Here is a 115,343-nt window from a genome sequence, read left to right on the forward strand (position 1 = left end):
TCGTAGGCGTCCACCGGCAGCGGCCCCTGCCCTTGCACGGCGGCCTGCCACTGGCGATAGAACTGGGTCCAGCAGCCTTTTTCCGACGGCACACGCTCGCGCTCGGGGCCTTGCTCGAACCAGCCCCAGCGGCGGTGCTCCTCGGCCCCCCAGTGCTCGCCCTCGGTTTTGGGCGACTTGCCGGCCATCAGTGCGTCTTCCTGGCCGTCCAACCCGTCGACGGTGTAGCAACCCAGGGTGCCGCTGACCCGCAAGCGCGGTGCCGGGCTGTTCTGCAAGGCGTTGCCCCACAGGTGGGAAATCACCCCGTTGGCGTGGGTCAGGGAGACAAAGAAGCCGTGGTCGATGCTGGGGTGTTCGGCGCTGTAGTGCAGTTGCGCGAAAACCCGATCCACCGGGCCGAACAGTTGCAGCGCCTGATCCACCAGATGGCTGCCCAGGTCGCGCAGCCAGCCGCCGCCGCTGGCATTGCCCACCGATTGCGGGCTGAAACGCTCGACGCGGGATTCAAACCGGGTGACAGCGCCGAGGGCGCCGGCGTCGATCAGTTTGCGCAAGGTCAGGAAATCCGAATCCCAGCGCCGGTTCTGGTAGACGCTGAGCAACACGCCCTGGCGTTCAGCCGCGGTGATCAGCACCCGGGCCTGCTCGGCGTTGGCGGCGAAAGGTTTATCGCTGACCACGGCGACGCCGTGCTCGATGGCCTCCAGCACCAGCGCCGGGCGACCTTTAAGCGTGGTGGAAATCACCAGGGCGTCAACGCCGGCCTCGACGATCTGGCCGATGCTGTCAAAGGCTTTAACCCCTGGAAGATCAGTGCTCAATTGCTGACGGCGCTCGGGTGAACGAGTCACCACACCAACAAAAGTAGCGCCGGGCAGGGTTGCAATCAGTGGCGCATGAAAGAAGCGCCCTCCGTGGCCATAGCCGACCAGTCCAATTCGCATACATTCACTCCTTCATTGAAGTGCACACCCAATCCAACTGTGGGAGGGGGCTTGCCCCCGATGGCGGTGGATCAGATCCAGATTCATTAGCTGACCCACTGCTATCGGGGGCAAGCCCCCTCCCACATTGACCGCGTGTTAGCCGCAGAAGGCAGGGTTGCAGTCAGTGGCGCATGAAAGAAGCGCCCTCCATGGCCATAGCCGACCAGTCCAATTCGCATACATTCACTCCTTTATTGAAGTGCACACCCAATCCAACTGTGGGAGGGGGCTTGCCCCCGATGGCGGTGGATCAGATCCAGATTCATTAGCTGACCCACTGCTATCGGGGGCAAGCCCCCTCCCACATTGACCGCGTGTTAGCCGTAGAAGGCAGGGTTGCAATCAGTGGCGCATGAAAGAAGCGCCCTCCGTGGCCATAGCCGACCAGTCCAATTCGCATACATTCACTCCTTTATTGAAGTGCACACCCAATCCAACTGTGGGAGGGGGCTTGCCCCCGATGGCGGTGGATCAGATCCAGATTCATTAGCTGACCCACTGCTATCGGGGGCAAGCCCCCTCCCACATTGACCGAGTGTTAGCCGCAAAAGGCAGGGTTGCAGTCAGTGGCGCATGAAATAAGCGCCCTCCGTGGCCATAGCCGACTAGTCCGATTCGCATACATTCACTCCTTCATTGAAGTGCACACCCAATCCAACTGTGGGGGGGGCAAGCCCTCTCCCACATTGACCGAGTGTTAGCCGCAGAAGGCAGGGTTGCAGTCAGTGGCGCATGAAAGAAGCGCCCTCCGTGGCCATAGCCGACTAGTCCGATTCGCATACATTCACTCCTTCATTGAAGTGCACACCCAATCCAACTGTGGGAGGGGGCTTGCCCCCGATGGCGGTGGATCAGATCCAGATTCATTAGCTGACCCACTGCTATCGGGGGCAAGCCCCCTCCCACATTGACCGCGTGTCAGCCGTAGAAGCGCGGACGCTCAGGCAGGCTGACCTGGACAATTTGCCCACTGCCTTGGGCCTCGATACATGCATCCGCCGCGACTGCCGCCGCAAACCCATCCCACGCCGACGGCCCGCCCACTTGCCCGGCGCGCACGCTGTCGATGAACGCCTGCAACTCGACGTCATAGGCGCCGATAAAGCGGTCTTTCCAGTCCATCAGAATCGCATTGGACAGCTTGGCTTCGCTGCGCAATTGCACCTGCGACGGTTCCGGCAGCTTGGCGATACCGGTCTCCCCCACCACTTCGCACTGAATGTCGTAGCCGTACTGGCAGTTCACAAACACTTCCACATCGATGCGCGTGCCCTTGGCGGTTTCCAGCAGCACGATCTGCGGATCGCGCAGATGGGCCAGGGCCTTGCTGGTCTTGCGCGGGAACACCACTTGCACCGACACATAGTCGTCGTCGAGCAGCCAACGCAACACATCCAGCTCGTGAATCAGGGTGTCGGTGATCGCCATGTCGGTCTTGTAGTTCTCGCCCACCCGCGGGTTGCGGTGCGCGCAGTGCAGCATCAGCGGCTCGCCGATCCGGCCGCTGTCGATCACCGCTTTGAGGGCGCGATAACCTTCGTCATAGGGGCGCATGAAGCCCACTTGCACCAGGCGCTTGCCGTGCGCCACTTCAGCCTCGACGATCCTGCGACAGCCTTCGGCGGTGACCGCCAGGGGTTTTTCGCAGAACACCGGTTTGCCCGCCTCGATGGCGGCGAGCACGAATGCCTCATGGCTCGGGCCCCAGGAAGTGACGAGAATGGCTTCGACCTGAGGCGAACGGATCAGCGCATGGCTGTCCGGATACACCTCGGCGTCCAGTTTCAGATCCGCCACCACCTTGGCGGCCTGCTCCAGGTCGATGTCGGTCACCGCCACCACCTGGCTGTTGAGCAAGGTCTGGCTGCAACGACGAATATGGTCCCGGCCGATAGCGCCCGTACCGATAACACCCAGCTTCAACGACATACATTCACTCCTCTTGTTATTAGTACTGCCGGGCCTTGGCCAGCTGTTCATTGAGTTTTTTCGCCGCCGCGTTGGTGCGTTCGCTGGTGGAGACCTGCGCCACACCCACCCGCCACCACGACAGGTAGCCGTGGATCATGGTCTTGGGCAGCACCTTGATATCGATCAGCGTCGACACCGTTTGCGTGCGCGCATCGGCCAGCGCCGCTTCGAGCTGTTCGACGCTACTGACCTTGTAAGTCTTGCAACCGTAGGCCGCCGCACTCATGGCGAAATCCACCGGCACCAGGCCGCCGTCGAGCTTGCCGCTCTCGGGGTTGCGGTAGCGGAACTCGGTGCCGAAGCTGTCCATGCCGTTGCCGATCTGCAGGTTGTTGATGCAACCGAAAGCCATGTTGTCCAGCAGCACCACGTTGATCTTGCGGCGTTCCTGGATCGAGGTGGCCAGCTCCGAGTGCAGCATCATGTAGGAGCCATCACCGACCAGCGCATAGACCTCGCGCGTCGGCTCGGCGAGTTTCACGCCGAGGGCGGCGTTGATCTCGTAGCCCATGCACGAATAACCGTACTCGACGTGGTAAGTGTTGACGCCCTTGCTGCGCCAGCTGCGCTGCAGGTCGCCGGGCAGGCTGCCGGCGGCGGCGACGATGATCGCGTCGTCGGCCAGCGCCTGGTTGAGCACGCCGAGGACCCGGCTTTGGGTCAGGCACGAACCGGTCAGCTCGATAAATTCGCGCAGCACGCCGCGGTCGAGGTGGTCGTCGACCTCGGGGACGAAGTCGTCACTGGCGTATTCCAACTGATGCACCCGGTCGACTTCAGCATCCAGTTGCGCCCTGGCATCGCGCACCTGCTCGCCCCAACCGGCGCGATAATCGCCCAGCGCTGCGGCCAATGCCTCAAGGGCGACTCGTGCATCCGCCAGCACTTGCACGCCATCGAGTTTCAACGCATCGCCGGGGCTGATGTTGAGGTTGAGGAACCGCACCTCGGCGTGCTTGAACAACGACTTCGACGACGTGGTGAAATCGGTGTAGCGCGTGCCGATCCCGATGATCAGGTCGGCCTCGGCGGCCAACAGGTTCGCGGCCAGGCAGCCGGTTTCGCCGATCCCGCCGACGTTCAGCGGATGGCTGGACAGCACCGCACTCTTGCCCGCCTGGGTTTCGGCGAAGGGCATCTCGAAGCGTTCGGCAAATGCCTGCAGGGCCGCATTCGCCCCGGAGTACTTGACCCCGCCGCCGCAGATGATCAACGGCTTGCGCTTGCCCTCGAAGGCCGCCACGGCATCGCCGATCATCGCCTCAGTGGGCGGGCGCCGGTCGAGGCGATGGACACGTTTTTGCAGGAAGTAATCCGGGTAATCCCAGGCCTCGGCTTGCACGTCCTGCGGCAGCGCCAGGGTGACGGCACCGGTTTCGGCCGGGTCGGTGAGCACGCGCATGGCGTGGATCGCCGCGCTCATCAATTGCTCGGGGCGGTTGATGCGGTCCCAGTATTTGCTCACCGAACGGAAGGCGTCGTTGGTGCTGATGCTCAGGTCATGGAACTGCTCGATCTGTTGCAGCACCGGGTCGGGCTGGCGGCTGGCGTAGACATCGCCAGGCAATAGCAGCAACGGAATGCGGTTGGCCGTGGCGGTCGCGGCAGCGGTCAGCATATTCGCCGCCCCCGGGCCGACCGACGCGGTACACGCGTAGATCTTGCGGCGCAGGTGCTGTTTGGCAAACCCGATGGCGGCGTGGGCCATGCCTTGCTCGTTGCGGCCCTGATGCACCACCAGGTCGCCGCTGTCCTGCTCCAGCGCCTGGCCCAGGCCGAGCACGTTGCCGTGGCCGAAAATGGTGAACACCCCGGCCACGAACTTGCTCTGCACACCATCGACTTCGATGTATTGGTTATCCAGAAATTTCACCAGGGCCTGGGCCATGGTCAAACGAGTGGTGGTCATGTCGCGCCCCTTAAAGGTCCAGCAGCCAGCTGTGCTGCGGGTCGTTATGAAAATGCCAGGCGCGCTTGGGGCCGGCCATTACGTTGAGGTAGTAGGACTCGTAGCCATACGGCACGCTCACCGGGTGGTACCCCTTGGGCACCACCACCAGGTCGCTGTTTTCCACGGCCATGGCCTCATCGATGCTGCGGTCGTCGGTGTACACCCGCTGGAACACGAAGCCCTGGGGCGGGTTGACCTGGTGGTAATAGGTTTCTTCGAGAAAGCTCTGGTGCGGCAGGTCGTCGGTGTCGTGCTTGTGCGGCGGGTAGCTCGACGAATGCCCGGACGGCGTGCGGACTTCCACCACCAGCAGGGAGTGGGCGGGCTCGCTGTCGGGCAGGATGTCGCACACGTAACGGGTGTTGGCGCCTTTGCCGCGCACGCTGCGCTTGCACTGTTCGGGGCGGATCAAGCGCGGCGCGAAACCCGTCGCGCCAGGCGCGGCGCAGACCGCGAGCTGCACGTCGCTCAATGCCGTCACCTGGGCGTCGGTGCCCGGCGGCAGGTAAGCGGCAAAGGGCGATTTGTCTTCAAACACCGACTGACGATCGCCGAGGTTCTGCCAGTTGAACCCCTCGCCTTCGATCGTCACCCGGCCGCTGAGCAGCACCAGGCACAGCTCCTGGTCGCCGGCCGTGACTGGCAGGGTTTCGCCCAGGCTCAGGCGGTAGGCGGCAAAGCCGACGTAGGCCAGGCGGCCCGCTTCGAGGGCGACCATGGTTTGCCCGCGCTTATTGCTCTTGACCAGCAAGCTCATTGCCCCGTCCTCTCGTTCAGCAGCGCACGCAAGGTGTCATAACCTTTTTTCGCATAGATATAGCTCGGCGCGACAGCCGGGTCCTGCTCGGCTTCGACCACCAGCCAGCCTCGGTAATGCGCGGCCAGCAGCACGTCGAGCAACGCGGCAAAGTCGATATCGCCGTCACCCGGCACGGTGAAGGTGCCGTTGACGATGCAGTCGGGGAAGCTCCACATCTGGTTGCGCGCCAGTTGCACCACTGCTTTGCGCACGTCCTTGAAATGCACATGGCACACGCGGTCGATGTGCTTGCGCAGTACGTCGAGGGGTTCGCCGCCACCCATGTAGCAATGGCCCGAATCGAACAGCAGGCCGACTTCGGGGCCGGTGCGGCGCATCAGTTGATCGATGTCCTCCGGCGATTCGACATAGGCGCCCATATGGTGGTGGTAGGCCAGGCGCACGCCCTGGGACAGGGTAAAGCGCGCCAGTTCGGTGAGCTTGTCGGCGTAGTCCTGCCAGGCCTGCTCACTGTGGAAACGCGGGCGTTCGATCAGGCGGATGCGGGAGCCCTGGATCGAATCGGCCACTTCGCCGTAGACCAACACCGTGGCGCCATTGTGTTTGAGCAACTCGACGTGAGCGGCGATGGCTTCGATTTCCTCCGCCACCGACCGCTGGGCCAGACGGCTGGAGTACCAACCGGAGACCAGCGCCAGGTCGTAGGGGCGCAACACATCGGCGACGCCCTTGGCGTCCTTGGGGAATTTGCCGTTGAGTTCAAAACCCTCGTAGCCGATCTGCTTGCCTTCGCTCAACGCCGTGCTCAGGGGCGTTTCGCCGCCCAGGGCCGGCAGGTCGTCGTTGCTCCAGGAGATCGGGTTGATGCCAATTCGGATTGCGGGCATGGCTGCACCTTTATTATTTTCAGGTATCACTGAGATCTGCATTATGTGGGAGGGAGCTTGCTCCCGATGGCAGTGTGTCAGGCAACACTTCTGTAACTGCACCACCGCCATCGGGAGCAAGCTCCCTCCCACATTGGATTACATTTCAAATTAAGAACTGCGTTCAGCCTCTGGCACTGCACCAGGCGCTGATCAATTGCTCGAAAGTGGCCCGGACTTGGCGGATCAGGGTCTCGTCATCAATCTCCCCCGCCATCCACGCGCGACTCGGCTCCTGGAAAATCGTGCGTCCCACGGCAAAACCACGGCAGGTGCGACTCTGGCTGGCTTGGCGGAAGCCCTCGGCCAGGCACTCGGCCGAGGCATTCAGGCCCAGCAGCACCACGCCGCGGCAGTACGGGTCGCGTTCCTCGATCAGTTCGTCGAGTTTTGTCCAGTCCTCGGCCGACTGTGCCTCGATTTTCCACCACGCCGGGTAGATCCCCAGGTTGTACAGGCGCTTGAGGCTGCGGTAGAGCACATCGGGGTAGGTCGAGGGGTGATCCTTGGGCGGGATGACTTCCAGCAACAGTTCATGCCCGCTGACCAGCGAAGCCTCGTACACCGCCTTGAGTTGCGCTTCCTGTTCCAGACGCAGCAGCGGTTCGTCATCGGGGTGGTATTGCACCAGGCATTTGATGATTTGCTCCTGGGGCCAGGCGATCAGGTTGCTGCCGATCGAGCGGCCGTGTTCGAACGCCAGGGGCCGCGAGTTCTGCACCTCCACCGGGCGTGCGATCCACCAGCCGCGACCGCTGGCGGCGTTGAGCGCGTCCTGGCCGAAGCGCTGGTCGGCGAGCAAACCGACATCGGCCTCGATGCCCTGCCCGCGCAGCGTCTTCTCCACGCGTTCGACGGCCTGGATAAACAGCTGCTTGATCGTACTGATGCGGCTCGGGTCCTGGCCGCCGCGTTGCGCCAGGTCGACCAATTGCCAGCGGTGGTCGAAGGCGAACACGAACAGTTGCTTCCAGGCCTTGCGTGGCACCGTGACCCGATGCAGGCGCTGCAGGGTCACGTCTTGATCGGGACGGGTGATCGGCACCGGGCTGTTGAACAGGTAATCCAGTTCGGCCGGCGTCGGCATGGCCGGTGCGCAGGCGTGGCGCGACACCACCAGGCCGCCGCAGGCATTGGCCAACTGGCTGCATCGCGCGTCGCTGGCATCGTTCAGCCAGCCGCTGAGAAAGCCGGCCATGAACGCATCGCCGGCGCCCAGCACGTTAAGCACTTCAACGCGCACGCCGGGGTAGATCGCACCCTCTTCCAAACGGGCCGGGATCGCGCCGTGGATCACCGTGCAGCCCTGCGGGCCGAGCTTGACCACCAGGGTCGCCGGGGTCAGTTCACGGACGGTGCGCAGGGCGCCGAGCAAATCTTCACTGCCGCCGGCGATCAGGAATTCTTCTTCAGTACCGACGATCAGGTCGAAGCGCGGCAGGATGCTCTGCACGTGCTGGCTGACGCTCTGGTCGGCGACAAACCGGGTTTCGCCATCGGCCTTGCCCGCCAGGCCCCACAGCACCGGGCGGTAGTCGATGTCGAGCACGCGCTGGACGTTGTGTCTGGCCGCGTAATCCAGGGCCTGGACGCTGGCCTTGTACACAGCGTCGGTGGAGAAATGCGTGCCGGTGATCAACAGGGCCTTGCTCGAGGCGATAAAGGCTTCGCTGATGTCTTCGGCGCGCAGGGCCATGTCGGCGCAGTTTTCGCGGTAGAACACCAGGGGGAAGGTTTCGCGGTCCTTGAGGCCCAGCAGCACCAGCGCGGTAAGGCGTTGCGGGTCGACCTTGATGCCGCTGACATCGCAGCCTTCACGGGCCAGGGATTCCGTCAGGAACCGGCCCATATGGTCGTCCCCTACCCGGCTCAACATCGCCGACTTGAGGCCCAGGCGCGCGGTGCCGAAGGCAATGTTGGCGGAAGAACCGCCGAGGTACTTGGCAAAGCTGGACACATCCTCAAGCCGCGCACCGACTTGCTGCGCATAGAGGTCGACGCCCAGGCGCCCGAGGCAAATCAGATCCAATTGACGCCCACTGGCAAAACGAGTCTGGCCCATGCTGGCTCCTGTTATTTTTATCAGCCTGCGTTGTGCCGCCGTGGCGACGGCACACGCTCTTGGTGGGAGCAGACTAGAACGTTCAGCGAGCCCAATCAATATTTATTCCATAATTATTTTTGGTAGAATATTTTTTCCAATACGTCAGCATAGGGGCACGCCAGCGACAGTGCATCGTTTCAGCCGCCCACTCGCTGGCGCATGCCGGGGTATTTTTTTGCGCCTACCCTGTAGACTTGCGCCCACTATCAGCGCACCAGATGAACCCGCCAGAAGGATTGCCCATGTCCCGCACCGATCAGCCGGCCACGCCCGAGACCGCTTCCCAAGACACTCTCGCCAGCCCTGCGATCAATGCCGAACGCCTGTTGCAGCTGATCACCGACGAATACGAAAGCCTGCCACGCCAGCTCAAGCGCATCGCCAGCTACATGAGCCAGCAGAGCGACCGGATCATGGTCGACCGCATCAGCGACATCGCCCGCGAATGCGAAGTGCATCCGTCGGCCATCGTGCGGTTCTCCCAGCGTTTCGGCTTCAGCGGGTTCAGTGAGATGCAGGCGCTGTTTCGCGAGGCGTACACCCACAAGACCACGCCGGTGCAGAACTATCAGCAGCGCATCCGCAGCATGATCGCCAACAAGTCGCAGAAGGCCAGCGGCGGCGACCTGGCGCGCGAGTGTGTCAATGCCACGCTTTCGGGCATCGAGCGCCTGGGCCTGGAACTGGATGACGCGGCGTTCGAAAAAGCCGTCGACCTGGTGGTCAACGCCGACAACATCTACGTGGTTGGCGTGCGCCGTTCGTTTGCGGTGGCTGATTATCTGGTCTACAACCTGCAGCACACCAACAAGCGCATCCACCTGATCTCAGGCCTGGGCGGCAGCTACCGCGAGCAGATGCGCAGCGTGCGCGCCAATGACCTGGTGATCGCCATCAGCTTCACGCCCTACGGCAAAGAAACCCAGCACTGCCTGCGTATCGCCCAGCACCACCAGGCCAAGACCCTGATCATTACCGACAGCAACCTGTCGCCCCTGGCCAAGCGCGCGAACGCAGTGCTGTTGGTCAATGAAGGCTCGTCGTTTGCCTTCCGTTCGTTGAGCGCCACGTTGTGCCTGTGCCAGGCGCTGTTCATTGCGGTGGCGTATCGCCTGGAGTTGAAGGTGGATGAGATTCATGAGCAGGTGGGCTTCGACGACTGACGGAGGATCCGTCACCGGAGCCGCCGATTGACACGCCTTCATCGCAGGCAAACCCGCACATCGGAGTAGGCGGGGTTTATGAAAACTGTGTCAGTTTTGCCAACATGAAGTTTTATTTAGGAAGCGTTCAGCCATTTCTTGGCAAAATGCCCACACTTCTAGTGTGAATCGCTCACCAGGTAATCCTATGACCCGCATTTTGACCATTGAGGATGACGCCGTAACGGCCCGCGAGATCGTCGCCGAGCTGAGTAGCCATGGACTGGATGTTGATTGGGTGGACAACGGCCGCGAAGGCCTGGTCCGCGCCGTGAGTGGTGATTACGATCTGATCACCCTCGACCGTATGTTGCCGGAACTCGATGGCCTGGCCATCGTCACCACCCTGCGCACCATCGGCGTGTCGACGCCGATCCTGATGATCAGCGCACTCTCCGATGTCGACGAGCGGGTGCGCGGCCTGCGCGCCGGTGGGGATGACTACCTGACCAAGCCGTTCGCCTCCGATGAAATGGCCGCCCGCGTCGAAGTGCTGCTGCGGCGCAAAAGCACTGTCAAGGAATTCGAAACCGCGCTGCGCGTGGCCGACCTCGAGCTGAACCTGATCAGCCGTGAAGCCAGCCGCGCCGAGCAGCCGCTGAGCCTGCTGCCCACCGAATACAAACTGCTGGAATTCCTGATGCGCAACACCGGGCAGATCCTGTCGCGGATGATGATCTTCGAGGAAGTCTGGGGTTATCACTTCGACCCCGGGACCAACCTGATCGATGTCCACATCGGTCGCCTGCGCAAGAAGATCGATCCACCGGGCCTCACGCCGCTGATCCGCACGGTACGAGGTTCCGGGTATGTCATTGCTGAACCCCTCTAAGGGCTGGCGTTCCTCCAGCAGCCGCTTGCTGGCGCTGTACAGTTCGCTGTTCGTGGCTTGGAGCTGCATCCTCATGGGGGTGCTGTATTACGAGGTGTCCGGTTACCTCAGCGACCTCTCGCGCCATTCGCTGATGCAGCGCCAGCACCTGTTCCAGCGGTTCGACGGCGAAGAACTGTTGGAAGCCCTGACCACCAGCATGACCTTCGACATGAAGGGCGTGGACGCCTATGGTCTGTTCGATGAGCAATTTCGCCCATTGAACGGACCGATCCAGGCGATACCGCCCGACTTGCCCCTGGACGGCAAGATCCACGCCCTGGCCAATTGCGTCGACTCCGACGACCCGAAACTGCCCAAAGACAGCTGCGACGCCGTGGTCACCCACACCGCCGATGGCCGCTGGCTGGTGCTGGTGCGCGCCAACGGTTCGCTGTTCGGCGTAACCCGGATCATCTGGCACGCGCTGCTGTGGGCGGTGTCGCTGACCATCATCCCCGGCGCCGCCGGCTGGCATTTGCTGCGCCGCCGCCCATTGCGACGGATTCGCGGGATCCAGGCCAGCGCCGAGGCCATCGTCGCCGGCGACCTCACCCATCGCCTGCCGCTGTCGAACCGGCGTGACGAACTGGACATGCTCGCCGCCATCGTCAACGCCATGCTCGACCGCATCGAGAAGCTGATGAACGAGGTCAAAGGCGTGTGCGACAACATCGCCCACGACCTGCGCACCCCGCTCACCCGCTTGCGCGCGCAGCTCTATCGCATCAAGCAACAAGCCGAACACGACTCGGCCCACGCGGTGCAACTGGACGACGCCATCGCGGAAACCGACACGCTGATGGCGCGCTTTCGCGGGTTGTTGCGGATCTCGGAGCTGGAAGACCACCAACGCCGCTCGGGCTTCTTGGTGATGGACCCACTGCCGCTGCTGCGCGAACTGCACGACTTCTACCTGCCCCTGGCCGAGGAAGGCGAACTGCAACTGGTGCTCGACACCCCGCCATCCCTGCCCTGGATCACTGGCGACCGGGCCTTGCTGTTCGAGGCCCTGGCCAACCTGCTGAGCAACTCGATCAAGTTCACCCCCGCGGGCGGCGAAGTGATTTTGCGCGCGGTCAACGATGCGGGCAGCACGCGTATCGAAGTCCACGACTCCGGCCCCGGCATCCCAACAGCGGAACGCAAGGCAGTGTTCCAGCGGTTCTATCGCGTGGATGAAAGCGACCAGCAAGGTGGGTTTGGGCTGGGCTTGTCGATTGTCGCGGCGATCATCAACCTGCACGGTTTCAAGCTGGACGTCGGCACCAGCCAACGCGGCGGTGCGCGGTTGGTGCTGGAGTGTCGCCAGCAACTGATGCCCAAATAAACCAGACACGACACCGATCGAAACGGTGGGAGGGGGCTTGCTCCCTCCCACATTGGGTGTCGCTTGCCCGATCGATCAGGTCAAGCCGGGAAGTTGGCGCGCAGCGCCTCAAGCCCACCGCGGTACACGCCGGCAAACAAAGCCTCCACCGCCTCGTCGGTGGTGCCCGGCGCCGGGGTGAACACGCCCGACCACGTCACCTTCGCCGACGACTCCGTCAGGGCTTCGACCCGCAACGTCGCCAGGTAGGCACTCACCGGAAACGGCGACTCCTCGATACTGTAGCTGTAAGTGCGGGCCACGTTATCAAAGGTCTGCAAGCGCTCCACCACCACGCCGCCATCGGCGGTCTTCAGGTGACGCACGCGCCCGCCGTCGCCCGGCTTGCTCTCGACGATCAATGGCAGCCAGTCCGGCAGCGCGTCAAAACCGCCGACCAATTGCCACACCTGATCGGCCGAAACCGGAACTTCAATGACAGAAGAAGCTGTAGGCACAATCAATACTCCAGACAATAGAAATTCAGATCGCCAGATCCATCGCACCGACAGTCGCTGGCGATCGGGGTTAAACACTGTACGCCAGCCGATTCGTCACTTCACCCAGATTCGTGGTGCGACGGAGGCTCGATAAGCCCCTGCGCTCCTGACCATTCGTCGCCTTGTTTTCAGGCCCGGCGCAGACACTCTGCGTAGCCTCGTTCTGAAACCCGCACGCCAGAGCCGCCAAACAGCCCAAACAGCTGCCCATGTGCGGTGCAGCAACTCGTTCTGTACCTGTTAAAAATGACAGTTGTAGGCCTGCTGACGGCGGCCTTCACTGTTACGCAAGGCCTGCGGGGCGTCCTTGTCCCCCGCAGATGGTTTCACCCACCAGGGAAGGACAGCCCATGCAGCGCACATTCAAGAAGCTAATGGTTCCAGTGCTGTTAAGTGTTGGCGTATCGTTTTGCGGACATAGCGCAAGCGCCAACGCAGCCACATTCGTCAGTTCAGGTCACGCGGCCGGACCGCAATGCGCGACCTCCGGGATCAACGACAATGGTCAGGCGGTCGGTAACTGCAACTCGGCGACGCCGAGTACCAACCCCAACCCGTGGTTCTCATCGACACTGGCAGGTCCCCAACAAGTGCTGTTGCCATTGGTCACGGGACAACCGTGCAGCGTCAGCGCAATTGCCAACAATGGCTGGATGGTGGGGCTGTGCGCCAATGTCGGCAATGTCGCTTTGGGCGTGTATTGGAACGCGGCGACGCCCGGCAACCCGCCGACCGCCATGGCTCCGCTGCCTTTTTCATTGCTGTTGCCGCCGCTACGCCCCGCCGACAAGCAGACAGTCCCTACTGCGCAAAATCAGAACGGTATGGTGCTCGCACAGAGCCTGAGTGCAAACGAACAGGCAACGGTGGTGGTCTATGCTGCGGGTAGCGCGACGCCACAGCGTGTATCGGGCTGGGGTAACAACTGCTCCGGTGTCGACCTGACTGAAACCTTGACGAATGGCTGGCCACGCATCCTCATGAATTGCCCAGGAGCGAACGGTACGCCTGAGATCACCTCGGCCAGTTGGAGCGGGAGTGGATTTTCCCTCGTGACGCCGCCGCTTCCGGCAGGCGCCAGCTACTGTGAGGCCGTGGACATGAACGATGCAGGTCAGTTCGTCGGCACCTGCACGTTCCCCGGTTCGTCCCCCGATACGCTCCAGACCGCCTATTGGGCCTCTGCAACTAGCACACCGTTGCTGCTGACAATGCCGTTGAATGCACAGAACGTGGCAATGGCAATCAATGCCCGTGGGCATGTGGTGGCCTATGGCAGGAACCCATTGGGCCTCCTGACACTTCTCTTCTGGCCAGACCCCACCAACTCTTTCACCGTAGCGCCCATCCAGCCATTGCCGGGCAGTAATCAGACCAACTTTGCAGGTTTTGGGGATAACGACAGCGTCGCCATGACTTGCCTGAACAGTAACCAATACCCCACTGCCTGCAGTTGGACGCCCTCGGGAGGCACCGTATCCGTGGTGGGTCTTGGCGGAACGTCCAGCGAGTCGAGCGGCATTTCGCCTAGCGGCGTATTTATTTTTGGTACGGCGACGGATACCTCCAACGATTTCAATGCGGTGGGAGCTACGTTGCCCTGAACAAGGAGCCCGTTTTGCGGCGTGGCCTGGCACAGACTGTTAAGTTGGAGGTGCGTGATGTCTCACAGACTACCGGCAAAATTCCCGGTCGCAATGTTATTTGCAATAGCTAGCACGTTGGCTGCGGATGCGATGGCCATTCCGTTAGCCGATGGAAAAAAACAGGCGTACCTGAGCTGCATAGCGAAACACGCCGCCCCGGACCTATTGCGGAAAGGGGCTAGCCTCAAGCAGTACGAAAAGGAGCAATTGCGCTCTTCCGTTTTGCCCTGCCTGTCAACGATTCGATAAAAGCTGGCAAGGCCCTTTCACAACGCGCCCCCAGCTACCAGGCAAGTTGCTCGCGCAACTTGAACCACAGCATCCCCAACGCCAACAACGGCGAGCGCAACAGTTTGCCGCCCGGAAAGGTCATGTGCGGGACCTGGCTGAACACCTCCAAGCCCTGACTGTGCCCGGCATGAATGGCTTCAGCCAGCAGCCGCGCGCACCAATGGGTCACATTCAGCCCATGCCCGGAATAACCCTGGGCGTAGAACACATTCGGGTACTGCTTCAACCGCCCGACCTGGGGGAAGCGATTGGCGGTGATGCCGATCTTGCCGCCCCACTGGAACTCGATCGCGGTATTGGCCAGTTGCGGGAATACCTGGAGCATCTTCGGTCGCATATACGCGGCGATGTCCTGCGGATCACGCCCCGAATAATGGCAGGCGCCGCCGAACAACAGGCGTCGGTCGGCGGTCAGTCGGTAGTAGTCCAAGCCGACTTTCTGGTCGCACAGCGCCAGGTTCTGCGGGATCAATTGCTCGGCCAGCCCTTCCGTTAACGGTTCGGTGGCGATGATGTAGCTGCCGGCAGGCAGTACCTTGCCGCTCAAGCGCGGCTCCAACGCCTCCAAGTGTGCATTGCAGGCCAGCACCAGGTTGCTGGCACGCACCGTGCCGCCGGCGCAGCGTACCTGCACGGTGTCGCCGTGGAGCAGTTCCAACGCTGGGGTGTGCTCGAAAATCCGCACCCCCAGGGACTCGGCGACCCGCGCCTCGCCCAACACCAGATTCAATGGGTGCAGGTGCCCGGACCCCATGTCCACCAGGCCGCCGGCATAGACCTGCGAGCCGACGACCTGGTGCATATCCTGCGGACCTACCACACGGACCTCATGGTTGTAGCCCTGCGCCAACAGGCGCTCCTGCTCGCCCTTGAACGCGGCGAACTGCGCCGCGGTATTGGCCAGTTCGCAAAAGCCCCAGCGCAGGTCGCAGTCGATACCCTGCGTGCGAACGCGTTCCCCCACCAACGTGACCGAATCAATCCCGGCCCGCTCCAGATAACGCACGCCCTCCTCGCCCACATACTTGGCAAAGCCCGACACGTCGTGGCCGATGCCGCGAATCAATTGCCCGCCGTTGCGCCCGCTGGCGCCCCAACCGATGCGCCGCGCCTCCAGCAGGATCACCGACAGCCCGCGCTGGGCCAGTTCGATGGCGGTATTGACCCCGGTGAACCCACCGCCGATCACACACACATCCGCGCTCAAGTCGGCGGCCAAGGCCGGACGCTCGGGCATGGCATTGGCCGAGGCCCGGTAATAGGACCGGGCGTGGTCGTTCGATTGGATCATTTGTCGGTCTTCACTTTGCTCCAGGCGCGGGTCATCAGGCGCATGGTCGCCGGGGTCGGCGTGGTGGAAATATAGAGTTTGTCGAGCACGGCCTGGGACGGGTACACCTCAGGGTTGTTCACCAATTCCGGGTCCATGAAGGCATTGGCTGCCGGGTTGGCGTTGGCATAGCCGACCGAGGCGCTGACTTTGGCGATGACTTCAGGGTCGAGCAGGTAGTTGATAAACGCATGGGCTGCTTTCGGGTTGCTCGCATCGGCGGGGATCGCCAGCAGGTCGAACCACAGGTTGGAGCCTTCCTTGGGAATCGAATAGGCAATGTTCACCCCGTTCTTGGCTTCCTTGGCGCGGTTGGCGGCCTGGAACACGTCGCCGGAATAACCGAACGCCACGCAGATATCGCCGTTGGCCAAATCCGAGATGTACTTGGAGGAATGGAAGTAGGTGATGTAAGGCCGCAGCGTCAACAGCTTGGCTTGCGCCTGTTTGTAGTCTTCAGGGTTCTCGCTGCGCGGGTCCTTGCCCATGTAGTTGAGGATCGCCGGGAACAACTCATCCGCCGAGTCGAGGAAGGCCACGCCGCACTGGTTGAGCTTCTTGAGGTTCTCCGGCTCGAACAGCACCGCCCACGAATCGATATGGTCGATGCCGAGCACCTGCTTGACCTTGTCGACGTTGTAGCCGATGCCGTTGGTGCCCCACAGGTACGGCACCGAGTGCGCGTTGCCCGGGTCGTTTTTCTCCAGCAGCTTGAGCAGCTTGGGGTCGAGGTTCTTGAAATTGGGCAACTGCGCGCGGTCGAGCTTGAGGAACGCGCCGGCCTTGACCTGGCGCGCCAGGAAGTGGTTGGACGGCACCACCACGTCATACCCGGTGCGCCCCGCCAGCAGCTTGCCCTCCAGGGTTTCGTTGGAGTCGAATACGTCGTAGATCACCTTGATCCCCGTCTTGGCCTGGAAGTCGGCCAAGGTGGTTTCACCGATGTAGTCGGTCCAGTTGTAGACACTGACCGTCGGCTCCGCCTGCGCGGCGCTGCTGAATGCCGCCACCAGGGCCAGCGGGAGAAGTTTTTTCATCAGACGCATATCGACACCCCTTTATGATTGTTTAGACGCTCAACAGCAGGAACTCACGCTCCCAGGAACTGATCACCCGCTTGAAATTCTCATGCTCGGCGCGTTTGACCGCGACGTAGCCGCGCACGAACTTGTCGCCCAGGTATTGCTTGACCGTCGCGCACTCCTCCATACGCACCAGCGCATCCTCGAGCGTGATCGGCAGGCGCAGGTTGCGCCGCTCATAGGCGCGGCCTTCCACCGGCGCGCTCGGCTCGATCTTTTCGATCATGCCCAGGTAGCCACACAACAGGCTGGCGGCGATCGCCAGGTACGGGTTGGCATCCGCGCCGGGCAGGCGGTTTTCCACGCGCATGGCGTCGGGGTTCGATGTCGGCACGCGCAGGCCGACAGTGCGGTTTTCTTCGCCCCATTCCACGTTGACCGGCGCCGAGGTGTCCGGCAGGAAGCGGCGGAACGAATTCACGTTGGGCGCAAACATCGGCAGCAGCTTGGGGATGTACTTCTGCAGGCCGCCGATGTGGTGCAGGAACAGCGTGCTCATCCGACCGTCGGCGTCGACGAACACCGGCTTGCCCGTGGCGATGTCGACCACGCTCTGGTGCAGGTGCATGGCGCTGCCCGGCTCGTCGGCCACCGGCTTGGCCATGAAGGTCGCGGCGACGTTGTGCTTGAGCGCGGCTTCGCGCAGGGTGCGTTTGAACACGGTGATCTGGTCGGCAAGATCCAGGGCGTCACCGTGGCGGAAGTTGATTTCCATCTGCGCCGGGCCGTCTTCGTGGATCAGTGTGTCGAGGTCCAGGCCCTGGGCTTCGCACCAGTCGTAGACGTCTTCGAACAGCGGGTCGAACTCGTTGGCGGCGTCGATGGAGAACGACTGGCGACCGGTTTCGGCCCGCCCGGAGCGGCCGACCGGGGTTTTCAGCGGCAGGTCCGGGTCATCGCAGCGCTGGGTCAGGTAGAACTCCATTTCCGGCGCGACAATCGGCTGCCAGCCCTGCTCGGCGTAGAGCTGCAGCACCTTTTTCAGCACGTTGCGCGGCGACAGCTCGATGGGGTTACCCTGCTTGTCGAAGGTGTCGTGGATCACGATGGCGGTCGGTTCAATCGCCCATGGCACCACGTAGGTGGCGTGGGCCACCGGGCGGCAGACCATGTCGATGTCGGCCGGGTCGAGCAGGTCGTAGTAGACATCGTCGTCGACAAAGTCCCCGGTTACCGTTTGCAGCAACACACTTTCCGGCAGGCGCATGCCTCGCTCATGCAGGAACTTGTTGGTGGGCGCAATCTTGCCGCGTGCGATGCCAGTCAAATCACTGATCACGCATTCGACCTCGGTAATCTTGTGTTCTTTCAGCCAGGCGGACAGCTGATCGAAGGGGGCGTTCATAAGGACCTCGTCATGGGTGGGAGACTGCACCGGCTTGTACTCCCGGCGCATTGAGGTCTATCTTGGGCTCGCCGCGCCACGGCATCTATCCACTTTGCTCCGAACACAACGCACCAATAGAGTGCGAGCAGGTTCCCCCTATGACACAGGCAACCGCTTTGCGCGTACAGGCCTTCACCACCGGTGATGTGGCCGCTCAATGCCGTGCGACACCCGGCTGGGTGCAGCACTACCAGCAGATGTCCCCCGGGCATTTTGCCGGGCAGATCCGCTACCTCGACCTGCACGGCGTGGAGGTCTACGAAGAGAGCATGAACACCCGGGTGGAGCAGCATTTCAACGCGCCGCCGGGGGCCCTGGCGTTCTGTTTCGACGGCAGCGACAACACGCTGTACCTGCTCAATGGCGAGAGCCGCAACACCTGGATCACCCCGGAGAACTACCGTGAAGTGGCGGTGGTATTCGGGCCGCAGTTCGTGCAGCGCCATCGCTTGGATGTGGCGAAACTCGAAGGGTTGTTCATGGCGCCGCTGACCTGCCAGCAGAATGCGTTGTTCAGCCGCTGGCTCAGTGGCACGCTCACACGGTTGTCCGGCACCACCGACCCGATCAGCCGCGATGCCCTCACCCAGCAGTTGCTCGACGATTGCCTGTTCATTCTCGACAACGCCTGCGTATGCCTGGACCGCCAGTCATTGCAGCGCCGCAGCGAAGAGCGCCGGCTGATGACGCGCATCGGCGAATGGGCGGTCGATGCACCGGATGACACCGTCAACCTGCTGGAGCTGGCGCAGATCGCCGGCGTGCCGTTGCGCCAGTTGCAACAAGGCTTCAAGACCTACACCGGAATGAGCCCGGCGCAGTGGTTGCGTTTGCGCCGCTTGAACGGGGCGCGGCGGGAGTTGTTGAGTTCAGCCGCGGCCACAGTGGCGCAAGTGGCGATGAACTGGTCGTTCTGGCATTTGGGGCGGTTTTCCAATAGCTACCGGGCGTTGTTCAAGGAGCTGCCGAGCGAAACCCTCAAGCGCGCCGTTTGAAACGCACTCTAAATGGTGGGAGGGGGCTTGCCCCCGATGGCAATGGGTCAGTCACCAGGAATATTGACTGAGACACCGCTATCGGGGGCAAGTCGAATCGTCGCACCGCCCCTCCCACATTGGACTGCATCAAGGCTGGACGTTGAGGAAGGTTGCCATCAACGGGTTGACCCGCTCCGCCGCCTCCAACTTTTGAAATACACTCTAAATGGTGGGAGGGGGCTTGCCCCCGATGGCAATGGGTCAGTCACCAGGAATATTGACTGAGACACCGCTATCGGGGGCAAGCCCCCTCCCACATTGAGATATTCGTCGGCCTGAGATCAGTGGTAAGCGGTCGCAATCCGTTCGCGTTTGGTGGCATTGAAAACTACTCGTTACCCTCCCACATTGGACTGCATCAAGGCTGGGAGTTGAGGAAGGTTGCCATCAACTGGTTGACCCGCTCCGCCGCCTCCAACTGCACCATATGCCCCTGCCCCGGCAGGATTTCCACCTGGGCCTCGAGCCCCTCAGCATGTCTGGCCGGGATGATTGCGTCGTCGCTGCCCCAGATCACCAGGCTTGGCTGCTGCCCGACAATATTGCGCAGATCCAGGCGCTGCCGCCCGCCCTCGAACAGCTGGGCATTGAGCTGGCGCAACGCTTGATCCACGCCTTCGAGGCGCTTGAACTTGAGCATGTCCTCCAGCATCTGCCGCGTGACCAGCGCCGGGTCGCTGAACAGTTGAATCAAGTGCGGCTTGAGCGCGTTGCGGTTAGTCGCGTCGGTGAAGCCGTGCAAGTAGTCCGCGTTGATCTCTTCGCCGAGCCCGGCGCTGGCGATCAGGGTCAGCGAGGCGACCCGCGCGGGGGCCTGGCGCGCCACGGTCAGGCTGACCAGGCCACCCATTGAGTGGCCGGCCAGGTGGACGCGGTCGAGCGCGAGATGATCGAGCAACGCTAGCAGCGCCTGGCTCAACTCGTCGGCATCGCCGCTGCGCAGCTGCTTGCCCGACTCGCCATGGCCCGGCAGGTCCAGGGCGATCACCCGGCGCTGCGCCGCCAACCCCGGGTGGTTGAACAGCCAGTTGTTCAAGTCGCCGCCAAACCCGTGAACCAACACCAACGGCGTGCCGCCCTCACCGAGATCGAGATAACGCAACAGCCGCCCGCCCACCTCGACTTTCTGCGCGCTGGGCCCGGATGCTTGCGCCTCGGCCGCACTCGACACGAAGCTGGCCTGGAAACCTTCGATTACCGCATCAATCTCGGCTTCCGTGGCCTCGCCCTCCACCACGATCCCGAGCAGCCCGCCCACCGGCAAGGTCTCGTCGCTCAGCGCCAGCACGCGGCGCAGCACGCCACTGAACGGCGCCTCGACGCTGCTGGAGATCTTGTCGGTCTCCACGTCGAGCACTTCCTCGCCCTTCTCCACCCGGTCGCCCGGCTGTTTGAGCCAGACATCCACGCGGCCTTCGGTCATCGACAAGCCCCACTTGGGCATGGTCAAGATATGGATCATGCGGCAGTCCTCTTATCGGCGATCTTCAACACCGCGGCTTCGATCTTCGCTGCGTTGGGGATGTACAGATCCTCCAGCGCATCGGAGAACGGCACCGGCGTGTGCGGCGCGGTGACCATTTCGATCGGCGCGCGCAAGAACGAAAACCCGCGCTGCGCGACCAGCGCGCTGATATCGGTGGCGATCGAGCAGCGCGGGTTGGACTCGTCGATCACCACCAGGCGGCCGGTCTTCTCCACGCTTTCCAGGATGCTGTCTTCGTCCAGCGGGCTGGTGGTGCGCAGGTCGAGCACTTCGCAGTCGATGCCTTGGCGCGCCAGGTTGGCAGCGGCTTCCAGGGCGATATGCACCATGCGCCCGTAGGTGACCAGGGTCACGTCATTGCCTTCGCGCACGTAATTGGCTTCGCCGAAAGGCACGGTGTACAGCTCTTCCGGCACTTCGCCCTGCAGGCTGTAGAGCATCTTGTGTTCGAGGAAGATCACCGGGTCGTTGTCGCGGATCGCCTGGATCAGCATGCCCTTGGCGTCATAGGGCGTGGCCGGGCACACCACTTTGAGGCCGGGGATGTGCGTCCACATCGAGGTGAGCATCTGCGAATGCTGCGCGGCGGCGCGCAGGCCGGCGCCGTACATGGCGCGCACCACCAGCGGCGTGGCGGTCTTGCCACCGAACATGTAGCGGAACTTGGCGGCCTGGTTGAGCAACTGGTCGAGGCAGCAGCCGAGAAAGTCGACGAACATCAACTCGCACACCGGGCGCATGCCGCGGGTGGCCGCGCCGACCGCCATGCCGACGTAACCGATTTCGGACAACGGCGCATCCAAGACGCGGTCGGGAAACTCCGGGTACAGGCCCTTGGTCACGCCGAGCACGCCGCCCCAGGCATCCTGCTCGCCGGGGGAGCCGGTGCCGCCGGACACGTCCTGGCCGATGATGAACACACTCTGGTCGCGACGCATTTCCTGGGCCAGGGCTTCGTTGATTGCCTGCTGATAACTGATTTTGCGAGCCATGATCAATTCTCCACGGATTATTTTTGTAGTGGGTGGCGATTAGCGGTAAGCGACGTAGACATCACTGAGCAGGTCTGCGGCCTGGGGCTTGGGATCGGACTTGGCCAGGCGCACGGCGTCTTCGATCAGTTGCGCGACCTCCGCGTCGATGCGCTCGAACTGCGCCGCATCGAGCCAGCCTTCGGCGCTGCAGCGTTGGCGAAACAGCACCAGGCAATCGTGGGATTCACGCAGGCTCTTCACTTCGTCGGGGCCGCGATAAGTTTGCGCGTCGCCTTCGAAGTGGCCGTAGAAACGGCTCAACTTGACCTCCACCAGCGTCGGCCCCTGGCCGCTGCGCGCACGTTCCACGGCTACCCCCAGGGCCGCGTGGACGGCGAAGAAATCATTGCCGTCGACGATCACCCCCGGCATGCCGAAGCCCACGGCGCGCTCGGCGATGTCTTTGCACGCTACCGACCAGCCCGAGCCGGTGGCTTCGGCGTAGCCGTTGTTTTCAGCCACGAACAGACACGGCAGTTTCATGATTGCGGCCAGGTTCATGGCCTCGAACACCGCACCCTCGTTGGAGCCGCCGTCGCCGAAAAACGCCACGGCCACGCCCTGGCTGCCCTTGAGCTTGGAGGCCAGCGCCGCCCCGGCCGCCAAGGGCGCGCCGGCACCGACGATGCCGTTGGCGCCGAGCATGCCTTTCTCTTGGTCGGCAATGTGCATGGAACCGCCCTTGCCGCCGCACACCCCGGTTTTCTTGCCGTAGATCTCGGCCATCATGCCGAACACGTCCACGCCCTTGGCGATGCAGTGGCCGTGGCCACGGTGGTTGGAGGCGATGCAATCTTCATCGTTGAGGTGGGCCATGACCCCGGCGGCGCTGGCTTCCTGGCCGGCATACAGGTGGACGAAACCAGGGATCTCGCCAGTGGCGAATTCCACGTGCAGGCGTTCCTCGAAATCGCGGATGGTACGCATCACGGTGTAGGCATGGAGCAGTTGATCAGTAGACAGGTGAGTGGACATCTTGTTGTTCTCCAGGTTGTCTCGACACACAAAAGGCTGGCTGCAGCCAGTTGCAAGACCTTCAGCACAGCCTGTGCCAACGCCTCGAAAAACCTCGCACAGGCTTGATTCAGAGCAGTGCCACGCGGTTGTGCGGCGGCGACCGCCAACCACAGAATGAGACGCGCCATTGCAACCTGCCCGTGGCGTGCGCGGCCGGATGAGACGCTGCGTCTCACACCGGGCAGTTGGTCAGACCGCCCTTGTCCCCCTGCGCGCATGCGCGCTTAATGGCGGGCATAACAACAAAAGATCGAGAACCGGAGGCCTTATGCTCGCCGCGAACTCCAAAGACCATGTCGACTGCGTCAGTCGCGTGGTCCGCAATGCCGATCGCCTGCCCCAGGCTCCGGTGCCGTCGCTGATTTTCGATTCATGGCGCCGTTCCATGGAGCAACACCACCTCGACCCTGGCTCGCTGCAAGGGCCACGCATTCTCAGTGAACCGCTGCTCAAGGAATGCCGTGAGCGCGCCGAACTGTTCATGCACATCGCCAGCGAAGAAGTCGGCCAACTCCACCACCGCGTGCGCCATGCCGACTACTGCGTGATGCTTACCGACGCCCAGGGCCAGACCATCGACCACCGCGTGGACACGGCGATTCGCACCGATTGCCGCAAGGCCGGCCTGTACCTGGGCACCTGCTGGTCGGAAGCCGAAGAAGGCACCTGCGGCGTGGCCACGGTGCTGACCAGCAAGGCTGCCGTGACGGTGCATAAGCGCGATCACTTTCGCGCAGCGTTTATCGGGCTGACCTGCTCCGCCGCGCCGATCTTCGACCCCCAGGGCAACCTGCTGGGGGTGATGGACGCCTCGGCGCTCAAATCCCCGGATGACCGGCGCAGCCAGCATCTGGTAAGACAGATGGTGGCGCAGAGCGCACAAGCCATCGAAAATGCCTTCTTCATGCACAGCGCGCGTCAGCACTGGGTGCTCCAGGCCCACAGTACGCCCGGCTATGTCGACAGCCAGCCCGACCTGCTGCTGGCCTGGGACCAGGATGGGCGCCTGCATGCGTTGAACAGCAAGGCGCGCCAGGCCCTGCGTCGGCGCTTTGGCCAGGTGCCGGCGCATATCGGCGAGGTCTTCGACCTGGATGCGTTGCGCGCGGTCACCGATCAATCGGCGCAACAGCTGCACTGGCTGGGCGAGCCCGGCGCATTGCATGTGCGGGTCAGCGCGCCGCGGCGTAAGCCGGCGCGTCCAGCGAAGGCCGTAAACAATCAGGTCGACCCCCGGGTGGAAGAACACCTGCGCCTGGCCTTGCGGGTCAAGGACCGCAACCTGCCGGTGCTGGTGCAGGGTGAAACCGGCGCCGGCAAGGAAGTCTTCGCGCACCAACTGCATGAGCGCAGCGCTCGTCGCGACGGGCCCTTCGTGGCGGTGAACTGCGCGGCGATCCCGGAAAACCTCATCGAAAGCGAGCTGTTTGGCTATGTCGCCGGGGCCTTTACCGGCGCGTCGAACAAGGGCATGCCCGGGCTGTTGTTGCAGGCCGATGGCGGAACGCTGTTCCTCGATGAAATCGGCGATATGCCGCTGGCCCTGCAGACGCGCTTGCTGCGGGTATTGGCCGAAGGTGAAGTGGCACCGCTGGGTGCGGCAAAAACCCGTGCGGTGGATATCCAGGTGATCTGCGCCAGCCACCGCGACCTGGCGGTGCTGGTCAGCGAGGGGCGCTTTCGCGAAGACCTGTACTTTCGCCTGGGCTGCGCACGGTTCTGCCTGCCGCCCTTACGCGAGCGCAGCGACAAGCTGGCCTTGATCAATCGGCTGCTGGAACAGGAGGCGCACAGCGGCGCAATCTCCGTGGGCATCGGCCCCGCCGCGCTGGAGGTACTGCTCGGCTATGCCTGGCCGGGCAATGTGCGGCAACTGCGCCATGTGCTGGCGTATGCCTGTGCGGTGTGCGACGGCGGCACCATCCAGTTGGCTAACCTGCCCGTGGAGGTGCGCGGCGAGCAGATCGAGGCCGACGTGGAAGAACGTGTCAGCCCGGAACGCCAGGTGGTGCTGGATGCACTGATCCGGCATCGCTGGAAGCCGTCGCCGACGGCCCAGGCGCTGGGGATTTCGCGGGCGACCCTGTATCGCCGGGTCAACCAACTGGGCATCGACATGCCGGGCAAACATATCTGACCCAGCACCGTCAAACATGTGGGAGCGGGCTTGCCCGCGATGGCGGTGTATCAGCCACCGATGCCGTGACTGAACCGCCGCCATCGCGGGCAAGCCCACTCCCACCTTTGAACCGCGTTATCGGTACACAATCCCACCATCGATCAACGGCGACTGGCCGGTCATGTAGTCCGCATCCGGCCCCGCCAGGTAAGACACCAGCCCGGCCACATCCTCAGGCGTTTCCGCACGGCCCAGGGCAATCCCGTCCACATACTTCTTATAGGTCGCACCGACTTCGGCGCCGGTAATCTCGGCCATGCGCTTGTCGATCTCGACCCACATATCGGTGCCGACCACGCCCGGGCAATAAGCATTGACCGTAATCCCGGCGCTGGCCAGTTCCTTGGCCGCCGCCTGGGTCAGGGCGCGCACGGCGAACTTGGTCGCCGAGTACACGCCCAGCAGCGCAAAACCTTCATGCCCGGCGATCGAGCAGGCGTTGATGATCTTGCCCTTCTGCTTGAGCGCCTTGAACTTCTTGCCGGCGGCCTGGATGCCCCACAACACACCCTGCACATTGATGCCCAGGGTGCGCTCGACCTGCTCGGGGCTGACGTCCAGCAGTGAATCGATCTGTGCCACCCCGGCGTTGTTGACGATGATGTCGAAACCACCGAGGGTCTGGTATGCGTGTTCGACGGCGGCCACCACTTGTTCGCGCTTGGACACGTCGGCGATAAATACCGAGGCCTTGCGCCCTGCCGCGACGATTTCAGCAGCCACGGCTTCGAGCTTGGCGCCATTGATGTCCACCAGCGCGATATCGGCACCGTCCCGTGCCAGGCGCAGGGCGATGGCGCGGCCGATGCCCTGCCCGGCGCCAGTCACCAGCGCAACTTTTCCAGCGATGAGGTTTCCAGCGGTACTCATGACGACCTCCTGCAACGATGAGAGAAGCCTCGTCTATCGCAGATGCACGCCAGGGCTGTCGAGGCGCACATGAATCGGCGTGCGCGCTGAGACCGGATGTCTCAATGCGCGAATCCTTGTAAATGCGCGCACTTATGCCTAGCTTATGCGCCCCCCGTCCTGCGCTTTAAGGCCTTGCCCCATGGTTCTGCGTTTTCGCCCCGTCGTCACGTCACGTTTCGCCCTCGGCCTGCTGCTCAGCGGTGGCATCGGCAGCAGCCTGGCTGCGGAAATTGAACTGCCGGCGGTACAGGTCCAGGGCCAGGATGAGTCCGGTTATCGCAGTGAAACCGCCTCGGTCGGCGGTTTCAATGAAGCGCCGCTGCTGGACACTCCCGCCTCGATCAGCGTGATCAACGCCGCCCTGATCAAGGACCAGCAAGCCCGCCTGCTCAGCGAAGTGCTGCGCAACGACGCCTCGGTGGGCGACAGCTACGCACCGATCGGCTACTACGAAAACTTCGTGGTGCGCGGCTTCTCGCTGAACGCGGCGAGCAGCTACAAGATCAACGGGCGCACCATCACCGGCGAGCAGAACGTCGCCCTGGAAAACAAACAGCAGGTGGAAGTACTCAAGGGCCTGGCCGGCCTGCAAAGCGGGATCTCCGAGCCCAGCGGCGTGATCAACTACGTGACCAAGCGCCCGCAAGACGTGCGTTCGGTGACGGTGTCCACCGACGACCGCGGCAGCGGTTATATCGCCACCGACGTCGGCGGCTGGTTCGGCAGCGAGCGGCAGTTCGGCCTGCGCGCCAACGTGGCCCATGAAGACCTCAATTCCTACGTGGAACACGCCAACGGCCAGCGCGACTTCCTGTCCCTGGCGTTCGACTGGAACATCAGCCCCGACGCGGTGCTGCAACTGGATGCCGAATACCAGAACAAACAACAGCGCTCGGTGCCGGGCTACCAACTGCTGGGCGGCAGTGAAGTGCCCCACGATGCATCGCCGAAACAGCTGCTGGGCCATCAAAGCGGTTCCAAGCAGGTCGGTATTGATTCGCTGAACCTCAACGGCAAGTTCGAATACCGCTTCAGCGACCAGTGGAAAGGCAGTGTCAGCGCGGCGCGCAGCAAGGTGGTGATCGATGACTACAGTTCGTTCGCCTGGGGCTGTTTCTACGTGAACACGTGCAACGCCAACACGTTCAGCCCCGAGGGTGACTACGACATCTACGACTACCGCAGCCCCGACGACACCCGCCGCGACGATGAAGTGCAGGCGGCCATGACCGGGCTGTTCGACACCGCCGGCCTGGGCCATGAATTGACCTTCGGCACCAGCGCGTTTCGCCGGGTGATCGACAAGCGCGAGGCGGTCAACGAGTACATCGGCAGCGGCAATATCAATCAGGACGCGCCGACGTTTGCGCCGACCAACGTGCCGCTGAACGACAGCCATCGCACCCTCGACAGCCGCCAGTACGGCGTGTTCGTCACCGACCGCATCCGCTTCAACGAGCAGTGGCAAACCCTCCTCGGCGGTCGCGAAGTGCGCCTCGATGAACAAGCCTTTGACAGCAATGGCGACCAGGCGCGCCATACCCAGCAGTACGTGTTCCTGCCCCAGGCCTCGCTGATCTATAAGCCGATTGAAAACATCTCGCTGTACACCAGCTACAGCAAGAGCCTGTCCCTGGGCGGCACGGCGCCGTGGTTCGCGAACAACCCGGACGAGACCCTGGCCCCGACCGTGTCGCGACAAATAGAAGCCGGCGTGAAATACGACTGGCGCCGCATCAGCTTCGCCGCGGCCGTGTTCCAGACGCGCCAGGCCTACCAGTACGCCAAGCCGGATGGCGCCGGGAGTTTCACCTACGTGCAACAAGGCGAGCAGAAGAACACTGGGCTGGAACTGTCGGCGAATGGTTGGGCCACCGACCGCCTGCAGATCGCCACCAGCGTCGCGGCGATTCGGGCGCGGGTCAGCGGCAGCGGCACGCCGGACTACGAAGGCCACCAGGCGATCAACGTGCCCAAGCTGCGCGCCAGTGTCTACGCCGACTATGCGCTGCCGTGGGTCAACGGCCTGGCGGTCCTGGGCGGCGTGCAATACAGCGCCAAGAAGTACGCCAACCGCAGTGGCAATGTCGAGGTCGGGGACTATGCGGTGGTCAACGTCGGCAGCCGTTACACCACCAAAGTCGATGGCTATGAAACGGTGTTTCGCCTGAGTGTCGACAACCTGTTCGACAAACGCTACTGGCGCGACGCGGGCGAGTACATGGGCGATGACTACCTGTTCCAGGGCGCGCCGCTGACAGCGCGCCTGAGTGCCTCGGTCAACTTCTGACCGCGCACGGCCCCGGGCTTACTTGGGCATCTTGCGAAAGCCCACCGCCAGGCGGTTCCAGCTGTTGATGGTGGCGATGGCGACGCTCAGATCGACCTGTTCCTGGGGGCTGAACTCGGCGGCGAGTGCGTTGTAGTCTTCGTCTGCGGCGCGGGTCTGGCTGACCAGGGTCAGGCTTTCGGCCCAGGCCAGGGCGGCGCGTTCACGCGGGGTGAAGAACGGCGTTTCGCGCCAGGCCGACAATGTGTACAGGCGGCGCTCGGTCTCACCGCCCTTGCGCGCATCGGCGGTGTGCATATCGAGGCAGAAGGCGCAGCCATTGATCTGCGACACGCGCAGGCGCACCAGTTCCAGCAGGGGCAGTTCGATGGACAGTTTGCCCACTGCGGTTTCCAGGGCGAGCATGGCTTTCATGGCGTCTGGGGAAGCGGTGTAGAAATCGGTACGGGGTTGCATGGTAGAGCTCCTGAACACTGGAAATTGGTGGCCAGATTAGTCAGCGCAGCACTCAGGAGAAATAGCCAATTCCGGCAAAGATCAGGTAGCCAATGTGCCCACGGGCTCAGCCCCTCAGCGCGGCAGCGGAATCACGCGCAAAGGCCGCACCGATTTGTAGGAAAAGCTCGAGTAGATCTCTTTGACGCACGGCAATGTCTGCAACACCTCCCGCGCGAATTCGCCAAACGACTCCAGGTCCTTGGCCACCACTTCTAGCAGGAAGTCATAGCGCCCCGAGACGTTATGGCAGGCGACGATTTCCGGAATGTCGAGCAAGCGCTGCTCGAACGCCCGCGCAATTTCCTGGGTATGGCTCTCCATCATGATGCTGACAAACGCCGTCACCCCATAGCCCAACGCCTTGGGCGACAGGATCGCCTGATAACCGCTGATCACCCCGCTCTCTTCCAGGTTCCTGACCCGCCGCCAACACGGGGAGGTGGTCAGGGACACGCGCTCGGCGAGCTCGGCCACGGTCAAGCGGGCGTTGCCTTGCAGTGCGTTTAAAAGCGCCTTGTCGGTGCGATCCAGACTGAGGGGCATAACGTGCCTCTAATCATTATTTTTAGAAAGGTTTCATCCCATTGCGCGGGATTTGTCAGCAAATATTGCAAAGTTCAGCTGTGGTTATGAGCATAGCATTGTAGGAAATAAGGAGTGTCCGACATGAACAATAAACACAATGCATTCGGCTTTTCCACCCGTGCCATCCACCACGGTTACGACCCCAAGGACCACCACGGCGCCCTCGTACCGCCGATCTATCTCAGCGCCACGTTCGCCTTCCCCACCGCAGAATACGGCGCCGCGTGTTTTGCCGGTGAAGAAAGCGGGCACTTCTACACACGCATTTCCAACCCGACCCTGGCCCTGCTGGAAGCGCGCATGGCGACCCTGGAAAACGGCGAGGCCGCCGTCGCCTTCAGTTCCGGTATGGGCGCGATTGCCGCCACCTTCTGGACCCTGCTGCGCCCCGGCGATGAGGTGATCGTCAGCCAGACACTCTACGGCTGCACTTTCGCCCTACTGCACCATGGCATCGCGGAGTTCGGCATCAAGGTGCGCCATGTCGACCTCACCGACCTGGATGCACTGCACGCCGCGCTGTCCCCGGCCACGCGCATGATCTACTGCGAAACTCCGGCCAACCCCAACCTGCAACTGGTCGATATTGCCGCCGTCGCCACGCTGGCGCACCAGCAGCCCAACGTCATCGTGGTGGTCGATAACACTTACTGCACGCCGTACCTGCAACGGCCCCTGGAGTTGGGCGCCGATGTGGTCGTGCATTCGGCCACCAAGTACCTCAGCGGACATGGCGACATCACCGCCGGCATTGCGGTGAGCAACCACGCACTGGCGCAGCGCATTCGTCTGCAAGGGCTCAAAGACCTGACCGGTGCGGTCATGTCCCCGCAGGACGCATCGCTGCTGATGCGCGGCCTCAAGACCCTGGCCCTGCGCATGGACCGCCATTGCAGCAACGCCCAGGCAGTGGCCGAAGCCTTGCAGGCCCACCCGGCCGTCGAGCGCGTGACGTACCCGGGGTTGCGCTCATTTCCCCAGTACGAACTGGCGGCGCGGCAGATGCGGATGCCCGGCGGGATGATTGCCTTCGAGCTCAAAGGCGGGATCGCGACCGGCCGGCGCTTCATGAACGCACTCAAGCTGTTCAGCCGCGCGGTCAGCCTGGGCGATGCGGAGTCCCTGGCCCAACACCCGGCGAGCATGACCCACTCCACCTACACCCCAGAGGAGCGGGCAGCCCACGGGATCAGCGAGGGGTTGGTGCGTCTGTCGGTCGGGCTGGAGGACATCGCCGACCTGCTGGCGGATGTGCAGCAGGCTTTGACCAAGTGTCTGCGGGCTGCGCCGCGTGCGACACAGGTGGTCGAGCATGCGATGAAATAGCGCTCAGTCCACGGCCACCGTGGCCTCGCCGCAGGCCCCTGTCTGCGGCACCAGGTGAATATCCACGCGACGGTTCGCGGCGCGCCCGACGTCGGTTTCATTGCTGGCAATCGGCTGACTGGCCGCGAAGCCCTGGACGGCAAAGCAACTGTCGGCGATGTCGCCCATGCGCTGCATCCAGTCGCGCACGGCAGAGGCGCGGGCATGGGACAGCGCCAGGTTCTGTTCGACGGAACCGGTCGCGTCCGTATGCCCGGCGACCACGATCAGCCAGCCGGGTTGGGCTTTGATGTCGACCAGGGCATTGATCAGCACCTTGGCCGAGCCTGGCTTGAGCGTGGCACTGCCGGCATCGAACAGCGACAGGCTATCCAGTCGAACGGGGTCGGGCATAAGGGGTTCAGTGCCTGGACCGGCCAACCACATGCGCCAACCGATCCCTGCGAGCAAGGCAACGATCAGCGCCCCGACCAGCCCCCACAGCGCGATGCGTGGCCGGCGCGCCACCACTGCGGGTGGCGGCAGGATCACCACGGGGCTCACCAGCGCCGGCGCCGGCAACCTGAGCGGCGCGAGCATCGTGCCGTCCGGCGCGGGGCTTTGCTCCAGGCGCTGGATCAAGCCGCCGACCTGATAGCGCAGGGCGTGCAGCGGTTGTAGAGGGTGGTCTAGATGAGCCCGCAAACGCACCTGCAAACGGGCCAACTCAAGGTCCAATTGAACCAGCGCGGGCACGCCGTGGGCGGTCATCGCCCGGCTGCGCAGCAACAGTTGCAGTTGCTCGAACAACCATCCCAGCAAGTCCACGCGCGCCGACGCCATCGGCGGCCACAGGCGCACCCACTCACCGCCCAGCGCCTCGATCAACGCCACACCTTGGGTGATGCCCTCGACCCCATGACGCTGGCCGCGAGCCAAGGTGTAAAAGCACGCGCTGTGCAACTCCGCGCCGTTTTGCTGGAACAGCGCAAGGCAGCCTTGCTCGACCTTGGCCCAGTCCACATCCGGGCAGGCGGGATGGCTGAGCTTGGCCAATTCCTCGCGCAAAGCGATGAACTCACTGAAGCCGCGCGGATCACCGCCGACTTGAATACGCATCTCAAACAACGCCGTCATCGGGTTTCCCTTGCGTTATCGGTTCAAGGCTTCGACAGGTAATGCTGTCGCTTCAAGTGACGCACCAGCACCCGGCCTTCGGGTGTCAAGCGGGTGCCGAAGGTCACGTGCTGCCCATCCTTCAATTGCATGTCCAGGGCGTACTCCAGATGCCCCGGCAGCACCTGGGGCAGCAGCTCGATGGTGATCGCCGCCAGACGCGGTTCGTACTTGAGCAACGTGTCGGTCATGACGCCGATCAGGCCTTGGGCCGTGGCGGGCAACCCTTGCAGGATCAGGCCCATGTCCGGCAGCCCGTAATCCGGCAGATGGCTGAGCGCGCCCGCTCGACTGTTGAGGATGCGCTGCAGGTTGTCCAGCACGGAGAGGGCGTGCTGGTCCGCCTCGCAGACCCGCTGCAGGTCCAGTTCACCGGCGAAATTCTGCAACAGGCGTTCGTAGAGCGAAGGGGCGTACTCGGTCATGGCTCAATCCTTCGTCAATGGGCGCAGGATCAAGCGGTTATCGCCCAGTTCGATCACCCGTGCGCGATCCGGGTCGAGATCGTCACGCGTCAATGTCAGGCGCCAGCTGTTCTGCCGGGTATCGGGGTCGCGAAACAACGCCACCAACGTGACAAACTGCGCATCCTTGTCCATCGGCACGTTCAACTGAGCGCCTTCTTCGGGCTTTACCACCACCGAGTGTTTGTCCAATAACGCACGCGCGAGCAAGCGCTCGTCGTCGCCCAGCAGGCCTTCGTAGGTCGCCAGCTCCACCGCCTTGCTGTCGCGCAATTGGTAAACCCGCACCAGGGTCGGCACCGACAACGCACGCATGTCCGTGGCATCGGTGTTCAGCGCCGTGCGCGCGCTGAAATCCAGATGCAGGGTGTTGACCTGCTTGTAGAAGATCGCCTTGGCGGTGGATGCCGTGCCATCCGCCACGGTCTGGGCCAACCCACAACCGCCGAGCGGTAGCGTGAAAGCCGCCAGCAGCACAAGATTAAAAACGGTACGCGACATGCTGTGTCTCCCTGTTGCGCGGGTTAATCGAAAGGCCTTGGTAGCGCCCCAGGTTGATCGTGAGGGTCTCGTGTTCCGTCGTGCGCCAGGCGCTGTCTCCCAAGCCCAGTACACCGGTCATGCCGAGCCGGAGGGTGGCCAGCCCCAACACCGGCGCAGGCAGGCTGTGCAACGGCAGCGACAAGCGCAGTTTCGCCGTGCAACGCCACCCCAGGTAAACGCGCAACAGCACCCGCAGGTCGCGGTGTAGCTGGCCGTCGGGGAGCCAGCCACGGGCTTCCTGCGCGTGCTCGGTATAGAGCGTCAGACCGAACTGGCTGTTGGCGTCGCGGCCGATACGCCCCAGCGGCGTGCCCTGGGCCAGGCTCACCGGACGTTGCCGGGACAGGCTGGCCGGCGCCGCCAACGTAATGTTCTGCGGCCAATGCGGAGTCACCTGCACCTGGGTGTCGGGGGCGAGCAATTTGACCAGTGCGACGATGCCTTGTGCATTCCGCGTGGGCAGGCGCATCACGCTGAGCAAGGCCAGAAAGCGCGAGACCGGCGTGGCGACCTGTTGCGCGGTGCCGGGAATGCCCAGGCCGATCAGGCCCAGCAGGCATTGCGAGGTGGCATCGGTGCCGCCCGCTTCGAACGTCGCCGGGTAGGAGTACTTGCGCCAGATCCGGTAGAACTGGGTGAAGATCCGGTGATTGAACATATCCAGGAAGGCTTCCAGCGCTTCATGCCCCTCCCGACGCTGCGCGATGTCATCCAGGTACACGGTCGGCATCGGCGAATCGACCCCGTACAACCCAAGCAAGCGCGTGCGTACCGTCGCCGCTCGCTCCGGGTGCGCTTCATCGATTTCAATCGACTTCAACTCGCCGGCCGGAAAGCCCATGCCCGGATCGGGCCGAAAGCGCACGGCGTCATCCGCCGGGTGCGCGGTGCTGCCCAGCGGCGGATGGCCGGGCAAGGCCTGTTCCAGCAACTGGCAAAAACGCTGCAGATTGGCCTCGGCCACCTGGCCCTGTAAGGCATCCAGCAAACCGCTGGCTTTCAGCCGGGAATACGCTGACTGTGATTCTCGTTCCATCGCAGGCACTTTCCAGTAGGTTGCAGGATCAGCGTGAGCTGGGTGTACACATGAATGTCGGCATACAAGGCGAAGAAGCGATTGAGCATCTCGCCGAACAGGCTGATGTCGCCCTCCCCTGAAAAGCCGTTGGCATCGAGGGTGATCTCGATATCCACGCCGCGTAGCAAAAAGCCTTTCTCGAAACGTTGGACCAAGTGATGACGGACCTCGACGATCGCCGCCAGACGACGACGGTTGAGTTCGCTGCCCGTCCAGTCGTACAAGGCCAATGTGCCGCGCAACACCTCGGCGTTGTCGAGCATCGGCAGGAAGTTCGAGCCCAGGTGGCTCAGCACCCGCCAGTGAAAGCGGTCGCGGTTCGGCGGGTAGCAGGGCAAGCTCGGCGCACACAGGTTGCGCACCCGCAAACCGGCCTGGGGGCTTTGCACCAGCGTGTCGAGCACGGTGCTTTGCAGCGCCTTGCGCGGCAATTGGCCGTGGGTGCCGGTCAGTCGCAACGACAGGCTTTCACGCGTGCGCAGGCGGTCGCTGTCGAAGCCCTCGCCGCCGAGGATCAGCCAGGTGTCATGCAAGCCATTGGCGGCGCGCTTGAGGCGCGTATGGAAGTAGCGTTCGGGAGCCTCGTCACGCAACATGCCGCCCTTGTGGCGAAAGCTGCTGAACGGCACATAGTCCTGGCGCTCGGCGTTTCGCGAGGCGGTCACGCGGTCCACCGAATAGATCTCGGTATGGCCGTCCTGCAAACGCATGGGGCGCAGCAGGTAGTCGCTTTGCAACGGTGCCAGGGTCAGCGGGTCGGCCTCCAGCGCGAACAGGTTGATCACCGGCACCGCATGCAGGCGGATATGCTCGCGGCTCAGGTCGAAATCGGCCGGCCAGGGTTCACGTAACACCACTTCAAGCTCGAACCAGGCGGCGTCGGGAGCAATCTGCAGATGCTCCAGGCCACACAGGGTCACGAACATGAATTTTTCGCGGAAACTGAAATACTCCAGCAATAACTGATAACCGCTGAACGCACTGTCGCCCTTGGGCCACAGCCGGTCTTCATCGGCAAACCCCCTGGGTGCAAAATGCCCGGCCACCGGCTGGCGTTCGGTCTGGCCGGGCCAATGCACGAACATCGCCTGCACATTCAGGGTCAGCGCCTGATGCAAAGCACTGGCCAAAGGGGCTTCGGCATTCAGGTACAGCGGCACGCGACTCAGGTCGATCTGGCTCCAGTCAGTCAACGCGCCGCAGGCAAAACGCAGGCGCAACACGGAGCGACCATCCGGGGCGAAGCTGCGCCCGACCGAGGCCAGGGCCAACGGGCGCAGGGCCAGGTCCTGGGTGGTGGTGTAGCGGCAACGGGTACTTTGGGGCCCGATGGGTTGCGACAGCACTTCAAAGCCCTGCGCGATCAACTCGCTGTGCTTCATCTGCGCCAGTTCCGGCACCAGTTCGACGATCGACAGCGACGGGATGGTGCGCAGGTAGTGTGGCCAGAGCAGGCTGACCAGGCCTTCGGTCAATTCCGGCAGGTCATCGTCGAGTTTTTCCCGCAGGCGGCCCATCAGGAACGCGAAGCCCTCGAACAGGCGCTCCACATAGGGGTCTTGCGCCCCCGGTTTGTCCAGGTTGAGCTGTGCCGCCCGATCCGGGAAGGCCTCCGCGAATTCCTTGCCCGCCTCGCGCAGGTAGCGCATTTCGGCATCGAAATAGCGCAGTGTGAGATTGTCCATGTTCACAGAACGACTCCTGATAGATAAGGGTTAGCCGCACAGCACGGCGGCGCGTACCGGGTCGATGGCGACCAGCGCCGCCAGCAGGGTTTCCATGCGCCGCGCTAGGCTGGGTTTGTCGGCGTCGTTGCGTTGGGCTTTCACGCGCAGCAGCTTGAGCAGGCGCGCCTTGACCTCGAAATACAGCGCCGGCTCCCAGTCGGCCAGGGCCTGGCGTTGCGCGGTGGCGTCCAGTTCCCCCAGCAGGTGAATGGCCAGGTCGCTCTTGCCATGCTGTTCGGCCACCCGCGCCATCAGCAGGCGCAGCAGCCAGCGCTGGCGCCCGCTGTCGATACCGGGCCGCGCAGCCAGCCACGCCAGCGCGTGATCCACGCCGTCGCTGTCGGCCTGGGCCACGGCCTCACCTTCCAGGGACAAGATGTCCGCATCACTGCTGGCCACGGCCGCCGAGGGTACGGGCAGCCATTGCTGGGGTTGGTTGCCGCTGACGTGCTGGGCAATCCACTCGCGGGTGGTTTCGTCGGCGAACGGGGTGCCGTCACTCCAGCACAGCACCTCCAGACCCGGCAGGCGCTCGAGGAACATGCCCAGGTCACGTTTGGTGATAGCGGCCCAGCGGTCCTGCGGTGCGGGTTGTTTGCTCAAGGCCTGATACAGGTACCATTGCAGGTCGAGCCAGAAATGGTTCACGCCTTCGGCATACATCCGCTCGACCTGTTCGATCAACTCCGCCCAGTTCTGTTGCAGGTACAAACGCTTGAGCTGTGCCCGATAGTCTGCACGCGGCGGCGCCAGGCGCGTGTTGCCGTTGGCCTCCTGAGGCGGCGTCTGATGCACGGTGTCCCAGCGCAAGCTCTTCATCAGTCGGTGAGCGGCCAGCCAGCCCAAGGGTTGCTCGCGCAGGTAGCTCGCCAGGGCCCGGCCGCTGTCCAACAGGTCCCGCCCGGATTTGATCATCGTCGGCGGCGACGCGTTGGCATGCACAGTCGACTCAAGGCTGGCGGTGTGTTGCGGGACCAATGCGTCCATCCCGCCGGACTGCGCCAGTCGCGCCGACAATGCCGCGTACAGCGGCTGCAGATCCGGACGCTGCTCCGGCGCCCACCCACTCAAGCCGCGCTCCAGCCAGGCGAGCGCGGCGGCGGTGCGCTCGGCTTCGGCCTTGACCACTTCCGGGTACAGCGACAGCGTGTCCAACACCTTGCCACTGGCCAACCATTCCAGGGCCATCTTGCGGCTGTTCGGACGGCTGGGCAGCACCGCGTCGGCAAAGCGCTCCACCAGCGCGGCCAACAGGCTCAAGCCATCCGCCAAACCGAGTTCGCCGTCCTTGTGCAAGCGCGCCCACAGGTAGTACGTGGCGACGCGCAGGTCCTTGCAGCGCTGGGTCAGCAGCTTCTGCGCCAGCTGGGCAACCTGCTCGGCATCGGCACCCGACAGTTTGTTGACTTCTTCGCGCATGCGTTGGAAGTCATCGTCGTAGCCGGGGTCGTCGCCGACAGGGGATTCGGTGCTGATGGGGTGTAGCCAGGGTTGCCAGTGGGCGGCGTGTTCGTGTGCGACAGACAGTGCGTCACGCTCTCCAAGGCAGCGGGCGATCAAGGCGCGCAGGCTCATTCGGCCCCCTCACTCATGCCAGCGGGCTGTGTTACACCCTCATGCTTGCCGCGCGTCTGCACACGCTTTTGGAATGGATATAGATGCTGACGCAGAATGCCGTCCGGCAACGGTTCGCCAAACACTCCGTAGCGCGTTGGCCAGTCCTTTGCGGGCAATTTGAATGTTCCAAATACCCTATCGATCAGCGGCAGGTGAATCGCATAGTTTTTGTAGCGGTAGTCTGGATGACGGGCATGGTGCCAATGGTGGTAGCGTGGAAGTACCAATACGTATTCCAGCCAACCACCTTTGATGCACACATTGGCATGAGCCAGCACCGCCTGGACGCCGACCAGCACCACATAGGCATTCAATGCCTGCGCAGAAAAGCCCAGCAACATCAGCGGCATCAGTACGGCGGTGCACGTCAATAGCACTTCGACAAAGTGGACACGCGAGCCGGTCAGCCAATCCATCGCCGTACTCGAATGGTGCACCGCATGGAAACGCCATAACCACGGCACCGCATTCTTGGCATACAGCTTTTCCAGCGGAATAAAGACCGCCGCGGAGATGAGGAGCGCCAATCCGAGCAGTAGCAGGCTACGCGCCAATTGTTCGTTGTAAACCTTGCGCAGTTCGGTCGTGGTCAGCCACTCGGGAAGCAAAAAACACAACACGGCCAGCAGACTCAACAGCCCGAGCGCAGCGCAGATATAACCGCTGATACGCCCCTCGCCGAATTTGAATGGAGCGTGGCCATGGTCTCGAAGATACGTTTTAATTTTTTGCATTACACATCCTTTGTATCCAATACCTGTTAAGGGTGTTCCTTGGTTACGTCAGCGCGCCGATGGAACAGTGATTCACCGGAGTTCGAAACTCCCGTTCTGCGCATAGGGTTCTTCTGCGGCGCCCTCATTGAGAAATATCTGTTGCGGCAACCTGAAGTCACGCAGCTTGAGCAACGCCAGCGGCCCCGCATCCAATTCAGTGCGCAGGTGCCACGTCAGGTTCAGGCCGTCGGGCGCCTTGAGGGCCAGGCGGTAGCGGCTGTTGCCGTCGTCCAGTGGCGTGACCTGGGCGTTTTCCAGCAGGCGGATCAGGCCCCAGGTGCCGGGGTAGTCGCCAAACAGCCGCTCGCCGGCATGCACGCTGGTCCAGCTGAGGCTCACGCCGGGATAGTCGCTGCGCCCCGGCCAGTTGAAACGCTGCCAGCTTTCTTTCTGGTTGAAGTACTGGTGCCGGTCGCCGTTGAGGATGAAGGTGGTTTGCACCACGTCGCGCACGGGTTTGCCTTGCAGTTCAAAGCTCAGCCCCATGCCGCCGTCGGTGTAGAGCACATCGGCCAGTTCGCTCAGTTGATTGATCGCGCTAAGAAACTGCGGGTTGAAACGCAGGCCCTGGCTGTGGCGCGGATCGGCTACCCAACGGCTACCTTCCTTGCGCAGCACGCCGCTCAATTGCTGCTGTAAAAACTGTGCGATGCGCCCGGAGTCCGCGCGGATCATCTGCCCCAACATCGGCAACGACGCATCGCTGGTGGTGGCGGCAAACGGGTAACGGCTGGCGAAGGCGGCGTTCCAATGGCTGACGATCGAGCGCTGCCAGTGGCTGTTGAGGCCGGCGGCGGAGGGTTGCAACACGCGTTGCCAGGCCTGTTCCAGCGGCTGCACGAACAGCGTCTGCGCCGCCCCGCCCCACTCCGCGCCCAGGCTGGCGGCCAGCAGGGCACCGTAGGATTGGGTGTCGGTGAGGTCGATGCTGCGGCCTTGAAACACGCTTTGTGCCAGGGCCTGGGTCATTTCCAGCGGGTCGGGCGCGGTGCTGATCTGCTGCAGTTTCAAACGCACCCGTGTCACGCGGGTGAGGAAGGCCGGGAGACTGAGGCCGTCTGTGTTGGACTTGTCCAGCAGCGCCAATAACGGGCCGAAGGTCGCCGCCAGCGGCCCCGTGGCGGCCTGGGCCAACGGCTCGATCGCGGCGGCCTTGTCCGGCCCGATCAGCTTTTGCGCAGACTGCACCAGCGAGTCGGCCAGGGCCTGGGGGCGGCTGCCCGCCTGCGCCTGGTAGGCCACGCTGTTCAGCAGCGCGATCAAGGGCGATTGGCGCACGTCGCTCATCAGCGTCAATTGGTCGATTGACTCATCGAGACTCGCGGCCTGCTGCCAGCGCAGGCTGTTGAGCAGATCCTGCCAGGCGCTGGCGTAGTCCTGGAAGTAGCGTTCGGTGAGGCGGGCGCGCAGTTGCTCAGGACTCAGGCGGGTGTCGACGTCGGCGGGTTGGTCGCTGAGCACCCAATCGATTTCCTCGCGGCGCGCCTCGGCGATCGCATCGATGGCGTGGCGCACCGAGCCTTCCCAGGCCTGGCGGGTGAACACGCCGGGCACGCTGGCCTCGGTGGTGAACAGGGCCTGGGCGTCGGTGTCGCCGACCAGTTGCGGCAGGCCCAGGGCCGGGTAGTGATGGGCGGCGTCATCGAGCAGTTGTTGGTACAGATTGGCTTCGGCATTGCGCTGACCCAGTTGGCCGAGCAGGACCTGCCGGACTTGCGCGACCAGCCGCGCGTCGGTGTCGATGCGCCAAGTTGGATTGGCGGCCAGGTGTTCAGCGTAAAACTGCCACAGAGTGGGGCCCAGGGCTTGCCAGAGGCCCGCGCGTGAAGGCTCGACTTCGCCGAGGGTTTTCACCAGCAGACTGGCGTCGGCTTTTGCCGGACGCGCCATCATCAGGTAGGCCTTGAGCTGGTCGTAGGCAGCACGGGCGCGTTCGGCGCGCTCGGGATTGTCCGGGGCCAGCTTGACCAGGGCCGTGAGCTGTTGGCGTAAAGCGGCGACGGCCGGGTCGCGGATCAGGCGGTTGTTGGCTTCGACGTAGCGCGGCCACACGGTTTCAAGCAGCGCTGGGTTTTGATTCAGGCCGAAGCGCTGATACCACGGAGCGCCGCCTTGAACGCGATCATCCAGGCGCGCCAATTCGCGGACCAGTTCATGGAGGGCCAGGAGCTGTTCGTCGCCTTGTGATGCGCGTTGCAAGGTCGACAACGAGCTGTGTAACTGGGCGATCTGCGTGCGGTTGCTGATGAATGACAGCAGCAGTCCTGCGCTCCACAGCATGGCTAGGCCGAAAGCCAACGCGTAGCCAACTCGCGGCACGCTCCAGCCCAGCCGGCGGCCACGGGCGTTATCGCCGAGTACACCGTGCCACACCGGGGCCACCGACCACGCCTGTTGTTGATCATGCGGCGAGCGCTGTACCGGCAGGCTGAACCACACCCCCCGCAACGGCACGCCACGGGCAAATTCGCCGGCCAGGTGCGCCAAGGTGTGACGCCAACGATCAATGCCCTCGCCCTTTAAATCTCGCGACAAACGCAGCAGAAAATCATCCTTCATCACCGCGTTCATCTGCGCCAAACCCGCGCGACGCAAAGGCTCCAGCAAACGATTCAGCGCGGCGTCCAATGCCGCCGCCGAGAAGCGTGCGGGCAACTGACAGCCCACCGGCTGCGCTTTGCGCGTGTCCTGCGCCCATGCACTGCCGCAGACCTGCCAGAGGGATAACGGCAACTGCCAGCGCAAGTCACGGGCAAGGCGCTGCACCTGGCGTACACCTTTGCCCATCGCGACATCGTCGGCGGCCTGGGTTTCGTTCAGCGCCCAGACGACTCCGTCCAGCGCACGCCAGCGGCTGAGGCCGCTCCATTGCTTGAGGAAAGACTGATCCAGCGCGGCCTGCGCACTACCGCCCCACAGCAGGACGGTGCCTTGGCCTTCGAGCCATTGGTGAGCGGCCAGGGTGGGGGCGATGGCTTCGATTTCGGCGGGTTCGCCGATGATGAGCAGCAGGCGGGTTTTGTGGCGCCAGAAGAGGCCGTAGTGCTCGCGTAGGTGCTCGCGCACTTTTACCGCATCTGGCGATGCGGGTTCCCGGTTCAATCGCGAGTTCGGCGTTTCGGTGACCGCCCTCACGACCTGCTGTGCCTGGCGAAGCGCCAGACGATCCCAGGCCAGCAAAATGACCGGGCAGAACCAGCAGAGCGCGAACCACACCCCCAGCCCCCACAGCAGCAATTGCTTGAGCGGCATTTTCGGCCAGCCCAGATAGCCGCTGCACAAGCCATACAACAGACCACCGAGCAGTACCAGCAGCGTCATGATCAGCAGATAGCCCAACCCCACACGAACCAACGAGCCCTTACCCACGTCCTTAACTGTTGCCATAAGGCACCGCCACTCCAATCGCCAATCGTTGGTTTCCATCCTGGCTCAGCCAACCACAGGGCTGACCCGCCGCCCCCGCTTGCAGCAATGCCAGGGACATCCCGATAAACGGCGCCAGGTGCGCCAGCACGCCCCATTGCCCGGCCAGTTGATGTTCGACCGCCGACCAGCCGCCCTCTACAAACGCAGCCTGGCTGGCTCGATCCAGTGCCAGGCAGGTGGTCGGCGCAGATTGCAGTCCGGCGTAACGCTGCATCTGTGCACACAGCTCGACGGGCGACTGGCTTGCAAGGTATTCACCGCGATGCACCAACTGCCGCCCCTGCCAGCTCACTCGCCAGAAGAAACCCGCTTCACCCCCCAGCTCGCCCTCTTCGGCACTTGCCACCGACGCTACGCCGGCGCACAACAACCAGTCGTCCTCGCCACGGCAATCGCGATGGAAGGTATCGATCAGGTCATCCAAATCAGTCAGGTTCTGTAGCAGCAAACGGGCCTCGGGCAACACCACTCCCGCCCGGACCAACGCCTCAACGAAAGCAGCCTGGCCGCTCTCATCCCCCACCCAGGCAATTGCCCGCAGCTGTGGCCAGCACTCGGACAACCCCGGGAGGGCCAAGGTTAAACGGGTGAGATGCCGTGCCAGTGCAGGTTCACGCTCGCTGATCAAGCTCAGCGACAGTGGGCAACGCAACATGGGCTGTGTAGCGCCGGGTATCGCCAAGGGTGGCGAGACGCTTGTCATCAAGTTCAGGTAGTCTTCTTGCATGTCACCCGCCGGGCCGAGCAACAACACATCCTGCACCGGTAAACCCAGCGAGCGCCGTTGCCACCAAGCCTGTATGGCGGCCTCCAGCGCGCGCAGATACACCTTGCGGTTGAACAGCTCGATCTGCCACACCAACACACGCACCGCCAAAATCAGCGCCCAGCACAGCGGCAGCACCGCGCTCCACAGCCACCATTCCAGGCGCGGTTGCTCCTGGGGCCACAGCATCAGCAAAACGGCCGACTGCACTCCCCACGGCAGTGCCAACCCCAACCACCAACTGCGCCAACGCGGCTCGCCCGGTTCGATAACGTCGGGGTACTCAGGCGGACGGTTCATGGCACAACCACCATTGAAGTGGCCGGCAGGCTGCTAACCAACTGGCAACCACACGCGCAACGATGGCCGTGCAGCGCCACAGGTTTGCCGTCCATGGTTGAACCCGAAGCGCCTTCGATAATGTGCGTAATGCCATGCAGGTTGCAGCGAACTTGATCATCCACGCAGGCCACTGGTTTGCCGAAGGCTTCGTAGTGCCCCGACAAAACCTCACCGCCAAACGGGTGCAGTGGGTCGCCCATGCGTACCAGGGGCATCATGACACCAGCTCCTTAACCTGTTCGACCAACCCGCCAGTGCGTTTCAGATAGTCCAACATGTTCTGCCTGCGCAGGGCCTCTTCACCCTCGATAATGGCTTGCGTTTGCTGCGCCACCACCTCACCGATCGCAAAGGTCGGTTGCAGGATTTTCTCCGCCCCGGGCAGGAAAGGCTCCACTTTGCCACTGACGACATCGATCACCTGGTAGCCCACTGATGCACCAGCCAGCGTGCCTGCCAGACCTTTCCAGCCATGACGACGGATGCTGTACACCCCGCCCAGTACCAATGCGATGCCCACCACACGCCCGGCCACCACCACCGGGGTCATACGCTTGTTGGTCTCGTCGCCGAAATACACCATGCGGTAACGAAAATAATCCCCCCACAACTCCCGTGAACTCGTAGCGTCGTGCATAAACCAGGCACGCGAGTCATGCATCTGGTCGTCAAATAGCGCGACCAGCGCAGCTTTCTGCGGCGAATCGCTGACGCGAAACTTATTGCTGTTGTTCCCGAGCTCAACAAACAGCTCCTTGGCGCGCATTTCACCCTCGGCCTTGATCCGCTCATACTCCTGCTGCTCGTCGTCGTCATTGAGCAGGTACACCGTGTCCCTAAGCGCCACATCGACGACCCAGCCTGCCACGCTGGTCTGATCGCGCCGCCAACCTTGGTAGTCGTGTTCGAACTCCACAGCGGCCTCGCGGATCTGCTGCTGATCCCTTACCGGTTCGTAAGCCGGCGGGCTGGCCGTTCCCAACAGAAGCTGTGCTTCGTTCTCCTGACCCCGGGCCGCCTTGCGCTTTTCTTTGGCGATGGCTATCTCAGCCTCACGTTTGGCTTTTTGCGCCGCTTCCAGCGATGCATTGGTCTGTGTGGCTTGGCCGTAAAAAGGTTGATTGACGTAACTGCCACGGCCCAGACGCTCGATGCGCCAGCCAGTGAGCCAGGCCAATTGCGCGGCCATGGCGTCTTCGAGGGAGTGGCCCAGGCGTAGGGATGGGCCGTTAGACGGGGTTGGTGGGGTGGTTTCTTCGGTTAGGCCCAGGGTGTTGCGCCAGGCGTTGAAGCGGTCGATGAGCTGATCATCTAACGCAAACTCTTTTAAGTTGTCTGTCGACATGGTGCGCGCCCGCTGAATCTGACGCAGTTTATCCGGCAGCACCGCCTCAGGTACCGTCAACGGCGCACCGGCCGCAAAGGCCTCCGCATACAGGTCATGCAGCACAATCTGCGATAGCAACTCGCCCGAACCGCCTCGGGCCTTGCCCTGATCCCCAGGTGGGTAACCGCCGCCCACATCCGAATGCACACCGGGGTAGACCACCTCCCGGGCATAAGGGGGATAAAGGCCATCTGCATAACGGATCGAGTCCAACGGGAAGCACAAGCGCTGCTCATGGGCCGCGACAAAATGCCGGCAGACCTTGATCCACTCGGGGAATGCCTTGACATCGGGTAACTTCTGAGTGCCATCGGCCCAGTCCATATGCCCGTCGGCAAAGGGCGCGGCATGGGCGCTGCCCACCGAAGCCACGGTGTCGAGCAAGCCAAGAAACTCGATGGTCAACGGCAGTCCCAATAATGCCTGCTCTGGGTGTTCGGCCCCTTGCGGGGTATCGAACAGCTCACTCAACCAGGTAACGAAGGTCCGAGCCTCGGCCGCCCCACGGGAAAAACCATAGACGAACAGCTTGATCGCCAGCACCTTGGGCTGCACGGTCGCGACCCTGGTCCGCAAGGGCTCCAGCAGCGAGGCCATGACCTGGCGCCGGCTGCTTTTACCCTGCGCAGTCAGCGGCCAGGTGGTGGCCATGGCTTTGAGCTTGGCCTGGACGACTGGCAGATCCAACCCCTGCTTGTTGTTCAGGGCGAAGGACAGCGCATCGGCAATTTGCAATAGCCCCCAATTAACCCGGTCCTCCCCTCGATTGGCGAAGGCCAACCCGCGCATGCTGAAGTCCAGCTCGCCAATTTCAGGAAAGGGGGTGCCCACACCGGGGATGTAATAACGAAAATAGCCACTTTCCGGCTGCTCCAGAGTGGCGTGGTAGAGCCGAGCGATATTGGTCGGATGGGGCGGCGTGGCCTTATGGGTGTCGTAGGGTTCGTTGTTGTTAGTACCGTCAAAGAACAAGCTGATATGCAAGCTATGTGCGCAGGTAGAAGCACCACGTAAACCACGCAGGGCATTCAATTCTTGGCGGTACTGTTCCACCTCGATCATTTGTAGATCGTAGTTGGCACTTACGCTCTGCAAATCGCTGGGCAAGCGCCTTTTCTTGGGAAATATGGCCGGCACATAAACCGACTCAGCGTTCTTCACTTCGGACATACGACTGGCTCCTTCATTTCCAATGGTTCCTTGATGGGGCTATTGGGTGATGGATAGCGCCAACAAGACGTGGAGACCTTGACTTGATTGCAGGGTAAAAAATGCACTTCCAACGCACACAACCTGCCCTCATAAGGAGGGAGCTCTACTATGGTGCTATATCTCCCATAGTTTGCCTCATGCCTAGCCAACGCAACCTCATCAAAATTAAATCCATCAGGTTTACGCTTAATTTTTTCGTAAGGGCTCGGATCAGTTTCCCACTCCACTTCAAGTTTCAAGCCTGGCCGCCATTGCCTTGGCAACATCGCACAGCACATCCCACCACCATAACCATGCGGAGATATATTGGCGCCACCATAGCCATTCACCGAAAAGTAATTAATGGCCGCTGACGTGTGGTTCACTCCATTCAAATTACCCGCTAAAAACTTGGAGTCCCCCACCGAGCACCCAGCCAGTAACAAAAGTAAACAACCGCCCAACCATCGGCACATAGCACTGCCTTCTAAATAGTTCATCCCATGTTCCTTATTCACACTTAAGCTCTGCAAGAAAAATACCTGCGCCAAACCTCTTTCATTCAGAACCTCCTGCGACTCACTGGATAAACATCCTTTCTTGGAAAAAGTCAGACACATAAACCGATTCGGCGCCCTTCACTTCGGACATACGGCTGGCTCCTTCATTTCCAATGGTTCTTTAATCGGATATCCAGGTTGGCCATAAGCCATACAGGCAGCTGTGACTTTGATCTGATTGCACGGCAAGAAATGAACTTTTAATGAACACAGCTTTTCTATCTCATAAGCAGGGAGATCTACTATGGCACTGTGTTGTTGGTAGTTCGCTTTATGCTTGGCATAAGCTTCTTCATCAGGACCGTACCCGGATGTTTTTCGCTTAAGCCTCGCATAAGGATTAGGATCAGTTTCCCACTCCACTTCAAGCTTCAAGCCTGGCTGCCATTGCCTTGGCAACATCGCACAGCACATCCCACCACCATAACCATGCGGAGATATATTGGCGCCACCATAGCCATTCACCGAAAAGTAATTAATGGCCGCTGACGTGTGGTTCACTCCATTCAAATTTCCCGCTAAAAATTTAGACTCCCCCACCGAGCACCCAGCCAGTAACAAAAGCAAACAACCGCCCAGCCATCGGCACATAGCACTGCCTTCTAAATAGTTCATCTCATGCTCCTTATTCACACTTAAGCTCTGTAAGAAAAATACCTGCGCCAAACCTCTTTCATTCAGAACCTCCGGCGACTCACTGGATAAACATCCTTTCTTGGAAAAGTCAGACACATAAACCGATTCGGCGCTCTTCACTTCGGACATATGGCTGGTTCATTCATTTCCAATGGTTCCTTGATGGGGCTATTGGGTGATGGATAGCGCCAACAGGAGGTGGATACCTTGACTTGATTACAGGGTAAAAAATGCACTTCCAACGCACACAATCTATCCTCATAAGGAGGAAGCTCTACTATGGCACTGTGTTGTTGGTAGTTGGTTTTATGTTTAGCCATAAAAGTTCGAAATGCATCCGAACCTAAAGGCGGAGATTTTGCATAGGGGTTCGGATCAGTTTCCCACTCCACTTCAAGCTTCAAGCCTGTCTGCCACTGCCTTGGCAACATCGCACAGCACATCCCACCACCATAACCATGGGGAGATATATTGGCGCCACCATAGCCATTCACCGAAAAGTGATTAATAGCCGCTGATGTGTGGTTCACTCCATTCAAATTACCCGCTAAAAACTTGGACTCCCCCACCGAGCATCCGGCGAGTAAAACAAGCAAACAACCGCCCACCCATTGGTACATAGCGCTGCTTTTTAAATAGCTCATCCTCTACCCCTATTCGCACCAAAGTCCGGCATGCCCCCCCTGTATTGCTCAACAGACAACTAAGGCCTATCAGCTAGACAACATCCGCCCTACTCCAATGCAACTCTGCGTATAATTTCAAGTCACCAAAATAGTTTTCTTGACTGGCTTGCAGCACTACGCGATAACAACATGCAAAACACTGCTCATGGGAAAGTTCCGAAAACCTCGCCCTGGCAACTTCGAACAGATTCTGTGCGTCACTGATGCTGCCCAACCGGTCAAATTGAGCGTCAGCCAAGTTGATGGGAGGAAAGGTTTCAGCCAGGGGCTGATTCGACCGATAGGTACCAGGCTGCCAGACAGGCTGCTGGTCCCGGTTCAGCCAACTCCAGAACAGGGTCACGCGCAGAAATTGCTCTTTCTGTTCTGGGCTCAATACGCTGGCCAACACTTCGGGCATTACGCGGGGGTCATAGAAGCGCAGCAATCCCGACTGGCCTCCCCACTCAAGCTGCGAGAGCCCCTGAAGGGACTTAGCCAAAACATCAAACGGCATAGGTGAAATCAACAGCATGAGGCGTGGCAGATGCCCGACTTGCTCAATCAGTTCTTCCAGCCAGGCTTTGTGCCGCCAGTCGTCGAGGTTGATTCGCATCAAAATGGGCGCCTGCGTCAACAGTGCCTCTTCTGGTGTTGCACTGAATAAAGAAAACCAGCGCATGCCCGGTTCCATAAGGCGAAGGGCCGGCAATAGGGATACATCCCAGGCGGCTTGATCAACCACGACATCGACATGCCCCACGTTCGCGGAACCGCACAGGCTTTCTATTTGCTCGATCCAGCGTGTGTAGTGTTCTTGCATTTTTCTACCCTCAGTCGGTGGCGCGCATGACCGCGCCCGCTGCTTGCGTTTGAGCAATTTTCAGGCACTCTTCGCACACCGACTGCGGCAACTCACGCAAAGGAAAGCGCTGGCTGGTCGTGGTTTCCCAGACGTGTTGGCCTTTAAGGTTGAGCTTGCCCGGGGTGTGGATGTCGATAGCGCCGCCGGGTGTGATGCGGATATACCCGCCACCACACGCCAAGGTGATGCCGTTTTTAGCCGTCAGTTGCAGATGCCCCTGTACGGTCTGCAGGGTGATGTCTTGCTGGGCAATCAGATTCAACACGTCGTTGTGGGATTCGATTTCCAGCGGCCCCTTGCCGGACACCAGGCGCATGCCTTCCTGCTGGGCAAGCAGGGAAATGGCCTGATTCGCATGGACGGACAGCCGTTGAGCGGCAGCCAGGTTGATCTCATCGTTGCTTTGCACATACATCGCCTCGCCGCTTTTGAGCAGCAGGCTTTCAGGGGTTACCGCACCAATGCCCTTGGGCGCACTGAGTAGGATGGCCGAGGCGTTCAGGTCTTTGGCGTTGTCCTGGAACTGTTGCAGACCATCAATGGCGGGTTTGCGACTGCGATGAGACTGGGCGATTGCCTGCCAGTCAGCGATTTGTTGTGTGGCTCCCGCGACCAGATCGGTGGCTGGCGCCATGGTGAGCACATCACCAGAAGCCTTGGCCTGTATATCCGCACTGATGAACAACCCTTTGCCTGCACGAATGCTCCCCCAAGCATCTGTACGTAGCTCAAACCCTTCCCCACGTTTTTTACGCTGACCATCCACCAAATGCCCAAGATTCAGCTGGCTCTTACCACTGTGCTCAGTACTGACCTTGATATGCTCCCGCCCCCGCGTGTCATCCATCCGCAGCTTGTTATTCGCCGGGGTACGCAGCACGTTGCGTTTGTAGTTACGCAAGGTCACATGATCGACATGCTGGCTATCGTGCAACGCGTGCGCGATGTAGGGCCGGTCTGGGTCGCCTTGTTCAAAGGCGATGGCCACTTCGGTGCCGGGAATCAACGGCAGGTGCAGGCCGTGGGTATCTCCGGCGTAGGGTCGGGCCAGGCGTAGCCATAGGCTTTCTTCGCCGGGTTTCCAGGTGTCGCGGTCGAACAGGAAGTTGACCTTGTAGCGCCCTTCGAGGTCGATGTGGCCGTAGGGGTCGTTGGCCTGTGGGCTGGTGACGCGGGCCGGGACGGTGCCGGCGATTTGGGGTTTGGGCTGCAGTGCGGGGCGAAAGCACACGGTGTCTGAATAGGGTATGGCCTGGAAGGTCGCGACCAAGCTGCTATCGCGGGCGGCGGTGGTGGTCAGGCCGGTGATCACCGCGCCCGGTGTGAAGGCTTCGGGCGCGCCGCCGGTGATGTGCAGCACCTGCCCCGGCGCTAACGTGGCGCTGCTGGTGATGCCGCTGAGTTGGGTCTGGGCGTTGAGGTAACGCTCGTGGCGCAGGCGTGCGTAGAAGTAGCCGCTTTCGCTGAGCAGGTCTTCGTCCTGATCCAGCCGGTCGCCGAGGGTCGTGTAGGGCTCGGCGTAGTGGTAGGCCTCGCCGTAGGTGCCGCTGGCGCCGCGGCTCTGGTCGATCTCGCCGCTCAGGTGGGCGCCGGCGTCGCGGGGGTGGTAGGCGCGGATATGCACCTGTTGTTCGACCACCTGGTGGTTCGATTGCAGGTGCCACACCGCGTCCTGCCCGCTGCTGCCCAACCCGGATTGCGGGCGATACGGCAGCGCGATGTCGAACTGGTAGAGGCGCTGATCGTCGCAGAACTCGACCACATCGATACCCAGGCGTTCGTCGCTGGTGAAGCGGTACCAGATGCCGACGTCGGCGAGCAGGCGGTCAATGAAGGCCAGGTCGCTCTCGCCGTATTGCATGACCTGCTCGCGCCTGGGGTAGTCGCGTTTCAGGCTGAACAGAAAATCCTGGCCTTCAAAGTCGTGGCGGCTGCGCAGGATGCTTTCGACGATCTGCGGCACGGATTGATGCTGGTAGATGCGAAATTGTCTGCCTTGGCCGAGCAGGGCCAGGCGCGGCTGCAGAGTGATTTCATAACGGGCCTGGTCGTTCGAGCCGGACTGACGCTTGAAGCCGGTGACCACACCGTGCAAGGTGCGCAGCGGTTTGACCGCGGGCGCGCTGAAGCCTGAGGCCGGTGGTTTTTGCGGGGCGGCGTGCAGGCTGAAACGGGCGTCCTGGCCAAGCAGGGTTTCGGCGGCGAGGTCACGTTCGGTGCTGGTGAATTCCACGCGATAGGTGAAGGGCTGGCTCAGGTGTTCATGGCCTTCAAAGGCCAACACGTCGAGACGGGCTTCGATGTTGCGCACACTCAGGGTGTGCCGGCCATGATCGAAAAGAACCCTCGGCAGTACGCTGGAAGTCATTCCCTTTACTCCTGGACGCGAAAGCCCAGAGAGTAAAGATTTGTTATCGGTGATTAATGTCGGAAGATTCGACTTTACAAGAGCGACACTTCCCGATCTGGTTTTAGAGCCTAAAAACTATCGATATGTTGATAATCCAAGCACAGGCGCTGAGCCAGTTCTCGCGCCCTCCCCAACCGAATCGGCCCGCGCTCGATGTCGACCAGCAACCCCGGGCACTCCAGCGATGGCAGCGCGGCAATCTCCTTGAGCCGCCCGTCGGTCACCACCAGCAACCGCTGCTGTTCGGTGGGGAAACGCGTTCTGCGTGCCGCCAGCCATTGCGCCGCCTCGCCCAGCGCGGCCAACAGCGGCGTACCGCCACCCGCGCCGAGCTGATCGAGCCAGCCAGCCAGGCTTTTCGCGGCTTTCAGGCCCTGCACCTGCCACTTCGGCGACTGCCCGCTCGCCGTCAGCAATGCCATGCGCGCCCGCTGGCGGTAGGCGTCATCCAACAGTTGCGCCAATAACCCTTTGGCATCGGTCAATGCACGATGCCGCCGCGTCGACGCCGACGCGTCGACAATCACCAACCATAACTCCTGGGCCGAGCGGCTGCGCAGGTGGAAACGCAGGTCCTCACGAGACTGCGGCCGCCCGCCGAGCAAGGTGCCCGGCCAATTGATCGAGCCCTGCTGCGCGCCGCGCGACTTGCCGTGCCTGCCTTTATCCAGTCGCCCCGCCTTGGGCCGGGCATCCGCCCTCGCGTCAGGTCGGGGGCGGATGCCTAAGGCTTTTTTGGCCAGGCGGGCACGTCTCGGCGAGCGCCCGTGGGCAAGGCCGGTGCGGGCATATCGCCCCACTGGCCTTGGCCGGGTGAAGTGTCGGACGCTTGAGGCGCCTGGCCCTCACGGTTGGGCGGGCTGGGCGGCGGGGACTGCGCCTGGCGACGATGGCGCAAGGCAAACTCGGCCACGGCTTCGATATCTTCCTCGGTGATGGCGGTCGCGCCGCGCCAGGCTGCATGCGCTCTTGCGCCACGCAACCAGACAAGGTCGGCGCGCAAACCATCCACGCCCGCGGCAAAGCAGCGTTGGGTGATCTGTGCCAGCGCCTCGTCATCCAATGCAATGGCCTCGAGACAGGCGCGCGCCCGGGTGCAACGCTCGCGCAGGGCGGCCTGCGGTTCGGCCCACAACGCGCAGAAGGCCACGGGGTCGCTGTCGAAGTCGAGGCGCCGGCGGATGATCTGCCCACGCTCGGTCGGCACGGTTTGCCCGCTCAAGGCCACATTGAAGCCGAAGCGGTCGAGCAACTGCGGACGCAACTCACCCTCCTCCGGGTTCATCGTGCCGATCAGCACAAATCGCGCCGCATGCCGGTGGGAGATGCCGTCGCGCTCGATCAGGTTGGTGCCGCTGGCGGCCACGTCCAGCAGCAGGTCCACCAAATGATCGGGCAGCAAGTTGACCTCGTCGACATACAACACCCCACCATCCGCCTTGGCCAGCACGCCGGGTGAAAACTGCGCGCGGCCTTCGCCCAATGCCGCATCCAGGTCCAGGGTGCCGACCAGGCGCTCTTCGGTGGCGCCCAACGGCAAGGTGACGAATTGACCGCTGGCTAACAGGTCCGCCAAGCCACGTGCCAGGGTGGACTTGGCCATGCCGCGCGGGCCTTCGATCAGCACGCCGCCGATCTTCGGGTCGATGGCGGTCAGGCACAGCGCGAGTTTCAGGTCGTCGGCACCGACCACGGCCGACAGCGGGAAATGGGGAATATCAGTCATCAGCTGTCTTCTTCTATATCCAGCAACAGGTTTTCCAACGCCTCGCGATACGCCCCCGGCGCTTGCCACATGCCACGCTGCTGGGCTTCGAGCAGGCGCTCGGTCATGTCCCGCAGGGCATCAGGGTTGTGCTGTTGCACAAAGGCGCGGGTGTCGGGGTCGAGTAGGTAGACGTCGGCGAGCAAGGCGTATTGGTGATCGTCGATCAGCGCGGTGGTGGCGTCGAAGGCGAACAGATTGTCCACGGTTGCCGCCATCTCGAACGCACCTTTATAGCCATGACGCTTCACGCCTTCGATCCACTTGGGGTTGGCGGCGCGGGCACGGATCACCCGGTTCAGCTCTTCCTTCAAGGTGCGGATCTTCGGCACGTCCGGCTGGCTGTGGTCGCCATGGTAGCTGGCGGTCTTGTCGCCGCTCAGGGTTTCCACAGCGGCGAGCATGCCGCCCTGGAATTGGTAGTAATCGTTGGAATCGAGCAGGTCGTGCTCGCGATTGTCCTGGTTTTGCAGCACCGCCTGCACCTGGCTCAGGCGTTGGGCGAATTGCCCGCGGGCGGCGGTGCCCTCGTCGGCGCCACCATAGGCGTAGCCACCCCAATTCAGGTAGACCTCGGCCAAGTCCTCGCGGCTTTGCCACAAACGACCGTCGATCGCGCCCTGCACGCCCGCGCCATAGGCACCCGGCTTGGCCCCGAAAATACGCCAGCCCGCCTGTTTCGCCGCCGCGGCCTCGTCCAGGCCGGACTCAAGCAACGCCTGGCGCTCGCAACGGACCTTGGCGGCCAGCGGGTTCATATCGTCAGGCTCGTCCAGCGCCGCCACCGCTTGTACCGCCGCATCGAACAGGCGGATCAGGTTGGCGAAGGCATCCCGGAAGAACCCGGACACGCGCAAAGTCACGTCGACACGCGGGCGGTCCAGCAGGCTGATCGGCAGGATTTCAAAGTCGTCCACCCGCTGGCTGCCCGTGGCCCACACCGGGCGTACCCCCATCAGGGCCATGGCCTGGGCGATATCGTCGCCGCCGGTACGCATGGTCGCGGTGCCCCACACCGACAGGCCGAGCTGGCGCAGGTGGTCGCCGTGGTCTTGCAGGTGCCGCTCGAGAATCAGGTTGGCCGACTGGAAACCGATGCGCCAGGCGGTGGTGGTCGGCAGGTTGCGCACGTCGACGCTGAAAAAATTGCGCCCGGTGGGCAGCACATCCAGACGCCCCCGGCTCGGCGCGCCGCTTGGGCCCGCCGGCACGAAGCGGCCGCCCAGGGCATCGAGCAGGCCGCGCATTTCCGCCGGGCCGCACCCATCCAGGCGTGGCGCCACGACACTGCGCAGGCTTTCGATGACGGATTTGACGCCCTCCCAACCGGGCTCTTCCAGCTGTTCCAGCGGCCCCGCCAGCGCCTGCTCGATCAACCGTGCAGCGTACAGTTCCAGGCGCTCGCGGGTATCACCAGCGGTGCGCCACCGCTGTGGATCGATGGTTTGCAACACCGCCGGGCGGCGTCCGGTCCAGGGTTCGGCGAGGGCGCAGTCCAGCGGGTCGAAACCCAGCTCGAAGGCCTTGGCCAATACCCGTAACAGGCTCGATTGCGCGCCTCGGCCGTCGCCACGCGGGATACGCAGCAACGCGAGCAAGGTGTCGATACGCAAGCGGCCCTGGGGCGACTCGCCGAAGATATGCAGGCCGTCGCGGATCTGCGATTCCTTCAGGTCACACAGGTAGGTATCCAGGCGCGGCAGCCAGATCGCCGCGTCGGCCTCGCTGTCCAGCTCAAGCTCCTGGTCGATACGGGTTTCGCGCACCAGCTTGAGGATGTCCTTTTGCAGCTCGCGGGCGCGGCGCGGGTCGAGCAGTTGCGCTTCGTAGTATTCGTCCGCCAACAGCTCCAGGTCGCGCAGCGGCCCGTAGGTTTCGGCACGGGTCAGCGGCGGCATCAAGTGATCGATGATCACCGCCTGGGTGCGCCGCTTGGCCTGGGCGCCCTCACCCGGGTCGTTGACGATAAACGGATAGATATTCGGCAGCGGCCCGAGCAGCGCGTCGGGCCAGCAATTTTCCGACAGCCCGACGCCCTTGCCCGGCAGCCATTCCAGGTTGCCGTGCTTGCCGACGTGGATCACGCCGTGAGCGCCGTAGGTGTGGCGCAACCAGAAATAGAACGCCAGGTAAGCGTGAGGCGGCACCAGGTCCGGGTCGTGGTACACCGCGCTGGCGTCCACCTGATAACCGCGGGCCGGCTGGATGCCGATAAACGTCAAGCCCAGGCGCAGGCCGGCGATCATCAGGCGGCCGTCGCGGCACATCGGGTCGTTGTACGGCGTGCCCCAGCGTTCCAGCACTGCCTGGCGGTTGGCTTCGGGCAGGCGCTTGAACATCGCCTCGTAGTCGTCCAGGCCCAGGCTTTGGTGGCACGGGCGCAGGTCGAGGTTGTCCAGGTCGTTGGTGACGCCACCGAGCAGTTCGTGGATCAGCGCGGTGCCGCTTTCCGGCAGGATTTCGGGCAGCGGATAACCCTCGGCCTGCAAGGCCCGCAGGATATTCAGCGCCGCCGCTGGCGTGTCCAGGCCGACGCCGTTGCCGATGCGGCCGTCGCGCGTCGGGTAATTGGCCAGGATCAGGGCGATGCGCTTGTCGGCATTCGGCACCCGCGCCAGTTCAACCCAACGGCGCGCCAGTTCAGCGACAAAGTCCATGCGTTCCGGCGCTGCGCGGTAGCACACCACGTCCGACTGGCTGCGCTCACTGCGCCAGGCCAGGTCCTTGAAGCTGATCGGTCGGCTGATGATGCGCCCGTCCAGTTCCGGCAAGGCGATGTGCATCGCCAGGTCGCGCGGGCCGAGGCCTTGTTCGCTGGCCTGCCAGGCGGGTTGGTTGTCCTGGGCGCAAATCGCCTGGATCACCGGGATATTGCGGCGAAACGGGCGCAAATGCGGCGCTTCGGGGCTGGACTGGGCAAAGCCGGTGGTGTTGAGAATCACCGCCGCCCCGACCTCATCCAGCCAGTCCTCGACCACCGTCAGGCAGCCGGGCTCCTTCAGACTGGCCACTGCCATCGGCAACGGATTCAGGCCCGCCGCCTGCAGACGCTGGCAGAACACATCGATAAAACCGGTATTGGCCGCTTGCAGATGGGAGCGGTAGAACAGCACCGCCGCCACCGGGCACTCAGGATTCCAATCCAACTGCCAGTCGTTGAGGCACGCATTGGCCTTACGCGGGTGATAAATCGCGCTGCGCGCCAGGGTTTGCGGCTCGGCCCAGGCATAGTCGCGGCCCAGGTAGGCGCTGGCCAGGCAGCGATAAAAATCCAGCGCATTACCCAGGCCGCCCTGGCGCAGGAACTGCCACAGGCGGTCACGCGCTGCGGCATCCACGGTGCTGAGGCCGCTGAGTTCCGGGTCGGGGCGGTCATCCCCCGGCACCAGGATCAGCGTGACCCCGCGCTCGGCCAACGCCACCAGACGCTCGACGCCGTAACGCCAATAGCCGATGCCGCCGTGCAGGGAAATCAGGATGACCTTGGCGTGGCGCAGCACTTCATCGACGTACAGGTCCACCGATGCATGGTTCTGCACCTGCATCGGGTTGGCCAGGCGCAGGCTCGGGTAATCCTCGGGCAACTGCTGGGCCGCTTCGGCCAGCAGCGCCAGGCTGGAGTCGCCGCTGCACAGGATCACCAGCTCGGCGGGGGTTTGCCCAAGGTCGGCAATGTTGTCGTCCGCGACGAAACCGCCGGGCTGGGTCCTGAGCAGGTGCACGGGTTAAACGCTGAGGGCGGCGCGCAATTGCGCTTCGAGGCCCGCCGCGTCGAGGTCCTGGCCGATCAGCACCAGGCGCGTGATGCGCGCTTCGTCGGCGCTCCAGGCGCGGTCGAAGTGTTTGTCGAAGCGCGTGCCCACGCCCTGGATCAGCAGGCGCATCGGCTTGTTCGGGATCGCCGCGAAGCCTTTGACGCGCAGGATGCCGTGCTGCACCACCAATTGGCTCAGGGCGTCGAGCAGCAGGGCTTCGTCGGACTGGGGCAAGTCGATGGAAATGGAGTCGAACGCATCGTGATCATGATCATGATCGTCTTCACCTTCGTGATGATGATCGTGATGGCTGTGGCGACCGTCGATGTGCTCTTCAGAGCCGGCGCCCAGGCCGATCAAGACGTCCAGCGGCACCCGACCGCTGCTGGCTTCGATGATCTTCACCGCCGGCGGCAACTCTTCGGCGACTTCCAGGCGCACGCGGGCCAGGTCGTCGGGGCTGATCAGGTCGCACTTGTTGAGGATCACCAGGTCGGCGCTGGCCAGTTGGTCGGCGAACAGTTCATGCAACGGTGATTCGTGGTCCAGGTTCGGGTCGAGTTTGCGCTGGGCGTCGACCTGATCCGGGAAGGCGGCGAAGGTGCCGGCCGCCACGGCGGGGCTGTCGACCACGGTGATCACCGCATCGACCGTGCAGGCGTTGCGGATTTCCGGCCACTGGAACGCCTGGACCAAGGGTTTTGGCAGGGCCAGGCCGGAGGTTTCGATGAGGATATGGTCAAGGTCGCCGCGACGGGCAACCAGTTCGCGCATCACCGGGAAGAACTCTTCCTGCACGGTGCAGCACAGGCAGCCGTTGGCCAGTTCATACACGCGGCCGTTGGCTTCTTCCTCGGTGCAGCCGATGGAGCACTGTTTGAGGATTTCACCGTCGATGCCCAGCTCGCCGAATTCGTTGACGATCACCGCGATGCGACGGCCCTGGGCGTTATCGAGCATATGGCGCAGCAAGGTGGTTTTGCCCGAGCCGAGAAAGCCGGTAACGATGGTGACGGGGAGTTTGGCCAGTGTTTTCATCGGATGCCCTTGGGGGCGGGCATACGGGACGATAGGCCCTGCGCGACGCGCAGCAGCAGATTTCGTCACCGGATCACCCCGCCCGGTTGAATTGAAAAATCGGTTGCGAGGCAGGTCTCCTGGCTTGGGGCTTGCGGGTCTTGCGACCGGCGCTGGCTGCGCCTTCCCGCCTTGATGGCAGTGGCGTGGCAGTCAGATAAACCCTTCACAGTTGCGGGGGCAGCCGCGGCTTGAACCGCGTTCCCTTCTTAGCTTCGGCCTGGGCCGAAGAACCTCGAGGGTGCAAGGCTACAGGGGCTCAGTCAATTTGACTACCGTCGCCCTGCATGCTTTCCTACACACCTTGTTTCGGGTGCCCTTCACAGGGTGAAACGGGAAACCGGTGCGTCATAGCGATATGACCAGTCCGGTGCTGCCCCCGCAACGGTAAGCGAGCGAAGCGTCACGGCCACTGTGCGTTGTGCATGGGAAGGCGATGCTTTCAGGACTCAGTTCAAGAGCCCCCTCGCAAGCCCGGAGACCGGCCCGAAAAAAATCATCTAACAAACCCGCGGTGGGCGGGCGCTGTTTGAACCCTGCGTGCCTGGCTCGCGGGTTTTGCATGCGCTCGTGTCACCCTGAACCCCTGAAGGGACGCGCCATGTCGATCATCAGCAGCACCTCGTCTAGCACCAGCAGCACCGCCACCCTGAGCCAACGTCTGGGCGCCGCCATCGGCGCGTCGATCCTCGGCGCGTGCCTGGTGTATTTCGCCGGGTTCTCGCATATCGAAGCGGTACACAACGCCGCCCACGATACCCGCCACAGCGCCGCGTTCCCGTGCCATTGAGACCTGCCGACATGATCAAGCGTATTGCGCAAACCGCAGGTTTCAGTGGGCTGCTGGCCGCCCTGTTGTTGACCTTGCTGCAAAGTTTCTGGGTCGCCCCGCTAATCATGCAGGCGGAAACCTTTGAAAAAGCCCCGGCCGCGACGCAAGTGGTACACGAGCACGCCGCCGGCACCGCTGCACACGCCCATGACGCCGAAGCCTGGGAGCCGGAAGACGGCTGGCAGCGCGTGCTGTCGACCACCGGCGGCAATCTGGTGGTGGCGGTCGGTTTCGCCTTGATGCTCGCCGGGCTCTACACCCTGCGCGCGCCGACTCGCACGGCTCAAGGCCTGCTGTGGGGCCTGGCCGGTTACGCGACCTTCGTCCTGGCGCCAACCCTGGGCCTGCCGCCGGAATTGCCGGGCACTGCCGCCGCCGACCTGGCACAACGGCAGATCTGGTGGATCGGCACGGCGGCCTCAACCGCGGCCGGTATCGCGCTGCTGGTATTCGGTGGCAACTGGCTGCTCAAAGCGCTGGGCGCGGCAATCCTCGTGGTGCCTCATGTGATTGGCGCTCCGCAACCTGAAGTGCATTCGATGCTGGCCCCTGAGGCTCTGGAAGCACAGTTCAAGATCGCCTCGCAACTGACCAACATCGCGTTCTGGTTGGCGTTGGGGCTGATCAGCGCCTGGTTGTTTCGCCGCAACCGCGACGATCGATACACCGCATGACCCTCGTGGTCGGCCTGGGCTGCCAGCGCGGCTGCGAGTTTCAAGCCCTGCTGGACCTGCTGAACGCCGCCCTCGCCGAGGGCGGTATCGAGCGCCATCGCATCACCGCCCTGGCCAGCCTTGATCGCAAGCAGGATGAACCGGGCTTGCTGGCCCTGGCCCAATGGCTGAACCTGCCGCTGCACTGCTTCAGCGCGGCGCACCTGGCGATGTATGACGACCGTCTGAGCCACAGGTCCGCCGTCGCCTTTGCCCATACCGGTTGTTACGGCATCGCCGAAAGCGCCGCCCTGGCCCTGGCCGAACAACTCGGCGGCGCCCCTGCGCGCCTGTTGGTCCCGCGCAAAAAATCCGCCCGGGCCACCTTGGCATTGGCCTGCGTCGACTGAAACCGCGATAATCGCCGCTTCCGATCATGAGCGTTCCTCATGCTCGCGCGTTTTTTCACAGGATTTCTCCATGACCGTCTACTTCATCGGCGCCGGCCCCGGCGACCCGGAATTGATCACCGTCAAAGGCCAGCGGCTGATCCGCAGTTGCCCGGTGATCATCTATGCAGGGTCGCTGGTGCCGGCGGCGGTACTGGAGGGGCATCAGGCCGAACAGGTGGTCAACAGCGCCGAACTGCACCTGGAACAGATCATCGAGCTGATCAAGGCCGCCGATGCCAAGGGCCAGGATGTGGCGCGAGTCCACTCCGGCGATCCAAGCCTGTACGGCGCAATTGGCGAACAGATCCGCCTGTTGCGCGAGTTGGGCATTGCGTTCCAGATCATTCCCGGCGTCACCGCCGTGGCCGCCTGCGCGGCGCTGCTGGAGACTGAACTGACCCTGCCGGACATCGCCCAGAGCGTGATTCTCACCCGCTACGCCGATAAAACCCGCATGCCCGCCGGTGAAGACTTCGACAGCCTGGCCCGCCACGGCACGACCATGGCGATTCATCTGGGGGTCAATCACCTGGAGAAGATCGTCGCCGAACTGCTGCCGCACTATGGCGCGGATTGCCCGATTGCCGTGGTACACCGCGCGACCTGGCCGGATCAGGATTGGGCTGTCGGCACCTTGGCGGACATTGCCGAAAAAGTCGCGACCAAGGGCTTCAGGCGCACGGCGCTGATTGTGGTGGGTCGGGTGCTGGCCAGTGACAGTTTCAGCGCGTCGTCGCTGTATCGGGCCGGGCATGCACACCTGTACCGCCCCTAATCAAAAACATCAAAAAACAAACATAAAACACTGATTTAACTAAACAAATACAAAATAAAATGTGGGAGGGAGCTTGCTCCCGATAGCGGCGGGTCAGTCGACTTATCAATCGACAGATACACCGCTATCGGGAGCAAGCTCCCTCCCACACTTAATGTTCAGCGTTAGGTAGGTCGCGTAAGCGGCTGAATTTTAAGCATAAAAAAACGGCGCTCACGGGGCGCCGTTTTTTTGCTCGCAGCGAACACCTGACTCAGTAGTAGGCGTTTTCTTTCTGCGTATGGTCAGTCACATCGCGGACGCCCTTGAGCTCCGGAATGCGCTCCAGCAAGGTACGCTCGATGCCTTCACGCAGGGTCACATCCGCCTGGCCGCAGCCCTGGCAGCCGCCGCCGAACTTCAATACGGCGATACCGTCATCCACCACGTCGATCAAGCTGACCTGCCCACCGTGGCTGGCCAGCCCAGGGTTGATCTCGGTTTGCAGGTAGTAATTGATGCGCTCGTTGACCGGGCTGTCGGCATTGACGTTCGGCACCTTGGCGTTCGGCGCCTTGATGGTCAATTGGCCGCCCATGCGGTCAGTGGCGTAGTCGACCACCGCGTCGTCGAGGAACGCTTCGCTGAAGGCATCGATATACGCGGTGAAGCTTTTCAGCCCCAGCGCGGTGTCTTCCGGCTTCTCTTCGCCCGGCTTGCAGTAGGCGATGCACGTCTCGGCGTACTGGGTGCCAGGCTGGGTGATAAAGACGCGGATGCCGATACCCGGGGTGTTCTGCTTGGACAGCAGGTCAGCCAGGTAATCGTGGGCGGCGTCGGTAATGGTTATGGCAGTCATGGAAACTCCTCACAGGCTTGCTGGCAGTTTACGCCAAAATATTACGCAGATACAAAGCCCCAGTAATTTTGTCGGAAAAGCCTCGCCATCACCGTCAGAGGTTTTCATAGCGGTTCATATCCAGCACACCCTCTTCCAACGGTGTGGTTTCGCGGATGTAGGTCGACAGATCGTGGAAGTACTCCCAGAACTGCGGATGGCTGCGGCGCACACCCCAACGATCGACGATCTTCTCGAAGTGCTGGGCGTCGCGGGCACTTTCCATGGCCGCGACGAACGCCGGCACTTGCTCGGCCGGGATATTGAACATGAAGTTCGGATAACTGCTCAGCACGCCGGGGTAGACCGTCAACGTGTCCAGGCCCGGTTGATAGCGAGAAGCCTCACCCAGCATGAACGCGACATTACTGTGGGCACGGTTGCGCAGCAGGCTGTAGACCTCACGATGACCGGTGCGGGTTTCGATGCGCAGCATGGTCGCTTCCGGCAATTGGTCGATGACCTTGAGCCCCGCCGCCGGGCGTGACGTCAGGCGACTCAGGGCCTGCTCGGCATCGCGCAGCACCGGTTCGAGGCCCGGCCGCGAGCAGTAGGCGCCGACACAGCGATTGATCGGGTCCGGGCTGGCATTGAGGTCGCCATAACGGGCCAGCAACTGGTTGACGAAATCGCGTTTCGGGTCTTTTTCATTCAGTTTCAGGCCGGTGGGTTTATCGTCGTCGATCGACTCATAGTCCATCCACAACTTGACCTTGCCGCCGTTCTGATACCAATCGTCGAGGAAATCGTCCCGCGAATTGGCCGGCATCAGGCGCAGGAAGTTCTGTTCAGCGCCATTGCGGATCAGGTCGAAGTACAAGCGGGTCTGGGCCTGATGGGAGACGTTGCCGAACACGTCGAAGTTGACCACCAATTGGTAGTAGGTGCGCTCCAGCAACGGATAATCGAACAACCACATCGTCTGCGGGACTTCACCGATCAGGCCTTTATTGACCGACGCGCTGTCGAAGTGACGGAAGATGCTCAACAACGCATTGTCGTTGCCGGCCCACAGCGTCGACCAACCGGGCGCCGGCAACTCGCCATAGCGGTAGCGACGCAGCGCTTCGTACTCGTTGCGCTTGTCACGGTACTTGAGCCACAGGCTGAGCACGCTGCCCACGTCGTCGTTCTGCCCGGGCATTGCCAGCAACGGCGTGGCTCGGCCGCGATAGAGCGGATCGGTGATGTACAGGTCGTGTTCGGGGGCCTGGAACAGCGCCCAGAAGTTGTCGCGGATCACGTCCGTGGCGATCTGCCCGCGGCACACCGGGCCGCGGATGAAGGTGCGGACAAAGTACTCGGCGTTATCGAGCATGAACTGGTAGCGCGCCTGGGCCGGAATCGCCTCGAACGTCTCGAACGGGTTGGCACGACGGCCCGGACCGTAGCCCGGCAAGGCGCTGACCTGCCAGTCGCCGCTGTAGAACAAGGCTTTGACCCGTTCCATTTTCGCCGCGCTGAGCGGGTACGTGATGTGGGTCTTATGGACGATCACCCCTTGTATCGGCCACAGCCGGTAGTAGATCCGGGTACCGGGATCGTCGTTGGGGCGACGGGTATTGATCAGGTCGATCGGCTGCCCGCTGGGGGTGCGCGAGCGGACCCACTGGAAGAAATGCCCCGGCTCACCGCCTTCAAAATACAGATGTGCGATAAACAGGTGTTCAAACAGCCAGCGGGCGACCAGGCTTTCGCGGGCGCCGGGGGCGTTGAGCAGGTTTTCCCACTGCAGCACCTGTGCGGCTTCCTGGGCACTTGGCGCCACGCCTTGCTGGTCAATCGGCGCACCGGAGGCCAGCCAGCGTCGCAGGGTCTGGTACTGCTGGTCGCTCAAGCCGGTCACGGCCAGCGGCATGCCTTCATTGGGGTGCACGTCGGCGTAAGTGTCGAACTCCTCTGGCAGCGGGCACATGTTCTCGCGGTTCAGGCCCAGCACGATGTCCTCCGGCAGCTTGCCGTTGGGCTGCAACGGCGCGCGGCTGTGGCCCAGTTCGAGCATGCGCGCCATCAACGCAGCCTGGCTGCCTTGGGCGTCGAGCACGGAAGTGAAGCCTTCGTGCCGCCAGGCAGCCTTGCCGAACGCGTCGTAGAACAGACGCGTCGGCTTGGTCGCCTGACTGCGATCACCATCGTAGACCAGCACCTTGGTCGCCCCCCGCGCCGCGCCCTCGCCACTGCCCAGGTTCAACTGGCAGGCCGAGTCGTAGCAGGCATGGCACGCCACGCACTTCTCAGTGAAGATCGGTTGGATATCACGGGTGTAGGAAAGCGCCGGAGCGGGATCTTGGGCCTGTGTAGTGCTGCCAATCAGCAACAGAACGAAGCTGATGATGATGCGATACGGCATGAGCCTGGTCCCGATATGAAGCCAAAATTGAAAATCCCGCGGATTCTACCGATCTAACACGCGCACCAACATGAACGATATTCATGCAAAACCTGCACATGCTCCAAATCCACACAGGTTTGCTATGATCCACGCCCTCCGTAATGCCTGAACAGAGTAGTCCCATGTCCGATCGTAGCGCTCGTCTGCAAGCCCTTCACCAAGCCCTCAAGGAACGCATCCTGATCCTCGACGGCGGCATGGGCACGATGATCCAGAGCTATAAGCTGGAAGAACAGGACTACCGCGGCAAACGGTTTGCCGACTGGCCGAGCGACGTCAAGGGTAACAACGACCTGTTGCTGCTCAGCCGTCCGGACGTCATCGCCTCCATCGAGAAGGCGTACCTGGATGCCGGCGCCGACATCCTCGAAACCAACACCTTCAACGCCACCCAAGTGTCCCAGGCCGATTACGGCATGGAGTCGCTCGCCTACGAGTTGAACGTAGAAGGTGCCCGCGTCGCGCGCAAGGTGGCCGACGCCAAGACCCTGGAGACGCCGGACAAGCCACGCTTCGTCGCCGGCGTGCTCGGCCCGACCAGCCGTACCTGCTCGCTGTCGCCGGATGTGAACAACCCCGGCTACCGCAACGTGACCTTCGATGAACTGGTGGAGAACTACACCGAGGCCACCAAGGGCCTGATCGAAGGCGGCGCAGACCTGATCCTCATCGAAACCATTTTCGACACCCTCAACGCCAAGGCCGCGATCTTTGCCGTGCAGGGTGTATTCGAAGAGCTGGGCTTCGAATTGCCGATCATGATCTCCGGCACCATCACCGACGCCTCCGGCCGTACCCTGTCGGGCCAGACCACCGAAGCGTTCTGGAACTCGGTCAGCCACGCCAAGCCGATTTCCGTGGGCCTCAACTGCGCCCTGGGCGCCAGCGAGTTGCGTCCGTACCTCGAAGAGCTGTCGAACAAGGCCAACACTTATGTGTCCGCGCACCCTAACGCCGGCCTGCCCAACGAATTCGGCGAATACGACGAATTGCCGGCGCAAACCGCCAAAGTCATCGAAGAATTCGCCCAGAGCGGCTTCCTGAACATCGTCGGCGGCTGCTGCGGCACCACGCCGGGGCATATCGAAGCCATCGCCAAGGCCGTGGCCGGTTACGCGCCGCGCCAGATCCCGGACATCCCCAAGGCCTGCCGCCTGTCGGGCCTGGAGCCGTTCACCATTGATCGCCAGTCGTTGTTCGTCAACGTCGGCGAACGTACCAACATCACCGGCTCCGCCCGTTTCGCCCGGCTGATCCGCGAAGACAACTACACCGAAGCCCTCGAAGTCGCCCTGCAGCAGGTGGAAGCCGGCGCCCAGGTGATCGACATCAACATGGACGAAGGCATGCTCGATTCGAAGAAGGCCATGGTGACCTTCCTCAATCTGATTGCCGGCGAGCCGGACATCTCCCGCGTGCCGATCATGATCGACTCCTCCAAGTGGGAAGTGATCGAAGCCGGCCTCAAGTGCATCCAGGGCAAGGGCATCGTCAACTCCATCAGCATGAAGGAAGGCGTCGAGCAGTTCATCCATCACGCCAAGCTGTGCAAACGCTACGGCGCCGCCGTGGTGGTGATGGCCTTCGACGAAGCCGGCCAGGCCGACACCGAAGCGCGCAAGAAAGAGATCTGCAAACGCTCCTACGACATCCTGGTCAATGAAGTCGGCTTCCCGCCGGAAGACATCATTTTCGACCCGAACATCTTCGCGGTCGCCACCGGTATCGAAGAGCACAACAACTACGCCGTCGACTTCATCAACGCCTGCGCCTACATCCGCGACGAGCTGCCGTATGCGCTGACGTCCGGCGGCGTGTCCAACGTGTCGTTCTCGTTCCGCGGCAACAACCCGGTGCGCGAGGCGATCCACTCGGTGTTCCTGCTGTACGCGATCCGCAACGGCCTGACCATGGGCATCGTCAACGCCGGCCAGCTGGAGATCTACGACCAGATCCCCGCCGAACTGCGCGACGCGGTGGAAGACGTGGTGCTCAACCGCACCCCGGACGGCACCGATGCCCTGCTCGCCATCGCCGACAAGTACAAGGGCGACGGCAGCGTCAAGGAAGCCGAAACCGAGGAATGGCGCGGCTGGCCGGTCAACAAGCGCCTGGAACACGCGCTGGTCAAGGGCATCACCACGCACATCGTCGAAGACACCGAAGAGTCCCGGCAGTCGTTCGCGCGCCCGATCGAAGTGATCGAAGGCCCGCTGATGTCCGGCATGAACATCGTCGGCGACCTGTTTGGCGCGGGCAAAATGTTCCTGCCGCAGGTGGTCAAGTCGGCGCGGGTGATGAAACAGGCCGTGGCCCATCTGATCCCGTTCATCGAACTGGAAAAAGGCGACAAGCCGGAAGCCAAGGGCAAGATCCTCATGGCCACGGTGAAAGGCGACGTGCATGACATCGGCAAGAACATCGTCGGCGTGGTGCTGGGGTGCAACGGCTATGACATCGTCGATCTGGGCGTGATGGTGCCGGCGGAGAAGATCCTGCAGGTGGCCAAGGAACAGAAGTGCGACATCATCGGGCTGTCCGGCCTGATCACCCCGTCCCTCGATGAGATGGTCCACGTCGCCCGCGAAATGCAGCGCCAGGACTTCCACCTGCCGCTGATGATCGGTGGCGCCACCACCTCCAAGGCGCACACGGCGGTGAAGATCGAACCCAAGTACAGCAATGATGCAGTGATCTACGTGACCGACGCCTCGCGCGCGGTGGGCGTGGCCACGCAGTTGCTGTCCAAGGAATTGAAGGCCGGTTTCGTCGAGAAGACCCGCCTGGAATACATCGAAGTGCGCGAGCGCACCTCGAACCGCAGCGCACGCACCGAACGCCTGAGCTACCCGGCGGCGATCGCCAAGAAACCGCAGTTCGACTGGAGCACTTACACGCCGGTCACGCCGACCTTTACCGGCGCCAAGGTGCTGGACAACATCGACCTCAAGGTGCTCGCCGAATACATCGACTGGACTCCGTTCTTCATCTCCTGGGACCTGGCCGGCAAGTTCCCGCGCATCCTCACCGATGAAGTGGTGGGTGAAGCCGCCACGGCGCTGTATGCCGACGCCCAGGAAATGCTCGCCAAGCTGATCGACGAGAAGCTGATCAGCGCTCGCGCGGTGTTTGGCTTCTGGCCGGCCAACCAGGTGAACGATGATGACCTGGAAGTCTACGGCGACGACGGCCAGCCCCTGGCAACCTTGCACCACCTGCGCCAGCAGATCATCAAGACCGACGGCAAGCCGAACTTCTCCCTGGCCGACTTCGTCGCGCCCAAAGACAGCGGCATCACCGACTACGTGGGAGGGTTTATCACCACCGCGGGCATCGGCGCCGAGGAAGTGGCCAAGGCTTACCAGGACGCGGGCGACGACTACAACTCGATCATGGTCAAGGCCCTGGCCGACCGCCTGGCCGAAGCCTGCGCCGAATGGCTGCACCAACAGGTGCGCAAAGACTACTGGGGTTATGCCAAGGACGAGCAACTGGACAATGATGCGCTGATCAAGGAACAGTACAGCGGCATCCGCCCTGCCCCCGGCTACCCGGCGTGCCCCGACCACACCGAGAAAGGCACCCTGTTCCAACTGCTGGACCCCGAGGCCCGCGAGATGCATGCCGGCCGCAGCGGCGTGTTCCTTACCGAGCACTACGCGATGTTCCCCGCGGCTGCGGTCAGCGGCTGGTACTTCGCCCACCCGCAGGCGCAGTACTTCGCCGTGGGCAAGGTCGACAAAGACCAGGTGGCGAGCTACACCGCACGCAAAGGCCAGGACCTGGCCGTGACCGAGCGCTGGTTGGCACCGAACCTGGGTTACGACAACTAAGCACGCGCAGATTGTCTATGCTTGCCTCACACATCTTGTGTCGAGGCACGTATGGACGATCCAGCCAACAACAAACCACCTACCCTGTGGCAGATGCTGCACAGCGTCGTCGCCGCCGCCTTTGGCGTGCAGAGCGGCAAGAACCGCGCCCGCGACTTTACCCATGGCAAGCCCAGCCACTTTGTGGTCCTGGGCATTCTGTTCACAGTGGTGTTTGCCTTGACGCTGTTCGGCATCGTCAAGCTGGTGTTGCTGCTGGCCGGGGTCTAGTGCAGCAACAGACGCATGCTGAAGGGGTAACCATAGGACGCAGGCTTGCCCAGGGCGGACAGTGCGCGGAAATTTACCGTCGGCATGGGCCCCAGCAAGCGCCGCGCCTGGGCGGAATCGATCAGTTGGAATAGCGCCTCCTGGCGGTCGCGCCCGCCGTGAGCGACGATGTCCACGCCCTTGGCATCATCATTGATCAGCACCATCGCCCACCCGCCCACGGTGAAATGCCCGGCGACCAGGGACGACAACTGCCCGTTCAGACGCGCCTGCAAGATCTCCGGCGAACTGTTGACCGCACTGAACAGCGCGTCCTTGCCAGGCACGCGCCCGCTGTCCCGAAACGCCTGCATGGCACCCAGCGCCATCTGATCGTTGGCCGACCACACCAGCGCCGTGTGCGGGTAACGCTTGAACAGCTGCGTCGCTTGCTCGAAGGCGCGCTCGCGGCTCCACTCGCCATAAACCAACTGACGCAGGCGCACCTCGGGGTGTTCGGCCAGCGCCCGGCGCATGCCCTGCTCTCGCAACAGGGCAACGGGAGTGGTCTTGATGCCGGAAAACGCCAGCAGGTCGAGGGATTCGCCGGGCGCAACACGGCCGTGCTGGCGCAACATGTCCTTGAGCATCAGGTAGCCGGCCTCTTCGTCGTCGGCGACCAGGCTGCCGATCAGATCGATGCCCGTGCGGGCGCCCAACAACTGCACCTGGTCGGCGGTCAGCGCGCTGTTCACCACCAGCAATTTGACCCCACTGCCCTGGGCCATGCGCAGAATCTGCGGGGCGACATACTGCTCATTGACCAGCACCAGATAATCCGGCCGCTCGCGGCCTTGCAGTTCCTCCCGGGCCTGGACCAATGTGGTGTGAAGATCGCGCTCGCCATAGCGCACGCGCAAATCCAGGCCGAGGTCCTTGGCCGCGGCCTGCATGAATTGCGCGTAACTGACCCAAAAGGTTTCCGTCGACATGCCCGGGTTGAGAAACACCACCGACGCTGCCTGGGCCACGCCACAAAATGCTGGCCCCAGCAACCACACACACGTAAACAGAACCTTCACCATGGTTATTCAAGCCTTGAACATTGACCGCCATGATACTGGCAATCGGACAGTCATTCGAGGCTCAGTCAACGCTGTTTACTGGTGGCCGACCCAGAACACCGCCGTCCCTACCACGAGAATGATCAGAAATAGAATGGCCCAGGCATCCACGGTACTGTCGGGTTTACGGGCTTTTGTCGGATGGCTCATCGCATCGCCTCTTGTCGGTTTTATAGGTGATTGCATTCAGACTCGCCCACAGTAAAGTCGATGATTGCCCGCATGACAAATGCGTGTATACCGACAATCGTTCCCATTAGTCGATTTGGTTCTTTGCATATATTCAAACATCACTTTTGCGCATAAACGCAAACTGGTATCGTGCCCCGGCTCCGTTGGGAGTGCGCGGCCGTGCGCGCAGATTTGCCGAGAACAGGACCTATATGTACGTATACGACGAATACGATCAGCGCATCATCGAGGACCGCGTCAAGCAGTTCCGTGATCAGACCCGACGCTACCTAGCAGGTGAACTGAGCGAAGAAGAGTTCCGCCCTCTGCGCCTGCAAAATGGCCTTTATGTTCAGCGCTTTGCGCCGATGCTGCGGGTGGCCGTGCCCTATGGCCAACTGACTTCGCGCCAGACGCGCATGATGGCCAAGATTGCCCGCGACTTCGACAAGGGCTACGCCCACATCAGTACCCGCCAGAACGTGCAGTTCAACTGGCCGGCGCTGGAAGACGTGCCGGACATCCTGGCTGAGCTGGCCACCGTGCAGATGCATGCCATTCAGACCAGCGGTAACTGCCTGCGCAACGTGACCACCGACCAATTCGCCGGGGTTGCCGCCGACGAACTGATCGACCCGCGCCCCTGGTGTGAAATCGTCCGCCAATGGACCACGTTCCACCCAGAATTCGCTTACCTGCCGCGCAAATTCAAGATCGCCATCAATGGCTCGACATCGGACCGTGCGGCGATCGAAGTACACGACATCGGCCTGGAGCCGGTCTACAACGCCGCCGGCGAGTTGGGCTTCCGTGTACTGGTAGGCGGCGGCCTGGGGCGTACCCCGGTGGTTGGCGCGTTTATCAACGAGTTCCTGCCGTGGCAGGACCTGCTGAGCTACCTCGACGCGATCCTGCGGGTCTACAACCGCTATGGCCGTCGCGACAACAAATACAAGGCGCGGATCAAGATCCTGGTCAAGGCGCTGACCCCTGAGGTGTTCGCGCAGAAAGTCGACGCCGAGATGGAACACCTGCGCGGCGGCCAGACCACCCTGACCGACGCCGAAGTCCACCGCGTGGCCAAACACTTCGTCGACCCCGAGTACAAAGCCCTGGGCAATCAGGACGCCGAACTCGCCGCGCTCGACCAGCAGCACCCAGGCTTCGCCCGCTGGCGTGTGCGCAACACCCTGGCGCACAAAAAGCCGGGCTATGTCGCCGTGACCCTGTCGCTCAAGCCTACCGGCGTCGCCCCCGGCGATATCACCGACAAGCAGCTGGACGCCGTGGCCGACCTGGCCGAGCGCTACAGCTTCGGTCAACTGCGCACCTCCCACGAGCAGAACATCATTCTCGCGGACGTTGAGCAGAGCCAACTGTTCACCCTGTGGGGCGAACTGCGCGAAGGGGGTTTCGCCACGCCGAACATCGGCCTGCTGACCGACATCATCTGCTGCCCGGGCGGCGACTTCTGCTCCCTGGCCAACGCCAAGTCGATCCCGATTGCCGAATCGATCCAGCGCCGTTTCGACGACCTGGACTACCTGTTCGACATCGGCGAGCTGGACCTGAACATTTCCGGTTGCATGAACGCCTGTGGTCACCACCACGTCGGCCACATCGGCATCCTGGGCGTGGACAAGAAAGGCGAAGAATTCTACCAAGTGTCCCTGGGTGGCAGCGCCAGCCGCGATGCGAGCCTGGGCAAGATCCTCGGCCCATCCTTCGCCCAGGAAGCCATGCCCGAGGTGATCGGCAAACTGATCGATGTGTACATCGAGCAGCGCACCGAAGATGAGCGTTTCATCGACACCTACCAGCGCATCGGCATTGACCTGTTCAAGGAGCGCGTCTATGCAGCGAATCATTAAGAACAACGAAGTCGTCGACGAAACCTGGCACCTGCTGCCCAAGGACGCGACCTTCGACGGCATCTCCAACTGCGACGACCTGATCGTGCCGCTGGCGCTGTGGCGCGAGCACGGTCATGCGCTCAAGGCCCGTGACGGCGGCCTGGGCGTGTGGCTGGACGCCGATGAAGAAGCCGAAGAGATCGGTGACGACGTGGCTCACTTCCAGGTCATCGCCCTGAACTTCCCGGCCTTCACCGACGGGCGCAACTACTCCAATGCGCGCCTGCTGCGTGACCGCTACGGTTACAAAGGCGAATTGCGCGCGATTGGCGACGTGCTGCGCGACCAACTGTTCTACCTGCACCGCTGCGGGTTCGATGCCTTCGCCTTGCGCCCCGACAAAGACCCGTATGAAGCGCTGGAAAGCCTCAAGGACTTTTCCGTGACGTACCAGGCTGCAACGGACGAGCCGCTGCCGCTGTTCCGTCGCCGTTAAGCGTTAGCATCGTGAAAAGCCCTGGCATGCCAGGGCTTTTTTATACATCGATTTTGATCGACGCCAGCACCTGCTTCTGCTCCATGGAACACGGCACCCCCTCCGGCTGCGCGCGCACCGCCGCGATCACGCCCAGCAACTGCGCCTTGCTGTGTGCCAATTGCGCCTGCATCCCTTCGATCTGCTGCACCTTACGCTCCAACGCCTCAATCAGCGCCTCGCGCTTGTGCTCGCCCGGCGCCGGCATCAGCGCCTTGAGTTCCTGCAAGGTAAACCCGGCCTGTTGGGCGCTCTGGATCAGTTGCAGGGTTTGCAGGGCCTCAGGGGCATAACGCCGATAGCCGTTGGCCTGCCTGCCCACTTGGCTGATCAACCCTTCGGCCTCATAAAACCGAATACGCGACGCCGCCAGCCCGCTCTGTTTCGCCAGTTCACCAATATTCATCGCCATGCCCGCTTGACATTAAAGTTAACTTTAAGCTTAGCCTGAGGCCTCCCCCCTTCAGGAGTCAACCATGTCACCTTTCGAACCCTTGCAACTGCCCAACGGCCAAGTCCTTGTCAACCGTATCGCCAAGGCTGCGATGGAGGAGAACATGGCCGACGCCCAACAAGCGCCGTCCCGTGAATTGAAGCAGTTGTACCAGGCCTGGGCGGATGGCGAGCCCGGCTTGCTGCTGACCGGTAACGTGATGATCGACCGCCGCGCCATGACCGGCCCCGGCGGCGTTGCGCTGGAGGACGAGCGGTCACTGGACAGCTTTCGCGAATGGGCCGCCCTCGGACGCAACAACGGCGGGCACTTCTGGGTGCAGCTCAATCATCCGGGGCGCCAGACGCCGGCCAACCTGCGCCAGCAAGCCTTGGCGCCGTCCGCCGTGGCCCTCGACCTGGGTATTTTTTCGAAGATGTTCGCCAAGCCCAGAGCTATGTCCGAAGACGAGATCCAGAACGTGATCACGCGCTTTGCCACCAGCGCGCGCCTGGCCGAGAAAGCCGGGTTTACAGGCGTGCAGATCCACGCAGCGCATGGCTACTTGCTCAGCCAGTTTCTCTCGCCCTTGAGCAACCGGCGCACCGATCACTGGGGCGGCTCGCTGCAGAACCGCGCACGCTTGCTGATGGAAGTGATCAAGGCCGTTCGCGCCAGTGTCAGCCCCTCGTTTTGCGTGGGGGTGAAACTCAACTCGGCAGACTTCCAGCGCGGCGGCTTCGACGCGGACGACGCGCGTGCCGTGATTGAGCTGCTCAATGCCCTGCCCATCGACCTGCTGGAGCTGTCCGGCGGCAGCTACGAAGCACCGGCCATGCAGGGCGAAGCCCGGGACGGGCGGACCCTGGCCCGCGAAGCGTATTTCCTGGAAATGGCCCGCGAACTGGCGACCCTCGCAAACATGCCGGTGATGGTCACCGGTGGCATTCGCCGCTTGCCGGTGGTGCAGCAAGTCCTCGACAGCGGCATCGCCATGGCCGGTATCGCCACCGCCCTGACCCTGGAACCGCAACTGATCAAACACTGGCGCGAAGGTCGCGACCCCAACCCGCAACTCACATCGATCAGTTGGAAGCGCAAGCCCCTCGCCGCCCTCGCCGTGGTGCGTCACCAGATGCGTTGCCTGAGCCGCGGCCATCGCCCCAATCCCAAGGTTGCGCCGTGCATGGCACTGGTCCGCGATCAATGGTTTATCGCCCGGCGCACTCGCCAATACCGCGCAACCATGACGCAATCTTCACATTAAGCACGGAGCATTCGCCGTGATCGAACTGTCCTCTATTGATCAGCCACTTTTAACCTCACTGACGATTGGAGTTCTTCATGGCGAAAATCAACCTGGCCCAGCAATTGGCAACCACCCTTGAACAGGCGGGCATCAAGCGCATCTGGGGCCTGACCGGCGACAGCCTCAATGGCCTCACCGACGCACTGCGCACCATGGACAGCATCGAGTGGATGCATGTGCGCCACGAAGAGGTCGCCGCGTTCGCCGCCGGTGCCGAAGCCGCCGCCACCGGCGAGTTGGCGGTGTGCGCCGGCAGTTGCGGGCCGGGCAATCTGCATTTGATCAACGGCCTGTTCGACTGCCATCGCAACCATGTACCGGTGTTGGCCATCGCCGCACAAATCCCGTCTTCCGAAATCGGCTTGAACTACTTTCAGGAAACCCACCCCCAGGAACTGTTCAAAGAGTGCAGCCACTTCATCGAACTGGTGACCAACCCCGAGCAGATGCCCCAAGTGCTGCATCGCGCCATGCGCGCGGCAATCCTCAATCGCGGCGTGGCGGTGGTGGTGATCCCCGGGGATGTGTCGCTGCTGGAAGTGGAAGACACGCTCAAACCCTGGCCGACCCTGCATGCGCCGCGCACCCTGCCGGCGGAACAGGACCTGCAACGCCTCAGCGAAATCCTCGACAGCAGCCAGAAAGTCACCTTGCTGTGCGGCAGCGGATGCGCTGGCGCCCATGCCCAAGTGGTGGCCCTGGCCGATGCCTTGGGCGCGCCGGTGGTACACGCCTTGCGCGGCAAAGAGCACGTGGAATGGGACAACCCGTTCGACGTGGGCATGACCGGCCTGATCGGTTTCAGCTCCGGTTACCACGCCATGCTCAATTGCGACACGCTGATCATGCTCGGCACCGATTTTCCGTACCGCCAGTTCTACCCCACCGACGCGAAGATCATCCAGATCGATCGCAACCCCCAGGCACTGGGTCGGCGCGCCACCCTGGACCTGGGCATCGCCGCTGACGTGAGCGAGACCATCGATGCACTGCTGCCGCGCCTGACCCGCAAGGCCGACCGCAGCTTCCTCGAAACGTCCTTGAAACACTACGAGAAAGCCCGCCAGGGCCTCGATGACCTGGCGCAAGCGTCGAAGGCCAACCGGCCGATTCACCCGCAATACGTGGCGCGCCTGCTCAGCGAACTGGCCGACGACGATGCGATCTTCACCGCCGACGTCGGCTCGCCCACCGTGTGGGCGGCGCGCTACCTGAAAATGAACGGCAAACGGCGCCTGATCGGCTCGTTCAACCACGGCTCGATGGCCAACGCCATGCCCCAGGCCATCGGTGCCCAGGCGGCTTTCCCCGGGCGACAGGTGATCTCAATGTCCGGCGACGGCGGTTTTACCATGTTGATGGGGGATTTCATTTCGCTGGCGCAGCTGAAACTGCCGGTGAAGGTCATCGTGTTCGATAACGCATCACTCGGTTTTGTCGCCATGGAAATGAAAGCCGCCGGCTACCTTGAGGCCGGCACCGAGCTGAAAAACCCGGACTTCGCCGCCATGTCCAACGCCATGGGCATCCTGGGCATTCGCGTGGAGCAATCCGAAGACCTCGAACCGGCCCTGCGCCGCGCCCTGGCCCATGACGGCCCGGTGCTGGTGGACGTGGTGACGGCGACCCAGGAATTGGTGATGCCACCCAGTATCAAGCTGGAACAGGCCAAGGGTTTCAGCCTGTACATGCTCAAGGCAGTGATGAGCGGGCGCGGGGATGAAGTGATCGAGCTGGCGCGCACCAACTGGTTACGCTGATGTGAACACAGGCTGACGGGCTTGCTCGCGATTGCGCGGCTTCAGTGCACGCATCTTCAACTGATACATCGCCATCGCGAGCCAGCCCGTTTCCACATCGGCGATCAGCCGTTCTGTTTTTCTACCCACTTGCCGTAGGCATCGATAAACGCCTGCAGGAACGGCTTGGTTTTCTCCGACAGCTTGCCCGCCTCGTCGAACACACTGCCCGCGCCGCCCAGGTAGGCTTCCGGCTGCTGCATGCACGGCACGTCGAGGAACACCAGGGACTGGCGCAGATGGTGGTTGGCGCCAAAGCCGCCGACAGCCCCCGGCGACACACTGATAATCGCCCCCGGCTTGCCGCTCCAGGCGCTTTGCCCGTAAGGGCGCGAGCCCACATCGATGGCATTCTTCAGCGGGGCGGGCACGGAGCGGTTGTATTCGGGGGTCACGAACAGCACTGCGTCGGATGAACGCACTTGTTGACGGAAAGTACTGTAGGCTGCGGGCGGTGATGCCCCGTCGATGTCCTCGTTGTAGAGCGGCAAATCGCCAATTTCGACAATGTTCAATGTGAGGTTGGCGGGGGCCAGTTCGGCCAACGCCAGGGCGACCTTGCGGTTGATCGACTCTTTTCTCAAGCTGCCCACCAGGACGGCAATCGTGTAGACCTTGCTCATTGAGGTTTCCCGACGTCTGACTAAAGGAGCTTGTAGTTATAGAGCCTTCGCGACGCGTTCACCAGAAGGTTTTGATAATTCCCCCGGCGTCTGCCTCGCGACCACCCGCGTAGGAAGCGTCTGAAAACATCAACGAATAGTATTTTTTTTCCATAGGTAAACTACCCCGCTCCATGACGGTCTACAGAACCGCAAATCGAGTGTTTATCTCCAGAGGTTCTAAACAGATGGCAGCAGTACTTGTCGGACAGTTCCATGCCAGAGACGCAGAAGGACGCGTGTATTCGGTGCATGAGTTCCAGGAATCCACCCCGCCGCTAGACGGCCTGGCTGGCTCGCCGCCCACCACAACCTACAAGCTGGCCATTGGCGACCGTGTAGAAAAACTGGAAGGCGATGAATTCAAATTGATTCAGTCCGGGACCATTATCGTCCGCGAATCGGAAACCGTCCGCGCGCAATAAGCTTGAGCCCCCGAGCGTACCTGCTCAGTCCTGGCCATTGACGGCATTGACTGGGCCGGGCGATCACGGGCGGCGAACCTCCGTCACTTCAATCCCCGGGTCTCCCTCAACCTGTTTGAGCGTGACCATCAGTCGCCCCTTCTCGCCCTCGACGTCATACATCAAGCGCTTGTAGCCCGGCGTACCATACGCGGGATACGCCACCACCTGCCTGACCAGCGTGATGCCCAACACCGCACCCACCTGCGCGCCCACCTGTTCCTGGGAACGGATGAACGCATCGAGTGCGAGGTTTTCGGACGTAGTGTCGTCGGGATTGCTCAAGAGATAAGCGGCCACGCCTCCCACGGTCACCAGGACCAGCAGTTGCCTGGCCGTTACCCCGAAGAAGTTCGCGGGCATCGGCATTTGAGACCAGACCTGTTTTTGTTGTAAGTACCGGGTAACCGGCATTGGTCGTTGATGATCAGACGAACCATTCTAAACAGGTCGATGGGTAATGCCAGATGAATCAGTTGTCGCCGTAGGTAATATCCTTGTTATCCCCGACACCGCCCAACGTCCGATCCTTGCCGAAGGAGAACAGGTCGAACGGAACCTGGGGTTGGCTCGGCGGAAAGTGATACTGATAAGCAACACCCCACGGATCGGTCAGCAGCTCCTCGTTGACATAGGGGCCTTTCCAATTCGCGTCGGCGGCAGGCGGCTTGATCAACCCCTCCAGGCCTTCCTCATCGGTCGGATAGCGGCCAGTGTCTTGATGGAAGTGCTCGACGGCCTTGCCCAGCTCGGCGACCTGGGCCTTGGCCGTAGCGATTTCCGTCAGGGTCATCTCGCCAAACAGCCGCGGCCACAATGCCAGGGCCAACACGCCGATGACGACGAGTACCACCAGCACCGCCCACCGCGTAAAGCCGCCGTGGGTGCGCCGGTTGCCGACTATGACTGGTGCAGACATTCTGAGCTCCCTTGTCGCTCGGTTGATACGCTCGTTATATGCCCTGCTTGTTGCAGTTGCGCAAGGCTAACGTAAGTCGATGCGAATCAACGCTCCCGCTGTTTTTTTCCAGGCCATTGAATCCCGGCCCTGCTGACCCTAGACTCCGGCCATGCGTTTACGTCATATCGAAGTGATTCAGGCCATCTTGCAGACCGGACACCTCGGCACGGCCGCCGAATGGTTGCAGCTTTCTGTGGGCGATGTGGACGCGACGCTCAAGGACGCCGAGCAGCAATTGGGCTTTATGTTGTTCGCCAGCGTGCGCGGACGCCTGCAGCCAACACGGGAAACCCTGGAGTTACAGGCGCAAATCGCCCATGTGTATGAAGCGCTGGAGCCGGTACAACGCTTGGCCAGCCGCCTGAAGCACCATCACGCGCCAACCCTGCGTGCCCTGTGTACGCCGCCCCTGGCCAATCAACTGCTGCCGCAAAGCATCGCCGTGCTGCGCCGACGCTTCCAGGACACGCCGTGCAACCTGTCGAGCCAGCCGACCCGCGAGATCGTCAGGAGCCTATTGCTGCACGAGGCCGACGTGGGCCTGAGCCTGCATGACCCAGAACATCCGCAAATCCAAAGCAGCGTATTGGCCCAGGGCAAACTGCAACTGCTCGCGCCCCATGGCTGGCTCAAACCCAAGCAGAAGTACATCGCCCTGCAGGACCTGGCCGGGCAGTCGATGATCGGGCTGGAGGGCCAGGACCCGCTCAGTCGCCTGCTCGACGCCAAACTGCAAGCCCTGCGCCCGCTGCCGGTGGTGCAGACGCGGGTGCAGACTTACCAGATGATGCGCAGCATGGTGGAGGCCGGCGAAGGCCTGGCGATCGTCGATCCGTTCACCGCGTTCGGCGCCCGGGAGGCCGGGCTGGACGCGTGCCCGGTATCGCCGCCGATCATGGTCAGCCTGTATGCGCTGACCCTCCGGGAGGGCGTGACCTCACCGGCACTGAATGCACTGCTGGAGATTGTCACGCAGAAAGCCGAAGGCCTGCTCGCGAGCTGAACGCGTCAGACCGCCTCGACTTCCGTCTTGAACAAGCGATACCAGAAAATCGCCACCTCACGGGTTTGCGGGTCGATCCCGCGATAGCGCAGGTGGTCGATCCCGCCCACCACATACCCACAACGCTCATACAGGCGGCAGGCGCCGAGGTTGTTGTTCTGGGTCTCCAACATCATGCCCGGCAGGTTTTTCTTGCGACTCCAGAACTGCGCCACGTCCAGCAGCGCCTTGGCCACGCCGTGACGGCGCGCGGGCAACGCCACGGCCAGCTCATCGACGTGCGCGAAGCCATTCCAATTGGTACTGACCACGACATGCCCGACCGGTCTGTCGTCCAGAAAGGCCATGAAGACCGCGCTGTCGGGCGCGTCGCGAAAGCTGGCGAACTCCTCCGGGTCGATGCCGTAGCACTTGCGGTACGGCAGGATGCGCTCCACGAGCCACTGTTCGACCCGCTTGCCCAGCTCCGGCACGCCATAGGCGCTGACCTCAAAACTGAAATCATTGCCCCACACGTAGGCGTCGAAGCCCTCGTCGGCGACCCGCACACTGAGCCCTGGATACTTCGGGTTCATTACAGCTTGCATAAACATCCTTATCCCTTGATGCAATCGACGGTGTAACAACGACCACTGCCGTCGTCTTCGTGTTGCAACCCATGAACATCCGCGACAAAGCCGGGGAAACTGCTATCGAACGTGCGGGCAAAGGCCAGATAGTCGATGATCGAACGCGTTGACTCGGTAAAGCGCTCACCCGGCATGATCAACGGAATGCCCGGCGGATAAGGCACCAGCATCACCGCGGCGATGCGCCCAGCCAAGGCGTCGATGGACACCGCCTCGACGTCGCCCCTGACCAATTGGTCATAGGCGTCGGCCGGTTTCATCGCGATGTCGGGCAACACGGTGTACATCCGCTTGAGGTGTTTGGCGGTGGCGTTGCTACGGTAACAGCTATGTAATTGGTCGCACAGGTCGCGCAGCCCCAGGCCTTGATAACGCACTGGGCCCTGGGCAAATACCGAAGGCAGGCAACTGGCAAGGCTGACATTGGCGTCGTAGTTGCGTTTGAATTCCAGCAATTCGGTGAGCAAGGTACTCCATTTGCCCTTGGTGATGCCCATGGAAAACAGCACGAGGAACGAATACAGGCCGGTCTTCTCCACCACCAGACCACGCTCCCAGAGGAATTTGCTGACCACCGCAGCGGGAATCCCGCAGTCGCTCAACGCGCCGCCGGCAGTGAGCCCGGGCATCACCAACGTGACTTTGATGGGGTCCAGCAGCACGTAATCTTCGGCCACGTCGCCAAAGCCATGCCAGTCATCCTCGGGCTGCAACAGCCAATCCGCCGTGGCGACCCGGTCGATGCCGGCCACGGACGGCGGCTGCCAGATGGAAAACCACCAGTCTTCGGCGGCGATGTGCTGGCGCAGGTTGGCCAGGGCACGGCGGAAGCTCAAGGCTTCGTCGAACATTTCCTGCAGCAGCGAGCGCCCCGCCGGGCCTTCCATCATCGCCGACGCCACGTCCAGCGAGGCGATGATGCTGTATTGCGGCGAGGTGGAGATATGCATCATGAACGCTTCGTTGAACCGATCGCGGTCCAACTGCCGCGCGCCGCCGTCCTGCACATGGATCATCGAGGCCTGGCTGAACGCCGCCAGCAACTTGTGCGTGGAATGCGTGGTGAACACCAGCGGGCTGTCCGGCGTGCGCGACGTGCCCATGCCATAGCGCCCGGCAAAGAACTCGTGGAACGCCGCGTAGGCGTACCAGGCCTCGTCGAAGTGCAGCACCTCGACACTGTTGCCCAATTGCTGCTTGATCAGCTCGGCGTTGTAGCACAGGCCGTCGTAGGTGGAGTTGGTGACCACCGCCAGCTTCACTTTCGCCGGCCGCCCGCGGGTCAATGGGCTGGCCTCGATCTTGGCGCGGATCGACGCGGGGCTGAATTCACTGAGGGGAATCGGGCCGATAATGCCCAGTTCGTTGCGCTCCGGGCACAAGTACAGCGGGATCGCGCCGGTCATGATGATCGAGTGCAACACCGATTTGTGGCAGTTGCGGTCGACCAGCACCAGATCATCTCGAGCAACCATCGAGTGCCAGACGATCTTGTTGGCGGTCGAGGTGCCATTGATCACAAAGAAGGTGTGATCGGCACCGAAATTCCGCGCAGCACGCGCTTCGGCTTCGGCCAGCGGCCCGGTGTGATCAAGCAGCGAGCCCAGCTCCGGCACAGACACGGACAGGTCGGAGCGCAGCGTGTTTTCCCCGAAGAACTGATGAAACGCCTGCCCCACCGGGCTTTTGCGATAGGCCACGCCGCCACCGTGACCGGGGGTGTGCCAGGAATAATTGGAGTCGGCGGTGTGTTGCACCAGGGCTTTGAAGAAGGGCGGCAGCAGGCCATCGAGGTACGTGCGCGCGGCTCGGGCGACTTGCCTGGCGAGAAACGGCACGGTGTCTTCGAACAGGTAAAGAATGCCGCGCAGTTGGTTGAGTTCGCTCATCGCATCAGCCGGGGCGTTTTCCAGGGTGACTTGTTCACCCAGGGCGAAAATCGGCAGGTTGGGCGCCCTCAGTCGCGCCAGGCGGATCAGTTCGACCATGTTTTGCAGCAGATGGGTGTTTTCCCCAGCACCTTCGGCGGCGATCAGCATGCAGGCCAGGCCATGGTGGGTCGAGGCCACCAGCCGGCCTTCGGCGTAGTCCACCGCAGAAAAGATACTGAAGCCCTCTTGTTCCAACTCTTGAGCGATACCCCGAACCCGGTCGCCGGCAACGGTGTCGGCCTTGATGTCGCGATGCACGATAAGGATGGGGAACTTCAGGTCTTTGTACATGGGGGCTTTGAGTCCTGAGGATGATGCACTCAGGGTAGAAGCTGTGAGCGGATGTAGCGAATGAAGATTTTGAAAGCAGCGACTTACCAATGTGGGAGGGAGCTTGCTCCCGATAGTGGCGGGCCAGTCGACATTGATGCCACAGATCCACCGCTATCGGGAGCAAGCTCCCTCCCACATTGCTGGATTGCGCTCAGCCAGATTATTGCTGGGTCAGTTGGGTCCACAACGCCGGCGCGCCCGCCGACTTGGCAATCGCTTCGAGCCGCGCCGCATGCTCGGCGAGGTCCTGCGCGCTGGCGCGGATGATCGGCGTCGGTTTGCGATCCGCCGGCAGGCGACGGATTTCCGAAGGGCGATTGCCCGAACCTTCCGCCGAACCGGCACCGTCAGAAGCATTGCCGGCCAGGGACAGGCTGGTCTGCCCGCCGGTCATGGTCAGGTAAACGTCGGCCAGGATCTCGGAGTCGAGCAACGCGCCGTGCAGCTCACGGCCGGAGTTGTCGACGCCATAGCGTTTGCACAAGGCATCCAGGCTGTTGCGCTGGCCCGGGTGACGCTCACGGGCCATCATCAAGGTGTCGAGGATCGAGCAGTGCCGGGAAATATCCGCGCGATCCGTTTGCCCCATCAGGGCAAATTCGTTATTGATGAAGCCGACGTCGAACGCCGCGTTATGGATGATCAACTGCGCGCCGTTGATGAACTCGAAGAACTCGTCGGCGACTTCCGCGAAGCGCGGTTTGCCTTTGAGGAATTCGTCGGTGATACCGTGGACGCCGATCGCGCCCTCGTCACTTTCGCGGTCCGGTTGCAGGTAGACGTGGAAGTGACGACCGGTGAGGCGACGGCCCATGAGTTCGACACAGCCGATTTCAATGATCCGGTGACCATCGGTCACCGGCATGCCGGTGGTTTCGGTATCGAGTACAACAGATCGGATGGCCATCAGGGTTCAGCTCTCAACGGTGTGGTGTATTTCAAGGGGCGCAATCTTAACACGTCAGCCGGCATCAGCCCTGCTTGTAGCCCCGCACTTCGTCGACGCCACGGTTGGCCAACTGGTCGGCACGCTCGTTGCCATGGTGGCCGATGTGCCCGCGCACCCATTTCCAGGTGATGTTGTGGCGGTTGCATTGCTCATCGAGCAGTTGCCACAGGTCGGCGTTCTTGACCGGCTCTTTGGCCGCCGTCTTCCAGCCGCGCTTCTTCCAGTTGACCATCCACTCGTTGATACCCTTCATCACATATTGCGAGTCGGTCACCAGCAGCACGTCGCAACGCCGCTTGAGCTCTTCGAGGCCGCGAATGGCGCCCATCAGCTCCATGCGGTTGTTGGTGGTGTTGGCTTCGCCGCCCCACAGTTCCTTCTCCACGCCCTTGCACACCAGCAAGGCGCCCCAGCCGCCGGGGCCAGGGTTGCCTTTACAGGCGCCATCGGTGAAGAGTTCAACGCTATCGGTCATCGGTTACATCCATCAAAACGGGTTGCCGGGCTTAGGCCGGCAGTATCCCGAGGCCGACTGATCCGGCCTGAAATCAAAAAGAGGGTTCTACGGTTGGCTTTGCTTGCGGTTGACCTTGGCCATCGGCATCGGCACCAGCTTGCCCATGGGTTGGCGTAGCACCTGACGCACCGGCCGCAGCCCGACCACGATCTTGCGTGCGACCAGTAAATAGAAGCCGCCACCCGACAGTTGCCAAGCCCCCGCCCGACGCTCCCAGCCGGCCAGACGGGCCTGCCACTTGGTCGACGCCAGCGGCGGACGATAGCACCCGAAGCGGCGTTTCTCCAGCGCGAAGCCCAGCAGGTTCAGCCAGTCCCCCACCCGCGACGGCGAAATGCAACGGGCCTGGCGCAGGCCGTCATGGGCGAACACATGGCGCAGGCCCCAGCTGCTCCAGGGGTTGATACCGACAATCAGCAAATGGCCACCTGGACGCACGCTGCTGGCGGCTTCGCGCAACAAACCATGGGGTGACAGGCAGAAATCCAGGCCGTGCTGCAGCACCACCACATCGGCGGCGTGCTCGCTCAACGGCCAGGCCTGCTCTTCGCAGACGATCTCCACCCCCGGCAACGGCGCGCCCAGGCGCACATTGCGTTGCACCTGCGGCGCGGACGGCGGCGTCTGGGCCGACGGGCCGTAATGCACCAGGTAACCGCCAAAGAACCGGCCCAGCTCGTCTTCGAGCATGCACCGTTCTTCATCCAGCAAAAATTGCCCGATCGGCCCGGACAGCCAGTCACGGGCCGCGCTGATCAGGGCCAGCCATTCAGGATCGGCCTGGGCGAACGCTTTATCAGTCATTGCATTCTCCAACTCGCCTAGACGTTCTAAGATGCACCAATGTGTTCAGCTTGGCGAATCGAAGAATGATACAGATCAGTGCCCTGCCCGCCTTCACCGATAACTACATCTGGTTGTTACAGGAACCCCAGTCCCGCCGCTGCGCCGTGGTCGACCCCGGCGATGCCGCCCCCGTGCTGGCCTGGCTCAAGCAGAACCCGGGGTGGACGCTCAGCGACATCCTCGTCACCCACCATCACCATGATCATGTGGGCGGCGTCGAAGCGCTGAAACGCGTGAGCGGCGCCACGGTCTACGGCCCGGCCCACGAAACGATCCCGGCGCGGGACGTTGCCCTGCAGGACAACCAGCGCATCAGCGTGCTGGGTTGGGACTTCGCGGTGTACGCCGTCCCCGGCCACACCCTCGGCCATATCGCCTTTTACCACCCAGGCGTGCTGTTTTGCGGCGACACGCTCTTCGCCGCCGGTTGCGGCCGCCTGTTCGAAGGCACGCCGGCGCAAATGCATGCCTCGCTGCAACGCCTGGCCGCCCTGCCCGCCGACACGCGGGTGTACTGCACCCATGAATATACACAGAGCAATCTCAGGTTTGCCCAGGCAGTGGAACCGGACAACGCCGATATCGCCGAACGGGTGGAAAACGTCAACCGACTGCGCGCCCGTGGCGAGATCACGCTGCCATCCAACCTGGCCCTGGAAAAACGCACCAACCCGTTCCTGCGTACCGCTGAAACATCCGTTAAACAAAAAGCGGACGAACGGAACGGCCGCGACAACCGCTCTGGGGACGAGGTATTTGCTAGCTTGAGGGCTTGGAAAGATAAGTTCTAACGTGACGCAATCTGATACGTAATTTCTGAATGGTTGACCGGAACCAAAGCGCTTTCTAGAATCGCCCGACATTTTTGCCCGGAACTTACTTCCAGCCAATGTCGTCATCTACTCGTAAATCCAATCATTCAGACGCATTGACCCGCCTGGCTCAAGCCGTGGCGGTGGCTGTCTCCGCAACTCTGGCGGGCTGCCAATCGACAAATTTCGCTGCACAATCCACCGTGCAACCCAAACCGAATCTTGCTGCCAAGATCAAGCAAAAACCTATTTGGCTCTCAGAGAAGCCGAGCCCCGAAGCGCCCCAGGATGTCTGGGAACGCATGCGTCGGGGCTTTCAATTGCAGGACGGTCTCGGCGTCAACCCGCGTATCGAGCAACAACGCCTGTGGTTCGCCAGCAACCCGTCCTTCCTGGAGAACGCCGGCGAACGCGGCAGCCTCTACATTCATTACATCGTCGAACGCCTTGAAGAACGCAACATGCCCCTGGAGCTGGCGCTGCTGCCAGTGATTGAAAGTGCCTACAACCCAATGGCCTATTCGCGCAGCGATGCCGTCGGCTTGTGGCAGTTCATTCCCTCCACCGGGCGTTACTTCAACCTGCGCCAGACCCGCGCCTACGACGGTCGTCGCGATATCACCGCGTCCACCACCGCCGCCCTGGACTATCTGACACGTCTGCATGACATGTTCAACGGCGACTGGCTGCTGGCCCTGGCCGCGTATAACGCTGGCGAAGGCACCGTAAGCCGGGCGATCGAGCGCAACGAAAAGCTCGGCCTGCCGACCGACTACTGGAACCTGCCCCTGCCCCAGGAAACCAAGGACTACGTGCCCAAGTTCCTGGCGCTGTCCCAGGTGGTGCTGGCCCCGGATGCCTACGGCGTCAACCTGAACCCGATTGCCAACACGCCGTACTTCAAAATGGTTGAAGTCAAGCAAAGCATGGACCTGTCACGGGTCGCCGCGCTGGCCGAGATCGACGAAGACGAACTGTTCCAGCTCAACCCGGCCCTGAAGCAACGCACCACCCTGGACGGTCCCCAGCATTTGCTGGTGCCCAGCTCCAAGGCGCAACTGCTGACCAGCAGCCTTTCGGCGATGAAGCCTGAAGAATTGCTGGCATTACGCCCTAAAAAGCCGGTTTTCGACGAAGTCGAGAGCAAATCCGTGGCCGGCCGCAGCCGTAGCTACAAAGTGCGCAACGGCGACAACCTGACGCTGATCGCCAAGACCAACAAGGTCGACGTGCATGACCTGCAGCGCTGGAACAAGCTCAACGGCCAGGCACTCAAGGTCGGCCAGACCCTGGTGATGCAGGACACGCGCAAGCTGGTGGCCAAGGCCGACAGCAAGAAGCCGGTGCAGTACAAGGTCAAGAAAGGCGACTCGCTGTATATCGTCGCCAAGCGTTTCAACGTCGAGATGCAACATCTCAAGCGCTGGAACCCACGCACTGGCATGGCGCTCAAGCCTGGGCAGATGCTGGTGGTTTCCGGGCCAAGATAAACCGCAGGCAAGCGCGCTCCTGTGGGAGCTGGCTTGCCTGCGATGCAGACACCGAGGTGTATCAGTTACATCAGGGTGATGCCATCGCAGGCAAGCCAACTCCCACATTTGATCTCTACGCCGCTCAATACCTCGCCAGCCTCCTGCCACCCTTCCCAACAGCCTTTTTCCAACGGGAACAAGCTGTTACTGTACCGATCATAAAGCCCAAGCTGCCTGGATCGGATCTCTGACTTGACGCGTCCCCTCCTTCTACTAATAAGTCTGGCCTTGAGCTTTGCTGCGCACGCGACGATTACCGAAAGCCACGGTTATGCGCAGTTCGGCACGCTCAAGTACCCGACCAAATTCACCCACTTCGATTGGGTAAACCCTGCAGCGCCGAAAGGCGGGACGTTGCGGGTCATGGCGTTTGGCACGTTCGACACCCTCAACCCTTATACCTTCAAGGGTTCGAGCCCGGTTTCCACACCGAACTTCCTGCAATACGGCGTCAATGAGCTGAACGAACCGTTGATGGTCGGCACCGGCCAGTACGCGCCGTCCGGCGATGAGCCGACGTCCAGCTACGGGCTGATTGCCCAATCGGTGGAGTACAGCGAGGACCGCAGCTGGGTGGTGTTCAACCTGCGCCCGGAAGCGCGCTTTCACGATGGCAAGCCGATCACCGCGTATGACGTGGCGTTTTCCTATCGCACCCTGCTGACCGAAGGTCATCCGCAGTACCGCACCAACCTGCAGGAAGTCGCGCGGGTCGACGTCCTCAACCGCCACCGTATCCGTTTTGTGTTCAAGCGCGCCGGCAACCCGTTGCTGATCCTGCGCCTGGGCGAACTGCCAGTGCTGCCCCAGCATTACTGGAAAAACCGCGACTTCAAGGCCACCACCTTCGAACCACCGCTGGGCAGCGGGCCCTATCGCCTCAGCAAGGTCACCCCGGGCCGGCAACTGGTGTTCGAGCGGGTCAAGGATTATTGGGGCAAGGACCTGCCGGTCAACCAGGGTTTCTATAACTACGACAAGGTCGAAGTGGAGTTCTACCGCGACAGCGACGTCGCCTTCGAAGCCTTCAAGGCCGGCGAGTTCGATATCTATATCGAGCATCAGGCCAAAAACTGGGCGAATGGCTATGACTTCCCGGCGGTCAGCCGCGGCGACGTGATCAAGGCGCAGATCGCCCACCAGATCCCGACCCAAAGCCAGGGCCTGTTCATGAACACGCGGCGCCCGACGTTCAGCCAGGCCAAGGTGCGTGAAGCCCTGGGGCTGATGTTCGACTTTGAATGGACCAACCGCACCCTGTTCAGCAACGCCTATAAACGCACCTTGAGCTATTACCCCAACAGCGAATTCTCGGCGACCGGCGTCCCGGTCGGCCATGAATGGTTGATGCTCTCGCCCTACCGCGACCAACTGCCGGCCAATCTCTATACCCAACCGTTCAGCCTGCCCCAGACCGACGGGCACGGCATCCCCCGCGACACCTTGCGCCGTGCCCTGGCCCTGCTCGGCGAAGGCGGCTGGAAGCTGTCCGGGCAGCGCCTGCTCAACAAGGACGGGCAGCCGCTGCGCTTCGAGATCCTGCTGGTCAACCCGAACCTGGAGCGCATCTTGCAGCCCTACGTGGAAAACCTGAACAGTATCGGTATCGACGCGCACCTGCGCACGGTCGACCGGGCGCAGTACAAACAGCGCCTCGATCAGTTCGATTTCGACATGATCCTGATGACCCTCAACCAGACCCTCAGCCCCGGCCTTGAGCAGTGGCAGTACTTCCACTCCAGCCAGGCGGCAATCAAGGGCAGCAAGAACTACGCCGGCATCGCCAACCCGGTGGTCGACCGCCTGCTCGAACAACTGCTGGCGGCACAGACCCGCGACGAACAACTGGCCGCCGGCCGGGCCCTGGACCGGGTCCTGCTGTGGCAGCATTACAGCATTCCCAACTGGTACCTCAACTATCATCGCCTGGCCTACCGCAACCGGTTCGCCTTTGTCACCACGCCGCCCTACAGCCTGGGCCTGAGCGCGTGGTGGCTGAAAGCTTCGGAGAAAGCCCAATGATGTCTTTGCGTACAGCACTGCTCGGCAGTCTGTTGCTCTGCACGGCGGCCAACGCCGCCCCGCAACATGCGCTGACCCTCTACAACGAGCCGCCCAAGTACCCCGCCAGCTTCAAGCACTTCGACTACGTCAACCCCGACGCGCCCAAAGGCGGCACCTTTCGCGAGTCGAGCATGGGCGGTTTCGACAGCCTCAACCCCTACATCAGCAAGGGCGTGCCGGCGGACAATATCAGCCTGATCTACGACACCCTGGCCATGCAGAGCCTGGACGAACCCATCACCGAATACGGCCTGGTGGCCGGCAAGATCGAAAAAGCCCCGGACAACAGTTGGGTGCGCTTCTACCTGCGCCCCGAAGCACGCTTCCACGATGGCCACCCGATCCACGCCGAAGACGTGGTGTTCACCTTCCAGATGCTGATGAAGGAAGGTTCGCCGCTCTACCGCACTTACTACGCCGACGTCGACGAAGTGGTCGCCGAAGACCCGCTGCGAGTGCTGTTCAAGTTCAAGCGCACCAACAACCGCGAATTGCCGCTGATCCTCGGGCAACTGCCGGTATTGCCCAAGCATTGGTGGGCCACCCGCGACTTCACCAAGGGCAACCTGGAAATCCCGCTGGGCAGCGGGCCGTACAAGGTCGCCGAGGTCAAGGCCGGGCGCATGATCCGCTACGAGCGGGTCAAGGACTACTGGGCCAAGGACCTGCCGATCACCCAAGGTTTCTACAACTTCGATCAGCGCATCACCGACTATTACCGTGACAACACGGTAGCCCTGGAAGCCTTGAAGGCCGGGCAGTTCGACTACTGGCTGGAGTTCAGCGCGAAGAACTGGGCCAACGCCTACAACATTCCGGCGGTGGCCGACGGGCGCCTGGTCAAGGAAGAGATCCCCAACGGCAACCCCACCGGCATGCAGGGTTTCGTGTTCAACACACGCAAGCAGATGTTCCAGGACGTGCGCGTGCGCAAGGCCATCAGCCTGTTGCTGGATTTCGAATGGAGCAACAAGCAGCTGTTCAACGGCGCCTACACCCGCACCCGCAGCTACTTCGAGAACTCGGAGATGGCCGCCACCGGCCTGCCCGGCCCGGACGAACTGGCGATCCTCGAACCGCTGCGCGACAAGATCCCCGCCGAAGTCTTCACCCAGGCCTTCGAACCGTCCAAGACCGACGGCAGCGGCATGATCCGCACCCAGCAGCGCGAGGCCTACCAGCTGTTGCAGGAAGCCGGCTGGCGCATCGTCGACGACAAGATGGTCGACGCCGCCGGCAAACCGGTGAGCATTGAATTTTTGCTGGCGCAGACCGAGTTCGAACGCATCCTGCTGCCCTTCAAGCGCAACCTGGCAGACCTGGGCATCGACCTGGTGATTCGCCGGGTCGACGTCTCGCAATTCGTCAACCGCCTGCGCTCGCGGGATTTCGACATGCTGGTGGGCAGCTTCCCGCAGTCCACCTCGCCGGGTAATGAACAACGCGAATTCTGGAAATCCTCCAGTGCCGACAAGCCCGGCAGCCGCAACTACATGGGCCTCAAGGACCCGGCCGTCGACCAACTGGTCGAAGAACTGATCGACGCCGACTCGCGCAAAAGCCTGATCGCCCATGCCAAGGCCCTGGATCGCGTGTTGCAATTTGGCTACTACGTGATCCCCAACTGGCACATCAAGACCTTCCGCGTGGCGTACTGGGACCATCTCGGTCATCCCAAAGTGCCACCGCGTTATGACGTCGGCACCGCCACCTGGTGGGCCAAACCCGACGTCAAACCTGCCACCACCCTGGAAACGAGCGCCGACCCGGCGAGCGGAGGCGATTAAATGCTGGCCTATATCATTCGCCGCCTGTTGCTGATCATCCCCACGTTGTTCGGGATTCTGCTGATCAACTTCGTCATCATCCAGGCCGCCCCGGGTGGCCCGGTGGAGCAGATGATCGCCAAGCTCGAAGGCTTCGAAGGCGCCACCAGCCGCATTGCCGGCGGCGGCGCCGAAGTCGCGGTGGCCGGCTCCAGCTACCGTGGCGCTCAAGGCCTGGACCCGGCGCTGATCAAGGAAATCGAAACCATGTACGGTTTCGACAAGTCGGCACCGGAACGCTTGTGGATCATGGTCAAGAACTACGCCCGGCTGGATTTCGGCGACAGCTTCTTTCGCGACGCCAAGGTCATCGACCTGATCAAGGAAAAGATGCCGGTGTCGATCTCCCTCGGGCTGTGGAGCACGCTGATCATGTACCTGGTCTCGATCCCGCTGGGGATCGCCAAGGCCACGCGACACGGCAGCCACTTCGACGTATGGACCAGCTCGGCGATCATCGTCGGCTACGCGATCCCGGCGTTCCTGTTCGCGATCCTGCTGATCGTGGTGTTTGCCGGCGGCAGTTACTTCGACTGGTTCCCCTTGCGCGGGCTGACCTCCAACAATTTCGATGAGCTGAGCTGGGGCGGCAAGATCCTCGACTACTTCTGGCACCTGGCCTTGCCCATCACCGCGCTGGTGATCGGCAACTTCGCGACCATGACGCTGCTGACCAAAAACAGCTTTCTCGACGAGATCAACAAACAGTACGTGGTTACCGCCAAGGCCAAGGGCCTGACCAACCACCGCGTGCTCTACGGCCATGTGTTCCGCAACGCCATGCTGCTGGTGATCGCCGGTTTCCCCTCGGCGTTCATCGGGATCTTCTTCACCGGCTCGCTGCTGGTGGAAGTGATCTTCTCCCTCGACGGCCTCGGCCTGATGAGCTTTGAAGCCGCGATCAACCGCGACTACCCGGTGGTGTTCGGCACGCTGTTTATCTTCACCCTGCTCGGGCTGGTGGTGAAACTGATCGGTGACCTCACCTACACCCTGGTCGATCCGCGTATCGACTTCGCCAGCCGGGAGCATTGAGATGAATCTGTCCCCCCTCAATCGCCGCCGGTTCGAGCGGTTCAAGGCAAACAAACGCGGCTGGTGGTCGCTGTGGCTGTTCCTGATCCTGTTCGGCCTGAGCCTGGGCGCCGAGCTGATCGCCAACGACAAACCGCTGGTGGTGCATTACGACGGCGACTGGTATTTCCCGGCGCTCAAACGCTACCCGGAAACCACCTTCGGCGGCGAGTTCCCCCTGGAGGCCAACTACAAGAGCCCGTATATCCAGGAGCTGCTCAAGGCCAAGGGCGCGTGGACGCTGTGGGCGCCGATCCCGTTCAGCTATCAGAGCATCAACTACGACCTGAAGGTGCCGGCCCCCGCGCCGCCGTCTTCGGTCAACCTGCTGGGCACCGATGACCAGGGCCGCGACGTCTTGGCGCGGGTGATCTATGGCTTTCGCGTGTCGGTGCTGTTTGCCCTGACCCTGACCGTGCTCAGCTCGATCATCGGCGTGATCGCCGGGGCCCTGCAGGGCTTCTATGGCGGCTGGGTCGACCTGGCCGGGCAACGCTTCCTGGAGATCTGGTCGGGCTTGCCGGTGCTGTACCTGCTGATCATCCTCGCCAGTTTCGTGCAGCCCAACTTCTGGTGGCTGCTGGGGATCATGCTGCTGTTCTCGTGGATGAGCCTGGTGGACGTGGTCCGCGCCGAGTTCCTGCGCGGGCGCAACCTGGAATACGTGCGTGCGGCCAGGGCGCTGGGCATGCAGAACGGCGCGATCATGTTCCGCCATATCCTGCCCAATGCCATGGTCTCGACCATGACCTTCATGCCGTTCATCCTCACCGGCGCCATCGGCACCCTGACCGCCCTGGACTTCCTCGGCTTCGGCCTGCCGGCGGGTTCGCCGTCGCTGGGGGAACTGGTGGCCCAGGGCAAATCCAACCTGCAAGCGCCGTGGCTGGGCATGAGTGCCTTTGCCGTGCTGGCGATCATGTTGAGTTTGCTGGTGTTTATCGGCGAGTCCGCTCGCGATGCCTTCGACCCGAGGAAATGAGATGAATCAGGACAATCTGATCGAAGTCCGCGACCTCTGCGTCGAGTTCGTCACCGGCGAGCATCACCACCGCGTGGTGAACCACGTCAGCTTCGACATCAAGCGCGGCGAAACCCTGGCGCTGGTCGGCGAAAGCGGCTCCGGCAAATCGGTGACCGCCCACTCGATCCTGCGCCTGCTGCCCTACCCCTTGGCGCGGCACCCCGCCGGCACCATCGAATACGTCGGCCAGGACCTGCTGACCCTCAACGAAAAAACCATCCGGCATATTCGCGGCAACCGCATTGCGATGATCTTCCAGGAGCCGATGACCTCGTTGAACCCGCTGCACTGCATCGAGAAGCAGATCAACGAAGTGCTCGGCCTGCACAAAGGGCTGACCGGCAAAGTCGCGACCCGGCGCACCCTCGAGTTGCTCGAACTGGTGGGCATTCCCGAGCCGCATAAACGCCTCAAGGCGCTGCCCCACGAACTGTCCGGCGGCCAGCGCCAACGAGTGATGATCGCCATGGCCCTGGCCAACGAGCCGGAGCTGTTGATTGCCGACGAACCGACCACCGCCCTCGACGTGACGGTGCAGTTGAAGATCCTCGAGCTGCTCAAGGAACTGCAGGCGCGCCTGGGCATGGCCCTGCTGCTGATCAGCCACGACTTGAACCTGGTGCGGCGCATTGCCCACCGTGTGTGCGTGATGCAACAGGGTTGCATCGTCGAGCAAGCCGATTGCGAAACCTTGTTCCAGTCGCCGCAGCACCCTTACACCCAGGAGCTGCTCGCCGCCGAACCCAGCGGCGGGCCGGCCGCCACCGCCGTCGGGCCACCGTTGCTGGAAGTGGACGACTTGAAAGTCTGGTTTGCGATCAAGAAAGGCTTTTTGCGCAACACCGTCGATTACGTCAAGGCGGTGGACGGCATCAACTTCAGCCTGCCCCAGGGGCAAACCCTGGGCATCGTCGGCGAAAGCGGCTCGGGCAAGTCCACCCTCGGCCTGGCGATCCTGCGCCTGATCGCGAGCAAAGGCGGGATTCGCTTCGAAGGCCAGCAACTCGACCGCCTGAGCCAGCAACAGGTGCGCCCGTTGCGCCGGGAAATGCAGGTGGTGTTCCAGGACCCGTTCGGCAGCCTCAGCCCGCGCATGTGCGTCAGTGAGATCGTCGGCGAAGGCCTGCGCATTCACAAGATGGGCAGCCCGGCGGAGCAGGAAGCGGCGATCATCGCAGCGCTCAAGGAAGTCGGCCTCGACCCGCAGTCGCGGCATCGCTACCCCCACGAGTTCTCCGGCGGCCAGCGCCAACGCATCGCCATTGCCCGCGCCCTCGTGCTCAAGCCGCGCCTGATCCTGCTCGACGAACCGACCTCGGCGCTCGACCGCACGGTGCAGCGCCAAGTGGTGGAATTGCTGCGCGGTTTGCAGGCCAAGTACAACCTGACCTATCTGTTCATCAGCCATGACCTGGCGGTGGTCAAAGCGTTGAGTCACCAGTTGATGGTGGTCAAGCATGGGCAGGTGGTGGAACAGGGCGACGCGCCGGCGATTTTCGCCAACCCGCAGCATGCCTATACCCGGCAGTTGCTGGAGGCGGCGTTTCTGGTGCCGACGCCTTAGCCCAGGGCCGTGACCTATCCGTTCAGCGCGAAAGGATAGGTCGTTCGCCTCAGGCCGCCAGCCCGCGCCCGGCCCGCTCCAGGTTGCGCCACAACCAGCCCGGCAATACGTCCGGGTCCAGGCTGTCGATCAGGTTCTTCAAGCCCAGCCCCAACTCCGTGTCGCCTTCAATCACCAAGCGACGCCGGAAGAACAAGGTGTCCGGATCTTCCTGGCGACTGGCCAGCAACAAGAACTCGCGCCAGTTACCACTGATGGTCACCTGGGCCTCGGCTTTTTCAGCGATGCGCAAGCCATCCCGCGCCAGCGTCAGGTACCAGCACAGCCCAAGGTCGGGGATGCGCAGGCACATCCAGCGCCCGCGCAGCAGGTCGAAGCCACCGTCGCGCAACGGCTCGGCCAGGCAGCGGTTGAGGCCTTGCTGCAAGGCCAGGCGCTGCACCCGGAACGGCACGTGGCGCACCAGCGGCAACAAGCGATCGGCGCCCTTGAGCAGCCATTGTTTGCGACTCAACACAGGCCCACCTCCTCGACCCGCAGCATGCCGGCCTGGCCATGCCAATAACCGTTGCAGCCGTCGACGCACAACGGCGGCATCGCGCCCTGGCGCACCTGGTCGAACGCCTGGACCACGCCGACCATCCCTTCGGCGCGTGGGCTCAGGCGCAACAGGTCAGCGCCACACGCGACCAGGCCGGGGTAATCGGCGAGCAGGTTGGTGACATCGGCCGACATCGTCTGAATCCCGTTCAAGGTGAACAACGGTTGCCCTTCCTGGCTGGTCAGGGCCATGCCGTCGGGGTAGTTGATGCAACAGAACTGGCAATCGTCCTTGGGCCGGTTTTCCGCGCGGGCGGTGAAGCAACGGGCCGAGTACGCCAGGGGCAAATGCCCATAGGCGAAGATCTCCACTTCGGGCAGCGGCCGGCCGAGTTCGCGCACCTGTTCCAGCACATCGGCGATCAGGCTTTGCGAGCACTCCACCGGCGGCACCCAGCGCTGCATGCCCGCATCGAGCAATTGCGCCAGGGCGTGGCCGTTGTACAGGTTGAGCGCCGGGCCGCCGACAAAAGGCAACTTGCGCTCGATCAGCAACTGCACCGCGCCCATGTCGTTGGCCTCGACCAGCACCTCGCCGTTGTCGCACAGGCGGCGCAGGCTCGACAGTTCAGAGGCGGCTTCGATCAAGGTCAGGCTCGACAGCACGATCTGCGCCGAGCTGCACGACTGCAACTCGCGGCCCAGGCCCAACCATTGATCCAGGGAAAACGCGCGGCGTTTGGAGCACACGGTTTCCCCCAGGTAAATCACGTCCAGGGGCAAGCCGGCCATGTCTGAATAGAAGCGCCCCAAGTGTTCCTTATCCCAATAAAACAGCACCGGTCCCAGGCTGAGCTTCATCTGTGTTTCCTCATTGCCATGCGCGATGGTAAGCACCCAGGGTGGTCTGGCTGCCTTCGGAAAGTCCGGCCAGCACCTGGCGCCACTGGTCCTTGACCACAAAATTGGCCGGGGCGCTGCGGTGGGCGTCGAGGGCGGCGCGCCAGACTCGGGTGACTTGTTCCACATAGGCCGGGCTGCGTTGCCGGCCTTCGATCTTCACCGCCTCCACGCCGATGGCGCTGAGTTCGGGCAACAGGTCCAGGGTGTCGAGGCTGGTCGGTTCTTCGAGGGCATGGAAGCGCTTGCCGCCGACCAGGAAGCGGCCTTTGCACAAGGTCGGGTAGCCGGCCGGTTCCTCCGGGGTGTAGCGGTCGATCAGCACTTCACTGAGGCGCGCGCTGAGGCCATCGGCGTCGTCGCTCCAGCGCACCGCCTTGGCCGGCGAGCACACGCCGCACAGGTTGGGCGACTCACCGGTGATATACGACGACAAGTGGCAACGCCCTTCGGCCATGATGCACAGGCTGCCGAAGCCGAACACTTCGATCGGCACCACGCTGCTCGCCGCCACCTGTTTGACCTGGGCCAGCGACAGCACCCGCGGCAGCACCGCGCGGCGGATGCCATAACGTTCGACGTAGAACTTCAGCGCCGCCGCATGGGTGGCCGAGCCCTGCACCGACAAGTGCAACGCCATCTGCGGATGGTGCGCGGCAGCATAGCCGAGCACACCCGGGTCGCCGGCGATCAGCGCATCCACGCCATGATCGGCCGCACGGTCGACGGCGCGTTGCCAGCGTGACCAGATCTTCGGTTGCGGGTAGGTATTGACCGCCACATACAGCTTGCGCTGGTGCTGGCGGATATGGGCGACGGCGGCGTCGAACTGCTTATCGTCCATGTTCAGCCCGGCGAAATGCCGGGCATTGGTGTCATCGCGAAAACCGACATACACCGCATCGGCGCCTTGGCGCACCGCGGCTTTCAGCGCAGGCAGGTTGCCTGCCGGGCAGACCAGTTGCATGGAGACTCCTCATTGAAACTCGGCGAAAGACAAGAAAGGCACCGGTGCATCCTTGAGCAGCAGTTGCTCGCGCTCGACAATCACCAGGCCATCGGCCCAGCAGGCGGCGGTGAGCATCGCCGAGCTTTGCTGGGGGTGCAGGACGGCGCGCAATTGCCCATCCGCGCCGGGGCTCAAGCGCGCGCGCAGGTACTGGCGGCGCTTGTTGGGGGTAGGCCATTCAAAACCGGCCGGCACCTGGACCGGCACCGGCAACACGCGCTCGACGCCCTGGGCGCGCAACAGGAACGGGCGCACCACCACCAACGCAGTGATCAGCGCGGCAGACGGGTTGCCGGGCAGGCCGATCCACGGTTTGCCCGCCACTTCGCCAAACGCCAGGGGCTTGCCGGGCTGGATCGCCAGGCGCCAGAAATCCACGCGACCGAGTTCCTGGATGGCTTGTTTGAGATGATCCTCCTCGCCCACCGACACGCCGCCGGTGGTCAGCAGCAGGTCGCATTCGGACGACGCGAGGATCAACGCGTCGCGGCTGGCGGCCAACGCGTCGGCCATCACCCCGTAGTCGAGCACCTCCACGCCCCAACCGCGCAATAACGCGGTCACCAGGTGGCGGTTGCTGTTGTAGATCTGCCCCGGCGCCAGCGACTCGCCCGGCTCGCGCAGTTCATCGCCGCTGCTCAGCAGGCACACGCGCAGGGGGCGATAAACCTTGACCCACGGAATGCCGGCCGACGCCAGCAGGCCGACTTCCTGGGCGCGCAGGCGCTGGCCGACACGCAACAGGCGCTGCCCGCGCTGCATTTCTTCACCGCGCTTGCGCACGTGTTCGCCCAGGCGCAGCGGCGGGCACCAGATACGCTGGCCGTAGACGCGGCAACGCTCCTGGGGCACCACGCTGTCGGCGCCGGGCGGCAGCGGCGCACCGGTGAAAATCCGTACTGTCTGCCCGGCCTGTAAAAGCTCATCGCTGCTGTGCCCGGCAGCAATCCGCCCGGCCAGCACCAAGTAGCCGCCCTGCTCCGGCACATCGGCGGCGCGCAGGGCGTAGCCGTCCATGGCGCTGTTGTCCCAGCACGGCAGGTCGAGAGGTGAAAACAATTCTTCGGCGATCACCCGACCCGCGGCCTGGCCGAGGGGGATGACTTCGGTGGGCGGCGCAGGTGGCGCCTGCGCCAGCAGTTGCTCGATCGCCTCGTCCACCGGCATCAATTGCCCGCTGTCGCACACGCGGGTGTTCATGACCGCGCCTCGCAGGCGCTGAGCGCTTGTTCGAACTGAGGCTTGAGGTGCGCAACGAAGTTGCACGGGCCGGTGCGGCTGTCCAATTGACTGAGCAGAATCTGGTCCCAGGCGGTACGGCACGCGCCGGGCGAACCGGGCATGCAGCACACCAGCACGCCATTGCTCATGCCCGCCAGGGCACGGGACTGCAAGGTGGACATGCCGATTTCCGCCAGGGACACCTGGCGGAACAGCTCGCCGAACCCGTCCACTTGTTTATCCAGCAGCGGCAACACCGCTTGCGGCGTGTTGTCGCGAGCGGTGAAGCCGGTGCCGCCGGTCATCAGGATCACTTGCACCTGAGGGTCGGCGATCCACTGCGAAACACGGGCGCGGATCTGGTAGATATCGTCCATCACCAGGCCACGGTCGATCAGCACATGGCCGGCACCTTCAAGGCGCTCTACCAGGGTCTGCCCGGAGGTATCGGTGTCAAAGGTGCGGGTGTCGCTGATGGTCAGTACGGCGATGTTCAGGGAGACAAAACTGCGTTGGGTCAAATGGGCCATGATCAAGGCTCCAGGCAGGTAAAAAGATGCGCTCAGCCTGCGCCGCAACGGGCGCAGGGCCTATTCCTCGAAGGAGGTACCTCGTCAGGGCGCCAGCCGTGTGCGCTGCCAGGCGCCGTCTCGCAGGCGGTAGTCGAGGCGGTCATGCAGGCGGTCGGGGCGGCCTTGCCAGAACTCGATGCGGCGCGGTTGCAGGCAGTACCCGCCCCAGTGCTCGGGCCGTGGCGGTTGCTGGCCGGCGAACCGCTCGGTGACCTCACGCAGCAAACCTTCCAGCTCGCTGCGGTGGGTCAGCGGCTGACTCTGCGGCGAGGCCCAGGCACCGAGTTGGCTGGCGGCCGGGCGGTCGAGGAAATAGGCGTCCGACAGCGCCGGATCGAGGCGCTCGACCGCACCTTCAATACGCACCTGGCGCTCCAGGCCGGGCCAGAAAAACGTCATCGCGGCATGGGGGTTGCTCGCCAGTTCCTCGCCCTTGGCGCTCTGGTAATTGCCAAAAAACACAAAACCTTCGGCGCTGAAGCCCTTGAGCAGCAGGATGCGGCAATGGGCGTACCCTTCGCTGTCGACCGTGGCCAGGGCCATGCTGTTGGCCTCGGCGGGAGGCGCTTCGGTCTTGCGCGCCTGGCTCAGCCACTGGCCGAACAACACCAGCGGATCGTCTTGCTCGCCGTCGTCCCGCAGGCCGTAGAGGGTGTAGTTGCGGCGCAGTTGCGCGAGGGACAGGGGCATGGGACGAACCTCCAGAGAATTCGCCACAGTGTGGGAACTGCGCAGGTTTTAGCCCTTGACCGCGATCAACAATCCGCCGCGTCATGGCGCCGCAGGCGGCTCACCACAATGACTTCGCCAGCACCACGATCACCACCATGTGCGCGAGAATGCTGCGCCGTATCCACAGCGCACGCTTGGGGCTCAGGCGCTCGCGGGTCAGCCAGTAGGCCAGCAGCAGGTAGTGCCCGATGATGCTCAGGGCGAGGAAGATTTTCAGGCTCAGGAACAGTCCGAAATGACTGCTCCATGGCAGGCCGCGGTAATGCCAGGCCAGGCCGATACCCGCGCCATACAGCAGCACCACCACGCCATGCAGCACCCGCCGCGAACGCCGGGCGATCGCGTGTTCCGCGGTGAAACGCGCCGACCAGGCCAGCTCCTCGCGGGCGCTGTGCCAGATCACCACTTCAAAGAACAGCGTGCCGATAAAGGCGATCGCCGCCAGCAGATGCACGATCAACAACCACGAATACAGCATGCAATGCTCCTAACCGGGGTGCCCGTCGACCCGCGCCCGCCACAACATCGGGCCATATCGCCACAGGTACAAGCCCAGGCCGACCGACCAGCACAGCCCCGCCAGCCACAAGGCCGCCACGGGCCAGATCAACACCAGTGCCACCCGGCACACAGCCGCCAGGTTCAACAGGGCGAACGCCAGGGTCATCCCCCCCGGCGGCTGCAACGGCCGACCGGTATGGCCCAGGCTGACCCGCGCCACCATCGCCAGGATCAGCCCGGCCATGGCGCCGATCGTCAGCGCATGCACGGCCAGGCTCGGGTTGAGCGGCGCACCGAAATGCCACAGCGCCATGCCCAGACAGGCCACGGCCAACCATGCGTAGGCCAGGTGCAGCGACCACAGCAGCGGCACGCGCCACAGGCCACGGTCATGCCAGCGCGCCAGGCGCAGCAAGTGGCCCAGGCCGAGCACAGCGAACAGTACGCCGCTCCACCGGCTGGGGAACACCGCCAGCCCGCTGGCGTAAAGCAACGCCACCAGGATCGAACCGCCCAGCAACACACGGTCCAGCCACGGCCACGGCTTGACCGCATCGACCCGGCCCAGGCCACGTTGGGTGAAGAATGGAATCACCCGACCGCCGATCAGCCCCATCATCGCCGCCACCAGCCACAACCCTGTGAGCACCGCCTGGCGCTCCACGCCCTCGTCATGGCGCAGCAACCCATACAACGCCAACGCGTCTGCCACGGCGAGCAGGCCCAGCACCAGTACAATCGGGTAGTTACGGGTTTGCCTGACCTTCCACAGCGTCCAGCCCATCACCCCGGCCACCGCCAGCGGAAAACTCAGTTCCAGCACCGCCAGCAGCGGCCACGGCAGGTTCAGCAACCAACCCAGGCGCGCCGCCAGCCATAACCCGGCGAGCAACGCCAGGGGCGCGCCGCTGAGGCCGGGGCGGCCGGTCCAGGTCTGCACCGCGGTCAGCAAAAAGCCGGCGATGATCGCCACGCCAAAGCCGAACAGCAGCTCATGCCGGTGCCAGGCCAGCCAGCCGCCGGCCGGTTGCCAAGTACCGGTGGCGCCGCCCAGGGCGAACAGCCACAGAGGAATGACCAGCACCGCCAACAGGCAGGCACCGAGGAAAAACGGGCGGAATGCCAGGCGAAACAATGGGGGAATGGCCATGGCCTTGCGTCGATCGAGCACTTGCATAGCACGGCTCCTAAACAGATGAATGCGACAATCTTGCGCTGCAGCCTGCGCTTTGCCCTTGTCGTAGATCAAGCACGCCCGCCACGGACAGGGGAACTTTGCCAGGAAATAACCGCCCGAATCCGGTACGCTCAGCGTTTTTACTCAAGGAGTTAATTCCCATGGCCAAAGCCACCGCCCGTCACATCCTCGTTGCCACCGAAGACAAGTGCAACGAACTCAAGGCCCAGATCGAAGGCGGCGCCGATTTCGCAGAAGTCGCCAAAGCCAATTCCAGCTGCCCATCCAGCCGTCAAGGCGGCGACCTGGGCTCGTTCGGTCCAGGCCAGATGGTTAAAGAATTCGACACCGTCGTGTTCAGCGCCCCGGTCAACACCGTGCAAGGCCCGGTGAAAACCCAGTTCGGTTATCACCTGCTGGAAGTCACCAGCCGTCAGGACTGATTCAGTCCACGCTGATGCTTGAAACAACGGCCCGCCTTTTGGTGGGCCGTTGTGCATGGGATGACTGGCGATGCTCAGGCCGTTAGCGTACAAATCCCTATTCTCCTTCACCCGGCGCTCAAGGCAGATAATGCGACTGGCTTTTTCGACTCTATTCAGCTCCACCCTGGCTCTGCTGCTGGCCAGCACCGCTGTGATCGCGGCCCCGCAAACCTACCTGACCGTGTATGGCGAACCGGCCAAATATGGCGCCGGCTTCAGCCATTTCGACTACGCCAACCCCAACGCGCCCAAGGGCGGCAGCCTGCGGCGTTCGGCCATCGAGATCGGGCGCTTCGACCATGTGCTGCCCTATATCGACAAAGGCATCGGCGTGTCCCAGATCGACGGCTGGCTCTACTCGCCCCTGGCCCTGCGCTCCCTGGACGAGCCGTACACGGTCTACGGCCTGGTCGCCGAGAAGATGGAACGCGCGGACGACGGCCTGTCGCTGCGCTTCTACCTCAACCCCAAGGCCCGTTTTGCCGATGGCACACCGATCACCGCCGAAGACGTGCGCTACAGCTTCGATTTGCTGATGACCCAAGGCAGCCTGCGCTTTCGCACGCTGTTCGCCGACGTCAAACACGTCGAAGTCGAAGGCGAACGCCAGGTGCGCTTCGATTTTTCCAGCGATGAAAACCGCACCCTGGCACTGGATATCGCCACCCTGCCGGTGTTCCCCGAGCACTGGTGGAAAACCCGCGACTTCGCCAACGGCGGTGGCTACGAAGCGCCGCTGGGCAGCGGCCCGTACAAAATCAGCAAGATCGACGCGGGCAGCACCATCACCTTTACCCGCAACCCTGACTGGTGGGGCAAGGACTTGCCGGTCAGCCGCGGTCTGTACAACTTCAATCACCTGAGCCTGGAATATTTCGGCGACACCGAAGTGGCGCGCCAGGTGCTGCGTGGCGGCGCGTATGACTTCAACCGCGAGTTCTCCGCCACCGGTTACTCCATCGGCTACAACGGCCCGGCACTGGACGACGGGCGCCTGCAACGCGCGCACCTGGCCAAAGAGATGCCGCAACCGGCCCAAGGCTATGTGTTCAACGTGCAGAAACCGATGTTCCAGGACCGCCGCGTGCGCCAGGCCCTGGCGATGCTGTGGGATTTCGAATGGGCCAACCGGCAGATGATGCGCAACCTGTACATCCGCCAGCAGAGCTACTTCTCCAATAGCCCGCTGGCCGCGAGCGAATTGCCGACCCCGGAAGAGCTGGCGATCCTCGAACCTCTGCGCGGCCAGGTGCCCGACGAGGTGTTCAGCCAGGTCTTCAAAGCCCCGGTCACCGACGGCAGCGGCATGATCCGCGACAAGCAGCTGCAAGCCTTGGCCCTGCTGGAAGAAGCCGGCTGGAACCCCAACGGCGACAAGCTGGTCAACGCCGAGGGCGAGCCGCTGGAGTTCACCTTCCTCTATGCCCAACTCGGCCTCGAGCGTCTGTTGCTGCCGTACAAGCGCAACCTGGCGCAGATCGGCATCACCCTGATTATCCGCCGCATCGACTCCTCGCAGTACGTCAACCGGCTGATGACGCGGGACTACGACATGATCGTCACCGGCTTCCCGGTCACCACCTCGCCGGGGATGGAGCTGTACAACTACTTCGGCTCCAGCGCCGCGTTCGACCCGGGCGCCAACAACTACATGGTGCTCAAGGACCCGGCCGTCGACAGCCTGATCAAGGGCCTGGTGAAAGCCAACACCCAGGCGCAGATGCTCACCTACGCCCACGCCCTGGACCGGGTGCTGCAATGGAACTACCTGTGGATCCCCAATTACTACCCGCCCGGCACGTCCGCCGCGTGGTGGAACCGCTTCGGCCGCCCGGCGATCGAGGCGAAGAATGACGAAGCCCTGGAAACCTGGTGGGAAATCAGCCCCACGCCACTGACGAACGCACAAATGAGTGCGGAGCTTAAAAAACGCGGAGGGATGCGCTGATGTTTGCCTATATCGTGCGGCGCCTGCTGTTGATCATCCCGACGCTGGTGATCATCCTGCTGGTCAATTTCGTGATCGTGCAGGCCGCGCCCGGCGGGCCGGTGGAACAGGCGATCGCCCACCTGCAAGGGATCGGCGGCGGCGGCATCGGCGGTTCCGCCGGCGAAGGCCTCGGCAGCGGCTCGCGGGCCAGCCGTGGCCTGGACCCGAAACTGATCAAGGACATCGAAAAACAATACGGCTTCGACAAGCCGGCGCCGGAGCGCCTGTGGCTGATGCTCAAGAGCTACGCCCGGCTGGACTTCGGCAACAGCTTCTTTCGCGGCGCGACCGTCACCGACCTGATCCTGGAAAAGATGCCGGTGACCATCTCCCTCGGCCTGTGGGCCACGCTGATCACCTACCTGGTGTCGATCCCCCTGGGGATCCGCAAGGCGGTGCGCCATGGCAGCAACTTCGATGTGTGGAGCAGCACCGCCATCGTGATCGGCTATGCGATGCCGGCGTTCCTGTTTGCGATGTTCCTGATCGTGGTGTTCGCCGGCGGCACCTCGCTGAACTGGTTCCCGGTGCGCGGCCTGGTCTCGGAAAACTTCGACGAACTGAGCACGGTGGGCAAGGTCGCCGACTATTTCTGGCACCTGGTCTTGCCGGTCACGGCGCTGGTGATCGGCGGGTTCGCCACCCTGACCATCCTGACGAAAAACTCGTTCCTCAATGAGATCACGCGCCAATACGTGGTTACCGCCCGCGCCAAAGGCTTGAGCGAACGGCAGGTGCTGTACGGGCATGTGTTCCGCAATGCGATGCTGCTGGTGATCTCGGGGATTCCCCAGGCGTTTATCAGCGTGTTCTTTGCCGGCTCGCTGCTGATCGAGGTGATCTTTTCCCTCGACGGCCTCGGGCGCATGAGCTACGAAGCCGCGGTGTCCCGCGACTACCCGGTGGTGTTCGGTTCGCTGTTTATCTTCACCCTGTTCGGCCTCTTGATAAAACTGATCGGCGACCTCTGCTACACCCTGGTGGACCCGCGTATCGACTTCGCCGCGAGGAACGCCTGATGTTCAATCTATCTCCCGTGGCCCGTCGGCGTTTCGAGCGGTTCAAGAAGAACCGCCGCGGCTGGTGGTCACTGTGGCTGTTTATCGGCCTGTTCATCCTGACCCTGGGCGGCGAGTTGATCGCCAATGACAAGCCCTTGGTGTTGAGCTTCAAGAACGAGCTGTATTTTCCAGTGTTCAAGCGCTACACCGAGCAGCAGTTCGGCGGGCAATTACCGTTCCAGGCCGACTATCGCAGCGACTACGTGCAGAAGCTGATCAAGCAGGACGGCGGCTGGATGCTGTTCCCGCCAGTGCCGTTCAGCGACGACACGCCCAACTACGAACTGACCCGCCCTGCCCCCAGCCCGCCCTCGGCGGTGAACTGGCTGGGCACCGACGACCAGTCGCGCGACGTGGTGGCGCGGGTGATCTTCGGCGCGCGGGTGTCGATCCTGTTTGCCCTGGCGCTCACCGCGATCAGTGCGAGCATCGGCATCGCCGCGGGCGCGTTGCAGGGTTACTACGGCGGCTGGGTCGACCTGATCGGTCAGCGGGTGCTGGAAGTGTGGTCCGGGTTGCCGGTGCTGTACCTGCTGATCATCCTGTCCGGCTTTGTCGAACCGAACTTCTGGTGGCTGCTGGGGATCATGGCGCTGTTTTCCTGGCTGGCCCTGGTGGACGTGGTGCGCGCCGAGTTCCTGCGCGGGCGCAACCTGGAGTACGTCAAGGCGGCGCGGGCCCTGGGTTTGAGCGACGCCAAGATCATGCGCCGACACATCCTGCCCAATGCCATGACGGCCACCCTGAGCTACCTGCCGTTTATTTTGACCGGCGCAATTTCCACCTTGAGCGCCCTGGATTTCCTCGGCTTCGGCATGCCGGCGGGCAGCGCGTCGCTGGGTGAGTTGATCGCCCAGGGCAAGCAGAACCTGCAAGCGCCATGGCTGGGCCTGACGGCGTTTTTCACCTTGGCGCTGATTCTGTCGCTGCTGGTATTTATCGGCGAGGCGTTGCGCGATGCCTTCGACCCCCGTGCATGAGTGAGTCTGTATGAGCGACAACCTGATCGAGATCCGCGACCTCTGCGTCGCCTTCAGCGGCCAGACCGTGGTGCGCAACCTGAGCCTGGATGTGCGCCCCGGCGAGTGCCTGGCGCTGGTCGGCGAGTCGGGCTCGGGCAAGTCGGTGACGGCCCTTTCGATTCTGCAACTGCTGCCCGAAGCCGGCACGCAAACCAGCGGCTCCGTGCGCTATCGCGGCCAAGAGTTGATCGGCGCACCGGCGGCCACCCTGCAAAAGCTGCGTGGCGACCGCATCGCCATGATCTTCCAGGAGCCGATGACCTCCCTCAACCCGCTGCACAGCATCGAAAAGCAGATCGGCGAAACCTTGCTGTTGCACAAAGGTATGGGCGGCAAAGCAGCACAGGCGCGCATCATTGAACTGCTCGAACTGGTCGGCCTCCAGAACCCCCAGGAACGGCTCAAGGCCTATCCGCACCAACTCTCCGGCGGCCAGCGCCAACGCGTGATGATCGCCATGGCCCTGGCCTGCGAGCCGGAACTGCTGATCGCCGACGAGCCCACCACCGCGTTGGATGTGACCGTGCAGCGCAAGATCCTGTTGCTGCTCAAATCCTTGCAGCAACGCCTGGGCATGTCGCTGCTGCTGATCAGCCACGACCTCAACCTGGTACGCAGCATGGCGCAGCGCGTGTGTGTGATGCATACCGGCGAGATCGTCGAACAGGCCGACTGCGAAACCTTGTTCAACGCGCCACAACACCCCTACAGCCGCTTGCTGCTCGACGCTGAACCGGCGGGCGAGGTGCTGTGCGGCGAAACGCGCGAAACGGTGTTGCAGGTCGACGACCTGAGCGTGCAATTCCCCCTCGGCGGCGGCCTGTTTCAGCGCAAGACCTACCTGCGCGCGGTGGACGGCATCAGCCTCAGCGTGCAACGCGGCAAGACGCTGGGCATCGTCGGCGAGTCGGGCTCGGGTAAATCCACCCTGGGCCAGGCGATCCTGCGCCTGCTGGACTCCACCGGCAGCATCCGCTTCCAGGGCGTCGCCCTCGACGCGCTCAACCACAAACAGATGCGCCCGTGGCGCAAGCAGATGCAGGTGGTGTTCCAGGACCCTTACGGCAGCCTCAGCCCGCGCATGTCGGTGCAGCAGATCATCAGCGAAGGCCTGGAAGTCCACGCACCGTGCAGCCTCGCCGAGTGTGACGCGCAGGTGATCCAGGTGCTCAAGGACGTCGGCCTCGACCCGGCCAGCCGGTATCGTTACCCCCACGAGTTTTCCGGTGGCCAGCGCCAGCGCATCGCCATCGCCCGCGCGCTGGTGCTCAAGCCGGCGCTGATGCTGCTCGACGAACCCACCTCGGCCCTCGACCGCACAGTGCAGAAGCAAGTGGTGGCGTTGCTGCGCGAGCTGCAGGACAAGTACGGCCTGACCTACCTGTTCATCAGCCATGACCTTGCCGTGGTGCGCGCCATGGCCCACGACATGATCGTGATCAAGGACGGCAAGGTGGTGGAGCGCGGCGCCAGCCATGATGTATTTGAATCGCCGCAACACCCGTACACCCAGGAACTGCTGGCCGCCGCACACATCCCCTTGTAGGAGCGAGCTTGCTCGCGAAAAGCGCAAGGACACCGCGTTCAACCAGCAGGCCGCGTCATCGTTAACGTTTTTCGCGAGCAAGCTCGCTCCTACAGGATTCTGCACGCATGAGTACCAGCCTCAAGGACTACCAACAGGTTCGCGGCCTGGCCATCCAGTCGCTGTTCGAGATCATCGAGCAGTCCAGCGAAGGCACGGTGATTGTCGACCGCGACGCGAACATCGTGTGGATGAACGAGCGCTACGCCAAGCGCTTCGGCCTCAAGAGCGCCGACGAAGCCATCGGCCAACCCTGCGAACAGGTCATCGCCAACAGCCTGTTGCGCCAGGTGGTGCGCAACGACCAGCCGATCCTGCTGGATATCCAGGACACGCCCAAAGGCCCGCTGGTGGTGATGCGCCTGCCGATCCACAACGACGCCGGCGCGGTGATCGGCGCCATCGGCTTTGCGCTGTTCGATGAGCTGCGCAACCTGTCGCCGCTGATCGAGCGTTACCTGAGCATGCAGCAAGAACTGGCGTCCACCCGCTCGCTGCTGCGTTCACGCCAGAGCAAGTACACCTTTGCGCACTTTATCGGCACCAGCGCCACCAGTCTCGAAGTCAAACGCCGCGCACGGCGCAGTGCGAGTGCCGAGTCGCCGGTGTTGCTGCTCGGCGAAACCGGCACCGGCAAGGAGTTGCTGGCCCAGGCGATCCACGGCGCCTCGACGCGGGCGCACAAGGCATTTGTCAGCATCAACAGCGCGGCCATTCCCCATGACCTGCTCGAAGCCGAGTTCTTCGGCACCGCGCCCGGCGCGTTTACCGGCGCCGACCGCAAAGGCCGCCCCGGCAAGTTGCAGATCGCCCAGGGCGGCACGCTGTTTCTCGATGAAATCGGCGACATGCCCCTGCCGCTGCAAAGCAAGCTGTTACGGGTGTTGCAGGAGAAGGAATACGAACCGGTCGGCTCCAACGAGATGCGGTACAGCGACGTGCGGGTGATCGCCGCCACGTCCATGGACCTGGAAGCGGCGATCAAACGCGGCGAGTTTCGCGCCGACCTGTATTACCGGCTGAATGTGCTGCCGATCCAGGTGCCACCGTTGCGCGAACGCCTGGAAGATATTCCGGCGCTGAGCGAAGCGATCCTCGAAGACCTGCGCAGCCACCACGAACTGGACCGCGAGGCCCTGGCGTTGTTGGCGCGGCATGCATGGCCGGGGAATATCCGCGAACTGCGCAACGTGCTGGAACGCGCGGCGTTGTTGAGCGATGACCGGGTGTTGGGCGCGGCTGAGATTCGCGCCGCGATCGGCACGTTCAGCCCGGTGGCGCACGAGGCGATGGAAACGCTCGAAGGCGAGACGTTCGCGGCGGCGCGGGAGCGCTTCGATCGGCAGCTGATCACCGCGGCGCTCAAGGCCTGCGGCGGGAATGTGGTGGCCGCGGCCCAGCGCTTGGGGCTGGGCAGGTCGACCTTGTACAAGAAAATGGTCGCGCTGGGCCTGGCCATATCTCAATAAAGAGACAAAATTCTCAAAACAAAGACAATCCTTGTGGGAGGGGGCTTGCCCCCGATGGCAGTGCCTCAGTCAGCCTATTCTTTACAGACCCACCGCTATCGGGGGCAAGCCCCCTCCCACCTTTGATGTGTTTTTGTCTCTGAATTGAGACCAGATCTGAAAAGCTTGTTCATGGATACAATAATATCTATGTATTTCAATAGGTTATGAACATGGCACGCATCTCGCTATAGCCCTCCTCCAACGCATCACCCCACAAAAATAACAATCTGATGGAGACACACCATGAGTGTGATCATTGCCTTGGCAGCCCTCGCGCTGCTGATGCTGGCTGCCTACCGTGGCTACAGCGTCATCTTGTTTGCCCCCATCGCCGCCCTCGGCGCTGTCCTGCTCACCGACCCGTCCGCGGTCGCCCCGGCGTTTACCGGGGTGTTCATGGAGAAAATGGTCGGTTTCATCAAACTGTATTTTCCGGTGTTCCTGCTCGGTGCCGTGTTCGGCAAGCTGATCGAGCTGTCGGGTTTCTCGCGCTCGATCGTGGCGGCCGCAATCCGCTTGCTCGGCACGCGCCAGGTGATGCTGGTGATCGTGCTGGTCTGCGCCCTGCTCACCTACGGCGGCGTGTCGCTGTTCGTGGTGGTGTTTGCGGTGTACCCGTTCGCGGCGGAGATGTTCCGCCAGAGCGACATCCCCAAGCGCCTGATCCCGGCGACCATCGCCCTCGGCGCGTTCTCGTTCACCATGGACGCGCTGCCCGGCACGCCGCAGATCCAGAACATCATCCCCAGCACGTTCTTCAACACCACCGCCTGGGCTGCGCCGTGGCTGGGGCTGATCGGCACGATCTTCGTGTTCTGCAGCGGCATGCTCTACCTGGCGCGCCAGCGCAACAAGGCGCAACGGGCCGGTGAAGGCTACGGCACCGAACTGCGCAACGAGCCGGAAACCGCCGAGAACCTGAGCCTGCCCAACCCCTGGATCGCGCTGTCGCCGCTGCTCCTGGTGGGCGTGATGAACCTGCTGTTCACTCACTGGATCCCACAGTGGTACGGCAAGACCCACAGCCTCAGCCTGCCGGGCATGAGCGCGCCGGTGACCACCGAAATCGCCAAACTCACCGCGATCTGGGCGGTGCAGGCGGCGTTGCTGGTGGGCATCGTGATGGTGCTGGTGTTCGGCTGGTCAGCGATCAAAAGCAAGCTCGCCGAAGGCAGTAAGAGCGCGGTCAGCGGTGCGCTGCTGGCGGCGATGAACACCGCCTCGGAATACGGCTTCGGTGCGGTGATCGCCTCGCTGCCGGGCTTTCTGGTGCTGGCGGACTGGCTCAAGGGCATCCCCAACCCGCTGGTCAACGAAGCGATTACCGTGACGCTGCTGGCCGGTATCACCGGCTCGGCGTCCGGCGGCATGAGCATCGCCCTGGCGGCGATGTCCGAGAGTTTCATTGCGGCGGCCCATGCGGCGAATATTCCCCTTGAAGTGCTGCACCGGGTCGCGGCCATGGCCAGCGGCGGCATGGACACCCTGCCCCACAACGGCGCGGTGATCACCTTGCTGGCGGTCACCGGGCTGACCCACCGCGAAGCCTACAAGGACATCTTCGGCATCACGATCATCAAGACCCTCGCGGTGTTCGTGGTGATCGGTACTTTCTACGCCACCGGCATTGTGTGAGGTTTTCATGACGAATTTGAACGGCAAGACCGCCCTGGTCACCGGCTCCACCAGTGGTATCGGCCTGGGCATAGCGCTGAGCCTGGCCGAGGCCGGCGCCAACCTGATCCTCAACGGCTTCGGCGACGCCAGCGCGGTGATCGCCCAGGTACAGGCGTTCGGCGGCAAGGTCGGGCATCACCCGGCGGACGTCAGCGACCCGGCGCAGATCGCCGACATGCTCGCCTACGCCGAGCGCGAATTCGGCGGTGTGGATATTCTGGTCAACAACGCCGGCATCCAGCATGTGGCGGCGGTGGACGAGTTTCCGGTGGAGCGCTGGGATGCGATCATCGCGATCAACCTGTCGTCGGTGTTCCACAGCACGCGCCTGAGCCTGCCGGGCATGAAGGCCAAGGGCTGGGGGCGCATCGTCAATATCGCCTCGGTGCATGGCCTGGTGGGTTCGGTGGGCAAGGCCGCCTACGTCGCGGCCAAGCATGGCGTGATCGGCCTGACCAAGGTAGTCGGCCTGGAAACCGCCACCAGCAACGTGACCTGCAACGCGATCTGCCCCGGCTGGGTGCTGACGCCGCTGGTGCAGAAGCAGATCGATGATCGCGCGGCCAACGGCGTCGACCCGCAGCAGGCGCAACATGATTTACTGGCAGAGAAGCAGCCGTCGCTGGAGTTCGTCACCCCGCCGCAACTGGGTGAGCTGGTATTGTTTTTGTGCAGCGAGGCCGGTGCCCAAGTGCGCGGCGCGGCATGGAACATCGATGGTGGTTGGCTGGCCCAATAGACAAAACACAGAAAATCCAATGTGGGAGGGGGCTTGCCCCCGATGACAGTGGGTCAGTACCGCATGTGCTAGCTGATACTCCGCCATCGGGGGCAAGCCCCCTCCCACATTCGAACTCCACTGTTTGGAAGAACTGTACAAGAATAAGAGACGTGCTTATGTCCGAGATCCTCTGGCAACCCTCCCCCGAACGCATCCGCCACACCCGGATGGACCAGTTCCGGCGCTTTATCAATGACCGCTATAGCGTGCAGCTCGACGACTACCCGGCGTTGCACCAGTGGAGCATCGACCAGCGCGCCGACTTCTGGCAGGCGATCGTGGCGTTTTTCGACGTGCAGTTTCGCCGCCCGCCCAGCGCGGTATTGATCGAAGGCGCCGCGATGCCCAGCGCCGAGTGGTTCCCCGGCGCAACCCTGAACTTTGCCGAGCACCTGCTGCGCCGTCGCGACGCTCACCCCGCCGTGGTCGCCATCAGCGAAGACGGCCAGCGCGAGCAACTGAGCTACGCCGAACTGGCCGCCCACGTCGCCGGCCTGCAACGCAGCCTGCGGGCGGCCGGGGTCGGGCTGGGCGATCGGGTTGCCGCGTGCATGCCCAACACCTGGCAAACCCTGGTCGGCATGCTGGCCACCACCAGCCTGGGCGCGATCTGGTCGTGCTCATCGCCGGACTTCGGCACCCAAGGCGTGATCGACCGTTTCGGCCAGATCGAGCCCAAGGTGCTGATCGCCTGCGCCGGTTACCGCTACGCCGGCAAAACCATCGACCAGAGCGCCAAGCTCAACGAGATCCTCGAACGCCTGCCGTCCCTGCAGCACCTGATCGTCGTGCCGTATGCCCGGCCCCAGGCGCGGGTCGAGGACTATCGGAGCGACGCCAATGTCGCGCTGTGGAGTGACTTCTACCAACCCGGCGGCACGCCTGAGTTCGTCGCGGTGCCGTTCGACCATCCGCTGTATATCCTCTATTCCAGCGGCACCACCGGCGTGCCCAAATGCATCATCCACGGCACCGGCGGCGTGCTGCTCACCCACCTCAAGGAGCACGGCCTGCATGCGGACCTGTCCCGCGAGGATTGCCTGTTCTACTACACCACCTGCGGCTGGATGATGTGGAACTGGCTGGTTTCGGTACTCGCGCTCGGCGCCACCGCCGTGCTGTACGACGGCTCGCCGTTTCACCCAGGCCCCGAGCGCTTGATCGACCTGATCGACGCGGAACGGATCAGCGTGTTCGGCACCAGCCCCAAGTTCCTCGCCACCCTGGAAAAAGCCGGCCTGCAGCCGCGCCTGAGCCATGACCTGAGCAGCCTCAAGGGCCTGATTTCGACTGGCTCGCCGCTGTCGCCGCAGAGCTACGACTACGTGTACCGCGAGATCAAGGCCGAGGTGTGCCTGTCATCGATGTCTGGCGGCACCGATATCGTCTCCTGCTTCGTCATCGGCAACCCGGTGCTGCCGGTACGCCGCGGCGAAATGCAATGCAAGAGCCTGGCGATGGCCATCGAGGTGTGGGACGACCAGGGGCGGCCGTTGCTCGGTGAAAAAGGCGAACTGGTGTGTACCCGGCACTTCCCCGCCATGCCCATCGGCCTGTGGAACGACCCGCAGCAGAAAAAGCTGCGCGCCTCCTATTTCAGCCAATTCCCCGGCGTGTGGGCCCAGGGCGACTACGCCGAACAGCGGCCCAACGGCAGCCTGCTGATTCACGGGCGCTCCGACGCGGTGCTCAACCCTGGCGGCGTGCGGATCGGCACCGCCGAGATCTATCGGCAGGTGGAAAAAGTCCCGCAGGTGCTGGAAAGCCTGGCCATTGGCCAACGCTGGCAAGACGATGTGCGAGTCGTGCTGTTCGTGCGACTCGACGACGGCGTCGAACTGGATGCCGCCCTCGAACAGCAGATCCGCCAGGTGATCCGCGCCAATACCACACCACGCCATGTACCGGCGAAGATCCTCGCTGTCAGCGATATCCCGCGCACCATCAGCGGTAAGATCGTCGAACTGGCGGTGCGCAATGTGGTACACGGCGAACCGGTGAAAAACACCGACGCGCTGGCCAACCCGGAGGCCCTGGCACAGTTTCGCGACCGACCTGAGCTGGCGCTTTAAGATGAAAGGTTTCAGCGAAAACGCACTCATTTGCAGAAAAAAGCCCAATGCATGCTATTTTTCGGGGGTAGTCACCCACCGTTATCCCACCGGATAATCGCTGTTGTCATTTTTCAAAGCGTTACGCTCAGGGCTTTTTATGAAGGAAACATCCACCGGTAGCGAAGCCGCCGCATTGATTGCGCGGCTGGACTGGGCCAAAAACCCGCTCGGTGAGGCCAATGATTGGCCGCAAAGCCTGCGTACCGCCGTGGATATCGTCGTCCACTCGCCGATGCCGATGCAGCTGTTGTGGGGCCGCGAACTCATCCAACTCTACAACGACGCCTTCGCCCTGCTGGCGGGCAACAAGCACCCCGACGCGATGGGCCAGCCGGCGCACCAGACCTGGCCGGAATTGCACAGTTTCACCGCGCCGATCTATGACGCGGTCTTCAGCGGCCAGGTGCGCGCCTTCAGCGAGCAGCGCTTTGTGCTGCAACGCAACCAGCGCGACACCGAGATCTGGCTCGACCTGACCTACAGCCCGATCCGCGATGAACGCGGCAGCGTCGCCGGCATCCTCGTCACCGCCATCGAAACCAACGAACGCCGCCAGTTCACCCAGGAACTGCAACAGCGCTCCGAAGCCAGCCTCAAAGCCCAGCAAAGCACCGAGCAACGCCTGCGCCACCTCAACGAAAACCTCGAAGAGCGTGTGGCCCAGCGCACCCTGGCACTGGCCGAGGCCAACCAGCGCCTGCAAAACGAGATGGTCGAACGCGAACGCGCCGAAGACGCCCTGCGCCACGCGCAGAAGATGGAAGCGGTGGGCCAACTCACCGGCGGCATCGCCCATGACTTCAACAATATGCTCACCGGCATCATCGGCAGCCTGGACCTGATGCAACGCTACATCGCCGCCGGGCGCAGCGACGACATCGGCCGCTTTGCCGACGCCGCCGTGGCCTCTGCCCATCGCGCCGCCGCCCTCACCCACCGCCTGCTGGCGTTCTCGCGGCGCCAGTCACTGGACCGCCGCCCGCTCGACCCGAACCAATTGGTGGCCTCGCTGGAAGACTTGTTCCAGCGCACCAAGGGCGCGCACATCACGCTCAAGGTGCAACTGGGCCACGATATCTGGCCGGTGAACAGCGACGCCAGCCAGCTGGAAAACGCCCTGCTCAACCTGGTGATCAACGCGCGGGATGCCATGCCCGATGGCGGCGAACTGCTGATCGAAACCGCCAACAGCTACCTCGACGGCACCGACATCACCACCCCGGAACCGGTCAAAGCCGGTGATTACGTGATGCTCGGCGTGCGCGACAACGGCACCGGCATGGCGCCGAAAATCCTGGCCAAAGCCTTCGATCCGTTTTTCACCACCAAGCCCATCGGCCAGGGCACCGGCCTGGGGCTGTCGATGATCTATGGCTTCGCCCAGCAATCCGGCGGCCATGTGACCCTCCACAGCGAACCGGGCCAGGGCACCTGCGTGCGCTTGTATCTGCCGCGCCTGCACGGCACTTCCCTGGCAAGCAGCTTGCCGGCCAGCCTCAGTGAGGCCGCGCCCGTGGCCCTGGCCGGAGAGGCTGTGGTGGTGGTCGAGGACGACCCGGCGGTACGCATGCTGGTGGTCAATGTCCTCGATGAACTGGGCTACACCGCGCACCAGGCCGCGGATGCACGCACGGCCTTGCCGCTGCTGGAATCGGACTTGCGCGTGGATTTGCTGGTGACCGACGTCGGTCTGCCGGGCATGAACGGCCGGCAACTGGCGGAAATCGCCCGTCAGCACCGCCCGGGCCTGCGCATCCTGTTCATGACCGGTTATGCGGAAAAAGCCGCCGAACGCCAGGGCTTTCTGGAAGACGGCATGGACATGGTGGCCAAGCCGTTTTCCATCGACGTGCTCGCCACCAAAATCCGCAGCATGATCAGCGTCGACGATCCAGTTCAGGCATAATCGCGCGCCGTCGCACACCCCGGTAGAGAACCATGAAAGCCCAAGCCCGCCATATCCTGGTGAAAACCAGTGAAGAAGCCGAACAGCTCAAGCAGCGCATCGCCAAGGGCGAAGCGTTCGATGTGCTGGCCAAGAAGTACTCCACCTGCCCGTCCGGCAAGCGCGGCGGCGATCTGGGCGAGATCCGGCCGGGGCAGATGGTCGGCGCGATTGATGCGGTGATCTTCAAGAAGCCGCTGCGGGTGGTGCATGGGCCGGTCAAGAGCAAGTTTGGGTATCACTTGGTGCAGGTGTTTTATCGGGATTGAGGGGTTGGCTTTAGGCCGCTATCGGGGGCAAGCCCCCTCCCACATTCAACCGCATTGCGCTCACTGTGGGAGGGGGCTTGCCCCCGATCCGCCGCAGGCGGCCATTCACCCCCTATCTAGGAATCAACGCCCCCGGCACCTGGATCACCCGGCTCGCCAACCGATGCCCGGCCAAGGCCGCCTCTTGCGGCGAGCCGCCCTTGAGCCGACTGGCCAGGTACGCCGCGCTGAACGAGTCCCCCGCCGCCGTGGTGTCCACCACCGTCTCGACCGACAACGCCGGCACCGCAAAACGCTGGCCTGCGCAACGGAGCAAACAGTCCTCGGCGCCGCGCTTGAGCACGACTTCCGCGACTGCCGGATACGCTGCGAACACCTGCTCGCTGTCGGCATGACCAAACAACGCGCGCTCGTCATCCTCGGTCAGCAAGGCCATATCCACCTCGGCCAACACTTTGTGATAGGCCGCACGCGCCGCCTCGATACTCGCCCACAAACGCGGCCGGTAGTTGTTGTCGAACACCACCCGGCCGCCGCGCCGACGGGTTTCGATCAAGGCCTGCAACAAGCGCTCGCGCCCGACTTCACCGAGCACCGCCAGGGTGATGCCGCTGAAATACACCACGTCATAGCCCGGCAACGCTGCCAGGATCGGTGCGGCGGCGGGCGTGGTGAAGCAGTCGCGCACGGCCGCTTCGTTGCGCCAGTAGAGGAATTTGCGCTCGCCGTTGGCGTCGGTCTGGATGCAGTACAACCCCGGCAACCGCCCGGGCAGGCGCTGGACCATGCTCAGGCCCAGGCCTTCGTCGGTCCACTGTTGGCACATGGCGTCGCTGAAGCTGTCATCGCCCAGGGCGGTGACGTAGTCGACGTGGCCGAGCGCCCCCAACTCGCGGCGCAGGTACACCGCGGCGTTCAGGGTGTCGCCGCCGAAGCTCTGGTGCAGGCTGCCGTCGGCGCGGTGTTGCAGTTCGATCATGCATTCGCCGATGAGGGCGATGCGGGGTGTGGTGTTCATGCCTGTTGTCTCCGGTGCGGCTGATGGCCCCTTCGCGGGCGAGCCCGCTCCTACCTTTGAATGTGTTCACACATCCAAAGGGCGCAGCGGGTTTGCTCACGATGGAGGCGACGCGGTCTAGAAGCAGGTATGCAGTGACTCGATCACCTGCAGTTGCTCATCCACCAGGCAACCGACCTGCCACTTGTCGAACGTCAGGCACGGGTGGGAAGTGCCGAAGGAAATAATGTCGCCGATGCGCAGCTCAACCCCCGGCGCGACGCTCATGAACGCATGCTGGTCCATCACCGCGGTGACCTTGCACGCGCTCACATCATCGCCTTGCGCCGGCACGATCCCAGCCTTGTAGCGCTTGAGCGGCACCGGCAAACCGGCGTCGTAGGCCACATCGCGCTTGCCCAGGGCGACCACCGCGAAGCCAGGCTCAGGCAACGATTGCACGTGGGCCCAGACTTCCAACGCCGGGCGCAGGCCTTCGCTGAGGTCGCTGCGCCGGTCGAGCACGCAGCATTGCGCGTCTTTGTAGATGCCATGGTCATGGGCCACGTAGCTGCCGGGACGCAGCACGCTGAGGAAACGCCCGGCGGCGTTTTGCGCTTCGAAGGACTCGGCGATCAGGTCATACCAGGCCGATCCCGACGCGGTGACGATGGGCTTGGCCAGGTCGAACGAGCCGTTGTTCTGCAGGTCCACCGCCAGGCGCACCAGGCTCGCGGCGAAGTCGCGGATGCCAGTGATGGCGTGTTCGCCGTGGATCACGCCTTCGTAGCCTTCGATACCGGTCAGGGCCAGCGCCGGCTGGGC

96 protein-coding genes and 2 riboswitches (2 of these 98 only partly in view) are annotated in these 115,343 nt (G+C 62.8%); of the genes, 38 read left to right on the top strand and 58 right to left on the bottom strand.

Annotated elements, in window-relative coordinates:
• From PverR02_RS17845 to PverR02_RS17870, 6 genes are all read right to left on the bottom strand, one after another.
• Positions 1 to 947: the 5' portion of a Gfo/Idh/MocA family protein gene (locus tag PverR02_RS17845; protein ID WP_057004688.1), read on the bottom strand. It extends 82 nt beyond the left edge of the window; the window shows 947 of its 1,029 coding nt (coding positions 1-947); its start codon is at positions 945 to 947; its stop codon lies off the left edge, out of view.
• A gap of 960 nt (positions 948 to 1,907) precedes the next feature.
• Positions 1,908 to 2,918, bottom strand: coding sequence for a Gfo/Idh/MocA family protein (locus PverR02_RS17850; protein WP_079444051.1), 1,011 nt, complete (start codon positions 2,916 to 2,918; stop codon positions 1,908 to 1,910).
• Positions 2,919 to 2,937: 19 nt separating this feature from the next.
• A complete protein-coding gene (iolD, locus tag PverR02_RS17855) occupies positions 2,938 to 4,869 on the bottom strand; it encodes a 3D-(3,5/4)-trihydroxycyclohexane-1,2-dione acylhydrolase (decyclizing) (protein WP_079444052.1) in 1,932 nt (643 codons plus the stop codon).
• A gap of 10 nt (positions 4,870 to 4,879) precedes the next feature.
• Positions 4,880 to 5,668, bottom strand: a complete 789-nt coding sequence (iolB, locus tag PverR02_RS17860) for a 5-deoxy-glucuronate isomerase (protein WP_017846559.1) — start codon at positions 5,666 to 5,668, stop codon at positions 4,880 to 4,882.
• A complete protein-coding gene (iolE, locus tag PverR02_RS17865; RefSeq protein WP_046489005.1) occupies positions 5,665 to 6,558 on the bottom strand; it encodes a myo-inosose-2 dehydratase in 894 nt (297 codons plus the stop codon). Before iolE ends, iolB begins: the two co-directional genes overlap by 4 nt.
• A 163-nt stretch (positions 6,559 to 6,721) precedes the next feature.
• Positions 6,722 to 8,659 (bottom strand): bifunctional 5-dehydro-2-deoxygluconokinase/5-dehydro-2-deoxyphosphogluconate aldolase, encoded by a 1,938-nt coding sequence (locus tag PverR02_RS17870; protein ID WP_079444053.1) that lies wholly within the window; start codon positions 8,657 to 8,659, stop codon positions 6,722 to 6,724.
• A 284-nt stretch (positions 8,660 to 8,943) separates the two neighbouring features.
• Between PverR02_RS17870 and PverR02_RS17875 the strand changes: the two genes are divergently transcribed.
• The 3 genes from PverR02_RS17875 (at position 8,944) to PverR02_RS17885 (ending at position 12,104) form a co-directional block, all read left to right on the top strand.
• Positions 8,944 to 9,864: a MurR/RpiR family transcriptional regulator gene (locus PverR02_RS17875; RefSeq protein WP_017846562.1), complete on the top strand. Its 921-nt coding sequence runs from the start codon at positions 8,944 to 8,946 to the stop codon at positions 9,862 to 9,864.
• Positions 9,865 to 10,051: 187 nt separating this feature from the next.
• Positions 10,052 to 10,735, top strand: a complete 684-nt coding sequence (locus PverR02_RS17880) for a response regulator transcription factor (RefSeq protein WP_003219726.1) — start codon at positions 10,052 to 10,054, stop codon at positions 10,733 to 10,735.
• Positions 10,713 to 12,104 (top strand): sensor histidine kinase, encoded by a 1,392-nt coding sequence (locus PverR02_RS17885; protein WP_079444054.1) that lies wholly within the window; start codon positions 10,713 to 10,715, stop codon positions 12,102 to 12,104. Before PverR02_RS17880 ends, PverR02_RS17885 begins: the two co-directional genes overlap by 23 nt.
• A gap of 80 nt (positions 12,105 to 12,184) precedes the next feature.
• Here the strand turns inward: PverR02_RS17885 and PverR02_RS17890 are convergent, their stop codons facing one another.
• Positions 12,185 to 12,601: an SRPBCC family protein gene (locus PverR02_RS17890; protein ID WP_079444055.1), complete on the bottom strand. Its 417-nt coding sequence runs from the start codon at positions 12,599 to 12,601 to the stop codon at positions 12,185 to 12,187.
• A 392-nt stretch (positions 12,602 to 12,993) separates the two neighbouring features.
• On the opposite strand from PverR02_RS17890, the gene PverR02_RS17895 reads away from it, so the two are divergent.
• Positions 12,994 to 14,247 (top strand): hypothetical protein, encoded by a 1,254-nt coding sequence (locus tag PverR02_RS17895; RefSeq protein ID WP_079444056.1) that lies wholly within the window; start codon positions 12,994 to 12,996, stop codon positions 14,245 to 14,247.
• Positions 14,248 to 14,572: 325 nt separating this feature from the next.
• On the opposite strand, the gene PverR02_RS17905 is transcribed toward PverR02_RS17895, so the two are convergent.
• Genes PverR02_RS17905 through PverR02_RS17915 form a run of 3 tightly spaced genes read right to left on the bottom strand, consistent with a single transcriptional unit; the run spans position 14,573 to position 18,337 of the window.
• On the bottom strand, positions 14,573 to 15,871 hold the full coding sequence (locus PverR02_RS17905; protein ID WP_079444058.1) for an NAD(P)/FAD-dependent oxidoreductase: 1,299 nt from the start codon (positions 15,869 to 15,871) through the stop codon (positions 14,573 to 14,575).
• Complete coding sequence (locus tag PverR02_RS17910) at positions 15,868 to 16,956, bottom strand: polyamine ABC transporter substrate-binding protein (RefSeq protein ID WP_079444059.1); 1,089 nt, start codon at positions 16,954 to 16,956, stop codon at positions 15,868 to 15,870. The genes PverR02_RS17905 and PverR02_RS17910 overlap by 4 nt, the downstream gene beginning before the upstream one ends.
• 22 nt (positions 16,957 to 16,978) lie before the next feature.
• Positions 16,979 to 18,337: a glutamine synthetase family protein gene (locus PverR02_RS17915; protein ID WP_079444060.1), complete on the bottom strand. Its 1,359-nt coding sequence runs from the start codon at positions 18,335 to 18,337 to the stop codon at positions 16,979 to 16,981.
• Positions 18,338 to 18,477: 140 nt separating this feature from the next.
• Here PverR02_RS17915 and PverR02_RS17920 point away from each other — a divergent pair, with 140 nt between their 5' ends.
• Positions 18,478 to 19,374, top strand: coding sequence for a helix-turn-helix domain-containing protein (locus PverR02_RS17920; protein WP_017846569.1), 897 nt, complete (start codon positions 18,478 to 18,480; stop codon positions 19,372 to 19,374).
• A gap of 400 nt (positions 19,375 to 19,774) precedes the next feature.
• Here the strand turns inward: PverR02_RS17920 and PverR02_RS17925 are convergent, their stop codons facing one another.
• The 3 genes from PverR02_RS17925 to PverR02_RS17935 are packed head-to-tail and all read right to left on the bottom strand — an operon-like array spanning position 19,775 to position 22,911.
• Complete coding sequence (locus PverR02_RS17925) at positions 19,775 to 20,878, bottom strand: acetoin dehydrogenase dihydrolipoyllysine-residue acetyltransferase subunit (RefSeq protein WP_017846571.1); 1,104 nt, start codon at positions 20,876 to 20,878, stop codon at positions 19,775 to 19,777.
• Positions 20,875 to 21,894, bottom strand: a complete 1,020-nt coding sequence (locus PverR02_RS17930; RefSeq protein ID WP_017846572.1) for an alpha-ketoacid dehydrogenase subunit beta — start codon at positions 21,892 to 21,894, stop codon at positions 20,875 to 20,877. Before PverR02_RS17930 ends, PverR02_RS17925 begins: the two co-directional genes overlap by 4 nt.
• Positions 21,895 to 21,933: 39 nt before the next feature.
• Entirely contained in the window at positions 21,934 to 22,911 is a 978-nt protein-coding gene (locus PverR02_RS17935) for a thiamine pyrophosphate-dependent dehydrogenase E1 component subunit alpha (RefSeq protein WP_079444061.1), read from the bottom strand.
• 310 nt (positions 22,912 to 23,221) lie between these two features.
• Here PverR02_RS17935 and PverR02_RS17940 point away from each other — a divergent pair, with 310 nt between their 5' ends.
• Positions 23,222 to 25,090, top strand: a complete 1,869-nt coding sequence (locus tag PverR02_RS17940) for a sigma-54-dependent Fis family transcriptional regulator (protein ID WP_079444062.1) — start codon at positions 23,222 to 23,224, stop codon at positions 25,088 to 25,090.
• A 117-nt stretch (positions 25,091 to 25,207) separates the two neighbouring features.
• Here PverR02_RS17940 and PverR02_RS17945 read toward each other — a convergent pair whose 3' ends face one another.
• Entirely contained in the window at positions 25,208 to 26,002 is a 795-nt protein-coding gene (locus tag PverR02_RS17945) for an acetoin reductase (RefSeq protein WP_017846575.1), read from the bottom strand.
• A gap of 181 nt (positions 26,003 to 26,183) precedes the next feature.
• Between PverR02_RS17945 and PverR02_RS17950 the strand changes: the two genes are divergently transcribed.
• The gene (locus PverR02_RS17950; protein WP_079444063.1) at positions 26,184 to 28,334 is read left to right on the top strand and encodes a TonB-dependent siderophore receptor; all 2,151 of its coding nucleotides are present in this window, start codon (positions 26,184 to 26,186) and stop codon (positions 28,332 to 28,334) included.
• An 18-nt stretch (positions 28,335 to 28,352) separates the two neighbouring features.
• Here the strand turns inward: PverR02_RS17950 and PverR02_RS17955 are convergent, their stop codons facing one another.
• Positions 28,353 to 28,790, bottom strand: a complete 438-nt coding sequence (locus PverR02_RS17955) for a carboxymuconolactone decarboxylase family protein (protein WP_046383718.1) — start codon at positions 28,788 to 28,790, stop codon at positions 28,353 to 28,355.
• Between the two features lie 114 nt (positions 28,791 to 28,904).
• Positions 28,905 to 29,375: an Lrp/AsnC family transcriptional regulator gene (locus PverR02_RS17960; RefSeq protein ID WP_017846578.1), complete on the bottom strand. Its 471-nt coding sequence runs from the start codon at positions 29,373 to 29,375 to the stop codon at positions 28,905 to 28,907.
• 123 nt (positions 29,376 to 29,498) lie between these two features.
• Here PverR02_RS17960 and PverR02_RS17965 point away from each other — a divergent pair, with 123 nt between their 5' ends.
• A complete protein-coding gene (locus tag PverR02_RS17965) occupies positions 29,499 to 30,743 on the top strand; it encodes a methionine gamma-lyase (protein ID WP_017846579.1) in 1,245 nt (414 codons plus the stop codon).
• A 3-nt stretch (positions 30,744 to 30,746) separates the two neighbouring features.
• Here PverR02_RS17965 and PverR02_RS17970 read toward each other — a convergent pair whose 3' ends face one another.
• The 20 genes from PverR02_RS17970 to cobW form a co-directional block, all read right to left on the bottom strand.
• On the bottom strand, positions 30,747 to 31,859 hold the full coding sequence (locus PverR02_RS17970; RefSeq protein WP_079444064.1) for an OmpA family protein: 1,113 nt from the start codon (positions 31,857 to 31,859) through the stop codon (positions 30,747 to 30,749).
• 23 nt (positions 31,860 to 31,882) lie between these two features.
• The gene (tssE, locus tag PverR02_RS17975; protein WP_079444065.1) at positions 31,883 to 32,323 is read right to left on the bottom strand and encodes a type VI secretion system baseplate subunit TssE; all 441 of its coding nucleotides are present in this window, start codon (positions 32,321 to 32,323) and stop codon (positions 31,883 to 31,885) included.
• A 3-nt stretch (positions 32,324 to 32,326) separates the two neighbouring features.
• Positions 32,327 to 32,863, bottom strand: coding sequence for a type VI secretion system lipoprotein TssJ (gene tssJ / locus PverR02_RS17980; protein WP_046383722.1), 537 nt, complete (start codon positions 32,861 to 32,863; stop codon positions 32,327 to 32,329).
• Positions 32,844 to 33,941 carry a type VI secretion system baseplate subunit TssG gene (gene tssG, locus PverR02_RS17985; protein WP_079444066.1) on the bottom strand — a complete coding sequence of 366 codons (1,098 nt, stop codon included), beginning with the start codon at positions 33,939 to 33,941 and terminating at the stop codon, positions 32,844 to 32,846. The genes tssJ and tssG overlap by 20 nt, the downstream gene beginning before the upstream one ends.
• The gene (tssF, locus tag PverR02_RS17990; protein WP_079444067.1) at positions 33,905 to 35,674 is read right to left on the bottom strand and encodes a type VI secretion system baseplate subunit TssF; all 1,770 of its coding nucleotides are present in this window, start codon (positions 35,672 to 35,674) and stop codon (positions 33,905 to 33,907) included. Before tssF ends, tssG begins: the two co-directional genes overlap by 37 nt.
• Before the next feature lie 24 nt (positions 35,675 to 35,698).
• Positions 35,699 to 37,285, bottom strand: a complete 1,587-nt coding sequence (gene tssA / locus PverR02_RS17995) for a type VI secretion system protein TssA (RefSeq protein ID WP_079444068.1) — start codon at positions 37,283 to 37,285, stop codon at positions 35,699 to 35,701.
• Positions 37,282 to 38,061, bottom strand: coding sequence for a sterol desaturase family protein (locus PverR02_RS18000; protein WP_079444069.1), 780 nt, complete (start codon positions 38,059 to 38,061; stop codon positions 37,282 to 37,284). The genes tssA and PverR02_RS18000 overlap by 4 nt, the downstream gene beginning before the upstream one ends.
• Positions 38,062 to 38,133: 72 nt before the next feature.
• Positions 38,134 to 41,490, bottom strand: a complete 3,357-nt coding sequence (locus PverR02_RS18005; protein WP_227778668.1) for an ImcF-related family protein — start codon at positions 41,488 to 41,490, stop codon at positions 38,134 to 38,136.
• Entirely contained in the window at positions 41,477 to 42,487 is a 1,011-nt protein-coding gene (locus PverR02_RS18010) for a hypothetical protein (RefSeq protein ID WP_079445022.1), read from the bottom strand. The genes PverR02_RS18005 and PverR02_RS18010 overlap by 14 nt, the downstream gene beginning before the upstream one ends.
• A gap of 107 nt (positions 42,488 to 42,594) precedes the next feature.
• Positions 42,595 to 42,858 carry a PAAR domain-containing protein gene (locus PverR02_RS18015; protein ID WP_079444070.1) on the bottom strand — a complete coding sequence of 88 codons (264 nt, stop codon included), beginning with the start codon at positions 42,856 to 42,858 and terminating at the stop codon, positions 42,595 to 42,597.
• Positions 42,855 to 45,197, bottom strand: coding sequence for a T6SS phospholipase effector Tle1-like catalytic domain-containing protein (locus PverR02_RS18020; protein WP_079444071.1), 2,343 nt, complete (start codon positions 45,195 to 45,197; stop codon positions 42,855 to 42,857). The genes PverR02_RS18015 and PverR02_RS18020 overlap by 4 nt, the downstream gene beginning before the upstream one ends.
• Positions 45,185 to 45,718, bottom strand: a complete 534-nt coding sequence (locus PverR02_RS18025) for a DUF3304 domain-containing protein (protein WP_079444072.1) — start codon at positions 45,716 to 45,718, stop codon at positions 45,185 to 45,187. The genes PverR02_RS18020 and PverR02_RS18025 overlap by 13 nt, the downstream gene beginning before the upstream one ends.
• 138 nt (positions 45,719 to 45,856) lie before the next feature.
• Positions 45,857 to 46,543 (bottom strand): DUF3304 domain-containing protein, encoded by a 687-nt coding sequence (locus PverR02_RS18030; RefSeq protein ID WP_321572480.1) that lies wholly within the window; start codon positions 46,541 to 46,543, stop codon positions 45,857 to 45,859.
• Complete coding sequence (locus tag PverR02_RS18035) at positions 46,531 to 47,058, bottom strand: DUF3304 domain-containing protein (protein ID WP_152032029.1); 528 nt, start codon at positions 47,056 to 47,058, stop codon at positions 46,531 to 46,533. The genes PverR02_RS18030 and PverR02_RS18035 overlap by 13 nt, the downstream gene beginning before the upstream one ends.
• A 73-nt stretch (positions 47,059 to 47,131) precedes the next feature.
• Positions 47,132 to 47,902, bottom strand: a complete 771-nt coding sequence (locus PverR02_RS18040) for a DUF4123 domain-containing protein (RefSeq protein ID WP_057006126.1) — start codon at positions 47,900 to 47,902, stop codon at positions 47,132 to 47,134.
• A 10-nt stretch (positions 47,903 to 47,912) separates the two neighbouring features.
• Entirely contained in the window at positions 47,913 to 50,312 is a 2,400-nt protein-coding gene (locus PverR02_RS18045; protein ID WP_079444073.1) for a type VI secretion system Vgr family protein, read from the bottom strand.
• A 110-nt stretch (positions 50,313 to 50,422) separates the two neighbouring features.
• Positions 50,423 to 51,025 carry a vWA domain-containing protein gene (locus PverR02_RS18050; protein WP_079445025.1) on the bottom strand — a complete coding sequence of 201 codons (603 nt, stop codon included), beginning with the start codon at positions 51,023 to 51,025 and terminating at the stop codon, positions 50,423 to 50,425.
• 53 nt (positions 51,026 to 51,078) lie between these two features.
• Entirely contained in the window at positions 51,079 to 52,080 is a 1,002-nt protein-coding gene (locus PverR02_RS18055; protein ID WP_079444074.1) for an ATP-binding protein, read from the bottom strand.
• The gene (gene cobN, locus PverR02_RS18060) at positions 52,080 to 55,841 is read right to left on the bottom strand and encodes a cobaltochelatase subunit CobN (protein ID WP_079444075.1); all 3,762 of its coding nucleotides are present in this window, start codon (positions 55,839 to 55,841) and stop codon (positions 52,080 to 52,082) included. Before cobN ends, PverR02_RS18055 begins: the two co-directional genes overlap by 1 nt.
• A 3-nt stretch (positions 55,842 to 55,844) precedes the next feature.
• A complete protein-coding gene (gene cobW / locus PverR02_RS18065) occupies positions 55,845 to 56,912 on the bottom strand; it encodes a cobalamin biosynthesis protein CobW (protein ID WP_046383143.1) in 1,068 nt (355 codons plus the stop codon).
• Positions 56,913 to 57,004: 92 nt separating this feature from the next.
• A riboswitch (cobalamin riboswitch) is annotated at positions 57,005 to 57,204 on the bottom strand.
• 41 nt (positions 57,205 to 57,245) lie between these two features.
• A riboswitch (cobalamin riboswitch) is annotated at positions 57,246 to 57,455 on the top strand.
• 97 nt (positions 57,456 to 57,552) lie between these two features.
• Between cobW and PverR02_RS18070 the strand changes: the two genes are divergently transcribed.
• From PverR02_RS18070 to cobM, 4 genes are all read left to right on the top strand, one after another.
• The gene (locus PverR02_RS18070) at positions 57,553 to 57,741 is read left to right on the top strand and encodes a CbtB domain-containing protein (protein WP_079444076.1); all 189 of its coding nucleotides are present in this window, start codon (positions 57,553 to 57,555) and stop codon (positions 57,739 to 57,741) included.
• An 11-nt stretch (positions 57,742 to 57,752) separates the two neighbouring features.
• A complete protein-coding gene (locus tag PverR02_RS18075; RefSeq protein ID WP_079444077.1) occupies positions 57,753 to 58,457 on the top strand; it encodes a CbtA family protein in 705 nt (234 codons plus the stop codon).
• Entirely contained in the window at positions 58,454 to 58,846 is a 393-nt protein-coding gene (locus tag PverR02_RS18080; protein WP_046484972.1) for a cobalamin biosynthesis protein, read from the top strand. Before PverR02_RS18075 ends, PverR02_RS18080 begins: the two co-directional genes overlap by 4 nt.
• 70 nt (positions 58,847 to 58,916) lie before the next feature.
• On the top strand, positions 58,917 to 59,663 hold the full coding sequence (cobM, locus tag PverR02_RS18085) for a precorrin-4 C(11)-methyltransferase (RefSeq protein ID WP_079444078.1): 747 nt from the start codon (positions 58,917 to 58,919) through the stop codon (positions 59,661 to 59,663).
• Between the two features lie 253 nt (positions 59,664 to 59,916).
• Here the strand turns inward: cobM and nfuA are convergent, their stop codons facing one another.
• Together nfuA and PverR02_RS18095 are read right to left on the bottom strand one after the other, a co-directional pair.
• Positions 59,917 to 60,501, bottom strand: a complete 585-nt coding sequence (gene nfuA / locus PverR02_RS18090) for a Fe-S biogenesis protein NfuA (RefSeq protein ID WP_003190728.1) — start codon at positions 60,499 to 60,501, stop codon at positions 59,917 to 59,919.
• Between the two features lie 94 nt (positions 60,502 to 60,595).
• A complete protein-coding gene (locus PverR02_RS18095; protein WP_079444079.1) occupies positions 60,596 to 62,890 on the bottom strand; it encodes a fatty acid cis/trans isomerase in 2,295 nt (764 codons plus the stop codon).
• A gap of 164 nt (positions 62,891 to 63,054) precedes the next feature.
• On the opposite strand from PverR02_RS18095, the gene metH reads away from it, so the two are divergent.
• Together metH and PverR02_RS18105 are read left to right on the top strand one after the other, a co-directional pair.
• Entirely contained in the window at positions 63,055 to 66,765 is a 3,711-nt protein-coding gene (gene metH / locus PverR02_RS18100) for a methionine synthase (protein ID WP_017846602.1), read from the top strand.
• A 51-nt stretch (positions 66,766 to 66,816) separates the two neighbouring features.
• Entirely contained in the window at positions 66,817 to 67,035 is a 219-nt protein-coding gene (locus tag PverR02_RS18105; RefSeq protein ID WP_017846603.1) for a DUF2970 domain-containing protein, read from the top strand.
• Here PverR02_RS18105 and PverR02_RS18110 read toward each other — a convergent pair.
• Positions 67,032 to 68,099: an ABC transporter substrate-binding protein gene (locus tag PverR02_RS18110; RefSeq protein ID WP_079444080.1), complete on the bottom strand. Its 1,068-nt coding sequence runs from the start codon at positions 68,097 to 68,099 to the stop codon at positions 67,032 to 67,034. The genes PverR02_RS18105 and PverR02_RS18110 overlap by 4 nt on opposite strands.
• A gap of 422 nt (positions 68,100 to 68,521) precedes the next feature.
• Between PverR02_RS18110 and PverR02_RS18115 the strand changes: the two genes are divergently transcribed.
• Together PverR02_RS18115 and PverR02_RS18120 are read left to right on the top strand one after the other, a co-directional pair.
• Positions 68,522 to 70,180: a nitrite/sulfite reductase gene (locus tag PverR02_RS18115; protein WP_046383137.1), complete on the top strand. Its 1,659-nt coding sequence runs from the start codon at positions 68,522 to 68,524 to the stop codon at positions 70,178 to 70,180.
• Positions 70,164 to 70,658 (top strand): DUF934 domain-containing protein, encoded by a 495-nt coding sequence (locus PverR02_RS18120; RefSeq protein ID WP_017846607.1) that lies wholly within the window; start codon positions 70,164 to 70,166, stop codon positions 70,656 to 70,658. The genes PverR02_RS18115 and PverR02_RS18120 overlap by 17 nt, the downstream gene beginning before the upstream one ends.
• Positions 70,659 to 70,698: 40 nt before the next feature.
• On the opposite strand, the gene PverR02_RS18125 is transcribed toward PverR02_RS18120, so the two are convergent.
• Positions 70,699 to 71,103, bottom strand: coding sequence for a MerR family transcriptional regulator (locus PverR02_RS18125; protein WP_057005451.1), 405 nt, complete (start codon positions 71,101 to 71,103; stop codon positions 70,699 to 70,701).
• A gap of 70 nt (positions 71,104 to 71,173) precedes the next feature.
• On the opposite strand from PverR02_RS18125, the gene PverR02_RS18130 reads away from it, so the two are divergent.
• Together PverR02_RS18130 and poxB are read left to right on the top strand one after the other, a co-directional pair.
• Positions 71,174 to 72,397: an NADH:flavin oxidoreductase/NADH oxidase family protein gene (locus PverR02_RS18130; protein WP_079444081.1), complete on the top strand. Its 1,224-nt coding sequence runs from the start codon at positions 71,174 to 71,176 to the stop codon at positions 72,395 to 72,397.
• A gap of 77 nt (positions 72,398 to 72,474) precedes the next feature.
• Positions 72,475 to 74,199, top strand: coding sequence for a ubiquinone-dependent pyruvate dehydrogenase (gene poxB, locus PverR02_RS18135; RefSeq protein ID WP_079444082.1), 1,725 nt, complete (start codon positions 72,475 to 72,477; stop codon positions 74,197 to 74,199).
• 104 nt (positions 74,200 to 74,303) lie between these two features.
• Here poxB and PverR02_RS18140 read toward each other — a convergent pair whose 3' ends face one another.
• Positions 74,304 to 74,861 (bottom strand): NADPH-dependent FMN reductase, encoded by a 558-nt coding sequence (locus PverR02_RS18140; RefSeq protein ID WP_079444083.1) that lies wholly within the window; start codon positions 74,859 to 74,861, stop codon positions 74,304 to 74,306.
• A gap of 227 nt (positions 74,862 to 75,088) precedes the next feature.
• Between PverR02_RS18140 and PverR02_RS18145 the strand changes: the two genes are divergently transcribed.
• Positions 75,089 to 75,325 carry a hypothetical protein gene (locus PverR02_RS18145; RefSeq protein WP_079444084.1) on the top strand — a complete coding sequence of 79 codons (237 nt, stop codon included), beginning with the start codon at positions 75,089 to 75,091 and terminating at the stop codon, positions 75,323 to 75,325.
• 63 nt (positions 75,326 to 75,388) lie between these two features.
• On the opposite strand, the gene PverR02_RS18150 is transcribed toward PverR02_RS18145, so the two are convergent.
• Together PverR02_RS18150 and gspG are read right to left on the bottom strand one after the other, a co-directional pair.
• Positions 75,389 to 75,733 carry a hypothetical protein gene (locus tag PverR02_RS18150; RefSeq protein ID WP_017846613.1) on the bottom strand — a complete coding sequence of 115 codons (345 nt, stop codon included), beginning with the start codon at positions 75,731 to 75,733 and terminating at the stop codon, positions 75,389 to 75,391.
• 103 nt (positions 75,734 to 75,836) lie between these two features.
• Complete coding sequence (gspG, locus tag PverR02_RS18155; RefSeq protein ID WP_057005423.1) at positions 75,837 to 76,283, bottom strand: type II secretion system major pseudopilin GspG; 447 nt, start codon at positions 76,281 to 76,283, stop codon at positions 75,837 to 75,839.
• Between the two features lie 151 nt (positions 76,284 to 76,434).
• On the opposite strand from gspG, the gene PverR02_RS18160 reads away from it, so the two are divergent.
• Positions 76,435 to 77,328 (top strand): LysR substrate-binding domain-containing protein, encoded by an 894-nt coding sequence (locus PverR02_RS18160; protein WP_017846615.1) that lies wholly within the window; start codon positions 76,435 to 76,437, stop codon positions 77,326 to 77,328.
• A gap of 5 nt (positions 77,329 to 77,333) precedes the next feature.
• Here the strand turns inward: PverR02_RS18160 and PverR02_RS18165 are convergent, their stop codons facing one another.
• The 5 genes from PverR02_RS18165 to PverR02_RS18185 form a co-directional block, all read right to left on the bottom strand.
• Positions 77,334 to 77,903 carry a GNAT family N-acetyltransferase gene (locus tag PverR02_RS18165; protein WP_046383131.1) on the bottom strand — a complete coding sequence of 190 codons (570 nt, stop codon included), beginning with the start codon at positions 77,901 to 77,903 and terminating at the stop codon, positions 77,334 to 77,336.
• Between the two features lie 20 nt (positions 77,904 to 77,923).
• A complete protein-coding gene (locus PverR02_RS18170) occupies positions 77,924 to 80,179 on the bottom strand; it encodes an Orn/Lys/Arg family decarboxylase (RefSeq protein WP_046383130.1) in 2,256 nt (751 codons plus the stop codon).
• A gap of 202 nt (positions 80,180 to 80,381) precedes the next feature.
• Positions 80,382 to 81,122: a DNA polymerase III subunit epsilon gene (dnaQ, locus tag PverR02_RS18175; RefSeq protein WP_164887049.1), complete on the bottom strand. Its 741-nt coding sequence runs from the start codon at positions 81,120 to 81,122 to the stop codon at positions 80,382 to 80,384.
• 70 nt (positions 81,123 to 81,192) lie between these two features.
• Entirely contained in the window at positions 81,193 to 81,645 is a 453-nt protein-coding gene (rnhA, locus tag PverR02_RS18180; protein ID WP_017846619.1) for a ribonuclease HI, read from the bottom strand.
• Between the two features lie 87 nt (positions 81,646 to 81,732).
• Positions 81,733 to 82,491, bottom strand: a complete 759-nt coding sequence (locus PverR02_RS18185; RefSeq protein WP_079444085.1) for a class I SAM-dependent methyltransferase — start codon at positions 82,489 to 82,491, stop codon at positions 81,733 to 81,735.
• Positions 82,492 to 82,556: 65 nt separating this feature from the next.
• Here PverR02_RS18185 and gloB point away from each other — a divergent pair, with 65 nt between their 5' ends.
• From gloB to PverR02_RS18220, 7 genes are all read left to right on the top strand, one after another.
• Complete coding sequence (gloB, locus tag PverR02_RS18190; RefSeq protein WP_057005425.1) at positions 82,557 to 83,324, top strand: hydroxyacylglutathione hydrolase; 768 nt, start codon at positions 82,557 to 82,559, stop codon at positions 83,322 to 83,324.
• A 98-nt stretch (positions 83,325 to 83,422) separates the two neighbouring features.
• Entirely contained in the window at positions 83,423 to 84,835 is a 1,413-nt protein-coding gene (locus tag PverR02_RS18195) for a lytic transglycosylase domain-containing protein (protein WP_079444086.1), read from the top strand.
• A gap of 234 nt (positions 84,836 to 85,069) precedes the next feature.
• Complete coding sequence (locus PverR02_RS18200; RefSeq protein ID WP_079444087.1) at positions 85,070 to 86,899, top strand: extracellular solute-binding protein; 1,830 nt, start codon at positions 85,070 to 85,072, stop codon at positions 86,897 to 86,899.
• Entirely contained in the window at positions 86,896 to 88,728 is a 1,833-nt protein-coding gene (locus PverR02_RS18205; protein WP_079444088.1) for an extracellular solute-binding protein, read from the top strand. The genes PverR02_RS18200 and PverR02_RS18205 overlap by 4 nt, the downstream gene beginning before the upstream one ends.
• A complete protein-coding gene (locus tag PverR02_RS18210) occupies positions 88,729 to 89,802 on the top strand; it encodes a microcin C ABC transporter permease YejB (RefSeq protein WP_017846625.1) in 1,074 nt (357 codons plus the stop codon).
• A gap of 1 nt (position 89,803) precedes the next feature.
• Entirely contained in the window at positions 89,804 to 90,823 is a 1,020-nt protein-coding gene (locus tag PverR02_RS18215; protein WP_017846626.1) for an ABC transporter permease, read from the top strand.
• Position 90,824: 1 nt separating this feature from the next.
• Complete coding sequence (locus PverR02_RS18220; RefSeq protein WP_017846627.1) at positions 90,825 to 92,429, top strand: ABC transporter ATP-binding protein; 1,605 nt, start codon at positions 90,825 to 90,827, stop codon at positions 92,427 to 92,429.
• Positions 92,430 to 92,478: 49 nt separating this feature from the next.
• On the opposite strand, the gene ubiT is transcribed toward PverR02_RS18220, so the two are convergent.
• The 8 genes from ubiT to PverR02_RS18260 all read right to left on the bottom strand — a co-directional run bounded on the left by ubiT (position 92,479) and on the right by PverR02_RS18260 (position 99,081).
• The gene (gene ubiT / locus PverR02_RS18225) at positions 92,479 to 92,946 is read right to left on the bottom strand and encodes a ubiquinone anaerobic biosynthesis accessory factor UbiT (protein WP_017846628.1); all 468 of its coding nucleotides are present in this window, start codon (positions 92,944 to 92,946) and stop codon (positions 92,479 to 92,481) included.
• A complete protein-coding gene (locus PverR02_RS18230; RefSeq protein WP_046383125.1) occupies positions 92,940 to 93,830 on the bottom strand; it encodes a U32 family peptidase in 891 nt (296 codons plus the stop codon). Before PverR02_RS18230 ends, ubiT begins: the two co-directional genes overlap by 7 nt.
• A gap of 10 nt (positions 93,831 to 93,840) precedes the next feature.
• Positions 93,841 to 94,836: a ubiquinone anaerobic biosynthesis protein UbiU gene (gene ubiU, locus PverR02_RS18235; protein WP_017846630.1), complete on the bottom strand. Its 996-nt coding sequence runs from the start codon at positions 94,834 to 94,836 to the stop codon at positions 93,841 to 93,843.
• 9 nt (positions 94,837 to 94,845) lie between these two features.
• Positions 94,846 to 96,078, bottom strand: coding sequence for a molybdopterin molybdotransferase MoeA (locus tag PverR02_RS18240; RefSeq protein WP_046383124.1), 1,233 nt, complete (start codon positions 96,076 to 96,078; stop codon positions 94,846 to 94,848).
• Complete coding sequence (moaB, locus tag PverR02_RS18245) at positions 96,075 to 96,629, bottom strand: molybdenum cofactor biosynthesis protein B (RefSeq protein ID WP_046383123.1); 555 nt, start codon at positions 96,627 to 96,629, stop codon at positions 96,075 to 96,077. Before moaB ends, PverR02_RS18240 begins: the two co-directional genes overlap by 4 nt.
• Before the next feature lie 84 nt (positions 96,630 to 96,713).
• Positions 96,714 to 97,361 (bottom strand): pyridoxamine 5'-phosphate oxidase, encoded by a 648-nt coding sequence (gene pdxH / locus PverR02_RS18250; RefSeq protein WP_017846633.1) that lies wholly within the window; start codon positions 97,359 to 97,361, stop codon positions 96,714 to 96,716.
• A gap of 100 nt (positions 97,362 to 97,461) precedes the next feature.
• The gene (locus PverR02_RS18255; RefSeq protein ID WP_079444089.1) at positions 97,462 to 97,881 is read right to left on the bottom strand and encodes a hypothetical protein; all 420 of its coding nucleotides are present in this window, start codon (positions 97,879 to 97,881) and stop codon (positions 97,462 to 97,464) included.
• Between the two features lie 9 nt (positions 97,882 to 97,890).
• Positions 97,891 to 99,081 carry an NnrS family protein gene (locus tag PverR02_RS18260; RefSeq protein WP_079444090.1) on the bottom strand — a complete coding sequence of 397 codons (1,191 nt, stop codon included), beginning with the start codon at positions 99,079 to 99,081 and terminating at the stop codon, positions 97,891 to 97,893.
• Between the two features lie 161 nt (positions 99,082 to 99,242).
• On the opposite strand from PverR02_RS18260, the gene PverR02_RS18265 reads away from it, so the two are divergent.
• The 11 genes from PverR02_RS18265 to PverR02_RS18315 all read left to right on the top strand — a co-directional run bounded on the left by PverR02_RS18265 (position 99,243) and on the right by PverR02_RS18315 (position 113,521).
• On the top strand, positions 99,243 to 99,524 hold the full coding sequence (locus PverR02_RS18265; protein ID WP_003208024.1) for a peptidylprolyl isomerase: 282 nt from the start codon (positions 99,243 to 99,245) through the stop codon (positions 99,522 to 99,524).
• Positions 99,525 to 99,654: 130 nt separating this feature from the next.
• Positions 99,655 to 101,514 carry an extracellular solute-binding protein gene (locus PverR02_RS18270; RefSeq protein ID WP_079444091.1) on the top strand — a complete coding sequence of 620 codons (1,860 nt, stop codon included), beginning with the start codon at positions 99,655 to 99,657 and terminating at the stop codon, positions 101,512 to 101,514.
• A complete protein-coding gene (locus tag PverR02_RS18275) occupies positions 101,514 to 102,575 on the top strand; it encodes a microcin C ABC transporter permease YejB (RefSeq protein WP_057005432.1) in 1,062 nt (353 codons plus the stop codon). Before PverR02_RS18270 ends, PverR02_RS18275 begins: the two co-directional genes overlap by 1 nt.
• Positions 102,575 to 103,597: an ABC transporter permease gene (locus PverR02_RS18280; RefSeq protein ID WP_017846638.1), complete on the top strand. Its 1,023-nt coding sequence runs from the start codon at positions 102,575 to 102,577 to the stop codon at positions 103,595 to 103,597. Before PverR02_RS18275 ends, PverR02_RS18280 begins: the two co-directional genes overlap by 1 nt.
• 10 nt (positions 103,598 to 103,607) lie before the next feature.
• Positions 103,608 to 105,185, top strand: coding sequence for an ABC transporter ATP-binding protein (locus PverR02_RS18285; RefSeq protein WP_079444092.1), 1,578 nt, complete (start codon positions 103,608 to 103,610; stop codon positions 105,183 to 105,185).
• A 107-nt stretch (positions 105,186 to 105,292) separates the two neighbouring features.
• Positions 105,293 to 106,693 carry a sigma-54 interaction domain-containing protein gene (locus tag PverR02_RS18290; protein WP_079444093.1) on the top strand — a complete coding sequence of 467 codons (1,401 nt, stop codon included), beginning with the start codon at positions 105,293 to 105,295 and terminating at the stop codon, positions 106,691 to 106,693.
• A gap of 285 nt (positions 106,694 to 106,978) precedes the next feature.
• Positions 106,979 to 108,370, top strand: coding sequence for a GntP family permease (locus tag PverR02_RS18295; protein WP_079444094.1), 1,392 nt, complete (start codon positions 106,979 to 106,981; stop codon positions 108,368 to 108,370).
• A gap of 7 nt (positions 108,371 to 108,377) precedes the next feature.
• Positions 108,378 to 109,151 carry a 3-hydroxybutyrate dehydrogenase gene (locus PverR02_RS18300; RefSeq protein ID WP_017846642.1) on the top strand — a complete coding sequence of 258 codons (774 nt, stop codon included), beginning with the start codon at positions 108,378 to 108,380 and terminating at the stop codon, positions 109,149 to 109,151.
• A 158-nt stretch (positions 109,152 to 109,309) separates the two neighbouring features.
• A complete protein-coding gene (locus PverR02_RS18305) occupies positions 109,310 to 111,265 on the top strand; it encodes an acetoacetate--CoA ligase (RefSeq protein WP_079444095.1) in 1,956 nt (651 codons plus the stop codon).
• A gap of 139 nt (positions 111,266 to 111,404) precedes the next feature.
• Entirely contained in the window at positions 111,405 to 113,213 is a 1,809-nt protein-coding gene (locus tag PverR02_RS18310; protein ID WP_057005437.1) for an ATP-binding protein, read from the top strand.
• A gap of 32 nt (positions 113,214 to 113,245) precedes the next feature.
• Complete coding sequence (locus PverR02_RS18315; protein WP_046383114.1) at positions 113,246 to 113,521, top strand: peptidylprolyl isomerase; 276 nt, start codon at positions 113,246 to 113,248, stop codon at positions 113,519 to 113,521.
• Between the two features lie 112 nt (positions 113,522 to 113,633).
• On the opposite strand, the gene PverR02_RS18320 is transcribed toward PverR02_RS18315, so the two are convergent.
• Together PverR02_RS18320 and PverR02_RS18325 are read right to left on the bottom strand one after the other, a co-directional pair.
• Positions 113,634 to 114,539 (bottom strand): sugar kinase, encoded by a 906-nt coding sequence (locus PverR02_RS18320; protein ID WP_079444096.1) that lies wholly within the window; start codon positions 114,537 to 114,539, stop codon positions 113,634 to 113,636.
• Positions 114,540 to 114,656: 117 nt separating this feature from the next.
• A protein-coding gene (locus tag PverR02_RS18325; RefSeq protein WP_017846647.1) for an amino acid deaminase crosses the window boundary here: on the bottom strand, positions 114,657 to 115,343 show its 3' portion. 522 nt of this gene lie beyond the right edge of the window; only the last 687 of its 1,209 coding nucleotides appear in the window; the start codon falls outside the window, past its right edge; its stop codon occupies positions 114,657 to 114,659.

Source organism: Pseudomonas veronii (assembly GCF_002028325.1).
Lineage (GTDB): Bacteria > Pseudomonadota > Gammaproteobacteria > Pseudomonadales > Pseudomonadaceae > Aquipseudomonas > Aquipseudomonas veronii.

Excerpts from the sequence above, each read along its gene's own strand:
- PverR02_RS17850 (WP_079444051.1), bottom strand. The coding sequence starts at position 2,918 with ATGTCGTTGAAGCTGGGTGTTATCGGTACGGGCGCTATCGGCCGGGAC.
- iolD (WP_079444052.1), bottom strand. The coding sequence starts at position 4,869 with ATGACCACCACTCGTTTGACCATGGCCCAGGCCCTGGTGAAATTTCTG.
- iolB (WP_017846559.1), bottom strand. The coding sequence starts at position 5,668 with ATGAGCTTGCTGGTCAAGAGCAATAAGCGCGGGCAAACCATGGTCGCC.
- iolE (WP_046489005.1), bottom strand. The coding sequence starts at position 6,558 with ATGCCCGCAATCCGAATTGGCATCAACCCGATCTCCTGGAGCAACGAC.
- PverR02_RS17870 (WP_079444053.1), bottom strand. The coding sequence starts at position 8,659 with ATGGGCCAGACTCGTTTTGCCAGTGGGCGTCAATTGGATCTGATTTGC.
- PverR02_RS17875 (WP_017846562.1), top strand. The coding sequence starts at position 8,944 with ATGTCCCGCACCGATCAGCCGGCCACGCCCGAGACCGCTTCCCAAGAC.
- PverR02_RS17880 (WP_003219726.1), top strand. The coding sequence starts at position 10,052 with ATGACCCGCATTTTGACCATTGAGGATGACGCCGTAACGGCCCGCGAG.
- PverR02_RS17885 (WP_079444054.1), top strand. The coding sequence starts at position 10,713 with ATGTCATTGCTGAACCCCTCTAAGGGCTGGCGTTCCTCCAGCAGCCGC.
- PverR02_RS17895 (WP_079444056.1), top strand. The coding sequence starts at position 12,994 with ATGCAGCGCACATTCAAGAAGCTAATGGTTCCAGTGCTGTTAAGTGTT.
- PverR02_RS17905 (WP_079444058.1), bottom strand. The coding sequence starts at position 15,871 with ATGATCCAATCGAACGACCACGCCCGGTCCTATTACCGGGCCTCGGCC.
- PverR02_RS17910 (WP_079444059.1), bottom strand. The coding sequence starts at position 16,956 with ATGCGTCTGATGAAAAAACTTCTCCCGCTGGCCCTGGTGGCGGCATTC.
- PverR02_RS17915 (WP_079444060.1), bottom strand. The coding sequence starts at position 18,337 with ATGAACGCCCCCTTCGATCAGCTGTCCGCCTGGCTGAAAGAACACAAG.
- PverR02_RS17920 (WP_017846569.1), top strand. The coding sequence starts at position 18,478 with ATGACACAGGCAACCGCTTTGCGCGTACAGGCCTTCACCACCGGTGAT.
- PverR02_RS17925 (WP_017846571.1), bottom strand. The coding sequence starts at position 20,878 with ATGATCCATATCTTGACCATGCCCAAGTGGGGCTTGTCGATGACCGAA.
- PverR02_RS17930 (WP_017846572.1), bottom strand. The coding sequence starts at position 21,894 with ATGGCTCGCAAAATCAGTTATCAGCAGGCAATCAACGAAGCCCTGGCC.
- PverR02_RS17935 (WP_079444061.1), bottom strand. The coding sequence starts at position 22,911 with ATGTCCACTCACCTGTCTACTGATCAACTGCTCCATGCCTACACCGTG.
- PverR02_RS17940 (WP_079444062.1), top strand. The coding sequence starts at position 23,222 with ATGCTCGCCGCGAACTCCAAAGACCATGTCGACTGCGTCAGTCGCGTG.
- PverR02_RS17945 (WP_017846575.1), bottom strand. The coding sequence starts at position 26,002 with ATGAGTACCGCTGGAAACCTCATCGCTGGAAAAGTTGCGCTGGTGACT.
- PverR02_RS17950 (WP_079444063.1), top strand. The coding sequence starts at position 26,184 with ATGGTTCTGCGTTTTCGCCCCGTCGTCACGTCACGTTTCGCCCTCGGC.
- PverR02_RS17955 (WP_046383718.1), bottom strand. The coding sequence starts at position 28,790 with ATGCAACCCCGTACCGATTTCTACACCGCTTCCCCAGACGCCATGAAA.
- PverR02_RS17960 (WP_017846578.1), bottom strand. The coding sequence starts at position 29,375 with ATGCCCCTCAGTCTGGATCGCACCGACAAGGCGCTTTTAAACGCACTG.
- PverR02_RS17965 (WP_017846579.1), top strand. The coding sequence starts at position 29,499 with ATGAACAATAAACACAATGCATTCGGCTTTTCCACCCGTGCCATCCAC.
- PverR02_RS17970 (WP_079444064.1), bottom strand. The coding sequence starts at position 31,859 with ATGACGGCGTTGTTTGAGATGCGTATTCAAGTCGGCGGTGATCCGCGC.
- tssE (WP_079444065.1), bottom strand. The coding sequence starts at position 32,323 with ATGACCGAGTACGCCCCTTCGCTCTACGAACGCCTGTTGCAGAATTTC.
- tssJ (WP_046383722.1), bottom strand. The coding sequence starts at position 32,863 with ATGTCGCGTACCGTTTTTAATCTTGTGCTGCTGGCGGCTTTCACGCTA.
- tssG (WP_079444066.1), bottom strand. The coding sequence starts at position 33,941 with ATGGAACGAGAATCACAGTCAGCGTATTCCCGGCTGAAAGCCAGCGGT.
- tssA (WP_079444068.1), bottom strand. The coding sequence starts at position 37,285 with ATGAGCCTGCGCGCCTTGATCGCCCGCTGCCTTGGAGAGCGTGACGCA.
- PverR02_RS18000 (WP_079444069.1), bottom strand. The coding sequence starts at position 38,061 with ATGCAAAAAATTAAAACGTATCTTCGAGACCATGGCCACGCTCCATTC.
- PverR02_RS18005 (WP_227778668.1), bottom strand. The coding sequence starts at position 41,490 with ATGGCAACAGTTAAGGACGTGGGTAAGGGCTCGTTGGTTCGTGTGGGG.
- PverR02_RS18010 (WP_079445022.1), bottom strand. The coding sequence starts at position 42,487 with ATGCTGTGGCCCCAGGAGCAACCGCGCCTGGAATGGTGGCTGTGGAGC.
- PverR02_RS18015 (WP_079444070.1), bottom strand. The coding sequence starts at position 42,858 with ATGATGCCCCTGGTACGCATGGGCGACCCACTGCACCCGTTTGGCGGT.
- PverR02_RS18020 (WP_079444071.1), bottom strand. The coding sequence starts at position 45,197 with ATGTCCGAAGTGAAGAACGCTGAGTCGGTTTATGTGCCGGCCATATTT.
- PverR02_RS18025 (WP_079444072.1), bottom strand. The coding sequence starts at position 45,718 with ATGAACTATTTAGAAGGCAGTGCTATGTGCCGATGGTTGGGCGGTTGT.
- PverR02_RS18030 (WP_321572480.1), bottom strand. The coding sequence starts at position 46,543 with ATGTCCGAAGTGAAGAGCGCCGAATCGGTTTATGTGTCTGACTTTTCC.
- PverR02_RS18035 (WP_152032029.1), bottom strand. The coding sequence starts at position 47,058 with ATGAGCTATTTAAAAAGCAGCGCTATGTACCAATGGGTGGGCGGTTGT.
- PverR02_RS18040 (WP_057006126.1), bottom strand. The coding sequence starts at position 47,902 with ATGCAAGAACACTACACACGCTGGATCGAGCAAATAGAAAGCCTGTGC.
- PverR02_RS18045 (WP_079444073.1), bottom strand. The coding sequence starts at position 50,312 with ATGACTTCCAGCGTACTGCCGAGGGTTCTTTTCGATCATGGCCGGCAC.
- PverR02_RS18055 (WP_079444074.1), bottom strand. The coding sequence starts at position 52,080 with ATGACTGATATTCCCCATTTCCCGCTGTCGGCCGTGGTCGGTGCCGAC.
- cobW (WP_046383143.1), bottom strand. The coding sequence starts at position 56,912 with ATGAAAACACTGGCCAAACTCCCCGTCACCATCGTTACCGGCTTTCTC.
- PverR02_RS18070 (WP_079444076.1), top strand. The coding sequence starts at position 57,553 with ATGTCGATCATCAGCAGCACCTCGTCTAGCACCAGCAGCACCGCCACC.
- PverR02_RS18075 (WP_079444077.1), top strand. The coding sequence starts at position 57,753 with ATGATCAAGCGTATTGCGCAAACCGCAGGTTTCAGTGGGCTGCTGGCC.
- PverR02_RS18080 (WP_046484972.1), top strand. The coding sequence starts at position 58,454 with ATGACCCTCGTGGTCGGCCTGGGCTGCCAGCGCGGCTGCGAGTTTCAA.
- cobM (WP_079444078.1), top strand. The coding sequence starts at position 58,917 with ATGACCGTCTACTTCATCGGCGCCGGCCCCGGCGACCCGGAATTGATC.
- nfuA (WP_003190728.1), bottom strand. The coding sequence starts at position 60,501 with ATGACTGCCATAACCATTACCGACGCCGCCCACGATTACCTGGCTGAC.
- PverR02_RS18095 (WP_079444079.1), bottom strand. The coding sequence starts at position 62,890 with ATGCCGTATCGCATCATCATCAGCTTCGTTCTGTTGCTGATTGGCAGC.
- metH (WP_017846602.1), top strand. The coding sequence starts at position 63,055 with ATGTCCGATCGTAGCGCTCGTCTGCAAGCCCTTCACCAAGCCCTCAAG.
- PverR02_RS18105 (WP_017846603.1), top strand. The coding sequence starts at position 66,817 with ATGGACGATCCAGCCAACAACAAACCACCTACCCTGTGGCAGATGCTG.
- PverR02_RS18110 (WP_079444080.1), bottom strand. The coding sequence starts at position 68,099 with ATGGTGAAGGTTCTGTTTACGTGTGTGTGGTTGCTGGGGCCAGCATTT.
- PverR02_RS18115 (WP_046383137.1), top strand. The coding sequence starts at position 68,522 with ATGTACGTATACGACGAATACGATCAGCGCATCATCGAGGACCGCGTC.
- PverR02_RS18120 (WP_017846607.1), top strand. The coding sequence starts at position 70,164 with ATGCAGCGAATCATTAAGAACAACGAAGTCGTCGACGAAACCTGGCAC.
- PverR02_RS18125 (WP_057005451.1), bottom strand. The coding sequence starts at position 71,103 with ATGAATATTGGTGAACTGGCGAAACAGAGCGGGCTGGCGGCGTCGCGT.
- PverR02_RS18130 (WP_079444081.1), top strand. The coding sequence starts at position 71,174 with ATGTCACCTTTCGAACCCTTGCAACTGCCCAACGGCCAAGTCCTTGTC.
- poxB (WP_079444082.1), top strand. The coding sequence starts at position 72,475 with ATGGCGAAAATCAACCTGGCCCAGCAATTGGCAACCACCCTTGAACAG.
- PverR02_RS18140 (WP_079444083.1), bottom strand. The coding sequence starts at position 74,861 with ATGAGCAAGGTCTACACGATTGCCGTCCTGGTGGGCAGCTTGAGAAAA.
- PverR02_RS18145 (WP_079444084.1), top strand. The coding sequence starts at position 75,089 with ATGGCAGCAGTACTTGTCGGACAGTTCCATGCCAGAGACGCAGAAGGA.
- PverR02_RS18150 (WP_017846613.1), bottom strand. The coding sequence starts at position 75,733 with ATGCCGATGCCCGCGAACTTCTTCGGGGTAACGGCCAGGCAACTGCTG.
- gspG (WP_057005423.1), bottom strand. The coding sequence starts at position 76,283 with ATGTCTGCACCAGTCATAGTCGGCAACCGGCGCACCCACGGCGGCTTT.
- PverR02_RS18160 (WP_017846615.1), top strand. The coding sequence starts at position 76,435 with ATGCGTTTACGTCATATCGAAGTGATTCAGGCCATCTTGCAGACCGGA.
- PverR02_RS18165 (WP_046383131.1), bottom strand. The coding sequence starts at position 77,903 with ATGAACCCGAAGTATCCAGGGCTCAGTGTGCGGGTCGCCGACGAGGGC.
- PverR02_RS18170 (WP_046383130.1), bottom strand. The coding sequence starts at position 80,179 with ATGTACAAAGACCTGAAGTTCCCCATCCTTATCGTGCATCGCGACATC.
- rnhA (WP_017846619.1), bottom strand. The coding sequence starts at position 81,645 with ATGACCGATAGCGTTGAACTCTTCACCGATGGCGCCTGTAAAGGCAAC.
- PverR02_RS18185 (WP_079444085.1), bottom strand. The coding sequence starts at position 82,491 with ATGACTGATAAAGCGTTCGCCCAGGCCGATCCTGAATGGCTGGCCCTG.
- gloB (WP_057005425.1), top strand. The coding sequence starts at position 82,557 with ATGATACAGATCAGTGCCCTGCCCGCCTTCACCGATAACTACATCTGG.
- PverR02_RS18195 (WP_079444086.1), top strand. The coding sequence starts at position 83,423 with ATGTCGTCATCTACTCGTAAATCCAATCATTCAGACGCATTGACCCGC.
- PverR02_RS18205 (WP_079444088.1), top strand. The coding sequence starts at position 86,896 with ATGATGTCTTTGCGTACAGCACTGCTCGGCAGTCTGTTGCTCTGCACG.
- PverR02_RS18210 (WP_017846625.1), top strand. The coding sequence starts at position 88,729 with ATGCTGGCCTATATCATTCGCCGCCTGTTGCTGATCATCCCCACGTTG.
- PverR02_RS18215 (WP_017846626.1), top strand. The coding sequence starts at position 89,804 with ATGAATCTGTCCCCCCTCAATCGCCGCCGGTTCGAGCGGTTCAAGGCA.
- PverR02_RS18220 (WP_017846627.1), top strand. The coding sequence starts at position 90,825 with ATGAATCAGGACAATCTGATCGAAGTCCGCGACCTCTGCGTCGAGTTC.
- PverR02_RS18230 (WP_046383125.1), bottom strand. The coding sequence starts at position 93,830 with ATGAAGCTCAGCCTGGGACCGGTGCTGTTTTATTGGGATAAGGAACAC.
- ubiU (WP_017846630.1), bottom strand. The coding sequence starts at position 94,836 with ATGCAACTGGTCTGCCCGGCAGGCAACCTGCCTGCGCTGAAAGCCGCG.
- PverR02_RS18240 (WP_046383124.1), bottom strand. The coding sequence starts at position 96,078 with ATGAACACCCGCGTGTGCGACAGCGGGCAATTGATGCCGGTGGACGAG.
- moaB (WP_046383123.1), bottom strand. The coding sequence starts at position 96,629 with ATGGCCCATTTGACCCAACGCAGTTTTGTCTCCCTGAACATCGCCGTA.
- pdxH (WP_017846633.1), bottom strand. The coding sequence starts at position 97,361 with ATGCCCCTGTCCCTCGCGCAACTGCGCCGCAACTACACCCTCTACGGC.
- PverR02_RS18255 (WP_079444089.1), bottom strand. The coding sequence starts at position 97,881 with ATGCTGTATTCGTGGTTGTTGATCGTGCATCTGCTGGCGGCGATCGCC.
- PverR02_RS18260 (WP_079444090.1), bottom strand. The coding sequence starts at position 99,081 with ATGCAAGTGCTCGATCGACGCAAGGCCATGGCCATTCCCCCATTGTTT.
- PverR02_RS18265 (WP_003208024.1), top strand. The coding sequence starts at position 99,243 with ATGGCCAAAGCCACCGCCCGTCACATCCTCGTTGCCACCGAAGACAAG.
- PverR02_RS18270 (WP_079444091.1), top strand. The coding sequence starts at position 99,655 with ATGCGACTGGCTTTTTCGACTCTATTCAGCTCCACCCTGGCTCTGCTG.
- PverR02_RS18275 (WP_057005432.1), top strand. The coding sequence starts at position 101,514 with ATGTTTGCCTATATCGTGCGGCGCCTGCTGTTGATCATCCCGACGCTG.
- PverR02_RS18280 (WP_017846638.1), top strand. The coding sequence starts at position 102,575 with ATGTTCAATCTATCTCCCGTGGCCCGTCGGCGTTTCGAGCGGTTCAAG.
- PverR02_RS18285 (WP_079444092.1), top strand. The coding sequence starts at position 103,608 with ATGAGCGACAACCTGATCGAGATCCGCGACCTCTGCGTCGCCTTCAGC.
- PverR02_RS18290 (WP_079444093.1), top strand. The coding sequence starts at position 105,293 with ATGAGTACCAGCCTCAAGGACTACCAACAGGTTCGCGGCCTGGCCATC.
- PverR02_RS18295 (WP_079444094.1), top strand. The coding sequence starts at position 106,979 with ATGAGTGTGATCATTGCCTTGGCAGCCCTCGCGCTGCTGATGCTGGCT.
- PverR02_RS18300 (WP_017846642.1), top strand. The coding sequence starts at position 108,378 with ATGACGAATTTGAACGGCAAGACCGCCCTGGTCACCGGCTCCACCAGT.
- PverR02_RS18305 (WP_079444095.1), top strand. The coding sequence starts at position 109,310 with ATGTCCGAGATCCTCTGGCAACCCTCCCCCGAACGCATCCGCCACACC.
- PverR02_RS18310 (WP_057005437.1), top strand. The coding sequence starts at position 111,405 with ATGAAGGAAACATCCACCGGTAGCGAAGCCGCCGCATTGATTGCGCGG.
- PverR02_RS18315 (WP_046383114.1), top strand. The coding sequence starts at position 113,246 with ATGAAAGCCCAAGCCCGCCATATCCTGGTGAAAACCAGTGAAGAAGCC.
- PverR02_RS18320 (WP_079444096.1), bottom strand. The coding sequence starts at position 114,539 with ATGAACACCACACCCCGCATCGCCCTCATCGGCGAATGCATGATCGAA.